The organism is Marinobacterium rhizophilum DSM 18822 (genome assembly GCF_000378045.1).
GTDB classification, from domain to species: Bacteria; Pseudomonadota; Gammaproteobacteria; order Pseudomonadales; family Balneatricaceae; genus Marinobacterium_A; species Marinobacterium_A rhizophilum.
On record NZ_KB899101.1, the window covers coordinates 31,773 to 146,038 of the forward strand.

Here is a 114,266-nt window from a genome sequence, read left to right on the forward strand (position 1 = left end):
CCAGCCGAGCCGCCACTGCAGGGTCCGGGGCCAGGTTAAACAGCAGAGGCTTCATGTGACGGTCTCCGAGAGAGGTTGTAGCTCGACAACATTGGGGTGCTGTTCCAGATAATCGACGGCGTAATTCAGCTCGCCCGAACTTTCGGCATGAATGCTCAGCAGTATCTCATTGGGTTCGATGCGATCGCCGAGCTTGACCGGAATATGCACACCGGCGGCAGGGTCTATGGGGGCGCCGGCTAGTTTGGCAATTTTCGACAGCAGGCGATTGTCGATGGCGCTGACAACACCCGCCTCGTGGGCGGTCAGGTTATAACGATAGGGCGCGACAGGGGGACGTTTCAGACTGCCCTGCGCCATGCAGATGGCCTGAAACTTGCCCCAGGCATCGCCGGCTTCCAGCTTCTCGCGTGCCATGGGCTCGCCCAGACCCGGTTCGGCGAGGTCAGCCATTTCCAGCATGGCACCGGCGACCTGGCAGGCGCGATCCTTGAGATCCAGGGGGGCATCGGGCTTGTTCTGCAGTACCGCCAGTACATCCAGGGCTTCAAGCGCAGGACCTATGCCGCAGCCAACCGGCTGGCTGCCGTCGGTGCACAGGATGCACACATTGAGTCCCAGTTCAGCCGCCACCTGGCGAAAGGTATCGGCCAGTTTGTCGGCGGAGGCGCGGCTGCGTACCTTGGCGCTGGGTCCTACCGGAATATCGATCAGGACATGGGTGGCGCCGGCGGCGATTTTCTTGGACAGCACCGAGGCAACCAGCTGACCCTCGCTATCGATATCCAGCGCCCGTTCCACCTGTATCAGCAGATCGTCGGCGGGGCTCAGGCGGACTGAGCCGCCCCAGGCCAGACAGCCACCGACTCGGGTAACGATATCCTTCATTTGCTCCCTGTCCAGGCAGACATTGGTCAGCACTTCCATGGTATCGGCCGTGCCCGCCGGAGACGTGATTGCCCGTGACGAGGTTTTGGGTACTGTCAGGCCACAGGCCGTTAGAATGGAGACCACGATCGGGCTGGTGCGGTTGCCGGGCAGGCCGCCGACACAGTGCTTGTCGATCACCATGGGCAGTTCCCAGTCGATGGTGTCGCCGGCCTGGATCATGGCGCGGGTCAGCGCCGTAACTTCCTGCAGGCTGAGGTTGTCGGCACCGCAGGCCGTTATGAACGCGGCAACATGCACATCGGCATAACGACCGTCGACGATATCCTCGATGATGCTCTGCAACTGTGGCTGTTCCAGTGTGTGACCGAACACCTTGGCGCGCACGTAGGATAGCGACTGTACCGGTGCCGGGTGGGATACCCTGATGTGGGCGTCCGCGTCTAATGCGAGCCGTTTCCAGGCCGGTTCCGAGAATCCGATCTGGCCATTGGCCACCAGGTCGCCGTTAACGATATTGAGGGTCGCGATAATATGGTTGCCGTTACTTGATACCAGAACGCGTGACAGCGCCGAAAAGCCCTCGGAGCGGCATACCGGGCTGTCCGCGTGCAGGTAGATAATGAGCTCCTGGCGGGTGTCGATACCGAGCCGCAGGGGCTCTAGCGGAGCCATTTTTTCAGGGGGTAGGATCATGCGCCGGCGCTCCGCTGTCTTTTCGTTACTGTTATGGGGCGTGCCTCCAATTTAGCAGCTTCATCGCCAGGTGGCATGAAACCGAACCTTAATCGGTGCCCGGTCATGATCTGGCGCACAGACGCGTCTGTTCACCGGGCCTTGCTGCGCCCCGATCCGCTCACTGAAGCAGGCTGAACTACTATTAATCTGACTGGCAAAAGGGTTCCCTGCCTGATTTGCCAGTCACGCCAGCGGCTCTCTAACCCACAAGAGCCGGCGCACGTGCGCGGGCATGCTGGACTTGTTTGGGGGCAGGGGGGCGCTCGCGATGGGCCATCTTTTCAAAGGAAGGCCCAATGATTGCGCATTCCTGCTTCATGTATTAATCCGCCGGGTTGATATTCAGACAGGTGGGCGTTGGCGGCACGTTGCCGGGAACGTTCATGGCGCTTTGGATTAAGGAGGCATCTTTATGCTCAGATCCGTCAAGGCATCGGATTACATGGCTCGGGACCTGGTGACGTTTAAACCGGATACCGACTTGTTCCAGGCCATACATCAGCTTTTGCAGAGGAAAATCAGCGGCGCTCCGGTTGTGAATGAAGAGGGTATGTTAGTGGGGGTGCTGTCGGAGGTGGATTGCCTGCGTGCGATCCTTACGCTGACCTACCATGAAGAGGAGTTTGGCGGTAAGGTTGCGCAGTACATGTCGCAGGATATCTGTACCATCGAGTATGATGCCGATATCATCAAGGTCGCCGATACCTTTATCAGTAAAGGTATGCGCCGCTTGCCGGTGGTGCAGCGTGGCAGACTGGTCGGACAGATCAGCCGCTGCGATGTACTGCGTGCAGTGGAAGTTTTTGCCCAGGATGGCTGAAGTGCGGTCTGAGCCGTGTTCGTGTCGGGACGTCGACGGTCAAGGGACAGGCGCCTGCCTGCCCACATTTATTTCTCTGGAGTCTCATGGGTTATCGCTTCCCGGAACAACCGATTCTGTTTTATCCCTCCCTGGCCCGCCGCATCGGCAGCGATGAGGCGTTGTTGCTGGCTATTTATCACGACCGGGCCCGTACTGGCGGGCGAGCAGAGCCCGCCGAACTGGTACTCAGCCGGGCGCAGTGGCTGAAAATCGCCGATTTCTGGGATGAGGCCTACCTGCGCAGTGTGACCGAAAGCCTGGTGCGCCAGGGCTGTATCAGGGGGTCTGTCGACAGCGCCCTGGTGAGGTTAAGTCTGCAGTCCCAGGCCGCCATCGAAGAGCCTGTTACTGAAGAAGCATCGGCGCGTGACGCGAGCACGGTTGCAGAAGAAGAGGCTGTGCCAGAGCCTGAAAGCGACAGCGCTGTGCAGACGGCTCATGCAGCCTGGTCCAGGTCTGAGTCTGAGCCTGCGCCAGCACCCGAGCACGCGACGGAGGCGGCGACTGCCAGTCATCTTGACCGCAGCGGGCGCCGGCCGAATACAGGCGCCACCAGAAGCGCCGAGCCGGAGAGCCAAGCCGATACGTTAAGCCGGCTGGATGTGCGCGATACGCCACCGCGACCATTGACACGCCAGGCATTGCGGCCGCAACCGCAGCCGCAAACGATTCAGGCGCGCGGGCCTGCACCGACCTTTGGCGGCGCAAGTGGCTGGCGCCGCCACAAGGACGAGCTGCAGGTACTGTTCGAGCAGCATGAAGAGCGCAACCAGCAGCTCAAACCGATGCAGCTTGGCTGGCGGCCATCGGCAACATTCTTTGCGCTGCTGCCACGGCACAATATCGCCGAGGAGTATGCTGAAGGCCTGCTCGACGAGTTCGTGCTCTACTGGCTCGACAAGGACCGCAAGGAAACCAACTGGGATCAGAAATTCCTCGCCTGGGTCAAACGGGAATGGGTACGCAAGCAGACCCGCGATGGCCGCAACACCGGCGCCGACAAAGAGCGACAGACAGGTTTTAACAATGAAAACACCCGCCGAGATACTCGGGAAAAACGCAAACAGGTTACCGCAGCAATCATGGACATCCGCGACACCGACTGGTAACCGCCGCTCCGAGGGCGAGACCGATGCCGGGCCCCTGCCGCTGGAAACCAAGGCGCTGGTCAACATGCTGTTTGCCCGCTTTATGGCGATTTATGGCCACAAGTTCAAAAGCTGCTTTGAAACCCAGGATGAAATTCGCATTGCCAAGCGTGAATGGGCGCTCAGTTTGCGTGGCTATGGCGAGCGCGAGCTGGTGGCGGCGATCGACCACTGCAAAGAGCAGCTGGCCTGGATGCCGACCATCTCTGAATTTCTCAAGATCCTGCATGAACAGGAGGGCGATTTTGGTCTTCCCGGTGTACTGCGGGCCTATGAAGAGGCCTGTATGCATGCCGAGCGTCCGACGCGGCATGAATGGTCTCATCCGGCAGTGTATCAGGCGGGTCGTGCCACTGGCTGGTTTCGGCTGCGCAGCGAAGAGCAACGGCGGGTGCTACCGGACTTTCGCTACAACTACGAAGTGATGTCGCGCCGTGTTCGCGAGGGTGAGGATCTGAGTGTGCCGGTGGCGGTGGGGCTGCCCGACGGGCGCAGCAATACGCTGGTGGCCTTTATTCAGCGCTGGGGCGAGGAGCAGGAGCTGGCACCCGAAGTGGCGGCGAGCCTGCTGTATTACCTCACCAAGCCCAAAGGCTCACGGGTGCGCGACCTGTATCGCAGCGCGTCCGAGAAAAAGGTGCAGCAGCTCGGTCTCAAGCTTGAGCTGCCACAGGACTATCAATAGCCAATATCCAATAGCGCGCGGCGCAATGCAGCGCGCAACGCTCGTTTGGCTGAGCCGTTAGCTTGAAAAATTGCTGCCGAACATGGCGCCGATGGCCGCTGACAGGGTGTCGCTGCGATCGGGATTGCGAAACGCCTCCATGATGGGGCGGCGCAACGTCGGCATGAACATCAGGTCGGCCAGGATGCGCGAAAATCCGTTCTGGCCGGTTTCCCCCGCCGCCAGGCGCTCCAGAAAAACCTGCAACAGCGCAGGGTCTTTCAGGCTGTCGCAGCAACGCGTTGCGAGCGCGACCAGCACTTCCGTTTCCTGGGCGCGTTCACTGGCCAGTACCTGAGCAAGCCAGGCGCGCCTGAGGGTTTCACTTCGGCTGTTGGATGCCGCCCGTACCAGTGCCGCCAGCATGCCCTGATCATCCGTGTCTTGTGCCAGGCAGCGATTCAGGCGGGGCTGTAATGCCTGCATCAGGCGATGACCCGGCTCCACGTGCTCCAGTGCGCAGCACAGTGCCCGCAACGGTTCATCGGGCAGGCTTTCGATGGCGCCGATCAGCAGGGCCTCGTTGTTGCCTTTTTCCAGGCGTACCACCAGGTCGGCGATACCCTGCTGTCCCAGGTTGGGCCACTGGTCAAACCCAAGCTGACCGGCAAAGTAGTGCTGCGCATATTCATAATGGCGTGAGGCCGGCAGCCCAAGGGCCTGATTGGCATGGGCATGGAAGATGGCCATTTTTTCGGTATCGGGTTTGAACGAAAAGGGGTTGTCCTTGAGCGCATCCGGGCCACCGTCGAGCAGGCCGCTGATATTCTTCAGCAGGCGTTGCAGCAGGTCGTCGCGTACGGCCTGGATCAGGTAGCCCTGCTCATCCAGCGGCAGCTTGAGAAACCAGACGGCATTGCGGTCTGATTCTTTTGGGTGCCACAGCAGCAGGCCGACCCAGGCGTGGTGCAGGTAGGGCAGCGGATAGGCGGCCTGGCCCTGTTCGACGCGGGCAAAGACCTCGGCGGACACCTTGCTGACCCGCCGGCCCATGTCAAACAGGCGACAGCGCGCGCCGGTCTGGTGAATCAGGTCCAGTAACGATTGAATAGGGTCCACAGTGCTGTCCTCGGGTACGGTGCGTCAGGGAGCGGATTTTAACAGCCCCTGACGAACGAGGACAGCCAGCCTGTCAGCCGGCCAGCAACACGGCTTCTGCTTCCTCCACCACACTGACGCTACCGCGCAGAATCACGATATCGTTATCCTCCAGCCGGGTGTCGAGGTCCACTGAGCTGAGCAGTTCGTCTCCGCGGCGGATGGATTCCACTTCGGCTTTTATCTGCAGCTCGCGCAGGCTTCGGCCGGAACCATGACAGCCGGGTTGCAGTATCACCGGGTGCAGCACTTCGGCCTGGTCACCGCGGCGGTCGAGCTTGCTGGACTGGCCGCCATGGTAGTAGCCGTGCAGCAAGCGGTAGCGTTCCTCGCGCACGCGGCTGATGCGCGACTCGATGGCATCGCGGGGAATGTCCAGCAGCGTCAGCACATGGGAGACCAGCATCAGGCTGCCCTCCAGGGCCTCGGGAATCACTTCGGTGGCACCGGCTGCCTGCAGCTCCAGCAGGCGACTGTCATCCTGGGTGCGCACCAGCACCGGAAGGTCGGGAAAGTGGTGCTTGAGGCCATGCAGGGCGGTCAGTGCGTCGCTGTCGCTGGGGAAGGTCAGAATCAGCAGGCGCGCCCGGCTGGAGCCCAGGGTCTTCAGCAGGTCTGTGCGCCTGGCATCGCCGTAATAAATACGCTCGCCGGCGGCGGCGGCCTGCTGAACGCGCAGCGGATCGCTGTCGATGGTGATGTACGGAATCTGCAGTGGCTGCAGGAAACGGGTGATCACCTGGCCGACGCGCCCATAGCCACAGAGGATCACATGGTCGGTCAGTTCCTCCAGGTCCGCCGGCAGTGGTGCGCCGTACGCGGGAGTCGTGCCGTGCGTGGGGGATCGGTGAATGCGCTGGCTCAGCGTGGCGCTGAAGCGAATCAGCAGGGGGGTGGCGAGCATGCTGAGAATGATAATGGCCACGACCTGGGTATTTAGCTCGCTGCTGATGAGCTGGTGGCTCGAGGCCAGCGTGAGCAGGGCGAAGCCGAACTCCCCGCCCTGGGCCAGGCAGATGCCGGCCCGCAGCGCATTGGGCAGATCCCGCTGCAGAACATGGGCGGCCAGGGCAATCAGGCTGCCTTTGAGCAGTAAAAGACCGGCCGTCAGCAGCAGTACCCAGTGCCCGTTCTGGGCCAGTGCCGACAGGTTCAACTGCATGCCGACCGACACAAAGAACAGTCCGAGCAGTACGTCTCTGAAGGGGCGGATATCGGCTTCAAGCTGATGCCGGTAACGGCTTTCGCCCAGCATCATGCCGGCCAGAAAGCCACCGAGGGCCATCGACAGGCCGGCAGCATGGGTGAGCCAGGCGGCTGTCAGGGCGGCGACCAGGGTGGTCAGTACAAACAGCTCGTCGGAGCGAGACTTGGCGACCTCATTGAGCAGTCGCGGCAGCACCGTGCGTCCGAACATGAGCAGGGCGACCAGTATTGCGGCACCTTCCAGCAGGGTGGGGACCAGTGTCTGCAGGTTCACTGAGGTGTGGTCGCTTCCCAGTGTCGGGACAAGAATCAGGAAGAACACCGCGGCCAGATCCTGGAAGATCAGTATGCCCACCGACAGCCGGCCATGCGGTGCATTGATTTCATTGCGCCGAATCAGTTCGCGGGTGACGATTGCGGTGGATGACAGCGCCAGCGCGCCAGCGACGACCAGGCTGGCGGCAAAGGGCAGGCCGGCCGCCGTTGCCAGCCCCATGATCAGCGCCGTGGTCGCCAAAACCTGGATGGAGCCAAGTCCGAATACGGTCCGTCGCATCGCAATCATGCGGGGCAGGGAAAACTCCAGCCCCAGCATGAACAGCAGAAAGACGACGCCCAGCTCACTGAGCAGCGCGATGCCGGCATCGTTACCGACCAGGCCCAGTGCATAGGGGCCCAGCAGGGTGCCGACGCTGAGGTACGCCAGAATCGGAGGCAGGCCGATGCGGCGAAACAGGCTAATCACCACCACGGCGGTGGCAATGATGGTCAGAAACTGATGGAAAAACCCCTGTTCCATGGTTGTCAGTTCCATAGCGATGAAGTTGAGACGTCCCATGCCAGACCCGTAGCGGGTCTGATGTGGGAACGGTGCCCGGGCGGGCTGTTAGTACCTGATCAGGGCGCTAGTGCAGCAGGCGCAGGGTGCTGTCGATCTCGTGGATCAGGTCGAGCAGTGCGGCTGTATCGGCATCAATGCCCTTGAAGGCTTCTTCAGCCATGGCGGCTATATCACTGCTGCCCGGCAGGGGCTGTTGCAGGGAAATCATGCTGTCGAAGCGCGGAATCATGATCCACTGCAGCCATTCGCAGAAGCTCAGGCTGTCTACGCAGAATGGCTCGGTGCTGCTCAGCGCCTCGGCAGACGGGGACGTTTGCTGCCAGAGCTGCATTGATTGCAGCTCCTGTTCGAGCTGGCGCAGCAGCCGATATAGTTGCTGGTGCTGTGTCACCGGTTTGAGCTCCGTGCGTGTTTCAGCGTATCTGCAATCAGGAACGCAAGTTCCAGCGCCTGTTCGCCATTGAGGCGTGGGTCGCACTGGGTCTGGTAGCGGTCGGCCAAGCCTTCTTCGGTGATCTGGAAGGCGCCGCCGACACACTCGGTAACGTTCTGGCCGGTCATCTCGAAGTGCACGCCACCGGCATGAGTGCCCTCGGCGTTGTGTACATCGAAGAAGCCCTTTATTTCCTGCAGGATCGCCTCGACGCTGCGGGTCTTGTAGCCGTTGGACGCCGTGGTGGTGTTGCCGTGCATCGGGTCTGAACTCCAGACCACGCAGCGGCCGGCCATCTGGACGGCGCGCACCAGCGGAGGCAGCTTCTCGGTGATCTTGTCGGCGCCCATGCGTGCGATCAGGGTGATACGTCCGGGCAGGTTCTGGGGGTTCAGAATGTCCAGCAGTCGCAGCAGGTCGTCGGTATTGGTACTGGGGCCGACCTTGATGCCAATCGGGTTTTTCACGCCGCGCAAGAATTCCACGTGGGCATGATCCGGCTGGCGGGTGCGGTCACCGATCCACAGCATGTGGGCCGAGCAGTCGTACCAGTCGTTGGTCTGACTGTCGCGGCGGGTGAGTGCCTGCTCGTACCCCAGCAGCAGTGCCTCGTGGGACGTGTAGAGCGAAGTCTCCTTGATCTGCGGGGTGTTCTGGGCGTGCACGCCGCAGGCTTCCATAAAGGCCAGCGCCTGGTCGATCTGGTCGGCCAGGTGCTGGTATTTTTCACCCAGCGGGCTTTTCTCGACGAAGCCGAGGTTCCAGCGATGCACCTGGTGCAGATCGGCGAAACCGCCCTGGGCAAAGGCGCGAAGCAGATTCAGGGTGGACGATGACTGGTGGTAGGCACGCAGCAGCCGTTGCGGATCCGGTACACGGGCCGCGGCGGTGAATTCGATATCGTTGATGATGTCGCCGCGATAACTTGGCAGTTCGATGCCGCCACGGGTTTCGAGATCGGTTGAGCGCGGCTTGGCAAACTGGCCGGCCATGCGGCCGATTTTGACCACCGGGCAGCTGCCGGCGAAGGTCAGCACCACTGCCATTTGCAACAGCAGCTGGAAGGTGTCCCGAATCTTGTTGGCATTGAACTCCGAGAAGCTCTCGGCGCAGTCGCCGCCCTGCAGCAGAAATGCGCGGCCTTCGGCGACATTGGCCAGCTGTGCATGCAGCGAGCGGATTTCTCCGGCAAACACCAGCGGTGGCAGGGCGCTCAGTTCGTCTTCCACGGCGGCAACGGCACGTGTGTCGGTGTAGGTCGGCTGCTGCACGATCGGCTTTTCGCGCCAGCTGCTGGGGCTCCAGTCTTGCATGATAATGGATTCTGTCTGGGGTCAATTTAGAGGAAGGCAACAGTTTACGGCATCATCCACAAGAAACAAGGCCGCAGTGCCCGCAGGATTGGCGCTGGCAGGGGGTTGTGTGCTGTTGCCGGGCCCTTTTGGTATTCGTGCAGACCACTGCTTGTATTCATTCGGCGTGTTGGGGGTAATATCGTCCCTAATGATTGAGTGATGATGATTGAATTCAGGAGGGTAGCTGTGTCGAAGGATGATTGGGAAAATGGCCTGCGGGTACGTACCGAGGTGATGGGCGAAGATTTCGTTAATCGGGCATTGGACGGTGCCAGTGACTTTACGCGGCCTATGCAGGATTGGCTGAACGAACATGCCTGGGGGTCTACCTGGCAGCGCGAGGGCTTGTCGCGACAGACCCGCAGCCTGGTGACGATTGCGATGCTGGCGGCACTGAAAGCACCCACAGAGCTGAAGGGGCATGTGCGTGGGGCGCTGCGCAACGGTTGCAGCGTCGCGGACATACAGGAAGTGCTGCTGCAATCTCTGCTCTATTGTGGTGCGCCGGCGGCGCAGGAAGCTTTTCGGGCGGCCAGGGAGGTGATTGAAGACTGGGAAGCGGCCAGGGCGCAGACCGGACCAGCGGCGCCTTGACTGCGCAGCGGCTAATGCATGGTGCGGTCATTATATCGGCCCGTATTCCGGGCTGATAGGGTCTGGAAGGCAAAGCCGATGGTGCTGCGGGTACGCGGTTTACGGCCTGCCGGCTTTTATTCAATCTACGCGGTCTTGATACCGCTGAGGTTGCGAAAGGACACTTCCTTGGCGGTATTGAGGAAGTCCACCATGAATTCGGATGATTTCTGATCTTCACGGATAGCGGCATACAGCGTACACCAGACGCCCTTGTCGCCCAGGGGACGGGCGGTGATATAGTCACGCTCCAGGTAGTCGTGTATGGCCCAGTTGGGCAGCGCCGATACGCCCCGGCCGCTGGCGACCAGTTGCAGGATCATCACGGTCAGCTCTGCGGTGCGAATTTCAGCAGGATCGACCCCGGCCGGATCCAGAAAGTGGTTGAATATGTCCAGCTTGCCATGATCCACCGGATAGGTAATCAGGGTTTCCCTGGACAGGTCATCGGCCTGGATGTGACGTCGCGCGACGAGGCGGTGCTGCTTGGCGATGGCCAGCACGGATTCGTAACTGAACAGCGGAATGTAGATTATGCCGGTGCGGGTTTCCGGGTCCGATGTGATCACCAAATCAAGATCGCCGCGGGCCAGTGCCGGGAGCGGCTGAAAGCTGAAGCCGCTGGAAAGATCCATTTCGACTTCCGGCCAGTTCTGACGGAAGTGGTCGATGGTTGGCATCAGCCATTCAAAGCAGCTATGGCACTCGATACAGATATTCAGGCGTCCGGCTTCGCCGCCGGCAAGGCGAGCAATATCCCGTTCGGCGTTGCGGATCATGGGCAGTACATCATCCGCCAGCGTCAGCAGGCGCTGGCCGGAAGAGGTAAAACAGATGGGCTTGGTTTTACGAATGAACAGCGAACAGTTCAGCCGTTCTTCCAGGTCCTTTATCTGATGTGAAAGGGCCGATTGGGTCAGATGAACCCGCTCAGCGGCTTCCACCAGGCTGCCGGCATCTCGCAGGGCTGCCAGAGTCTTAAGATGCCTTAGTTCGACCATGCACGATACCCATCCTGGACCAAATTAACGAAATTATAGCGGTAAACACGGCAGCTCGTAGGGATGATGCGGCAAACCGGAGCCAATTAGACGGTATCGGGCGTGACTTCCTGCCTCTGCGGGCACTGTTGCCAGTGCCCGCAGAAAAGCGACAGGCTTTATTTTTTAACCAGCAGGAATTCCAGCAGTGCCTTTTGGGCGTGCAGGCGGTTTTCCGCTTCATCAAACACGATGGAGCGGGGGTCATCCAGCATGTCTTCGCTGACTTCCTCGCCCCGGTGGGCAGGCAGGCAGTGCAGGAAAACGGCGTCCGGATTCGCCAGGTCCATCAGGGCAGGACTCACCTGGAAGCCAACAAATTTGCGCTCGCGAATGCGCTGCTCGTCTTCCTGACCCATGGAGGCCCAGACATCGGTTGCGATCAGGTCGCTGCCGCGCACTGCTTCCTGGGGATCGCGGAACAGCGTCACGCGGTCGCCATGCTCTTCGAGCAGTGACTGCATGGGTTCGAAACCTTCCGGGCAGCAAATGTGCAGGCGGAAATCGAGCAATGCGGCAGCGTTGATATACGAGTTGCACATGTTGTTGCCATCGCCGATCCAGACTGCTGTCTTGCCCTGGATCGAGCCGCGATGTTCGTGGTACGCCTGCATGTCGGCCAGCAGCTGACAGGGGTGATAATCATCCGTCAGCGCGTTGATGACGGGCACACGGGAGTACTGTGCAAAGGTCTCAACGGTGTCGTGGCTGAACGTACGGATCATGACCACATCGACCATGCTCGAGATAACCCGGGCACTGTCTTCTACCGGTTCACCACGTCCCAGCTGGGTATCTCGCGAAGACAGGAACATGGCATGGCCGCCAAGCTGGGCCATGCCGGCTTCGAAGGACACACGGGTACGCGTAGAGGCCTTTTCGAAAATCATGGCCATGACGTGGTTCTGCAGCGGTTCGTAGACGACGCCTGCGTTGCGCATTTGTTTCAGTTCGCCCGCCCGTGCGATGAGTTGTTTCAGCTCGTCCGGGGACAGGTCTTTAAGTGTCAGAAAATGTCTCGTGCTCATAGGTAATGTCTGCTTCAGCAGATCCTCTGAGGGCGGCGGTCGAGGTTAGGATTACCGCTCGTCAGCCGCATAGATCTGGATCAGTTTTGACAGCGTGTTAACCAGCAGGTCCGCTTCGCTATCGCTCATAATCAGGGGAGGCAGCAGTCGTACGACGCGGCCGCCACCGGTAACGTTCAGCAAGATGCCCTTGACCTTGGCGAGCACCGCAAGTTCGGTGCCAGCTTCTGTCAGCTCGATGCCGATCATCAGGCCCTTGTTGCGGATTTCCCGAATATAGTCCGAGCCGCCTAGCTGGGCGCGAAAACCGTCGCAGATCCGCTTGCCCAGTTGTTCTGCGCGCTGGCAGAGGTTTTCGCCCTGAATGGTATCCACGACCGCCAGCGCCGCCGCACAGGCCAGCGGGTTGCCACCATAGGTGGAGCCGTGGGTGCCCGGAGCCAGAATAGTGGCAGCTTTACCTGCGGCCAGACAAGCACCAATTGGCACGCCATTGCCCAGCCCTTTGGCTGTCGTCACAACATCGGGCAGGATGTTGTTGTGCTGGAACGCAAAGTACTTGCCGGTACGGCCGTTGCCGCTCTGGACTTCGTCAAGCATCAGCAGCCATTCGTGCTCATCACAGATGTTGCGCAGCGTGTTCAGGTAGTCGTCGGCTGGAATGCGGATGCCGGCCTCGCCCTGTACGGGTTCCACCAGAATGGCAACGACATTGGGGTTGTTGGCAGCGATGGTGCGAATGGCGTCGACGTCGTCGTAGGGGGCGCGCACAAATCCGCTGACCAGGGGCTCAAAGCCGACCTGCACGGCGCGGTTTCCGGTGGCGCTCAGTGTAGCCAGGGTGCGTCCGTGGAAGGAGTTTTCCATGACAATAATGGCCGGGTTGTCGATACCCTTCTGGTGCCCGTAGCGCCGCGCCAGTTTGATGGCGGCTTCGTTGGCTTCAGCACCGGAATTACCAAAAAATACGCTGTCCATACCGGAAATGGCGCACAGTCGCTCTGCCAGGCGTTCCTGCAGGGGGACGGTATAAAGGTTTGAGGTATGGATCAGCTTGGAGGCCTGTTCGCTGATGGCGTGGGTGACGGCCGGATGACTGTGGCCCAGGCCGCATACGGCGATGCCAGATAATGCATCCAGATACTTGTTGCCGTCCGTGTCATACAGCCAGGCGCCTGTGCCGTGGTCGAAGGCAACCGAGAGCCTGTTATATGTATTCATGATAGGCGTAACTGCCATCTTTGTGCTCCCTACAACGCAAAAAGGCAGCCCTGGCTGCCAATCAAAAGAAAGGCATTCTATTGACTAGCATTCATTTTGGCAATGGAAGTCGTGCCGGCAGCGATCCCTGTGGGCAGCAGTCGGGGCCTCATGCGTGAAAATCGTTTGGATCCGGGCTTGAAAACCAGGGTCGATGGCGCAATATATCGCTTCGTGTCAGGCGCTGAGTACCTGCTTTCGGGTATTTTTACCTGACCTTTTTGCTCGGACTTATGATAGGCTGGTGCAAGGCGTTCGCGCACGGCGGACTAGAGTTTCACCGTAGTTTTAAAGGTGTATCAATGAGTGTGACCGATACTATCAAAGAGCAGATCGAGAAAAATTCCATCCTGCTCTACATGAAGGGAACTCCGCGTTTCCCACAATGCGGTTTTTCATCCCGCACTGTTGAAGCAGTGATGAACTGTGGCGAGCGTTTTGCGTTCGTTAACATTCTGGAAAACCCCGAAATTCGTGCCGAGCTGCCCAAGTATGCGAACTGGCCGACCTTCCCGCAGTTGTGGGTGAATGGTGAGTTGGTGGGCGGGTGCGATATTGTTTGTGAGATGGCTGCCAATGGCGAGCTGGAAGTGCTGATCAAGCAAGCCGCTGCGAGCCAGGCGCCTGACGAGCAAGACTGAGTTAAACAGTATTCTTTCGGCGTGATCGCGAACTGCGGTCACGCCGAAGTTTTAAGTGTTGAAAATACGACCACCAATGGAGAAGAGAGCTAATGGGCGTACTAGTTGGCAAGCAAGCACCGGACTTTACCGCAGCAGCCGTTCTGGGCACTGGCGAGATCGTCGATTCATACAACCTGAAAGAAGCCATCAAGGGCAAGTATGGCCTGGTCTTCTTTTACCCGCTGGACTTCACTTTCGTGTGCCCGTCCGAGCTGATCGCTCTGGATAACCGCGTTGCTGCTTTCAAAGAACGCAATGTTGAAGTTATCGGTGTTTCCATCGATTCTCAGTTCTCCCACAATGCATGGCGCAACACCCCGATCAACCAGGGTGGTATCGGTCCTGTTAAATACACTCTGGTAGCTGACGTCAAGCACGAAATCTGCCAGGCGTACGATGTTGAGCACGATGCCGGTGTTGCATTCCGCGGCGCTTTCCTGATCGACCAGGAAGGCAATGTGCGTGCGCAGATCGTCAATGACCTGCCGCTGGGCCGTAACATCGACGAACTGATCCGCATGGTTGACGCGCTGCAGTTCCACGAAGAGCACGGCGAAGTGTGCCCGGCTGGCTGGAACAAGGGCGACAAGGGCATGAACGCCACTGCGGAAGGTGTTGCTTCTTACCTGGCCGAAGAATCTGGCAAGCTGTAAGTAAGTCCGTCTGCTGGTCGACTCCCCGGAGTCGGCCCGGCAGTCATAAAAAACCCGTCATCGCGACGGGTTTTTTGCGTTTGGGGGCAGCTGAACAGGTTAATCGTCGTACTGGCGGCTTTCCAGAACCATGTCCCAGCCGCCCAGGTCCTTCCAGCGGTTGACGATGGCGCAGAACAGCTCGGCTGTCTTGACCGTGTCGTAGAGCGCCGAGTGTGCTTTCTTGCCGTCGAAGTCGATACCGGCAACATCGCAGGCGCGCGCCAGCACCGTCTGGCCATAGGCAAGCCCGGCCAGGGTGGCGGTATCGAAGGTGGAAAAGGGGTGGAATGGATTGCGCTTGGCGTCTGTGCGCGTGGCGGCGGCCTGGATAAAGCTGTGGTCAAAGGCGGCATTGTGGCCGACTAGCACCGCACGCTTGCAGTTGTGTGCCTTGATGGACTTGCGGATGGCCTTGAAAATATTTTCCAGCGCCAGGGTTTCAGGAATGGCATTGCGCTCCGGATCGAAAGGATCAATGCCGGTAAAGTCCAGCGCGGACTGCTCCAGGTTGGCACCTTCAAAGGGATCGACCGCTTCATCAAAGCTTTGGTCAATCATCAGGTAGCCATTGTCATCCATTGTCAGGGTGACCGCGGCGACTTCCAGAAGGGCATCGGTACGGGGATTGAAGCCGGCCGTTTCAACGTCAATAACGACGGGCAGAAAGCCGCGAAAGCGGTCTGCCATCAGTTGCGGAATGGTGCTGTTGCTCAAGAGGAGTCCTTAGTTGCCGCGCATGCAGTCAGTGAGTAAGGCGCTATTCTAGCAACCCAGGCGCGCGGCCTCCATTGCTGAGCGCATATTCCCACAGAGTGGCGTCCGTTGACAGGTCGTTGAAAACCGCCCTGTATGGCCAATGCTGCGTCGAAAAATGCTCATTTACACAGCGTAAATTGCGGTATTTCGAGGAGGCTTGCCTTGTCTGGGCGGCTTGGCTAGCGCTTTTCGGCAATCGGTCAGGGGGATATGTGTGTGCTGCGCCTTGCTGTAATCGGCATGAACGTTAAAGGAAATGGAACTCAGGTCGATACGTTCGTGTGTGAGTGGGCGCGTGGCTCGGTCGAGGTGATAAATTTGTTGTGCAGACTTTCGTTGCTTTTGCTTGTCTGGCTCGGTGCTGAGGCCGCATCGGCTGTGACCTATCGGGCCGCAATTGATGACTCGCGCTGGGAGCTTGAATCGTCCAAGTTCAGCTGTCGTCTGAGTCAGGCGGTGCCGGCCTACGGGCGGGCGCTGTTCGAGCGCGAGGCCGGGGAGGATGTGCGCTTTAGCCTGCGTGCAGTTGATCAGGTGAGTGCATCGACGCAGGCGCTGCTGGTGGCCGAGGCGCCGCCCTGGCGCCCGGGCGTTGCACCGCAACTGATTGCGACGCTCAAGGTGGGTGCCGGCACGGGAGATATTGATGTCGCACCGGATCATGCCCGTCAAATGCTGGCGTTTCTGTACCAGGGTCTGGTGCCGACATTTACCCGCACCGACTGGCAGGGGACGGGGGAGCCGCTGAGGGTCGGTGTGTCGGCGGCAAACTTCGGCTCGGCCTACCAGGAATACAGTGGCTGTATCGAGGGGTTGCTGCCGGTTAATTATCGCCAGGTGGCCCGCACGGCCGTTCTGTTCCCGCCAGCGACCTTTGTGCTGTCGGATTCTGCGAGGGCGCGGCTCGATCTGATCGCGCTTTATGTCAAGCACGATGACAGCGTGCAGTCAGTCTATGTGGACGGGCACTCGGACAATCTGGGTCGCCGGCTGCTCAATCGCGACCTGTCGAAAAAGCGGGCTGAAGCCGTGACTCAGTACCTGACGGCCAAGGGTATGGACGAGTCCATGATTACGATGCGCTTTCACGGCGAACGCTATCCGGTGGTGCCCAATACCTCGGCGGCGAACCGGGATCGCAACCGTCGCGTCACTATTCGTCTTGAGCGTGAATAGCCTTCTGGGTCGAGGGCTTTCCTGATATACTGCCGCGTTTTTCGCGAATAGATTCTTCTCCGGAGGCTGATTCCAGCGTCCGGGCGATCTCATGTGGAGCTGAGACATGTCCGATATTAAAAAGGTTGTGCTGGCCTACTCCGGCGGACTTGATACTTCTGTCATCGTCCGCTGGTTGCAGGATACCTATAACTGCGAAGTCGTCACTTTTACCGCCGATCTGGGGCAGGGTGAAGAGGTTGAGCCTGCGCGTGCCAAGGCAGAGGCTCTGGGTGTAAAGGAAATTTACATCGAAGACCTGCGTGAAGAGTTTGTGCGCGACTTCGTATTCCCGATGTTTCGTGCCAATACCGTGTACGAAGGCGAATACCTGCTGGGTACTTCCATCGCGCGACCGCTGATCGCCAAGCGACTGATTGAAATTGCCAATGCGACCGGCGCCGACGCTATCTCCCATGGCGCGACCGGCAAGGGCAACGACCAGGTGCGTTTTGAGCTGGGTGCCTATGCACTCAAGCCCGGCGTCAAGGTCATTGCGCCCTGGCGTGAGTGGGATCTGACATCGCGTGAAACGCTGATGAAGTATTGCGAAGACCGCAATATTCCGGTCGACTTTTCCGGCAAGAAGAAAAAGTCGCCGTACTCAATGGATGCCAACTTGCTGCATATCTCCTACGAGGGTGGTGTGCTGGAAGATCCCTGGGCTGAAGCTGAAGAAGACATGTGGCGCTGGTCCGTGTCGCCTGAACAGGCGCCCAACGAGGCGACCTATATTGAACTGACCTACGCCAAGGGCGACATTGTTGCCATCGACGGTCAGGCCATGTCGCCGGCAACGGTGCTGGAAACGCTGAACAAGATCGGCGGTGCCAACGGTATCGGTCGACTCGATATCGTCGAGAACCGTTTTGTCGGCATGAAGTCCCGTGGCTGCTACGAGACGCCGGGGGGCACCATCATGCTGCGTGCGCACCGTGCCATCGAGTCTATTACGCTGGACCGTGAAGCGGCCCACCTGAAAGACGAGCTGATGCCGCGCTACGCCGAAACCATCTATAACGGTTTCTGGTGGTCGGAAGAGCGCAAAATGATGCAGCAGCTGATCGACTACAGCCAGCGCAACGTAAACGGTGATGTGCGACTGAAGCTCTACAAGGGCAATGTCGAAGTCGTCGGCCGCCGTTCCGCGGACAGCCTGTTTGATGAAAGCATCGCTACCTTTGAGGATGATGCCGGCTCCTACGATCAGAAGGATGCAGAGGGCTTCATCAAGCTGAACGCCCTGCGTATGCGCATTGCGGCAAGCAAGGGTCGCAACTTGCTGGAAGACTGATCGGTTTCGCACCTTTGAAAAGCCCGCCAGCTGTGCGGGCTTTTTTTCGCCCAAGGGAAAGGCGAATTTACGTCGAAGCCTGTGAGGCTTGTGTCAGGTGGGTATCGTGAGCAGGGCTGAGCGTCAGATCCAGGGTTCGTCGTCCTCGATCAGGATCGAGGGCGCCTGCGGGGTGTCGGTGGTGCTATTTTCAGGCTGTGCCGACTCTGCGCGGATGATGTTGCGCGCCAGCTTGCGGCTGAGCAGCTTTTTCTGCGAGGCGAGCGGGAAGTCCGTGAACATGATCAGGTTTTTATCAATCAGAATGTCGATCATGTCTTCAATGATGCGTACGGTGCCAACATCGGAGTGGTCCAGAAATTCTTCAGCTGAGAAGTTTTCGTCGTTGATGGACAGGAACTCAAGAACTTCCTTGTTTTTCACGTCCACAGCCTTTAAGCCGGGCCGGGCAGACTCGGTCAGGCCAATGATTCGGCCCTCCGTATTCCTTATGGCATAAAGCATCAGAGTGAGGGATATCAGGTAGTTAGGTTGCATGCTAGTATGGAGGCCGCGTTCCGAGCAGGTCAAGGAAATGGATGAAATTCAAGACCCCCTCCTGAGTTGTCTAGTCGAACTAAGCAAGCAGAATCACAACCCCTTGTCAGCGGATGTCTTGAGTGCAGGGTTGCCGCTTGAGGACAACCGACTAACACCGAAATTGTTTGTACAGGCGGCCAAGCGCGCCGGGCTTGCTGCGCGGGTATTGCCGCGCCCGTTGGCCGAGATTACACCGCTGGTACTGCCGGTGGTGCTGCTGCTGGATGATGGCAATGCCTGTATTCTTCAGGAACTGGATGCTGAGGATGGCTCGGCGTTCATTATTCAGCCGGAAAGTGGCGGCAAGCATCGTATAGGTTTGAAAGAGCTCGATGAGCACTATACCGGCCATGCCATTTTTGTACGGCTGGAATATCGCTACAGTGAGCGTGTCTCCAAGGTCTTGGCTGACCGGGACGGTCACTGGTTCTGGGGAACGCTGAAGCGCTCTGTGGCCATTTATCGGGATGTCTTGCTGGCGTCCCTTATGATAAACCTGTTTGTGCTGGCCAGCCCGCTGTTCGTGATGAACGTCTATGACCGGGTTGTGCCCAACTCGGCGATCGAGACCCTCTGGGTGCTGGCCATCGGCCTTTTCGCGGTGTATCTGTTCGATTTCGGGCTGAAAATGCTGCGTGCCTACTTTATAGAGGTGGCGGGCAAGAAGACCGATATTCTTCTTTCGGCCTTGCTGTTTGAAAAGGTGCAGGCGCTCAAGTATGGCGCCATGCCGCGCTCTGTCGGCTCCTTTGCCAATAATCTGCGTGAGTTTGAAAGCATTCGCTCGATGCTCAGTTCCACCGTGAATACGGTGCTGATCGATATCCCCTTTGCGTTGATCTTTCTGGCGGTGATTGGTCTTATAGGGGGGCCTCTGGTTGTTGTGCCCGTTATCGCCATTCCGGTTATCTACCTGTTTTCCCTGGTCGTGCGGCCGCGGCTGCGGGAAGCCGTTGAAAAAACGTTTGAGTCGGCTGCCCAGAAGAACTCAATCCTGATCGAAACCCTGACAGCGATGGAAACGGTCAAGACGCAGCGTGCCGCGTCGCCCCTGCAGTTGCGCTGGGAGCAGGCGGGTGGCTACATAGCGCGCTGGGGTTTGCGCTCGCGCATGTTGTCATCGTCCGTGGTTAATTTCGCCGGGCTGATCCAGCAGGTGACCTCCACGGCGCTCGTGATCCTGGGTGTCTACCTGATAAGTGAAAACGAACTGACCCTCGGTGCCCTGATCGCCTGTGTCATTCTGGCAGGCAGGGTAATTGCCCCCATGGGGCAGCTGGCGGGGTTGATTACCAACTTCCATCAGGCCTCCACTGCACTCAAAACACTGAACCAGATCATGGACATGCCAGAGGAGCGGGAAGATGGCCGGCATTTCGTGCACCGTCCCGAGCTCAAGGGCGCTATCGAGTTCAACCAGGTTTCCTTCGCCTATCCGGATGAGCAGCAAAAGGCGCTGGATCAGGTATCTTTTCGAATCAAGGCGGGTGAAAAGGTCGCCTTGATTGGTCGTATCGGTTCTGGTAAATCGACCATTGAGAAGCTGCTGATGGGGTTGTACAGCGCCACTGAGGGTGCTATCCGCATTGATGGTATTGATATCAGCCAGATTGATCCGGTCGATCTGCGTCGTCATCTGGGTTACGTGCCGCAGGACATTATGCTGTTTGCCGGCACACTGCGTGACAACATTACCCTGGGCTCGCCCCACGCCACCGATGAGCAGGTGCTGCGGGTGGCGCAGCTGTCAGGTGCCGATCATTTTATCAATCGCCACCCGCTGGGTTTTGACATGCAGGTGGGTGAACGCGGTGCTGCCTTGTCCGGCGGTCAGCGCCAGGCTGTGGCCGTGGCCAGGGCGCTGATTCATGACCCCAGCGTGCTGGTGCTTGATGAGCCGTCCAATGCCATGGATAACGCGTCTGAAGAGTACCTGAAAAAGCAACTGAGCAGCTTTGCCAGCGACCGTACCCTGCTGCTGGTCACGCACAAGATGTCCCTGTTGACGCTGGTCGACCGGCTGATCGTGATTGATGGCGGCAAGGTTGTGGCAGATGGGCCCAAGCAGGCCGTGCTGGATGCGCTGAAGCAGGGCCGCCTGCAGATCCGGACCTAGGGAATCGATATGAAAAGGATCGCCAACCGGCAAGATACCCAGTTCATGACCAGTATCAGCGAGGCCATGCTCGAGCAGACGCCGCGCAGTGCGCGTGTTCTGCTTTGGGCAATGGCTCTGTTCGTGCTGCTGGCATTGCTGTGGGCCAACTGGGCTGAACTCGATGAAATCAGTCGCGGTGATGGTGAGATTATCCCGTCGAGCCAGCTGCAGGTCGTGCAGAACCTGGAAGGGGGCATCGTGTCTGAAATACTGGTGCGCGAAGGAGACCTGGTCGAGCGCGGGCAGGTGCTGCTGCGTATTGACGATACCCGCTTTTCGAGTGCCTTTAACGAGAGCCAGGTGCGCGAGTACGAGCTGGTCGCCAAGTTGGCCCGCCTGCAGGCCGAAGCCGATGGAACGCCCTTCGTTGCCCCCGAAAACTACCCGCTAGAGTTCACGTTGCAGCTTGAGCGTGAACGTAACCTGTACCGTGCGCGGGAGCAAGAATTGCGGGCGAGTCTGGCGACCACCGGGCGTCAGCTCGAGCAGCGGCGCCAGGAGCTGCGTGAGGCAAAATCCAAGGAAGAGCAGATTCGCAGCAGTTACAACCTGCTGTTGCAGGAGCTGGATATCATGCAGCCGCTGGTGGGTGAGGGGGTTATTTCGGAAGTTGAATACCTGCGCCTGCGCCGTCAGGTCAATGACATGAAGGGCGAGCTCGCTGGTATAAGGCTCAGTGTGCCGCGTATTGAGGCGGCCATCGCCGAGAATCGTAGTCGTCTGAATGAAGGCGAGCTGCAGTTCCGCTCCAAGGCCCGTGCCGAGTTGAACGAGATGAGCGGCGAATTGGCCCGTCTGAAGGAAACGCTGCAGGGCATGCAGGACCGGATTACTCGAACTGAGGTTCGTTCCCCGGTAAAAGGCACGGTAAAGCAGTTGTTGGTGAATACGGTCGAAGGTGTGGTTCAGCCCGGCGATGAACTGTTGAACATCGTGCCCTGGGAGGATCGCCTGCTTGTGGAGGCGCGGGTGCGTCCGGCTGATATTGCACAGATTCGTGTTGGGCTGCCGGCAAGGGTCAAGGTTTCAGCCTATGACTTTTCTATTTATGGCGGGCTGGATGCGACGGTGGGATTTGTTTCACCGAGCACGATACTCGATGAGGAAAAACGCGCGTATTACCTGGTGCGTCTTGAAACCAGGCAGCCTTACCTGGGTAGTGCGGATAAAAAGCTGCCGCTGATCGCCGGCATGACGGTGAGCGTAGATATTCTGACGGGTAAAAAAACAGTAATGGATTACATTTTGAAGCCAATTCTAAAAGCCCGGGACCGGGCCTTTACGGAACGCTGATATGGAACTTGGTTTTTTTTCCGTGCACGCCAATGTTGCGAGTCGTTGGGATCGGTTGTTGTCGGGGTATCCGGTGCGTCAGCTACAGGCGGCGCAGCTGAGCGAGGGACTGCCTGGCGGGTTGTTATTGCTGCATCTGGATTCGGTGGCGCATGAACAGCGCCGAGCGTTGCTGCAGCGGCTAGAGTCCACGCAGCAGCTGTTCGTTATTATGGCGGACCGCCCGCAGAACGATGAAGGCATTCGCCTGCTTGCGCAAGGCGCCAAAGGCTATGCCAGTACTTTCATTACAGGCTCGCTGATGCAACAGCTGCTGGAAACAGTATGGCGCGGCGATATTTGGGCCTCGCCTTCTGTTATGCAGCAGTTGCTTAAACGGCTGTTAAATGGTCATCCCTTTTCTTTATTGTCGGTGCAGTCAGAAAAGGTCGGTCTGGCTGCTGATTTGAGCGAGCGTGAACAGCAGGTGTTGGATATACTGTTGACCGGTGCGTCCAACAAACAGATTGCCAGGGAATTACAGATTACGGAGCGAACTGTAAAAGCGCATATCAGTGCCATATTGCGGAAAACCGGGGCTGGAGATCGTGTTTCGCTGATTTTAATGGCACAAGAACGACAAACAATTCATTGAACGGTTGGCGCACGTCGCTACTAGGGAGATTCAAAAGATGAGCAAAAGGATAGGGGTTCTCTTGAGTTTGGCTGTCGCTTCGGCGATTCAGGTTGCCCAGGCGGCGCCGTTGGAGCAGGTGGTTTCCGACTCCATGCTGGAGAACCCGGAAGTGGCGGCAGCGCTAAATGCCAAGCGCGCCGTGGCTGAGGAGGTGCGCGAAGCCGTTGGTGGGCGCTATCCGGATATCGATCTGTTGATTGGTGTCGGCTACGAGTGGACCGACAGCCCGACAACCCGCAGTGCCCAGGACGCGACCGGCGGTAATGGTCAGGAAGAATTGTGGCGCCAGGAAGCGACGCTGAATTTCCGTCACATGCTGTTTGATGGCTTGGCCACCGAAAGCGAAATACAGCGCCAGGAAGCCCGGCTGCGTTCGGCCGATGCCCGTGTGCGTGAAGTGGCTGAACAGTTTGCGCTGGATACTGCCCGTAGCTACCTGGAACTGATTCGTCGCCAGGAGTTGCTGCGTCTGTCCAAGGAAACCCTCTACAACCACGTTCGCATCTATGATCAGATTCGCAAGCGCTCCGAGTCCGGTCTTGGCAGCCTGTCTTCCATTCAGCAGGCTGAGAGCCGTTTGGCATTGGCTGAGGTCAATGTGCTGGCTGCGGACAATAACCTGCGCGATGCCAAGGCCAACTATATCCGCGTGGTTGGCGTCGAGCCGCCTGAGCAGTTTGAGGTTCCGATGGGGCTGAACGTTCCGGCGAGCCTGGACGATGCGCTGGAGCAGGCTGCTGCGAATCAGCCGACGCTGCAGTTGGCGGAATCCGACATTGAGGCTGCCAAGGCCCAGTACGAAGCGGCCTACAGTCGCCGCTATCCCACATTCCATTTCGAAATGGAGCGTACGCTGTTTAACGATATCGACGGCGTAAGCGGTGATAACGAAGATTTTACCGCCATGTTGCGTCTGCGTTACAACCTCTATAACGGTGGCTCCGACGACGCACGCATTCGTAAAACCCAGTACCAGATCCATGAAGCCGAAGACATTCGCCACAGCGCTGACCGCCAGGTTGTACAAAGCCTGGGGCTGTCCTGGAACGCTTATGAAATCCTCGGCCAGCAGGTGAAGTTCCTCGAACAGTATGTGGCGTCGTCTGAGAAAACCCGCGACTCATACCTGAAGCAGTTTGATATCGGCCAGCGTTCGCTGCTCGATTTGCTGGATACCGAAAACGAGGTCTTCTCGGCCAAGAATACGCTTACCGACTCCACTTTTGATTACCTGATCGCCCAGTATCGGGTCCTTAATGGTACCGGCCAGCTGCTCAGTGCGCTGGACGTATCGCTGCCTCAGGATGGTGCCATGGTTGATGCAACAGAGATGGCGGGCACCAATCCGTAACCGGGTTGGTTTGCATCTGCTCTGGCGGCTGGATAAAATCCGCGCTGCCTGAACATTCATAGAGCTCAAGGGTTGCATGGCGCAACCCTTTTTAATTGGTGCGGCATACCCACTTATGAAAGCACACAAGATCCAACAGGCGCCCATACCGATGCGTTCGGTCGGGCCCATTCGTTTGACCGGGCACCTGGTTGACGAGAAGGTGTGGGTGCCGCTGGCGACCTACGAAACACCCTTGTGGCACTCCGTAGGACGCGGTGCGCGTATTTCCGTGCTTGCCGGTGGTATCAAGACGTCGGTGATTGATGAGCGCATGAGTCGTTCTATCTTGCTGGAAGCGGATGATGCCCTGGCCGCGCACGAGGCGCTGCAATCGATCAAGAGCCGGCGCGAGGCGATGAACGCGGTTGTGGGGAGCTCCAGTCGCTTTGCACAACTGATCGACATGCACTCCCAGGTGGTCGCCAATCTGATCTACCTGCGCCTTGAGTTCACTACCGGTGATGCCTCGGGTCACAATATGGTGACCAATGCCGCCGACAAGCTAATCCCCTGGATTCTGTCCGAGTACCCGGGGCTGCGCTATTCGTCGATTTCGGCCAACTATTGCTCAGACAAGAAGGCCACGGCGGTGAATGGCATTCTCGGTCGTGGCAAGTATGTGGTGACCGAGATCCTTATTCCGCGAGAGTTGTGCCAGCGCAAACTGCACACCACGCCGGAGAAAGTGGTCGACCTCAATATCAAGAAAAACCTGATCGGTACCTTGATTGCGGGTGGTCTGCGCAGCGCCAATGCGCACTATGCCAACATGTTACTGGCGTTTTATCTGGCGACAGGCCAGGATGCGGCCAATATTATTGAAGGTTCCCAGGGGGTCGTGCACGCTGAAGTACGCAACGGTGATCTGTACTTCTCCTGCACGCTGCCCAACCTGATCGTAGGTACGGTGGGCAACGGCAAGGGGCTCGATTTTGTCGAGGAAAATCTGCGCCTGCTGGGGTGCAAGGAAGACCGGGAACCAGGTGCCAATGCCCGCCGGCTGGCGGCAATCTGTGGTGCTACGGTGCTCTGTGGAGAGTTGTCTCTGCTGGCTGCGCAAACCAATCCCGGTGAGCTGATGCAGGCTCATCTCAAGCTGGAGCGATAATGTCGGACCCGACGAACGAGCGCAAGATTGAGCATATCAGGGCCATCGAGAAGGATCCGTCCATCGAGCGGGGCGGGGCCTGGTTCGACCGCATACACCTGCGACACCGGGCGCTGCCGAACCTGGACCTGGCCGCAATCGACAGCTCGACGACCCTCCTTGGCAAGACGCTCAGCTTTCCACTGCTGATCTCCTCCATGACGGGGGGTGATCATGCGCTGGTACGTACCATTAACCACAACCTGGCTGTCGCGGCTGAACGCTGCCAGGTCGCCCTGGCGGTGGGTTCGCAGCGGGTGATGTTCACGCAGCCCGAAGCGCGCTCCAGCTTTGAGTTGCGCCACCTGGCCCCGACCACGCTGCTGATGGGCAATATCGGTGCCGTGCAGCTGAACTACGGGTTTGATCAGCGCCAGTGTCAGCAGGCGGTGGATTGCCTGGAGGCTGATGCGCTGTACCTGCACCTCAATCCGCTGCAGGAGGCCATTCAGCCCGAAGGCGACACTAATTTTGCGGGTCTGGGCGAGCGTATAGCGGCCCTTGCGAGTACGCTGTCGGTACCGCTGATCCTCAAGGAGGTGGGCTGCGGCCTGGCACCTGAAGATATTGCAGAAGGTCTGGCCCGGGGTGTAACGCTGTTTGATGTGGCCGGCAGTGGCGGGACTTCATGGAGCCGGATTGAGTACCATCGCTGCGGCGGTGGCGAAGATCCGACCGGGTTGCGTTTCCAGGACTGGGGGACACCCACGCCGCTGGCATTGAAACTTGCCAAACCCTATTGCGACCGTGCCACACTTATCGCCAGCGGCGGTCTCAGAGATGGGATTGATATGGTGAAATCTGTTATACTCGGCGGCTCTTTGTGTGGCCTGGCGGCACCCTTTCTTCGCCCGGCCATGGAGTCTGCGGATGCCGTGGTTGCGGTGATTGAACAGCTGCGCAGAGAATTTAGAATCGCCATGTTTCTGCTGGGAACTCCGGATATTGCGTCGTTGCTCGGGAACCAGAACCTGGTTCTTGAGGAACGTTGAGGAACATAACCACCTATGTCAGTCGGTATTGATGAAATTAGTTTCTATACCTCGAACTACTACCTGGATCTGCGCACTCTGGCCGAGGCCCAGCAGACGGACCCGGACAAGTACTATGTGGGTATAGGGCAGGAAAAAATGGGCATGGCTGCGCCGGACGAGGATATCGTCACCATGGCGGCCAATGCTGCGATGCCGCTGCTCGCTGAAGGCGCCGGTGAACGCGTAACGACATTGCTGTTTGCGACCGAAACCGGGATTGACCAGTCGAAGGCGGCGGGTGTCTATGTGCACCGTCTGCTGGGACTGTCGTCGAATTGTCGCGTGGTTGAGCTGAAACAGGCCTGCTACAGTGCCACGGCGGCGCTTCAGATGGCCTGTGCCCTGGTCGCACGCAAGCCAGACAGCAAGGTACTGGTCGTGGCCTCCGATGTCGCCCGTTACGATTTGAATACGCCCGGTGAGGCGACCCAGGGCTGCGGTGCCGTTGCCTTGATGATCAGTGCCAAGCCGCGACTGGTGGAAATTGACCCCGAAGTGGGCAACTACACCGAGGATGTGATGGATTTCTGGCGTCCCAATTACCGGGCCACAGCGCTGGTGGACGGCAAGTATTCCACCAAGATCTATCTCAAGTCGCTGAAGAAGGCCTGGGAAAATTTCCGCACCGTCAGCGCACTGACGTTCAATGATTTTGGTCATTTCTGCTACCACCTGCCGTTCGGACGCATGGCCCAGAAGGCGCATCAGTACCTGGCCAAGCTGAACAAGTCTGCGCTGAGTCCTGAACAGCAGGAGTACCAGATCGAAGATACGCTGCTGTACAACCGTGCGATCGGCAACAGCTATACGGCCTCGATGTATATCGGCCTGGCATCCCTGCTGGAAAACGGCAAGCGGAGTCTGGCGGGCGAGCGCATCGGCTTTTTCAGCTATGGCTCGGGCTGCGTGGCGGAGTTTTTCTCCGGCAAGGTGGTGGAAGGCTACGAACGCTGGCTGCACCGTGACCGGCACCGTCAGCTGCTGGACGCGCGCCAGGCGCTGAGCTACGACGAATATCTGCAGCTGTATCGCTATCCGGACCCCCGTGACGGCGAGCACCATGACCTTCCGGCGGTTACCACCGGGCGCTTCCGCCTGGCGGCGATTTCCCATCACAAGCGCGAATACGTTGTGTGTTAAAGCAAGTCTGCGCCCCGGGCAAAATCATACTCAGTGGTGAACACTCGGTTGTCCATGGGGCGCCGGCACTGGCGCTGGCGGTGGACCGACACATGCGCGTCAGCTTTGAGTCCGACCGTCTGCCGCGTCTAAGCTGGCAGACCCACGAAAAGACCCATGTACTGGGATTCGACAAGTTTCATTCCCTGCGCACACGGCTGGATTCCTATTTCGAACGTTACCTGCGCGGCGAGCTGACCATCGGGCAGATCCTTAAAAAGCCCGCCGAACTGGTGTTCTACGCCGTGGATATGGCGCGTCTGTTGTCAGGACTCGAACACTTGCATGGCGGACGGGTCAAAATCGACTCCGATATCCCCATTGGGGCCGGTATGGGCTCATCCGCTGCCCTGATCGCGTCACTGCTCAAACTTTTTGGCCAGTTTGAAGACCTCGATGAGCTGGTACAGCAGGTGCGTCACTGTGAACGTCTGCAGCATGGCCAGGGCAGTGCCATTGATGCGGCGACGGTCTGCCACGGCGGGCTGGTGCGCTTGCGGGGCGGGGTCATAAGCCGCTTGCCGCTGGCCGAGCAGGGACTGGGGCGCGGCTGGTACTGGCTGTTTACCGGCACGCCGGCATCAAGCACCGGCGCCTGTGTTGACCGGGTGCGCCGCAACTTTACGGGCTCGTCCATCTGGAGCGAATTTGCCGAGGTGACCTGCCGGGTGGAGCAGGCCCTGCTGCAGGGGCTGCCGATGGTTGAGCCGGTGCGGGAAAACCACCGTTTGCTGACGCGCATTGGTGTCGTGCCGGCACCGCTGGTGCGTCTGGCCGAGCAGGTGGAGCAGCGCGGCGGTGCCGCCAAGGTATGCGGCGCCGGTTCCGTATCCGGGGATCAGGGCGGACTCATGCTTATCTGGCTGCCGCAGGGTACGCCGGATGCGCTGCATCTGGCGCCGGACTGGCGCTGGGGTGAACTGAAGGAAGAGCGTCAGGGCGTACACTGGCTGTCGTGAGCGTTTGGGAATCGGCAGCCACACAGTTTGCAACGCCGTTATCCGTTAATGGAGAGTCGATCGGCATGAATGAGTGGACAGGCATCAGGGTCAGCGCGCCGGGCAGCATCATGGTCATGGGCGAGCATGCTGTGCTGTTCGGTCACCGGGCCATTGCCTGCGCGGTAAACCGCTTTATGCACCTGCACCTGGTCCGGCGCCCGGACCGGGAAGTGCATGTGCGCTCAGCGCTGGGTAACGCCAGCGGCACCCTGGATGCGCTACCGCAGGATGAAAACCTCAGTTTTGTGCTGGCCACCATCGGCCTGTTCGCCGACCGGCTGCCGCGTGGTTTCGAACTGGATATTGAATCCGAATTTTCCCATACGGTGGGGCTGGGGTCCTCGGCGGCGGTCACCGCCGCGCTGGTAGCCGCACTGCTGGCCTGTTGCGATGAGGGCACCGCGCCCGAGTACGTGTTTGACCGCGCCCTCGCGGTGATTCACCAGGTGCAGGGGCGGGGGTCGGGCACCGACCTGGCCGCCAGCGTGTATGGCGGCCTTATTGGCTATACAGTCGCGCCAAGGCGTGTCGATCCGCTACCGGGCCTGCCCCCCATCAGCTTGTATTATGCGGGCTACAAGACCCGTACACCGGATGTGCTGGCGCGGGTGGCGCAGTCTTCGGTTGGGCTGGAGCCGCTGTATAGCGGGCTTTATGCCCTTATGCACAGCACCACTGAGGCGGCAGAGTCAGCCATTCGAGCGCAGGACTGGCCTCAGCTGGGCAGGCTGATGAATCTCTATCAGGGGCTGATGGATGCGCTGGGTGTGAATGACCAGACGCTGGCGCAGATGATTTATCGCCTGCGCAGCAATCCAGAGGTGATGGGCTGCAAGATATCGGGCTCAGGCCTGGGTGACTGCGTGCTGGCGCTGGGCAACGATGCAGCGCTTGCGCAGGATTTTCAGCGCATTGAGGTGGCGGTCAGTGGCCAGGGTTTGCGCCTGGAGCGCTATTGAGGCGGCCCGCGGGCGTCAGTACATTTATGGAGACCGGCAGGGGAGATGCAGCACATGATCACTAAACAACAGGTTGTACAGGCGCATCTTCCGGCGACGCTGACGCCGCGTGATGAAGCCGAAGCCTTTGCGCCAAGCAATATTGCGCTTTGCAAATACTGGGGCAAGCGCGATGCCGAGTTGAACCTGCCGATCAATGCGAGTCTGTCAGTATCGCTGGCACACCTGGGCACGCGTACCCGCTTGGTTCACGCCACCGATGGCCGTGACCGGGTCTGGCTCAACGGTGCAGAGCAGGCCGCTGACAGTGCCTTTAGCCAAAAGCTGCTGGCCTTTGTCGACCTGTTTCGCGCCGGTCACGCCTTGCCGGTTCATGTGCACACACAGAACAATATTCCGACGGCCGCGGGGCTGGCCTCGTCGGCGTCGGGCTTTGCCGCCCTCACTCTGGCGCTGAATGAGTGGCTGAATCTTGAGCTTGCGCCTGCGGTCCTGTCGGCCTTTGCCCGCATGGGCAGCGGCAGCGCCTGTCGGTCTCTGTTTGAGGGGTTCGTGCAGTGGGAGGATGGCATTCGCGATGATGGTATGGATTCCCACGGCGTCAGGCTGGAGGCGAGCTGGCCCGAGCTGCGCATTGGCCTGGTCAAGGTGGCGACCGGCGAAAAGGCCGTCGACAGCCGTGCTGGCATGAAGCGCACCATCGAAACGGCGCACCTGTATCAGAGCTGGCCGCTGCAGGCCGCCGCCGACCTGACCCGGCTGCACCAGGCTATCGGCGAGAAAGACTTTGCTCTGCTGGGCCAGACCGCCGAGCAGAATGCGCTGTCGATGCATGCCACCATGATCGCATCCTGGCCGCCGCTGCTGTACTGGACACCGGATTCGGTGGCTGCCATGCAGCAGGTCTGGCAGTTGCGAGAACAGGGACTGGCGCTCTATTTCACCATGGATGCGGGCCCCAACCTCAAGCTGCTGTTCGAGGCCGGTGATCAGGCGCAGGTCGAGCAGGCCTTTGCGGGACTTGAAGTCGTGGCGCCTTTCAGCGCTTGAGCGCGCCGCCTGCGCTGACGGGCTTTGTACTGAGCCGGCAGCAGCGCGATACCCCGGAGGGCATCGAGCTGAGCTACTGGCTTTGTACTGATGACGGTGCGCAGGAAGTGCGCATCCCGGGCCAGAAAGCGGTCTTCTTTATCCGTTGCAGCCAGGCCGGGCAGGTGCGTGAACTGTTGCAGGACCTGTCGGGCTGGTCGCTGGTCGAACTGGAGCTGCAGGACCTTACCGGTGCGCCGGTGTCTGCGTTGTACTGCTCGAGCCTGAAACTGTTGCGCAGCCTGATCGAGCGCCTGAAACGTGGCGCCATCGCGCTGCTGGAAGAAGATATCCGCCCGGTCGATCGCTATCTCATGGAGCGCTTCATCCAGGGTGGCGTCAGTGTTCACCGGCGCACCGACGGCAGCGCGCTGCTGCGCCCGGTTGAGTACGGCGCGCGGTTGCGCATGTTGTCCATTGACCTGGAAACGACCCTTAACGCCGATCGCATCCACTCCATCGGGTTATACGGCGATGGTATGCGCAAGGTGCTGATGCGCGGCCAGGGCCGCACGACCGACTGGCTCGAGTTTCTGCCCGACGAACGCGCGTTGCTGAGCCGGCTGATGGCGCTGGTTGCAGAGTTTGACCCTGATATCTTCATCGGCTGGAACGTTATCGAGTTTGATTTTCGCGTGCTGGCGCAACGCGCCCGGGCCCTGGGCGTGGCGCTCTGCCTGGGGCGGGATTCAAGCCCTCTGCAGCTGATTGAGTCGGCCGGCGGCAAGGGGTTTGTACGCCTGGCGGGCCGGCTGGTGATCGATGGTATCGACACCCTGCGCGGCGCCACCTTCAGCTTTGAGAGCTTTTCGCTGGAGCATGTGGCGCGGGTCTTTCTGCAGCGTGGCAAGCTGGTCGACAAGGTAGATACCCGGGGCGAGGAAATCCAGCGCCTGTTTCGCGAGGATCCGGAAGCGCTGGCGCGTTACAATCTGGAAGACTGTGTGCTGGTGTGGGATATCTTTGCCAAGGCGCAGCTGCTGCATTACCTGGTGGAGCGGGCCCGCCTGACCGGACTGGCCCTGGACAAGATCGGCGGCTCCGCGGCGGCATTCGACAACCAGTATCTGCCGCGCCTGCATCGTCAGGGGTATGTGGCGTCCGAATATGCATCCGGCCAGTCGGGTCTGTCGATTCCCGGCGGTTTTGTCATGGAATCGGTGCCGGGGCTCTATCGCCAGGTGCTGGTGCTGGACTTCAAGAGCCTGTATCCCAGCATTATCCGCACCTTTTGTGTTGACCCTTACGGCATGGCCCAGGGGCTGCGCGACGGGGCTGATCCCGATGACCTGGTGCCGGGTTTTAACGGGGCCATTTTTTCCCGTAGCCAGACCATTCTGCCGCGCATTATCGAGCGTCTGTGGCAGGCCCGTGACGAGGCCAAGCAGGCGCATAATGCGCCCCTGTCCCAGGCTATCAAGATCATCATGAATTCCTTCTACGGCGTGCTGGGCTCCAATGTATGCCGCTTCTTCGATCAGCGCCTGGCCGGCTCCATTACCCTGCGCGGTCATGAAATTCTGAACCGGACCCGGGATGAGATCGAGCAGCGTTTTGGCTTTCGAGTGATCTACGGCGATACCGATTCGGTGTTCGTCTGGCTCGGCGACAGCTGCACTGATGCACAGGCGCATCGCAGCGGTCAGGCGCTGGCGCAACACCTGAATGACTGGTGGCGCGAGCAGCTCATGCAGCGTTTCGGGTTGCCCTGCCACCTGGAAATCGAATACGAAACCCATTACCACCGTTTTCTGATGCCCCGCATGCGCCATTCCGACAAGGGCAGCAAAAAGCGCTATGCCGGGCTTAAACGTCTTGAGGGTGGCGGCGAAGAACTGGTCTTTCGGGGGCTGGAAAATGTCCGTACCGACTGGACGCCCCTGGCACGGCGGCTGCAGCTTGAACTCTATGAGCGCGTTTTTCACGACCAGCCCTACGAGGACCTGATTCGCGATACCGTGGCACGGGTGCTGGCCGGTGAACTGGATAGCGAGCTGGTATACCGCAAACGGCTGCGCCGGCCACTGGATCAGTACCAGCGCAACCGGCCGCCCCATGTGCAGGCTGCGCTGAAGATCGAGCATGAAATGCAGCGCCAGGGGCGACGCAGCCCGTTGCGCCCCGGTAGCCATGTGGAGTATCTGATTACAGTGAACGGGCCGGAGCCGCTGGGCTGGGTGCGCTCACCGCTGGATTATCAGCACTATATCGATCGCCAGCTCAAGCCGGTGGTGGATACCCTGCTGCCCTTTCTGGGGCAGGACTTCGATGCCCTGGTCGCGCCCCAGTTCGGGCTGTTCTGATGCGGGTATTTTGCGGGCTATGTGCCGTACTCGCTGACAAAGGCATCGAGCCGAGCCTGTAATGCCGCCCTTTCTTCCTCGCTGACAAAAGCACTGTCAAACGCATTGCGGCTGAGCTGAATCGCCTGGGCGCGGGTCAGCGACAGCGCTTCGTGCAGGGCCAGGAAATTTTCCTCCATATAGCCGCCGAAGTAGGCTGGATCGTCTGAGTTGATGGTAATGCGCAGCCCCTGCTGCATCAGCTGGAGTACATTGTGGTCCTGCATCTGGTCGAATACCCGCAGGCGCACATTGGATAGCGGACAGACGGTGAGGGGAATCTGCTCGCGCGCGAGGCGTTCGATCAGGACCGGGTCTTCGCTGGCCCTGACGCCGTGGTCGATACGGGCGACCTTAAGCAGATCCAGCGCCTGCCAGATATACTCCGGTGGGCCTTCTTCGCCGGCGTGGGCCACGGTGAGCAGGCCCAGGCTGCGGGCGTGATCGAACACGCGCTGAAATTTGGCCGGTGGATGGCCGGCTTCGGAGCTGTCCAGGCCCACGGCGACGAAATGCTCGCGATAGGGCAGCGCCTGGTCCAGGGTGTGGGCGGCCTCTTCCTCGCTCAGATGGCGCAGAAAGCACAGGATCAGGCGGCTGCTGATGCCCAGCTGTTCACGGCCATGTTGCAGTGCCCGGGTTATGCCGCGGATGACGGTACCGATGTCGATGCCGCGGGCGGTATGGGTCTGCGGATCAAAAAATGGTTCAGTGTGGATGACGTTCTGAGCTTCACACTGCTTCAGGTACGCCCAGGTCAGATCGTAGAAATCCTGCTCCGTTTGGAGTACACCGGCCCCCTGGTAGTAGAGGTCGAGAAAGTCCTGCAGGTTGCCAAAGTTGTAGGCCGCACGGATCTGGTCAACGGTGTCGTAGGGCAGCTCAATGCTGTTGCGCCGCGCCAGTTCGAACATCAGTTCGGGCTCGAGGCTGCCTTCCAGGTGCATGTGCAGTTCGGCTTTAGGCAGGCTGTTGAGAAAGTATTCCATGGCCATGATCTCCTTTGCGCAGGTCCGGATCTCCACCGGTACTCACCGGTGGATCAACACTCTGAGTTAACCCGAAAAGGTGCCAGGATGCCAGTGCAGCCTGTGACCTGGCGCTGCAGCAGGCGCAAGCCCGATGCGCAAAGGAGGGGGGTTAGCGGTCGGCCAGCGGGGGCGCGAAGGCGTAGTCCATGTCCCAGGGGAAACGGATCCAGGTGTCCTGGCTGACCTCGGTGATAAAGGTATCCACCAGTGGTTTGCCGGCGGGTTTGGCATAAATGGTGGCGAAGTGGGCCTTGGGCAGCAGGTCGCGCACGCACTGGGCGGTTTTGCCGGTATCCACCAGGTCGTCGATCAGGATCATGCCTTCACCGTCGCCCTCGACGCTTTTGAGAATGTTCAGCTCACCGCGCACCATGGCGGCGGCGCCGCTCTCATCGCCTTTGGCGTAGCTGGTCACGCAGATGGTATCAATCAGGCGGATGTCCAGTTCGCGGGCCAGGATAGCCGCCGGTACCAAGCCACCGCGCGTGATCGCAATAATGCCCTTCCAGGGGCCCAGTTCAAGCAGGCGCCAGGACAGCGCGCGGGCATTGCGATGCAGTTCCTCCCAGGATACCGGGAAGTCTTTGCGGTAGGGCACTGAAGCCATGAGTCTGTTCTCCTGATCGATTAGGGGCCGGCACAGCATTGCGCGGGTGCGGCGATGCGGAATCATAACCGATTAGTCAGGCTTTGCTAAACAGTAACCCGTGAACAGTGTCCTGTTGACAGAGTGCAGGGGGGGTAGCGACGCAGGGTACTTTGCTCCAGGGGCCGCCTGAAATCGGGCGTCGCGTAACCCACCCTATCGATCATTCAGATTGATTGATGTCGGCTGGCCGGTGTCATAATCACCCGTATTCTTTAGAAAGTCGCCGTCCGTCGGCGACGACCTGTTGGCCCGGGAGGGGGCGGCTAACACCATCCTACGCCGTGGTCGACATTGCCTTTTGGGCCAGGCGGCGCGCGGCGGCCCTGTGGTCGGCGACCAGCTGCCCGAGATCGATGTCCGGCAGGGTGCCATCAATGACTTTCCATGCGCCGGCGACCATCACGCGGTCGGCTTGCTGGGCGCCGCACAACAGCAGCGCCGCCAGTGGGTCGTGGCTGCCGGAAAAACGCAGCTCATCGAGTCGGAACAGGGCCACGTCCGCCTGTTTGCCGATATCCAGCGTGCCGATATCATCACGTCCCAGTACGCGTGCCGAGCCCGCGGTCGCCCAGCGATAGGCATCGAAATGGGTGACCTTGGCGGCGCCATAGCGCAAGCGTTGCAGGTACAGGGCCTGGCGGACTTCATTGATCATGTTGGAGCCATCGTTGGAAGCCGAGCCATCCACACCCAGTCCAATGGCGGCGCCTGCGGTTTCAAGCTCAAGGTTCCGGCAGATCCCCGACGCCAGCATCATGTTGGAACTTGGGCAGTGGCAGATTCCGACACCGGCCGCGCCCAGGCGCTGGATTTCGCGCTCATCGAAATGAATGCCGTGGGCCAGCCAGGTGCGCGGCGACAGCCAGCCGACACTTTCGAGGTAATCCACGGTGCGCATGCCAAAACGCTGCTGGCAGAAGGTTTCTTCGTCCAGGGTTTCGGCCAGGTGGGTGTGCAGCCGTACATCGAGGCGTTCGGCCAGGGCTGCGCTTTCGCGCATGATGTCGGTCGTGACCGAAAACGGGGAGCAGGGGGCCAGAGCGATCTGGATACGGGCACCCTCGCCACGCTCGTGATAGCGGTTTATCAGACGTTCACTGTCGAGCAGGATCTGCTCCTGGGTTTGTACCGTGTTCTGGGGCGGCAGGCCGCCGTCCTTTTCGCCCAGGCTCATGGAGCCGCGGGTCAGCATGGCCCGAATCCCCAGGGTGCGCGCCACTTCCACCTGAATATCGATGGCCTGCTCCATGCCGGCAGGGAACAGATAGTGATGGTCGGCGGCGGTCGTGCAGCCGGAAAGCAGCAGCTCGGTCAGTGCCAGCCGGGTGGCCAGAGCGTGCATTTCCGGCTCCAGGTGGGCCCAGACCCCGTACAGGCTCTTGAGCCAGGGAAACAGCTCCTTGTTGAGCGCATCCGGGTAGGCACGGGTCAGTGTCTGGTAAAAGTGGTGATGCGTGTTGATCAGTCCCGGTATGACGACATGTTCGCTGGCGTCATAGGTGGTTTGGCAGGGCTGCGCCGGTTGCTGGCCGAGCGCCAGCACTTCAGCAATGCGCTGGTTCTCGATAACGATGCCGCCGCGGGCATCCCGGTCGGTGCCGGTGAAGATAGCCAGCGGCGTTTTGATCCATAGACGCGGGTTCATGGTGGAGTCCTCAAACAGTTAGATCGTCGACAGTGTGCTCAGGCGGCGCTGTCGGTCCGGTCGGGTTGTTTTAGGCGTGAACCCTTCGCCACCGCCATCGGAGCGGGCGCTTGGCGCTGTCCTGAGGCGTTGTTGCATACAAAGTTGTGTATACAAAAATATGGGTAATGGTGTGCATTATGCGATGCCGGGCGCCAGTCGGCAAGTCGGTGTTACAGGCCCCCGGCAAATCGTCTGCCGGGTACGGAGCGCCTGTACAGCAGGCTCAGGCTGCGTTCATACTCAGGGCCCGATACTGCTGATTTTCTGCCGGAGTTGCTTCCCATGGTATGCCGATTTTCGTTCAAGCGTTTCACCGCATTGGCGCCAGTGGCGCTGGGACTGTTCTGTTTGCTCGCAGCATCGGCCCAGGCACAGGACCTGTCGGCGCCGCAAGCCGAAGCCTATGTCGCGCTAATGCCGCAGGTCAGGACCTTCGCCAACCAGCTGGATCCGGCGCTGGGGCAGCGCCTGCGGGCAGAATTGCAGCCCGTATCCGGTGAAGCCTTTCGGCCTCATGCGCGGGGACTGGATATTCTGCAACGCCAGCAGCCGAACCAGTTCCAGGCGCTGGACCAGCTGGCGCGCAGCGGGCGTTTTGTCAACGCGCAGTCCTGGGCCTGGGTCGGTGACCGGGTACTGATGGGCTATGCCGCCCTCAAGGCGGAAGCGGCCTACCCGCAGATACTGGAGCTGGCCCGCAGCATGCAAACCATGGACCCTGCATTGCAGGCCATGATGCCGCCACAGTTTCAGACCCGTGTGGCCCAGATTGGTGTGATGGCACAGGAAGTGGCCAAGGTCTCCGAGGCTGACAAGACGGTACTGCGGCCGTTGCTGCCGCAGCTTGATGCGCACTGGAAAAACGAGTGGCAGCAGTACCAGTCGAGTAACAGTGCGCGCTGACTTGTCGTCTATCATCCTGATCCACCCGGTCGCTGCTGCCGACCGGGTTTTGACTCAAGCCAGGTGCTGCCTCAAAGTGACTGGTGAGGACCAAAGAGTTCGTAGTGCAGGCGATTGTCGGCGACGCCCCAGGCCTTCAGCTGGCGGTGTATCGACTGCATGAATGGCAGGGGACCACAGAAGTAATATTCCGTCTTGTCCCCATTGATGGCGGCGCGCAGCGGTGCCAGGTCCATCAGGCCTGTGTTCTGGTAGTCCTGGTCGGCGATATCCGTCGCCAGAGGGGCCTGATACCAGGTAAAGCTGTGCAGCAGGGCATCGTTGGCGCACAGGCCTGCTACGTGCTCGGCAAAGGCATGCTGGCGTCCGTTTTCGCAGCCATGCAGGTAGTAGACCGGCGCCTGCCGGCCTGTCGTCTGTGCCAGGTTGTTGAACATGCTTAGCATGGGTGTCAGGCCCACACCGCCGCTGAGCAGAACCACCGGGGCTTCGTGCTCCACGTTCAGGAAAAAGTCACCGGCCGGCGGTAGCAGGTCAATCTCATCGCCTACCTGCAACTGAGTGTGCAGGTAGGAGGAAACCTGTCCGGGGACTGGCGTGTCTTCGCGCTTGACGCTGATGCGATAGCTGCGCCCGTTGGGGGCGTCGGACAGTGAATATTGGCGAAACTCGTGCTGCTCAAGGCTGGGGTGGCTGATCGAGACGGTAATGTACTGGCCAGGCTTGAAGGTACTCACCGCTTTGCCATCCACCGGTGCAAATTCAAATGACGTAATCAGTTCGCTTTCCTGTGTCTTGCCAATCAGGCGAAAGCGCCGCGTGCCGCGCCATCCGCCGGCGGTATCGGCGGCCTGGTCATAGATTTCGGCCTCACGACCGATAAAGATCTGGGCCAGCTGCTGGTAGGCAAGTCCCCAGGCTTCAAGGACTTCGGGGGTGGCGGCATCGGGTGCCAGCTCGCGGATGGTTGCAAGCAGGTGGTGTCCGACAATGGCGTACTGTTCGGGGCGAATCAGGAAGCCGGTATGTTTCTGGGCAATACGCTCTATGGCCTGGCTCAGCACGGCGGGGTTATTCAGGTGGCGGGCATAGGCGAGAATGGCGTTGAAAAGTGCGACGGGCTGCGCGCCTGATTTCTGATGAGCGAGGTTGAACACGTCCTTGAGTTCCGGATTGTCGCGGAACATACGAGCATAAAAATGTTCAGTCAGTGCAGTACCAGCGGACTCCAGCAGTGGCAATGTGGACTGGACAGTCTCGATGTGACGGGCTTGCAGCATGATTACGTCCTTTAAAATGTTATTTAGGTACATGTTTAAAGATGCATTATCTATATATGTTTATTGAAGTCAAGCTGTGCATTGCCGCTTGAGGGAGAGTTGATCAATTTATCGCCCCTCTTGTCGCGTAAGGGTGACAGTCATATAAGTAAGGGTCTATGGTCAACAGAGTGATGGGGGCCTTGACATACTCTATTGTTAGACTTGCGCTGGGATCTTGCCCCGCACCCATCTGGAGGTCGATACCCCATGAGTCCGCTGGACGCCCGCTATCTGCGCAGGAAGCTGCTGGAAGCTCAGCATGAGCAAACGCCGGTTGCACTGTTCGGAGGGGCTTTTGTGTCGGCGTGTGCCGGTGGTTATTACTGGTGGTTAACAGAGCAGACGTTTTATATTTACTGGATGCTGGCAGTGGCCCTGGTGATTCTGTCGCGTCTCGCATTGTTTCTGAGTTTTTCTGCCTGGCGCAGGGGGGCATCTGAAAAAGCAGTGGACTCCGCCATTTGGCGACGCCTGCATGCGCTGGGTTTTACCGCCGCCGCCCTGACGTGGTCGACTATCAGCCTCTATGTTGAATACAGCCTGCCTTTTGCCGATGCGGCTTTGATCTATGTCTGTCTGGCCGGGATGGTCGCGGGCAGTGTGGTCAGTACAGCGTCGGTATCACCCCGGATGTTTCTGGTCTTCGCGAGCATTGCGCTGCTGCCGCTAGCGCTGGTGCTGCTGATATCGTTTGAACCGCAAAAAATCGCGATGGGGCTGGTATGTTTGGGCTTCTTTGTATTTTCCCTGCGTGCCATTTATCGCATTGCGGACATCTTCGAAGGCTTTGTCGCCAGTGGCGTAGTGAATGAGCAGCTGCTGCGCGAATTGCGCCAGGAGCAGCGTCAGGTGCTCAAGCTGAACGAACAGTTGCGTGAAGATATTGAAATACGCGCGCGTACCGAGCAGCAGCTGCGCGTGGAAAAGCAGCGAGCCGAGTCTCTGGCCGAAAAATTATACGAACTCTCGTCGATCGACGGCCTGACGGAAATTCCGAACCGGCGCTATTTTGACGAGCACTTTGCCGAAGAATGGAGCCGCGCGTTGCGTGTGCAGTCGGTGCTGTCGCTGATTATCTGCGACATCGACTATTTCAAGAATTTTAACGACCGGTATGGACACCTGATGGGCGACGACTGCCTGAAGGCGGTCGCCAGAACGCTCGATCTGCATGCACGGCGGGCGGGCGATACCGTGACCCGGTTTGGTGGCGAGGAGTTTGCAATCATCCTGCCTGGTATCGGGTTGCAAGACGCGTGCATGCTGGCCGAGCAAATGCGAGAGGCTGTCATGGCACTGGGTATTTCGCATGGCGATTCACCCGTCAGCAAGCAGGTAACCATCAGCATGGGTGTCGCCTGTACCATCCCGAGAAAGGATAGCCGGCCCGCTGAACTGTTGCGCCACGCCGATGAAGCCCTTTATCGTGCCAAGCATCAGGGACGCAATCAGGTGGTCAGCGCCGGTGCCGTGTAGCGCGTTTCTGATGTTCCCACGCAGGGCCTCTGCCGGTTTAACCGTAGCTGGACATGCTGGCGTGTCTTAAGCGTCGACGCGTATGCCGCAGCCTCGAAGAATAATTTCAGTGAGCGTCTGCGTTGCCGTTTCGTAAACGTCCGGCCCAAGCGACTCTTCGCCCAGTGCCGCTTCAATCTGTACGGCAAAGTCAGCATAGTGCTGGGTAGAGCCCCAGAGCAGGAATATGAGGTGGGCCGGGTCGATGGCGTTCATCTTGCCGGCGGCAATCCAGTGCTCAAATACGGCGGCCCTCTGTTTGAACCAGGTGCGATAGTCCTGTTTGAAGAATGAGCTCAGGTGAGGCCCGCCACTCAGAATCTCCATCGCAAAAATGCGCGAAGCCAGGGGGTACTGGCGGGAAAAGTCGATTTTTGCGGCGATATAACGGGGTAACACTATGGCCGGGTCATCTTCTGGGCTCAACTCATTGAAGGTGCTGTCCCAGAGGTCGATAATGTTCGCCAGCACGGCGTAATAGAGGCCGAGTTTGTTACTGAAATAGTAGTGAATATTGGCTTTGGGCAGGCCGGCGCGATCTGCAACGCGCTGCATGCTGGTGCCCTTGAATCCATGGCAGGCAAATTCCTGCTCAGCGGCACTGATAATCAGCTTTTCATTTTGCTGCCGAATGCGCCCGGCGGGTTTGTCTGCACTGTGAGCATTTACTTCAAACTGCATGCCTGCGAACTCTTGTGACCTGAACGATGGGGGCATTATAAGGGATCGGATGCTGTTGCGGGCGACTCCTTCTGGTCCGGGAGCGAGGGGCGGGATACTGATGGACTGCAATTGCAAATCTGTGCGGATGAGGGGGGACCCCGATCTCTGTACAGGTGATGGGCTTTTGCGTGTTTCAATATGATTCAATCAGGTGGTGAGCTAGGGATGGACATTCGATGATGGGCAAAAACCTGCAGGCCGACCTGCTCATGCTGCTGGTTACCTTGCTGGCGGCCATGGGCTGGATATTTTCCCATGAGGCACTGAGCGAGATGCCACCTCTGGGCTTTATCGGGGTGCGGTTTTTGCTGGCGGGGTTGCTGGTGGGAACCCTTGGCTGGCATCAGGTGCGCAGGTTGCCGCAGCACGCCTGGCACCGTGCCGCTGCCACCGGTGTGGTCATGGGGGTGTCCATGCTGTGCTGGATTCTGGGACTGTCCACGGCCGCCCAGTTGGGGGTCGGCGCCTTCATTACCAGTTTGAGCGTGGTGCTGGTACCGGTGCTGGGCTGGCTTTTTTTCCGCCAGAAACCGGCGACCAGCACCTGGTTGGCCTTGCTGGTGGCGGTACTGGGGCTGGGCAGCCTGTCACTGGAGGCGGGGTTGAGTTTTGCAGCCTCCGACGGCTACTTTGCGGCGGCGGCGGTCATGCTGGCGTTGCATTTTAACCTTAACAGCCGTTATGCGCGCAGCATTCCGCCGGTGGCGCTGACCGGTATCCAGCTGGGGATTGTGGGACTGATTGCGCTATTGGCATCCTGGCTGACGGAGTCCTGGGACATGCCTGTCAGCTGGGACGGGATCGGCTGGCTGCTGGCAAGTATCCTGATCGCAACCAGCCTGCGGTTTTTCCTGCAGATCAAGGCACAGGGCATGGCGTCGGCCAGTCACGCGGCCATCATCATGACACTGGAACCGGTATGGACTGCACTTTTGGCCATGCTTTGGCTCGATGAGCAGATGAACGTTCAGCAGCTGATTGGCTGTTCGCTGATCTTCCTGTCCCTGCTGATAAACCGCTGGCGCTGGCTGTTGCACAGGCCCAAACCCGCGGCTTAGCCGCCGGGATCGGGGCTGTGAGTTTTTGACCGGTTGCTCAAGATGGCCGTGCAATGGAAAACAGCTCGCCGAGTCCCGCATACTGCGCGCCTCCCAGGCGAGCCAGTGGATCCAGTGCCGCGGCGTCAATTGTGTGGCGGCCATTGTGCTCGCTCAGAATGTCGTCGCTGACGTAGAACTGGCGTACCCGTGCGTAGACGATGGCCTGTTCAGCCGGGCCGAGGTAGTGCACATCGTGGAATTCGCAGTGCATGGCAATGCCTGCATCGGCGATGCGTGGCACATCACAACCCTCAAACTCAGACAGTTCCAGGTCCAGCGATGCCAGTTCAGATTCCTCGTACTCCAGGCTGGCGGAGCTTGCGGTGACTGCGGCGGCATGATGCCGGGACGGTATCTGGATAACAAAGTCCCGCTTGCTGAGAATGTTACGACGTGAATCCTTGATCTCGCCGCCGTCCTTGCGGCCGATCGACAACATCACCAAGGGCGGGTCCGAGCAGATGGCATTAAAAAATGAAAAGGGCGCCAGGTTCAGGCTGCCATTGTCGTTGTGGCTCAGAATCCACGCAATGGGGCGAGGCACCAGGCCCTGCGTCATGAGGTGATAACGGCGATTGGGCGAGAGGGTTTCGAGGTCAAAGATCATGGGGCGACTCGGTACTGTTGGCGGGTGGGGTGGCGGGTGAAATGGTGGCTGCGCCCGTCACCGGCAAATGCCAGCTTAGGGGCTTTGAGGGGTGTCGGCAACCACCTGTCAAAGCACCAGTGCCTGGTATACCTGGCTCGACAGCTGCGATAGCCGGGCCCGGTCGATGCGCCCGCTGAGGCTGTAACCCCAGTGTTCGTCTACCCAGTAGAAGGTCGATACCCCCTGGTGTTCGCTGAACAGGAAACTGCTGGGCTGGCTGTTGGCCGCCGCAGCAATATACAGGGTGATACGTTCGCCCCCGGCATCCTGATACATCAGCTGGGCCGCAGGGCTGTCCGTCGCCGGCAGCAGGCGCCCGCCGAGCAACTGAAAGCCAAGGCCGCTAAGATCGGGTGCTGCCAGCGGGCGCTCCAGTCGTTTGGAAAGCCATTTCAGCAGGTGCGCCTGTTCCTGCTCGCCGACCTCGACGGGGTGGCGTACCTCCACGCTGTAAAGCGCATGGGCCTGCATGGCGTTCTGCACAAAGGCGGGCCGACTAGCGGGCTCAGAGGGAGCCGTGGCCCAGAAGGGCAGCAGCAGCGCGCTGCAGACTGACCCCAGAGCGAAGGCTGCCAGTGTTGGCAGTGCCGGCCGGCGCAGCCAGGGCCGGGCAGGCGGCGTTTGACGGGGCGTCAGCGCGTAGTCGTCGAGGCTGCGATGATCGTGCATCGGATTGAGCTGCGCCAGCAGCCGTTGGTCCTGTTGCAGTGCCTGCCAGTAGGCCGCCTGCTGCGGATGTTGGCCCAGCCAGTCATCGATCCTGTGTTTTTGTGGCTCTGGCAGCCGTGCCGTCAGCCACAGCTCCATCTGGTCGGCATCGAAGGGCAGGCCCTCGTACGGGCTGTTGTTCGGGGTACTCATTGCTGTTCCCGGTAGCGGTGGTCGTCGGCCTGCTCGAGCAGTTTGCGCAGTTTTTGGCGTGCCCGGTGCAGGCGGGACATCACGGTGCCCTGGGGCAGATCCAGAATGTGGGCAACTTGCGTGTAGCTGAAACCCGCCTGGGCGACGAGCAGCAGCAGCGATCGGTCATCCACCGACAGGCATTGCAGCGCCCGGTGAAGACCCAGCGAGTCATCGGAGAAGGGGTGCTCCACCGGGTCGCCATAGAGTGTCACCAGGCTGGGAAAGTGTTTTTCCCGGGTTTTGCCTTGCTGTACCTGATTGACGAAATTGTTGTGCATAATGCTGAACAGCCAGGGCCGATGTTTGCTGCGCCTTAGCCACAGCGGCATGTTGCCCAGTGCCGACAGCAGGGTTTCCTGCACCAGGTCTTCGGCATCGCTGGGCGCGTAGAGCAGCGAGCGGGCATAGCGGCGCAGGCCTGGCAGATGTTCTACGAGGTCGTTCTTGTTCACAAGAGGCGGTCCTTGAAGCGGCAGATCACCGGTGTCGCCGGAACCTGCCGCGGGCGCGTTCTGTCAGCGGTTCTGTGTCGGCGGATCAGGGGCGAGCCAGATGCCAGACGTCCTTGAGGCCATCTCCGGTGATGTCACCCGGCTGCTGGTCCTTGATGAAACCATACAGCGGCGCGCCTTTGTAGGTCCACTGCAGGCTGCCATCGCTACGTTCGCTGATGGCGAAGTCGCCATCCGCTTCGGCGCCGGCTTCTGCCAGCAGCGGCGGCCAGTTCTGGGCGCAGGCGTCATAGCAGGCGGACAAGCCGTTGCTGTCCTTGTCAAAGGTATAGAGGCTCATGCCCTGCGCGTCGGTAAGGATCTCGCCCTTGGTGCTGTCGCCGGTCATGGCGGGAGCGGCGAACAGCGGGGTGCTGATCAGCAGGGACAGAGCAGTGGCCAGTGTAAATTTACGCATGTTGAACGATTCCTTCAGTTGTTGGGTCTTCACACACATAAACAACTGGACGCTGCTTTTATTCCCAGGGGCTGCAATTATTTTTTCAAGTCGTTGCGCCGGCGCGTGTGAGTTTGCGAGACTGGCGCGGTTCTGCGACAGGCCTGTGGGGCTGCGTATCATTTTAACGGGAGAGGCCCTATGTCCGAGTCAGCGCTGCGCCTGCTGATATTTGTGGCGATCTTCGTGCTGGTGGCCCTGAGTGAGCATGCCTGGCCCAGGCGACCGCGTCGTCAGGCGCGGTGGACGCGCTGGCGCATCAATATGGGCCTGCTGGGGATCGATATACTGGCGCAGCGTTTCACCCTGGGGGCCGCCGCCGTCACTATGGCCGTCTATGCGCAGGTACAGGGCTGGGGGTTGTTTAATCTGCAGGCCTGGCCCCCATGGCTGAGCGCGGTGACGGGGTTCGTGGTACTGGATCTGGCCATCTATCTGCAGCATCGGCTGTTCCATCGGGTGCCCGTGTTATGGCGCATTCACCGTGTGCATCACACGGATCTCGATCTCGACCTGTCCAGCGGCTTTCGGTTTCATCCGCTGGAGATCCTGTTGTCGTTGCTGTACAAGGTCGCGCTGGTCGCTGCGCTGGGCGTCAGTCCTGTCGTGGTACTGGTGTTTGAGGCGACGCTCAGTGCGGCGGCACTGTTTAATCACGCCAATCTCTGCTTGCCTGCACGCCTGGATACCGCTCTGCGTTGGCTGGTGGTGACGCCGGACATGCACCGGGTACACCACTCTGTTGTTCCGGCGGAAACCAACAGTAATTATGGCTTCTTCATATCGCTGTGGGATCGATTGTTTGGCAGCTACCGCGCCCAGCCCGCCGCAGGGCATGTGGGCATGGAGATCGGCCTGCGCGACTATCAGCGCGAAGACCGGCTCGGTCTGTGGCAACTCGTGCTGATACCGTTCAGGCAGCCGGATCCGGTCCAGGATAGTGCAGGTCGCCCAGATCCAGTCGACTCAGTGGGTGTCAGGCGCTCAGATAGCGGTAGCAAGTCGAATGTGCGCTAGGGCGGCTGCCTGGATATTCCCCGCAAAATCACCTGGCCGCGGGTCAGCCGTTCCCGTGTTCCCGCCACAGCACGTCACTCGTTCTACCCTTAACGTAAAACCCGTTCTACAGTTAAAGAGTCGTTCTTGCCTTCATTCTGGAGCAGTACCGAAGCAGGGTGCCGGCACTATATAACCGGGCGGACAAACAGGTTCTCTGCCTGTTTGTACGTTACCCCACATGCTCTTTAACCCAAAAGAGTAGACGCAACTGTGTGAAGGTGCTGGTTTTCGTGGGGGGGCGTATTGGGCCATCTTGTTCAAAGGAAGGCTCAATGATGAAGCTGCCATGCTTCATGTATTAACCCGCCGGCTTAATACGTCGAATAGCCGTACACTGGCATCGGAGTACGGCCCGTTCCACTCACTGCTCCGATGCCGTGGGGACTTACCATGAAACGACAATGCCTTTCTCCCTCACTGGCTCTTGTTTGTGGATCTCTGTTGCTTTCCGGCTGCGGTGGTGGTGGCGGTCTCTCGATCAGATCTGGGTCTTCCTTTACGAACTGGGCGGCGATCGTCCCTCCCCAGACCGTAACCGTATCCGGCATGTCGACCGAGAGTACCTACGAAGCACCTGCCCCTGATTTTCTGGTAACGGACATTGGCACTGCACGCGAAAGTCGTTCCTCTTCGGCGACCCTGACCTACGGTGCCGACGGCTTTCTGACCCGAGTGCGAATCAGAACCCCCTTTTCATCGGTCTCCTGGGATAAACGCGACGGTGATTTAGTCGACACGGACAGTGGCGTCGTCTTGCTGGGAAACGCGGCCGAAACGGCCCTTGGGCTGGCGGCCGACCCCTTCGCGTTTGGCTGGAATTTTCAGACCTTTGGCGCCTGGATAACAGGGTTGGGCACCGGCGCCGGGCGAGCAGGGGCTATCAGTATCGGCGCACCGTCACCGGGTGATGGCGTTCCCGGCTCGGGTTCGGCGACCTTTACCGGGCTGACGCTGGGTCATTATGTCGATACTGCGGGCGAGGCTTACTCCACGGCCAGCACCCTGAGGGTGGAGGCGGACTTTTTTGATCGCGAGCTGGATTTTCGCACCAACGATACCGCCAAACTCAATCTGCATACGCTGGTGGATAGCGATGCGGACAATCTGGACCTGACGGGCACACTTACCTATGGATTCGGCAGCAGCGCGTTCAGTGGCGCTGTAGCCGGCGATGGACTCGACGGGACGGCGAAGGGGCGATTCTACGGCCCGCGTGCGCAAGAGCTTGGCGGCTACTTCAATTTGCGCGGTACGGGTGTCGAGGCTTACTCCGGTGCCTTCGGTGCAGACCGGCCTTGACTGGCGGAACCACTGTGGCGGTGGGGCCTGACCACAGGAGCAAAAAGCAGCACGGCGGGCTGGCGCCTTATGCCTAGGGCAGCGGTGCTGGGTGCCGCTTTGCTGCTACTGGCGGCTAGTTGCAGCCTGGCGGGCGGATCGCCAGAAACCCTTGTCGCCGATATGGATGATGTCAATGCCACCGCATACCCGGATGTCTTGCAGAACCAGTTCATTCTCGGCGGTATCGCCCTGCAAAATCGGGATTACGACGCCGCGATTGCCATATTTCGTGACCTGGCACGCAAGTCGCCCAGCCCGCGCATCAGGCTCGAGCTGGCAAGAGCCCTGTTTCTGGCGCAGCGCCTTGATGAATCCCGGGAGGTATTCGAGCAGGTCCTCGCCGGCGATATCCTTCCCTGGCCGGTACGGCAGAATATCGAACTCTACCTCCGCGAAATCGACAGAACCCTGGGGTTCGTCAAGTACGGCATTTCACTCGTGAGCGATTCGAATCCGCGAAATTTCACCTCCGACAGACGCATCATGATAGCCGGGCAGGTTCTGACAATCGTTCCGCCCCAGGATAACAAGGAGGTGCGGGGGATTCGTTACCGCGTGGAAATGGGCAAGGCATTGAGCGGTGACCGCCAGCTTCAGGGGTATATGAACCTGTCTTTTATTGATTACGAGCAGAGCCAGTTCGACCGTATAACCTGGGATGGGCGCCTGACATACGCTTTCGATTCGCTCCCCCGGCTCAAAACCCGCGCGGGTATTGAAATTTCCACTCGGGACGGCAGCAAGCAGTACGACTATCCGTACCTGAGCTTTATCTACATCCCCGATCCCGTCGAACGGTTTCGGCTGCTCTACGAGCTGAAAATCGCCCGCCTCGACATCACCGGCGTTGATCACCTGGATGCCGATCAGTATATCGCTGCGATGGGTTTTACCCGGCATTTGCACAGCCTTGCCCTGTTACGGGGAGACATTTCCCTTGAGAATTCCGTTGCCAAGGAATCCCCTTATTCCTACCATGGCGCCTCACTGGGGCTGGGCGTCGATTTCGCCATCGGAAGCTGGGCGCTGGAACCCTTTATGGCGGTTGCGCAGCGCGTTTACGGTGATCAGGATCCTTTGTTCGGACGTACCCGAAAGGACACTCGAAAGCGAGCAGGGCTTGCGATCAGCCCTCGAAATTTTCGCATAGGACGCTTCACCCCCGAACTTGGTTTTACCTATGACAAAAACGACTCTTCAATCGGTTTTTACAGCTATGACAAGCTCGGACTGTTTTTAAGCCTTGAGGAGTAATAAGAGGCAGTGCGGCGAAAATGCTCATCGTGACGCGGAGTTTGTGTTCACTACTGGTCGGAATGCGTACAGGCCTGGGCCGGTCTCATGGCAGTGCAATCGCGTGAATTCTGAGTGTTATTTATACAGTCGTTTCGCATGCTGGCGAGAGGCGTAATCGGGCGTATTGTAAAGCGGTTTTTTTGAAAATATTTACTTGCGCCACAATTTGCGTGCAACTCCCGAAGTACCGGCATTTGTGGCTTTCCGCCGTGCTGGTTACACAGAATGCCGGGCTAAATCAAGAGTTGAAAAAAAACGGTTTATAACTATATTTAGTGCCAATTAATCCAGCGTCCACTATATGTAGTGTTTCAACTGCGGTGACCCCACAGTTGAAACCGGCTTTGCTGTTGTCTGAATTCATCCTTGACTGTTGATGTCGAAGTTGTGATGGCGGCGGTATTTGTACGGTGTAATGGCGCTCAGACGACAGACATAACATCCAGGAGTAGGCGACGGATGCAGCAAGATTTGATGGTTACCAAACGGGATGGTCGGCGCGAAACTATCGACCTGGAAAAGATTCACCGTGTCGTAATCTGGGCTGCCCAGGGCTTGGATAATGTGTCTCCGTCCGAAGTCGAACTCAAGGCGCATCTGCAATTTTATGATGGCATCAAGACCTCTGATATCCACGAGACGCTGATCAAGTCGGCTGCCGACCTGATCTCGGAAATTTCCCCTGACTATCAGTATCTGGCTGCCCGTCTAGCGATCTTCCATCTGCGCAAGCGTGCCTTTGGTGCATTTGAGCCGCCGCACCTGCTTGAGCATGTAACCCGCATGGTGGACAGCAAGCGTTACGATCGTCACCTGCTTGAGGACTACAGCGCCGAGGACTGGGATACGCTGAATGGCTACCTGGTGCACGAACGCGACATGAACTTCAGCTACGTGGCCGTCAAGCAGCTGGAAGGCAAGTACCTGGTGCAGAACCGGGTCACCGGTGATATCTACGAAAGCCCGCAGATTCTCTACATGCTGGTGGCCGCCTGCCTGTTTTCCAATTATCCGGCAGAAACCCGGCTGGACTATGTGCGCCGCTTTTACGATGCGACCTCGTTGTTCAAGCTGTCCCTGCCGACGCCGATCATGGCGGGCGTGCGGACTCCCACGCGCCAGTTCAGTTCCTGCGTACTGATTGAGTGCGACGATAGTCTGGACTCGATCAATGCCACCGCGGGCGCCATCGTCAAGTACGTGTCCCAGCGTGCAGGTATTGGCATTAATGCCGGTCAGATTCGCGCCATTGGCAGCCCCATCCGCAATGGCGAAGCTTTCCATACCGGTTGCATACCGTTCTACAAGCATTTCCAGACTGCGGTCAAATCCTGCTCCCAGGGGGGCGTGCGCGGTGGTGCCGCCACGCTGTTCTACCCGCTGTGGCACCTGGAAGTGGAATCCCTGCTGGTCCTGAAGAACAACCGCGGTGTGGAAGAGAACCGCGTGCGCCATATCGACTACGGCGTGCAGCTTAACAAGCTGATGTACCAGCGCCTGATCAAGGGTGAAAACATTACCCTGTTCAGCCCGCATGAGGTGCCGGGCCTGTACGATGCCTTCTTTGCCGATCAGGTCGAGTTCGAACGTCTGTATGTACAGTACGAGCAGGATCCTGCGATTCGCAAGAAGACCATCAAGGCGGTTGAGCTGTTCGGTCTGCTGGCCTCTGAACGCGCCTCTACCGGCCGTATCTACATTCAGAACGTGGACCACTGTAATACCCACAGTCCATTTGACCCGCATGTTGCCCCGGTTAAACAGTCGAACCTGTGCCTGGAAATTGCGCTGCCCACCAAGCCGCTGCGTGATGTGAACGATCCCGAGGGTGAAATCGCCCTGTGCACCCTGTCAGCGTTCAACCTGGGTGCCCTGGCCAACCTGGACGAGCTGGAAAATCTGTCTGACCTGATCGTGCGGGCGCTGGACAACCTGCTGGACTATCAGGATTACCCGATTCTGGCGGCCCAGAATGCCACCCAATGGCGTCGTACCCTGGGTGTGGGTGTGACCAACTTCGCCTATTACCTGGCCAAGAATGGCGTGCGCTATTCCGACGGTTCGGCCAATGGCCTGGTGCATCGTACCTTCGAGGCCATTCAGTACTACCTGCTCAAGGCCTCCAATCAGCTGGCCAAAGAGCGCGGTGCCTGCCCGAAGTTCAACGAGACGACCTACGCCAAGGGCCTGCTGCCCATTGATACCTACAAGCGCGAAATCGATGAGTTCTGCGACGAGCCGCTGCACTATTTCTGGGAAACACTGCGTGAAGACATCAAGGAATTCGGTCTGCGCAACAGCACCCTGACTGCGCTGATGCCCTGCGAAACATCGTCGCAGATCACCAACTCGACCAACGGTATCGAGCCGCCGCGTGGCTATGTGTCGGTGAAGGCGAGCAAGGACGGTATCATGAAGCAGGTGGTGCCGGAGTATCTGGAGCTCAAGAACCACTACGAGCTGCTCTGGAGCATTCCGAACAACGAAGGCTATCTGCAGCTGGTGGGCATCATGCAGAAGTTCGTTGACCAGGCCATTTCATCGAATACCAACTATGACCCCAGCAAGTTCCCGGGTGACAAGGTGCCTATGAAGCAGCTGCTCAAGGACCTGCTTACCGCCTACAAATATGGCGTCAAGACGCTGTACTACCACAACACCCGTGACGGTGCCTCCGACGGTCAGGATGATGGCTGTGAAGGCGGTGCCTGCAAGCTGTAAGCGCAGGCAGGGTTCGCATATCTCGGGTTAGGCCGCCGTCCCTGTGACGGGGGCCTTGGCCTGTCCGGTTGCAGTATTTTCGGAGCTCTAAGGAATTAATGGCTTACTCCACGTTCAATCCGTCTACCCACGATGCCACGCTCGAACCCATGTTCTTTGGTCGCAGCGTCAATGTTGCCCGCTACGACAAGCAGAAGTATCCCATCTTTGAAAAGCTGATTGAAAAGCAGCTGTCGTTTTTCTGGCGGCCGGAGGAGGTCGACCTGTCGACCGACCGCAAGGACTTCATGGCGATGCCGGAGCACGAGAAGCATATTTTCCTGAGCAATCTGAAATACCAGACGCTGCTGGATTCGGTGCAGGGACGCTCGCCCAATATTGCCTTTTTGCCGGTGGTGTCCCTGCCCGAGCTGGAAACCTGGTTTGAAACCTGGGCTTTCAGCGAAACCATTCACAGTCGTTCCTACACCCATATCATCCGCAATATCATTACCGAGCCGTCGGCGGTGTTCGATCAGATCGTCACCAACCAGGAAATCGTCAAGCGGGCCGAATCGGTGACCCGCCTGTACGATCAGTTCATTGCACTGGTACAGGTGTATGGCATTTATGGTGCGGGCGTGCACGAGATCAAGGGCAAGAAGGTGGATGCGTCGCTGCGCAACCTCAAGCGCACCCTGTACCTGACCCTGGTATCGGTCAATGTGCTGGAGGCGATTCGCTTCTACGTCAGTTTTGCCTGCTCGTTTGCATTCGCCGAACGGGCCATCATGGAAGGCAACGCCAAGATCATCAAGCTGATCGCACGCGATGAAGCCCTGCACCTGACGGGCACCCAGCACATGCTGAATTTGATGGCCTCTGGCGCCGATGATCCGGAAATGAAGGAAGTGGCGGCAGAGTGCCGCGAAGAAGCGCTGCAAATATTCGCAGAAGCTGCGCAGCAGGAGAAGGACTGGGCACAGTACCTGTTCCGCGACGGTTCCATGATCGGTCTGAACGGCAAGATCCTCAGTGACTATGTCGAGTACATCACCAATGTACGCATGAAGGCGCTGGGTTTTGACGAGCTGTTTCCAACCCAGCAGAACCCGCTGCCCTGGATGAATGCCTGGCTGGTAAGCGACAACGTACAGGTGGCGCCGCAGGAGTCCGAGATCAGCTCCTACCTGGTGGGGCAGATCGATAATGAGGTGGGAGACGGCGATTTCGACGACTTTGACTTCTAACTCCGTTATGCCTGCAGACAGGGAGCGATCCATGGCCGGGATTCCACGTATCAAGGTCTACAACTACGGTACTTACTTCTACGAACACGAATTTTCTCTGCTCGATACGCTTGAGTCCAACGAGGTTCCTGCACCGTTCAACTGCCGCGGCGGCTACTGCGGCTGCTGCAGGGTGCGGCTGATCGACGGTGAGGTGGAGCCGGTGCAGGATAGCCTGTTCGACCTGCCCGAAGGTGAGATCCTGACCTGTTGCTGCAAGCCCAAAACCCACATCGAGATCGAAATCCCGTCCGAGTGATCAGGCCATGACAGGGCGTGGCGGGATTCGGTCGCGTTAACGGCAGGTGGCTAGTGTGCAACCTCTTAAGGTAACTGCTGCTCATGGGTGAGGCGGGCGGGGCGCATCCCTGTCCAGACGCGCAATCTGTTTGACCTGTTCAAGGTGCGCATCCTGACCTGTTGCTGCAAGCCCAAAACGCACATCGAGATCGAAATCCCGTCCGAGTGATCAGGCCATGGCAGGGTGTGGCGGGATTCGGTCGCGTTAACGGCAGGTGGCTAGTGTGCAACCTCTTAAGGTAACTGCTGCTCATGGGTGAGGCGGGTCGGGCGCATCCCTGCCCACACGCGCAATCTGTTTGACCTGCTCAAGGTGCGCATCCTGACCTGTTGCTGCAATCCCAAAACGCACATCGAGATTGACATCCCGTCTGAGTAATCGGGGCGTGACGGGATTCGGTCGCGTTAACGGCAGGTGGTTAGCGCGCAACCTCTTACGTCAGCACCTGCTCGACGGTGAGGTGGGCCGGGTGCATACCTGTCCACACGCGCAATCTGTTTGACCTGCTCAAGGTGCGAATCCTGACATGTTGCTGCAATCCCAAAACGCGACCCGTGTTTTTCGTCTTGCTCTATCCTGCTATCGACTTTGTTATCCTGCCTTGTGCCTTTCGTGGCGTCCCCTTTGCGCGGCGTTTTTTTTACGCTGTTTTTCGTGTGGTGAAATTTTTTTGCACAGGCCAAGATACTCGACTGTCAAGATTGACTTTGCTTGATTAATATCAGATCGATGATCTTTTGTGTTACGTAAGATGCTGAAAAATAAACACTTATCATGCACTGTGCGGATATTGTACGATCGCCTGAAAGCCACGCAAACACTGGCTTTGGTCGGGATACCAAAGAGTTATGCAGTGACTTATGCACAGATTGTGTGGGTAAATCCACAGGTGCTTTATCTGCGTGTAAAAGTGCCTGATGGTCGCCGTAACTGCCATACTTTTGGCAGTATCGGAACCGGAGAGGCATCATGTTTGAACATCAATCCGCACTGGTCTCCCTGATCGGCAATACGCCGCTGATCGAGCTGCGTCAGGCCTCGGAACTGACCGGCTGCACCATTCTTGGCAAGGCCGAGTTTCTTAATCCCGGAGGTTCGGTCAAGGATCGCACCGCACTGGGTATTATTCGTGATGCCGAACGCAGGGGAATGCTCGAGCCGGGTGGCACCATCGTGGAAGGTACCGCCGGCAATACCGGTATCGGCCTCTGCCTGGTTGCCAGTGCGCTGGGCTACCGCACTGTGATTGTTATGCCCCAAACGCAGAGTCAGGAGAAGAAGGATCTTCTGCGCCTCTATGGTGCCGATCTGCGTCTGGTACCGGCCGTCCCTTATGCCGATAGTAATCATTACACCCGCGTTTCCGCGCGCATAGCCGCCGATATGCAGCAGCAGGGCATTAATGCCATCTGGGCCAACCAGTTCGACAATATCGCTAATCGTGAAATTCATTATCAGACCACGGGCGCTGAAATCTGGCGTCAGTGTGGTGGGCAGCTGGACGCTTTCTGCTGTGCTGTGGGTACGGGCGGGACCCTGGCAGGGGTGGCCAGGGCACTGCGAGAACAGGATAAAAGCGTGAGCATTGTGCTGACGGATGCCGAGGGAGCTGCCCTGTGTAATTACTACCGCCACGGTGAGCTGCGTGCGCAGGGTTCGTCGATCATGGAGGGTATCGGGCAGAGCCGCATCACCGCAAACCTCGAGGGGCTGACGGTGGATGATGCACTGGAAATCAGCGATCACGAGGCCTTGCCGTATTTGTTTGATCTGCTGCAGTACGAAGGGCTTTGCCTGGGCGGCTCCAGCGGGATAAATGTGGCCGGTGCGGTGCAGGTTGCCCGCACGCTGGGGCCCGGACATACGGTGGTGACAATCTTGTGTGATGTCGGCTCACGCTATCAAAGCAAGCTGTTTAATCCGGCCTTTCTGCGTGAGCATGGCTTGCCGTCACCGGCCTGGCTTGAGGACAAAAGCTGAGTTCATGTTTTACGCGGTGGACACATATTAACCGGTGGATTAATTCATTCGCAAAATGATGGCTTGAACTCGAGTTACCCACAGTTGTGGGTTTTTTTGAGGCTCGTGGCCTGGCATGCAGATGAAACGGCGGGCTTTTCAGAAAGATGAATAAAGAACAAGTAGGATGCATGAAAAGAAGCGACGAAATCAGTCTTGACAGCCCTTCCTTCTGTTGATCATCCACACCTTTAAGATGCATCTTTGGGGTTGATTGCCGGACGACGAAAAATAGTTAAAGAACCTGGTTGACTCTTATAAGTCATTGTTTTTAATGGTAAAAAATAGCATGGTTGTTTTTTGATCAATCTAAGGTAACCCCTTTAATGATGGGGGCTGGGGCCATCTGTCCAAATTTTACCAACAGTTTTATCCACAGAAAGTGGGGGTAACTGAATTATCAACATTCTTCAATTAAACGGTCATAAACTGACTGACTGATCAAGTGTTTTGACGGTCAAATTCGGCACTATTTCAAGTCTTGTTGAGTGTTTTTTGTTCGATCCCCGCCACTGCCGTGTTTCAGTCGTGAGCCAGGTGCACTGGCGTGACAAATTGATACCCACGGCAATGCATCTTCGCGTTGTTTTTTATCGTCCTGTGTATAGAAAAGCAGGCTGCGGTTGTCACTTTTTTGTTTCGCCGCCAGGCCGTCGTGGTAATCCTGTGCCATCCGCAATGCCGCCTGACGGTAAGCAAAGCGTCATCCCGTGTTCATTAAAATGACGCGTGCCGAGCTTATTCTCTGTGCCGGTTGCCTGCTGGCAGCCTACGCGGCCATACCGCTTGATTCAATGATTGCCTCAAAGTACGGCCCGGCGCCGTTGTGGTCTTGGGCAGGTGGCTTGTTTCAGGGACGGAGCGAGCTTCATGACTCTTCTACGGCACTATCAGAGAGGCTTATTACCATGTCCCAAATGTCCCGACGCCAGTTTGTCAGCCTGGTATCCATTGCTGCTGCCGGCACCGCCCTGAGCCCCCTGGGGCTTTTGCACAGCCGCCGTGCCATGGCGGATAGCGGCTGCTTTCCCACCAGTTTTACCGTCGAGGGTTTTGGTGCGATCGCGCCGAAGCTGCCGGTCAATAGTTTCGAGCTCGGTACGCTTGCAAATACCGAGTTGCTGAAGTTACCGCAGGGGTTCAGTTACACCGCGATCTCGATCAAGGGTACACCGATGAGCGATGGCAGCCTGGTACCGGAAAAGCATGACGGCATGGGCTGTTTCCAGGGGCGCGAAGGCAACTACATCCTGGTGCGGAACCATGAGTGCAGCATAGGCAGCAACCTCAAGTGCGTAGCGCCCAACGGCGACAACTACGACAACTTCGCGGCGGGCCTGGCCGGTGGCGGTACCACCACGGTGATCGTCGATCGCAACGGTCGCGTGGTGAAGGATTATGTCTCCCTCGGTGGCACCATCCGCAACTGTGCCGGTGGCGAAACCCCCTGGGGTTCCTGGATCAGCTGCGAAGAGAATATGACCACGCCGTCTTCCGACGACCGCGCAACCGTCAAGCACGGTTACAACTTCGAGGTGCCCTCAATGGCAGGTGAGGCGGTGGAGCCCGTGCCGCTGAAAGACATGGGCCGCATGAACCACGAGGCGATCGCCGTGGATCCGCAGACCGGCTACGTGTACGAAACCGAGGACCGTGGTGACAGCGCCTTCTACCGCTTCGTGCCACATGTGCGCCCGAACGGCTTTGGCGATCTGCAGCAGGGCGGCGACCTCTATGCAATGGTGATCGACAGCGAACAGTTCTCGGACTGCAATGCTGATCCGCTGCCGGTCAGTGAAGTTCAGGGTGGCCTGCAGGTTGATACCCGTGGCCTGAGTCGCGGTGCCAGTGACAGCATGCTGCCGTTCCTGGGTCAGGAGCTGAAGGTGCGCTGGGTCAAGCTCGATGACGTGGATCCGCAAGAGGACACCCTGCGTCACGAGGCACAGGCCAAGGGTGCGGCGATGTTCTACCGCGGCGAGGGCGCCTGGACCCATCATAACGAGATCTACTTTGTGGCCAGCAACGCCGGTGACGCGGGTGAAGGGCAGGTGTGGTGCTACAATCCGCGCAGCGAAATCATCAAGCTGGTGGTTGAGTCGACGGAGGAATCGTTGCTGGATGGGCCGGACAACATTACCGTGGCCCGTGATGGCACGCTTTACCTCTGTGAAGATGGTAGCAGCGCCTACGGTCAGTTCATCGTTGGTGTCGATGCCAGCGGCGGCCTGTTCCAGTTCGCCCACAATAATTATGACAATGGCGAGTTCTGCGGCGCCTGCTTCTCGCCGGACGGCAAGTTCATGTTCGTTAACAGCCAGGCGGTGGGGGTTACCTACGCGATCTGGCGCGACGATGGCCGTTCAATTTATCTGTAAGTGACAGGGTGCAGGGCCGCCAGGTCCTGCATCCGGCAGCCTCTTCAGAGAGACGATTAAGCAGGCGTTGCCGCCTGTATCCACCCTTGAGCTCGGCCTCTTCGGTGGAATTCGCCTGCGGGCTTATTCCACCGGTACCTCTCACAGCTCGGTCTTGTGCTTGTAGTCACACAGGTCTTCAATCAGGCAGGCCGTGCAGCGTGGCTTGCGAGCGATGCAGACGTAGCGTCCGTGCAGAATCAGCCAGTGGTGCGCATCGAGCAGGAATTCCCTGGGAATAAAGCGCAGCAGCTTTTTTTCCACCTCCAGGACCGTCTTGCCTGGCGCAATGCCGGTGCGGTTGGCGACGCGAAAGATATGGGTATCAACCGCCATGGTGGGCTGGCCGAAGGCCGTGTTGAGTACCACGTTGGCCGTCTTGCGACCGACACCTGGCAGGGCCTCGAGGGCCTCGCGCGTTTGGGGGACCTCGGAGTTGTGCTGCTCGATGAGTATTCGGCAGGTCTTGATGACGTTCTCGGCCTTGCTGTTGTAGAGCCCGATGGTCTTGATGTAGTGCTTGAGGCCGTCGACCCCCAGCGCCAGGATGGTTTCGGGGGTGTTGGCGATCGCGAACAGCTTGCGGGTCGCCTTGTTGACGCCTACATCGGTGGCCTGGGCCGACAGGGTCACCGCCACCAGCAGCTCGAACGGTGAGCGGTACTCCAGCTCGGTGGTCGGATGCGGATTTTCGTCACGCAGGCGGGTGAATATCTGCAGCCGCTTTGCCGCGTTCATGCTCTGGAATCCTGTTTAGTTGATCGTGCCGGTAACGCGCACACGCCGGCTGCCGCCATCGCTCTTGGGTTTGCGGGCCTTGCGGCGCTCTTCCAGTCTGGCGTCGACAATGTTTTTCAGCGCGATAAGCAGCCCCATGCCAACGAAGGCGCCGGGGGGCAGAATGGCAAACAGGAAGCCGGAATAGTCGCCGATCAGGGTGATCTTCCAGCTTTCGGCCGCCGGGCCAAACAGCAGCTGCATGTCAGAAAACAGCGTGCCGAGGCCGAGGATCTCGCGCATGGCGCCCAGGATCATCAGCACCAGGGTGAAGCCGACACCCATCATCAGGCCATCCAGTACCGAGGCGCCCACCGGGTTCTTGCAGGCAAAGGCGTCCGCCCGCCCCATGATGGCGCAGTTGGTCACGATCAGCGGAATAAAGATGCCCAGAATCTGGTACAGCTCGTAGGTGAAGGCCTGCATCAGCAGCTCGATGGAGGTTACCAGGGAGGCGATGATCATGACGAAAATCGGCAGGCGAACCGAGTCCGGCACAAAATGGCGAAACAGTGACACTGTCAGGTTGGAGCCGGTCAGCACCAGGGTGCTGGCAAGCCCCAGACCAATGGCGTTGACCACAGAGCCTGTGACAGCCAGCAGCGGGCATAGCCCCAGTAGCTGCACCAGCGCCGGGTTGTTGTGCCAGAGACCGTCGAGGGTAATCTTCCTGTAATCAGCCATTGTCGCGAGTCTCCTGTTGCACGTCGTCGCTCAGACCGAGCAGTTCGCCACGGTGCAGACGAAAATAATCCACGGCACGTCCCACGGCATTGACCACCGCCCTGGGTGTAATAGTGGCGCCGGTGAACTGGTCAAAGCGCCCGCCATCCTTGCGCACGGCCCAGCTTGGGTCCTGCTCGGTTTTGCTCTGGTTGGCAAAGCCCAGTACCCAGCGGGATTTCTTGATGTCCACCTTGTCGCCCAGGCCCGGTGTTTCCTTGTGGGCCAGTACGCGAACGCCGGCCACGCTGGCATCGCTGTTAATGCCCACGATCATGCCGATCTCGCCGGTATAGCCATCGGGCGCCACCACCGGCAGTATCACCATGACGGGCTCGCCATTGCGCATGGCGCGGTAGGCGGTTTCGGGCCGCTCGTGACCGAGCAGGTCGGGGGCGACAAACTCGACGCCATTTTCCAGCAGGTCGCTGTCCAGGCTTTCGCGCGGTACGATCTCGTAAAGCGCCCGCGACTGTTGTTCGCGTTCATTCTGCTTGATGCGATCGCTGGTACTGACCTGGGTAATGGCAATCAGGCCTGCGGTCACCACGGCAAAGATGGCAATACCGGTGGTGCTGCGGCTGATAGAGCTGAGCATTTGCATCAGGTGCTCTCCTTCTGGCCGCGGTTAGGCTTTGCGTGACCGTAGGTGCGAGGTTGGGTGTACTGGTCAATAAAGGGGGCGCACAGGTTCATCAGCAGCACGGCGAAGGCCACTGCATCGGGGTAGCTGCCCCAGGTGCGGATAACGAATATCAGTATGCCAATACCGGCACCGTAATAGAGCTTGCCGCGGTTGCTGGTGGCGGCCGTGACGGGGTCTGTGGCGATAAAGAAAGCACCGAGCATGGTGGCGCCCATGGTCAGGTGAAAGAACGGGTCGGCATAGGTGTCCGGCGCGAACATGTAGAACAGCGTCGACAGCAGCGCCAGGCTGCCGAGTACGGCGACAGGTGTATGCCAGGTGAAGACCTTGCGATACAGCAGGAAAACGCCGCCCATGAAGTAGGCCGCGCTCACGGCATGCCAGGCGCCCACGCCGTTGGCCAGCACATCGGAGTTGCGAAACGCCTCTTCGGTGGTCAGGCCGCCGCGATGACGCAGTTCATCCAGCGGCGTGGCCGAGGTGAAAGCATCCACGGCGCCGTGTTCAATGGCACCGAACATCAGCTTCAGGGTGTCGAGAAAGCCTAAAATATGCCAGCCGTCTTCACCCTGCAGTACGAAGGGGGCGGTCCAGCGCGTCATCTCGACGGGAAAGGACACCAGCAGCAGGGCGTAGGCCACCATGGCCGGATTGAAGGGGTTGTTGCCCATGCCGCCATACAGGTGCTTGGCGATCACAATGGCGACGAAGATGCCGATCACCATCAGCCACCAGGGCGCGAAGGGTGGCAGCGCCAGACCGAGCAGTACTGCGGTTACCAGTGCGCTGTAGTCGCGCAGGTAAAAGCCGACGGGGCGGCCACGCAGTTTCATGACCGCGGCCTCGAAGCCCAGTGCCAGCAGCATGGCCCAGCCGATCTGCAGCAGGGTGCCCCAGCCGAAAAAGAACGTCATGGCGGCCGTGCCCGGCAAGGTGGCGAACATCAGCAGGCGCATCAGGTGGGCAGAGCTGCCTGCCCGGCGCAGGTGGGGTGAACTGGAACGTATCAGTGCCATCTTGGGTCAGTCCTTATTCAAAACGGCTCAGCGTTTTGCTTAATTCGTCGGCGCGGCTGCGGGCCTGCAGCAGGGTCTGCTCGAGGTCCGTGGCGCTGGTGCTGTCAGCCGTACCCAGCGCGCGTTCCGTTTTGGTGACTTCGGCGCGGGCCATGGCGGCATCGATCTGCAGTTGCTTGAGGTCGACACCGGCTGCGGCGGCGGCCTCGATACGGACCTGCTCGGCGCTCTGGAGCTCTGCGCGTGCGCTGTTCAGGCGCTCATTTAGATCCTGCACCTCGTGCGCTAGCGCATCGCGCTCGCCGGCATCGGCGTCCTGCAATGCCTTCTCGGCCTTCTTCAGCTTGGTGCGCATGATGGACACCTGTTGCTTCAGCGCCTTGAGATCGACCGGCTTTTCGGCATCGGCATCGGCCGGTGTGTCGGATTGGGGCACATCGGAACAGGTGCCGCCAGCGGCCTCATAGGCAGTCTTGGCGTCGAGATACTTGCCGCGCAGCTTCTCGACGCCGGCAGTCATTTTCTCCACCGCTGGGCTGCCGGAGGCGATGGCGCTATCCAGCGCCGCCTGGGCCTTGTCGGCCTTGGCCTGGGCGGCATCCATGTCGGCCTTGAGTTCCGCCAGCTTGGCAGGACTGGTGGCCGGCGCAGCCGCGGGCGTGCAGGCGGCCTCATGGACGGCCCTGGCTTCGAGGTACTTGCCGCGCAGCTTCTCGACGCCGGCGGTCATTTTCTCCACCGCAGGGCTGCCGGAGGCGATGGCATTTTCCAGCGCCGCCTGGGCCTTGTCGACCTTGGCCTGGGCAGCATCCATGTCGGCCTTGAGTTCCGCCAGCTTGGCCGGGCTGGTGGCCGGTGCGGCCGCGGGCGTGCAAGCGGCCTCATGGGCGGCCCTGGCTTCAAGGTACTTGCCGCGCAGCTTCTCGACGCCGGCGGTCATTTTCTCCACTGCAGGGCTGCCGGAGGCGATGGCACTTTCCAGCGCCGCCTGGGCCTTGTCGACCTTGGCCTGGGCGGCATCCATGTCGGCCTTGAGCTGCGCCAGTTTTGCCGGGTCCGGTGCCTGGGTGCCTGCGCTGCCGGCATCCGCCGCGTCATAGGCTTTCTGGGCATCGTTGGCCCGCAGTTCCAGCTCGCGCACTCGGGATTCCAGCGCGCCAATGTCATCGCCACCCGTTTCACGGGCGCTCGCCAGGGCTTTTTCGGCCTGTTTGAGCTTGGTACGGGCCACGGCCGCGTTGGTCTTGAGCTGCTTGGCATCCGGCGCTGCGCTGGCGTCGCTCTGTGCATTCAGGGCCTGGTCGTAGGCCTGCTGAGCGGCGTCGGCCTTGATGTTTAGTGCCTGTACGGTGGCGCGCAGGGCATCCACCCCATCAAGCCCCTTGTCTTCGGCGTTCTTGAGCGCCTTTTGGGCCTGCTTGAGCTTGGTGCGTGCCACTGAGGCAGCCGTTTTCAGCTGCTTCAGGTCAGGCTCTCCAGCCGGTGCCTGCACTGCAGTGCTGGCGGGTGCTGCTGCCACGGACTTGTCCTTGCGGGCGGCCTGGTTACGGGCGGCGGCTTCGGCACGGGCCTTGCGGCGTGCTTCCTTTTCGGCCTGCTCGGCTTCGAGTCGTGCCTGGCGCGCCTCGAAGCGCTGGCGGGCATGTTCGGCCTTGCGCTGTTCGGCTTCGTCGCTGCGGATTTCAGCCTTGGCATTGCGGTAATACTGCACCAGCGGTATGGCACTGGAGCAGACATAGGAGCAGGCACCGCATTCGATGCAGTCGAACAGATTGTGGTGCCGGGCCTTGTCCAGCTCGCGGCCCTTGGCGAACCAATACAGCTGCTGGGGCAGCAGTTCGGCCGGGCAGACCTGTTCGCACAGGCCGCAGCGGATGCACTCCTGGGCCGGCGGTGCCTCCGGCATTTCGTCGGGACTGGCGGCGATGAGGCAGTTGGTGGTCTTGATGACCGGAATCTGGTCGTTGTCGACGGTGAAGCCCATCATCGGGCCGCCCACAACCAGGCGGAACAGGCTGCCGGTGTCGACCCGGGCAGCCCGCAGCAGGAGCGAATAGGGCGTGCCGATCAGGGCTTCAAAATTCTGCGGCTGGGCGACGGCCTCGCCGGTCATCGTCACGATGCGGGATATCAGCGGCTCTCCCTGATGCACAGCGCGGGCCGTGGCGTACGCGGTGCCGATGTTCTGGCACACGATGCCCACATCGGCGGGGATATGGCCGCTGGGAACCTCGACATCGGTCAGCAGCTTGATCAGCTGTTTTTCGCCGCCGGACGGGTACTTGGTCGGCACCACGCGGATGTCTATATTCAGCGTGCAGCCCTTGAGGGCCTTTTCCAGCGCCTTGACCGCCTGGGGCTTGTTGTCCTCAATGCCAATCAGGATGTGGCTGGGTTTTAGCAGGTAGTCGATGATTTCTATACCGGCCACGATATCGCTGGCGCGCTCGCGCATCAGCATGTCATCGGCGGTGATGTAGGGTTCGCATTCGGCGGCATTGATGATCAGGGTATTGACGATGTGGTCATCACCCAGGTGCAGCTTGACGTCGGTGGGAAAGCCCGCGCCGCCCATGCCGGTAACGCCGCTGTTGCGGATGTAGTCAGTCAGTGCGGCTTTGCCGAGGGCGCGAAAATCCGCGAGGCCCGCATGCTCGATCCAGCGGTCGTCACCGTCGCTGTCGATAATGATGCAGTCGGCTTCCATGCCGGAGGCATGGGGGATTGGATGCGGGCCTATGGCCGTTACGATGCCCGAGGTGGGGGCGTGCAGTGCTGCGCTGATGCGGCCTACGGGCTCGGCAATGCGCTGTCCCTTGAGGACCCGGTCGCCAACCTGCACCCGTGGCTCGGCCGGCGCGCCTATGTGCTGTGACAGTGGCAGTACCAGCCGCTCAGGCAAGGGGGCCTGGCGAATGGGCGTGCGGGTAGACTGGCGCTTGTTTTCCGGCGGATGTACGCCGCCGTGAAAGGCAAATACATGACTCATCAGGCGATACCCCCCTGCTGCACGCTACCGCGTCCGGCATCGGTGGCAATCAGCTCGATACCGGGTTTGGGGGCTGGCCATTTCCAGGTATTCAGGGTGGTTTCGATCGGGATCATGTCGATACAGTCAACCGGGCAGGGTTCAACACAGAGATCGCAGCCGGTGCACTCGGACGTGATCACGGTATGCATCTGCTTGGCGGCGCCGAGAATGGCATCTACCGGGCAGGCCTGGATGCACTTGGTGCAGCCGATGCATTCGTCTTCGCGGATATAGGCGACGGAGCGGGGCTTTTCTTCGCCGTGCTCGTCGTCCAGCGGAATGGCTTCCACGTCCAGCAGGTCGGCCAGGGCCTCGATGGTGGACTGGCCTCCGGGCGGACACTTGTTGATGGTGTCGCCGCCGGCGATGGCTTCCGCGTAGGGGCGGCAGCCCGGGTAGCCGCACTGGCCGCACTGTGTCTGGGGCAGCAGGGCGTCGATCTGGTCGACGATGGGGTTGCCCTCAACCTTGAAGCGTACCGAGGCGAACCCCAGCACGATGCCAAATACGACAGCGAGCCCGAGCAGGACAAGGATTGCTATGATAACTGCGCTCATGCGTGTTCTCCGCTCAGAATGACACCAGGCCGGTGAAGCCCATGAAAGCCAGTGACATTAACCCAGCAGTGACCATACCGATGGCGGCACCGCGAAAGGGTGTCGGGACATCGGCTACGGCGACGCGCTCGCGAATCGCTGAAAACAGAATCAGGGCCAGGGAAAAGCCTACTGCGGCACCGAAACCGTAGACAATGGATTCCATGAAACCGTTCATCTTCTTGATGTTCAGCAGTGCCACGCCGAGGACCGCGCAGTTGGTGGTGATCAGCGGCAGAAAGATGCCCAGCACCCGGTACAGCAGCGGACTGGTCTTGCGAACCACCATTTCGGTGAACTGAACCACCACCGCAATGACCAGAATGAAAGCAATGGTCTTGAGAAAGGCCATCTCCAGCGGTGCCAGCAGGTAGGTGTAGATCAGGTAGCTGCACAGGGATGACAGCGTCAGTACAAAGGTGGTGGCCAGGGACATGCCCATGGCTGTTTCCAGCTTGTTGGAGACGCCCATGAACGGGCAGAGGCCAAGAAACTGCACCAGTACAAAGTTATTCACCAGCACGGTGCTGATCAGAATAAGCAGAAATTCCGTCATCGCGATGCTCAAGTTGCTGAAGGGCGCGGCCATTTTTCGCCGCTGAAGGGAGCGCTGTTGCTGCTGCGCGCCCGCCAAATTTTACCGGGTTATAAACCGATTACCCGGGCTCGTAAGAAAACGAGCGCAGAATTTTACCGGATTGACCCCGCCCCGGTACAGGCTTGAGTCAGTATTTACGGGCCTTATTAACGCATCGGGCCCGGTGACAGTGATCTGTACCGGGCCCGAGGGTGCCTTGGCGGCAGGTCGCAAAGGCGGGCCTTATGCCAGGGCGTGTGCCTTGAGCAGTCCCAGCAGTGCCTTGACCTGTTCCTGCGGGCTCTGGGCGCTGCCGTTCAGGCTCAGGTCGCCGGTCGAGCCATCCAGGCTCACGCTCAGGGCGCCCGCCGGCGTGCTGTCACTGTCAATCAGTACGACCAGGCCGTTGTCGGCCAGCACTGCAGCGGTATCAGCCAGGTTGGCCTGCAGTTCTGCGGGCAGGTTGCGCGGTGTCAGTACGGCGACGGCGCGGCCGGCGTCAAACAGGCGTTTCTCGGTGCTGTACAGCAGCAGATCGCGGGACTCCGGCGTGCCGCCGCTCAGGCTGATGATGCCGGCGCGCTGGCCGTAGCGGCGTTCCTTGTCGCTGCGGCTCACCAGGGACTCGGCGCTGAGGCTGTCGTTGTCGTCCTGCTGCGCCTGGTCGCCGTCATTGATGATCATGCCGGCGGCCACGGTGGCATTGCTCAGTCGATCCACAATGATGAACGAGCCGGTGCTGTGGTGGCTGCGGTAGTCATCGGCGATGATCGCGCGCTCGATGTTCAGCTCACAGCGGGCAATTTCGTTCAGCCCCAGGTTTGACGCCGCAATTTTCTCGTGGGTGTTGACGTCGATGCGGTGGCGAATGTGACTGATGCTGCCGGCCACTGTCTGGGTGGCCAGCTTGACGTCATAGGTACGTCCCGGTACGAGCTCGGCTTCGGCCATCCAGACGACCATGGCGTCGAAACGGTTGGTGACATCGGGCACCTTGTCGCTGTGCACCAGTATGTCGCCGCGGGAAATGTCGATTTCATCTTCCAGCGTCAGGGTGACGGACATCGGCGGGAAGGCTTCGGTCAGCTCGCCGTCGAACGTGACGATGGATTTTACGCGGCTCGACTTGCCGGAGGGCAGTACGGTGACCGCATCGCCCGGGCGCACGATGCCGGCAGCCAGGGTGCCGCAGTAACCACGGAAGTCCAGGTGCGGACGGTTCACGTACTGTACCGGGAAGCGCAGCTCGTCGAAGTTGTGGTCGTTGGCGATCTCGACCGATTCGAGCAGGCTCATCAGCGGCTCGCCCTTGTACCAGGGGGACTTCTCCGACACCGTTACCACGTTGTCGCCCTTGAGGGCTGACATCGGCACGAAGTGCACGTCCGGCAGGTCCAGCTCTTTGGCAAATTCCTGGTAGTCAGCCTTGATCTGTTCAAAGCGCTCTTCGCTAAAGTCGACCAGGTCCATCTTGTTGATGGCGACGATGGTGTGCTTGATGCCCAGCAGGGAGACGATGAAGCTGTGGCGCTTGGTCTGAACCTGTACGCCGTGGCGGGCATCGATCAGGATGATGGCCAGGTCGCAGGTGGAGGCACCGGTCGCCATGTTGCGGGTGTACTGCTCGTGCCCAGGGGTGTCGGCGATGATGAATTTGCGCTTGGCGGTCGAAAAATAGCGATAGGCCACGTCGATGGTGATGCCCTGTTCGCGTTCGGCCTGAAGGCCGTCCACCAGCAGGGCGAGATCGATCTCGTCACCGGTAGTGCCGGACTTTTTGCTGTCGGCAGTGATCGCCGCCAGCTGGTCTTCGTAGATCATTTTGGAGTCGTGCAGCAGGCGGCCGATAAGGGTCGATTTGCCGTCGTCCACGCTGCCGCACGTCAGGAAGCGCAACAGCTCCTTGTTCTCATGCTGAGACAGGTAGGCTTGAATATCGCTGGCGATCAGGTCGCTTTGGTGGCTCATGTGTTAACTCCAGGCTTGACGCTGCCGGCGGCATGGCCGCTGCAGCAGCGTCTTGTAATCGTATCGGGTGGATTGCCCGGGTCGTGCCCGCCTTGTATCGAGGCTAAAAGCGGTTGCGTGCCCGGGGGCTGATCAGAAGTAGCCTTCGATCTTTTTCTGTTCCATGGAGCCGGCGCCGTCGTGGTCGATGGCGCGCCCCTGGCGCTCGGAGGTCGTGGTCAGCAGCATTTCCTGGATGATTTCAGGCAGCGTGTCGGCCTCGGATTCAACGGCGCCGGTCAGCGGGTAGCAGCCCAGGGTACGGAAACGTACCTTTTTCATCACGGGCTCTTCACCGGGTGCCAGGGGCAGGCGGTCATCGTCGACCATGATCTGCATGCCATCGCGCTCGACCACCGGGCGCAGTGCGGAGTAGTACAGCGGTACGATTTCGATCTGCTCGAGGTAGATGTACTGCCAGATGTCCAGTTCGGTCCAGTTGGACAGCGGGAACACGCGAATGCTCTCACCCTTGTCGATGCGGGTGTTGAAGGTGTTCCAGAGTTCCGGGCGCTGATTCTTCGGATCCCAGCGGTGGTGCTTGTCACGGAACGAAAAGACACGCTCCTTGGCGCGGGATTTTTCTTCGTCGCGGCGGGCACCGCCAAAGGCGGCATCGAACTTGTACTGGTCCAGTGCCTGTTTCAGGCCCTGGGTTTTCATGATGTCAGTGTGCTTTTTGGAGCCGTGCACGAAGGGGCTGATGCCCATCTCGACGCCTTCCGGGTTGATGTGCACAATCAGGTCCATGCCGGCCTTTTCAGCCATGCGGTCACGAAAGGCAATCATTTCGCGGAACTTCCACGTGGTATCCACGTGCATCAGCGGAAACGGCGGCTTGCCCGGGTGGAACGCCTTGCGTGCCAGGTGCAGCATGACCGAGGAGTCCTTGCCGATGGAGTACAGCATGACGGGGTTGTCAAAGCTCGCGGCCACTTCCCGGATGATATGGATGCTTTCGGCTTCCAGCTGTCTTAGATGTGTCAGACGGTGTTCCGGCAACTGATTCATGGATCGAGCCCTTCCTTACCTGTAATGAGTAGACTGCTTGGCCCTGTCGGGTCCCAAACGGCTATTAACCTATGATGCGGCGCATTATCGCAGCATTGCGCATACAATCAAAAAGAATATATTAAACTTCACTTATTCTTTATTGGAATAAGCTTTTGCGTCATTCGAGGTCGGGGCAGGGTGGATTAATGTCGGGTTTTTAGTTATAACAAAATTTCTAATAAGTATTTAGAGTTATAAGCAATGGTCAGTATGATGGCCGCAATTAATAGCAGCAGCGCGCCTGCATGAGTGGTTTGGCAGCATGGAACTTGCGTACAGTTTTGCCGGCCTGGTGGTCGGTTTTATCGTTGGGCTGACGGGTATCGGTGGCGGTGCCCTGATGACGCCGATCCTGATCGTCGTGTTTGGCATTGCACCGGTTGTCGCCGTAAGCACTGACCTGCTGTATGCCGCGGTCACCAAGTTCGGCGGCATGTGGTTCTATGCGCGGCGCAAGATGGTGCACTGGAAAGTGGTCGGGCTGTTGCTGCTGGGCAGTGTACCGGGCAGCCTGCTGACGCTGCATTACCTCAAGGGGCTTGAGGCGCTGGAAAGCATCGAGGGTCTGATGAACATGACCCTGGGTGTTTCGCTGGTGCTGACCTCGGTCGCCGTGTTCCTGCGCAACCAGATTCGTGAACGTGCCATGCGCCTCGAGCACCATCCGCTGGCCGCCCAGGCACGGCGTTGGCGTCCGCTGGCAACGACACTGATGGGGTTGCTGCTGGGGGCCATGGTCACCTTGTCATCGGTTGGCGCCGGTGCCCTGGGAACGGCCATGCTGATATTGCTCTATCCGCGTTTGACGATGCCGGCCATCGTCGGAACGGACCTGGTGCATGCCGTGGTGCTGACCAGTGTGGCCGGTGCCGGGCACTATTCCATGGGTAATGTCGATCTGACATTGCTGGTATACTTGTTGGTCGGTTCCCTGCCCGGGGTGTTTTTGGGCAGTCATGTAGGCGTCCGGCTGTCGCCGCGGGTGATGCAGCCGATCATGGGGTCGATTCTATTCGCGATTGGTCTGCGCTTTGTACTGGCAGGCTGATTGAATCTTTCCACGGGCTTTGAGATGAGTGGCGGGTCGTTCCGTCAGGCAAGGTGTAGTTAGCATGTATCAATATAACGAAGTAGACCAGAGACTGGTGGATGCGCGTGTTGCGCAGTTCCGTGACCAGACACGACGCTTCCTGGCGGGTGAGTTGCCGGATGAAGAGTTTTTGCCGCTGCGACTGATGAATGGCCTGTACATTCAGCGCCACGCACCCATGCTGCGCGTCGCGATTCCGTACGGTCTGCTGTCATCCGCACAGATGCGCAAACTGGGGCATATCGCACGGACATACGATAAAAACTATGCCCACTTCACGACCCGTACCAACGTGCAGTTCAACTGGCCCAAGCTTGAAGAAGTGCCCGATATCCTGGCGGAGCTGGCCGAAGTGCAGATGCACGCCATTCAGACGTCCGGCAACTGTATCCGTAATACCACCACGGATCATTTTGCCGGTGTGAACGCGAATGAACTTGAAGATCCGCGCCCGTACTGCGAGCTGATTCGCCAGTGGTCCACGCTGCACCCGGAATTCGCCTACCTGCCGCGCAAGTTCAAGATCGCCGTGACCGGCGGCCCGGAAGACCGTGCCGCATCCCAGGTGCACGATATCGGTCTGCACCTGGTTAAAAACGCTGCCGGCGAGGTGGGTTTTGAAGTGCTGGTGGGTGGCGGTCTTGGCCGAACACCGATGATCGGCAAGTCGATCCGTACCTTCCTGCCCAAGGCGGACCTGCTGTCCTACCTTGAGGCTATCCTGCGCGTTTACAACCTCAACGGTCGCCGCGACAACAAGTACAAGGCCCGTATCAAGATTCTGGTACAGGCGCTGGGTGCCGAGGAATTTGCCCGCCTGGTGGAAGCCGAGTGGGAACAGATCAAGGCCGAACAGCCGGAGCTTGAAATCACGGCCGAGGAATTCGCCCGTGTTGCAAGCTTCTTCAATACCTTTGAATACGACGCTGCTGCCGCCGCAGACGTGAGCCTGAACGCGCAGCTCGAAGCCGACACGGACTTCCGTGTCTGGTACGAGAAAAACACTGTGTCGCACAAGGTGGATGGCTACCGAGCGGTGGTGGTATCGCTCAAGCCCCTGCTGGCACCGGCGGGCGATGCGACCGATCTGCAGATGGATGTGGTGGCAGACCTGGCCGATCAGTACAGCGGTGGTGAAATCCGTGTGACCCACACGCAGAACCTGGTGCTGGCGGATGTGAAGAATGCCGATCTGTATGCGCTCTGGAAAGTGCTGGCCGAACACAACATGGCGCGTCCGAACATCAACATGCTGAGCGACATGATCGTGTGCCCGGGTGGCGATTTCTGTGCGCTGGCCAACGCCAAGACCCTGGGCATTGCTGATCAGATCAACCAGAAGTTCGAAGACCTGGATTACCAGTACGAGCTGGGCGAAATTCGCCTCAACATGTCCGGCTGCATCAACGCCTGTGGTCATCACCACGTCGGGCATATCGGCATCCTGGGTGTCGACAAGAACGGTGAAGACTGGTACCAGATCACCATCGGCGGTTCCGACAAGGAAGATGCCTCCCTCGGCAAGGTGCTGGGGCGTTCCGTGGGCGCTGATGAAGTCGCCGGTACGCTTGAAAAGCTGCTGCTGACCTACGTCGAGTCCCGCGAAGAAGGTGAATTGTTTATCGATACGGTGCGTCGCATCGGTGTTGCCCCGTTCAAGGAGAAAGTCTATGCCCCTGCTCATTAATCGTGAAGTTGTCGCCGAAGACAGCTGGCAGTTTCTGGACGCGGACGCCTCGCTTGAGCAGGTACCGCAGGACGGCGATGTCGTTGTGCCCCTGGCGCTTTACCTCGAGCACCGGGACAGCCTGAGCGGCCGTGCCGGTCGCCTGGGCGTGCAGTTCAACGGTGACGACAATATTGAGCCGCTGCTGGCCGACCTGTCGCCGCTGGCGCTGGTTGCCATCGAGTTTCCGGTATTCCGCGACGGTCGCGGTTTCAGCCAGGCGCGACTGGTACGTCGTGCGGGCTTCAGCGGTCAGCTGCGTGCTGTTGGTGATGTTACCCGTGATCGTCTGGATTATTTGCAGCGCTGCGGCTTTGACGCCCTGGCTGTGCCGGATGACCGCTTCAAGCCTGAAGTACTGAATGCGTTTGGTGAAGTGAGCGTGCATTACCAGGCCGGTGCCGATGATCCGCGCCCAATCTACCGTCAGGGTTAAGCGAAGCGCATTGCGTCGTTAGGTACATCTTGTCGACAGAACGGCTGTTGTTGTGCGCGTCCGGATTCCGGCAGTACGGCGCGACAGCCGTTTTTTATAGAGGATACATCGCATGAGTGAGCAGTTGAGCACCGAGCTGAACGACCGGGTCGAGCATGTAGCCGGCCTGTTGAAGCAAGCCGCTGAAGACTATAAAGGGTCCATCGTCTTTGCGAACAGCCTGGGGGCCGAAGACATGGTGCTGACCGACCTGATCAGCAAGCATGCCCCCGGTATCGGCATTTTTGTACTCGACACCGGGCGCTTGCCCGAAGAAACCCTGAAGCTGCTGGCCGATGCCAAGGCCCGTTACAGCAACGTGAGCTTCAAGGTCTATTACCCTGAGGCCGCCGATGTGGAAGCCTTTGTGGCGGATCACGGCATCAATGCTTTTTATGAGTCCCAGGAGCTGCGCAAAGGGTGCTGCTTTGTACGCAAGATCAAGCCGCTCAAGCGTGCGCTGGCCGATCAGAAAGCCTGGATTACCGGTCTGCGCCGTGAGCAGTCGGTGACCCGGGACGAGATCGCCTTTAGCGAATGGGATGAGGGTAACGGTCTGCAGAAGTTCAATCCGCTGGCAGACTGGAGCGAGAAGGATGTCTGGGCCTATATCCGCGCGCTGGACGTGCCCTACAACGCGCTGCACGATCAGCACTATCCAAGCATCGGCTGTGCGCCCTGTACCCGCGCCATTTCTGTAGGCGAGGATGTACGTTCGGGCCGCTGGTGGTGGGAAAACCCGGACAACCGCGAGTGCGGACTGCATCCGGCGACACCGCTGAAGTTCAAGTAAGACCGGGTTTTGCACCTGAACGCCGCTACGGGTTGCCGCAGCGGCGTTTTTGTTTGCGCGGCGTTTTGCCGTACGAGTGGTCTTTTTTGGTGCGATTTGGTGCTCGATATGAGGGCGCGAGTGCTTTTGTGGTGCGCAGGCTTGTCCCGCGAGGCCCCTGGGCTGGGGGCTCGGCTTTGGCAGCGATCTTGCTAGAAGATGTATCAGTGCGTGCGCTGGGTGCTGCGAGAATTGAGATACACTAAAAGTATTAACAGGATGGGTTAATCGCGCCCGCAGGGATGTGTCATCATTGGCAACAGGCTCACTGCGAGTCCTTGATAAAAAAGGGGTTTCGCAAATTTTGGTCGAGTTTGAAGGGGCGCCGCTCACGCGCAACCTTCTGTATGTAACAAACCGCTTATCGCATACACAACAATCAAACAGGCACTAGCGTCTATTTGATTGCGAGAATAATAGTTATCAGGCAGCAGGAGTTCGGATCGTGGAGTACCTTCCTCTTTTTTTCCGCCTTAAGGATCAACCGGTATTGCTGGTTGGCGGGGGCCAGATTGCCATGCGCAAGGCCAAGCTGCTGTTGCGGGCCGGTGCGCGCCTGACGGTTGTCGCGCGTGAAATCTGTGCGCCGCTGGCACAGATGACCGAGGCGCAGGGCGGACAGCTGGTTATCGGCGAATACCATACGGCCCTGCTGGATGGTTGCGTACTGGTGGTGGCAGCGACGGACGACGAAACGCTGCATCAGAACATACATTACGATGCTGTGCAGCGCCGGTTGCCGGTCAACGTGGTGGATTGCCCATCGCTCTGTACCTTTGTCTTTCCGGCCATCGTTGACCGCTCGCCCATTGTTATAGGAATTTCGTCGGGTGGTGCATCGCCGGTCCTGGCGCGCATGCTGCGGGCCCGGCTCGAGACACTGATCCCCAATGGCTACAGTCAGCTGGGTGCACTGGCCGGCCGCTTTCGTGATCAGGTCAAGGCGCGTTTTAGCGGCGTGAATCAGCGGCGCAAATTCTGGGAGTCGACGCTGCAGGGGCAGGTGGCCGAACAGGCGTTTGCCGGGCGCATGGATGTAGCGGAAAAACTGCTGCAATCAAAGCTCGATGAGGGCGATCCCACGCACCAGATCGGCGAGGTCTATCTGGTGGGTGCAGGTCCTGGCGATCCGGAACTGCTGACTTTCAAGGCGCTGCGCCTGATGCAGCAGGCCGACGTGGTGCTCTATGATGCGCTGGTATCCGAAGCGGTGCTGGACTTGTGTCGGCGTGATGCGGACATGGTCTATGTGGGCAAACAGCGCGATAACCATGCCGTACCCCAGGAGGGGATTAACGAGCTGCTGGTGCAATACGCCCTGGAGGGCAAGCGAGTCTGCCGGCTCAAGGGTGGGGACCCGTTCATTTTCGGCCGTGGCGCCGAGGAACTGCAGTCTCTCAAGCCCCATAACATTCCATTCCAGGTGGTGCCGGGTATTACCGCGGCCAGCGCCTGTGCTACTTATGCGGGCATACCGCTGACCCATCGTCATGTGGCGCAATCGGTGAAATTTGTTACCGGTCAGCTGAAAAACCGAACCACGGATCTGAATTTCGCCGAGCTGGTACACCCCAATCAGACCATCGTCTTTTACATGGGACTGCATACGCTGGGTGAGCTGGCTACCAAGCTGATTGCCCACGGCAAGCCTGCGGGCACGCCAGCGGCCATCGTTTCAAAGGGTACCTCGGCGCAGCAGCAGGTTCTTACGGGGACGCTGGAAAACATCGCCCAGCTGCAGCAGCAGGCCAAGTTGCCGGCGCCGGCGCTGGTGATTGTCGGCGAGGTGGTCAACATGCACGAAAGCCTGTCCTGGTTTGGTGACGATCTTGTGGCAGACGGCAATCACAGCCTGATGAAGGTCCATCATGGCGTTGTGGATACACCGAAGGGCTAGCGGCTCCAGGCCTGTGGGAGTTATTCGCGGCCAGACTGAAATCAGTCGGTGCCCGCCGGCCTGGTCTGTGCATATTTGAACACCGTTGCGCACTGCAACAACAGACGTCCCGTTACATACAGCACCATCAGGCTGGCACAACCGAGTTGGACTGTTGCCAGCCAATCTATCTGACCCACCACATCGGGCGGTGCGCCCAGTGCCTGCAATACATCCGTAAGCTGCAGCATGGCCAGTGCACTGATCACCACCGGGAACGCGAAGGCCGCGTGGGTCGCGCTGAACGGCAGTCGCAGCAGTTGAAAAAATGCCATGTAGATGATCAGCGTCATCAGCTGGGCCACGGTACCCAGTACGGCAAGCAGCAGAATGGACGGCTCATCAATGATGCTGATGTAGCCCGCCAGGCACAGATTGGCGGGCGCGGCGAGTATCGCAAGGATGGGGCGGGCCGCCCGTGGCAGGCGCTTGGCGAAGATAAGCCGGTACAGCATTAGCGGCAGCAGCAGGCAGTAACTGGTCAACCCAAACCACATCAGGTGGCGGGCCAGGTCAATGGCGTGTGGCGGACAGGTGAGGGCCGCGCTGACGATGCCTACCGGGGGGACAAACCAGCTTGGCGCCATATGGTGCAGCTCGAACTTGCGGATGCGGTGCAGGGCGAACAGCAGCAAAAAGGTCAGGTGCAATGCCACGGCCAGGAGCCAGATCGCGCCGGCCACTGCAGGGGTTATCGAGTACAGCGCGTCGCTGATAACCATGCATGCCATGCTGAATGTCGGCACGACGCCGCCAATGACCGGGTGCGCCAGATCGCGCCATAGCAGCAGCGGATTAAATACAAACTTGCACAGAACGGCCAGCAGCAGGCCGCTTGCCAGTGCGGCGCCCGCCAGCTGTGCCTGTCCCTGATGCGGGCTGTAGAGCTCCCAGCTGGCACCCAGTGCCGCAATGCCCAGTGCAAGGCCGGCCAGCGGCGTAGGGACCTGGCGAATGGCAAGTCTGAATGCGTGCAACATGAATCTGGCCTCAAAGACGCGGAGGTAAAGGTTGAAACATGTTAATTATTTACTACTTTAAATGATATCTAAGGATCTTTTACGCAGTGTTAAGTAAAATTGAACATTCAGGCGATTACCATCAAGCAGTTGCGGGTGTTTGCCAGCGTAGCCCGTCATGGCGGTCTGGGGGTTGCGGGGGAAGAGCTGTTTCTGACGCGCGCGGCTGTGTCCATGGCGTTGCAGGAGCTTGAGCGGCATTTGGGCCAGGTGCTGTTTGACCGGGTGCGTAACCGCCTCAGGCTGAACGCGGCCGGAGAGCGTCTGGTGCCGCTGGCAAATGAGCTGATTGAGCGTGTCGGTGCCATCGGGGAGTTGTTCAGCCCCGCAGGTGGTTTTGGTGGCCAGCTACGCATCGGTGCCAGTAACACCATCGGCAACAATCTGCTGCCGGGGCTGCTGGCGGAATTTATGGCCCGGGGTGACCGCCAGCGACCGGTCGTCACGATCAGCAGTACCGCCAGGCTGCTTGAACAGTTGGAGCGGTTTGAGCTGGACCTGGTGTTCATCGAAGGCCCGGTCGATGCCGGGCACTTTGTGGTGTCGCCCTGGGGCGAGGACGAGATGCATGTGGTGGCGGCGCCGGACAATCCCCTGGCTGATGGCCGCACGCACAGCCTGCGGGAGCTGGATGCGCAGTGCTGGGTGCTGCGTGAGGCGGCATCCGGTACGCGGCAACAGTTTGAACGGCTGTTGCTGCCGCAGCTTCGCAGCTGGCACCTTGCGCTGGAAATGAATGCCAATGAGGGTATCAACAACAGTGTGGCGGCGGGCTTTGGGCTGGGATTTATGTCGCGGCTGGCGACCCGCAGCTTGTGTCGCAGTGGTCAGTTGCGCGAAATCCGGCTCGACCAGGCCTTTACTCGTCAGCTGAGCCTGGTGTGTCACCCGGACAAGTATCGAAGCCCGCTGCTGGAGCGTTTTTTGTCATTTAGTCATGCCTGGCAGCATCGGCGTCAGGAAAAGGGGGGCGGCTGAGGCTATTACCCCGAGTAAGGTGAACCTAAAGCCGCGTTGAGTACCCCCTGTGCGAGAAGAGATTTTGCGAGACCAAACGCAGGATACTAAAAGGGTGTAGAATGCCGTCGACAAGGACTAATTAGCAAATAGAGCCCATGAAATTCAGACCGGATGATATTTGTACCAGCCGCAAAGCGGCTGAAATGCTGGGCGTGTCTGCCCGTACCGTTCAATTGTGGGCGGATGCTGAGATTATTGAAAGCTGGAAAACCGCCGGTGGACATCGTCGCTTCAGTCTCGATCAGGTGAAAAAGCTGGTGCGGGAGTTGCAGGAGGGCAAGGCGCCTGTTCTGTCCGATGCGAACGCCAACACAGTCGCGCAGCAGAACACGCCTGTGCGGGTGCTGGTTATCGATGATGAAAAGGTGCTGTTGCGGCTCTACGAGCTGACGCTTAAAAGCTGGCAGCTGCCGCTGGAACTGCATCTGTCCGATAATGGCTATACCGGCTTGCTGAGCGTGGGTCAGGTCGAGCCACAGCTGCTCGTACTTGACCTGAACCTGCCCAATATTGATGGCTTCAGTATTATTGCAGCGCTTAAGCACAGCGGATTGCTCGAACGTATGGAGTTGCTGGTCATTTCGGCGCTTGAGCCCATCGAAGTGCTGTCACGCATGCCGGTCGGGGTGGAGTGTCAGGTGCTGCCCAAGCCAATTCCCTTCGATGAGATAAAGCTGCGCATCGAACAGATACTGGAGCGCCAGTCCCGCTGAGAAGGGACTGATAGCCCGCTTGCAAGACTGAGTCTGTGAGCGGGTCAGTGTTGTTGCGCCATAGATTCGGAAAATGTAGTAAAATCCGGGCTTCTGATTTTTCCGGATTGTTGCCTGATGCGATTGCAGTTCTTTCAGCGCCTGCTTGATCAGCTCAACAGCAGGGTCGTCATTATTAATCAGGCTGGCACCCTGTTGCTGGTCAGTGAACTGGCCCGGCGCCAGTTTGCACTCAGGCCGGGTGCGCAGGTTGATGTACTGCATCGCGAAGGCGATCGCGTCATGATACGCCAGCCGTTAACCCAGCAGCTCCATTCTGCGCTTGCAATCCGCTGGCTGAGGTTCGAATTTCTGCTGTTTCAGTCTCAACCGGATCCGGCCGTGGTTGAAGCCCCGGACACGCCAATGTCCATACCCCAGCACGCGTTAATCGAATTCTGCTCCAGCCCGGCGGTTCAGGCGCGCCTTGAGCCGCAGGAGATGCAGCGATTGCAGCGCCTGCTGGCCAGCGAAACGCAGCCTGAACCGGGTGAATTGCTCATCGCGGCAGGTCTTGAGGGCCGGATGTTGAATCCGGTTGCCTTGATTGAGCGGGCATTCGGCCCGGCGCTGGAGGGCGTTGATGAACTCTTCCTGCAGGCCCCCAGTACCCTGGGAAGTGTCTATGGTGATGAGTACCTGCTGGTGTCGGCGTTGCGTGCGTTGGTGGTGGAGCTGGTGGGACAGCATCGCAGCAGCCGCTTGCTGGTGCGTCTGCATCAGATTGACGCGGAGCTGCTGATTACGGTTCAGGATATCGGTGAATTGAAATTACCACGCATGATCCGTCTCGGTACGGATGACGTCTGGACGGAGCCATTGATGCATAGCCCTGATGCCTGCGCCGTGATCGAACGGCACGGCGGTCACTTGCGCATGCGCGGGGATGTGGCCCAGGGGCGTGTAACCTTCAGTTTTCCCGTGGCCGTGAAAAATGTCTTTAATTAAGCCTTTGCAGGGCTTGTCAGCCTAGGCGGCCAGGGGCTGTTGACGTTCGCCAATGCGTCCTGTTTTTCTGCAAAACATCTCGGCAAATGAAGCGAACGTCGCTGAGAAGGGCGCCCTTTGCACGTTCGCTCAAGCCGTATCAGGCCTTGGCGGTCTGCTGCGGCCCGTGCTGCTGGGAAAAGCAAACCGCACAGTTGCGTCCCTGGCGCTTGGCTTCATAAAGTGCCAGGTCGGCCTGCAGGATCCAGTCAGAGTACTTCCGGCTATTGGTATCAAGCTCGGCAATCCCCAGGCTGATGGTCGCCGGGCTTTGTGACTGCAGGTAAGTGAATACTTGCTGTCGCGCCTTCTCGGCCCGTGAGAAGGCCTCGGTGGTACTGCAGTTCGTCAGCAGGATGCCGAATTCATCGCCACCATAGCGACCGATGCAGGCGTCCTGTGGGAAGTGCTCCTTGAGCAGGCGTGCCACCTGACGAATAACATCATCCCCGGCTCCGTGTCCAAAGCGGTCGTTAACCTGCTTGAAATAATCGATATCCAGCATGATCAGGTTGTATGCATCGGGATTGTCCTGGCCGCGGTCAAAGGCCTCGGCGACACGTTGCTCCCAGTGCTGTCGGTTGAACAGCCCGGACAAGCCGTCGGTGCGGCTGACCATTTCGAGCTGCTTGCGCTGTTCATTGGCAGACAGGGCGAAACGGTAGGCGCTGTAGCCTATCAGCAACGGATAGAACAGAAGCGCCGGTATGCTGGCCAGCAGGGTGATCAGAGAGGACTGCAGCTGGACGGGAATACTCGTCATCAGCCAGGTGAGCGCCGCCGTCAGTGTATAGATCAGCATTCCGATCAGGCAGCGGCGTTTCCCCCCCAGCGACAGGAGCACCATGCCCAGCATGGAACAGCTCAGGACGGCAGGCAGCAGGTTAAAGCCCATCATAACGGCCCAAAAGCCACATTGGGCGGCATCCAGGTGCTGATTGTATTGTTCGGTTTGATAGGGGTTTTTGCTTCTGTATGCCCACCAATAGGCTATGTGCGGCCATATCAGACCGCTGAACACAATCATTGCCCAACGGAAAGGCCCGGCGTCCTGTTCGTATAGAACGGAAGCAACGCTTATAGTGGCAAGGGCGAAGCCAATACTACGCGAGGGGTAGATGCGTTTGACGAGCTGCCGGGCACGCTTGTACTGAGTCTCGTTCATCATCCTTAATGCTTTCCTGTGGGCGCGAGGGTCCGCAGGAAAGTATAACCCCAATTAATGGATGGGTACTGTCCGTCGTGCCGAATTGCTGCGATGAAATCAGCCCGTCTCTTTGGCGCTGATTTTTTCCTGCCTGTAGAGCAGCACACCGGCAATGGCGACGGCGATTCCGACCACGACCACGATCAGGGTCGCCAGTGCATTGATCTGAGGGCTGACGCCAAGACGCACACTGGAATACACCACCATGGGCAGGGTTGTTGCACCGGGGCCGGATACGAAACTGGCGATGACCAGATCGTCCATCGACAGCGTAAAGGCCAGCAGCCAGCCCGCCGCCAGCGCCGGGGCAATGATGGGTAAGGTGATGGCGAAAAATACCTTCAGCGGTCGTGCCCCCAGGTCCAGGGCGGCCTCTTCCAGCGAGGCGTCCATATGGGCCAGGCGGCTGCGTACCACCACCGTGACATAGGCCATCGAAAAGGTAATGTGCGCCAGGGTGATCGTGCTCTGGCCTCGGCCGGCAGGCCAGCCAATCATCGTTTCCATGGCGACAAACAGCAGCAGCAGTGACAATCCGATAATGACATCGGGCAGCACCATGGGCGCCGTCACCATCACCTCCAGGCTCGCACGACCGCGAAAGCGCCGGTAACGCACCAGCGCCAGTGCCGCCAGAGTGCCCAGTATTACGGCGGCGCTGGCATTGATGGCGGCTATCTTGATGCTGAGCCAGGCGGCACCGAGAATCTGTTCGTTGTGCAGCAGTTCGCTGTACCACTTGGTGCTGAAGCCCCCCCAGACGGTAACGAGGCGGCTTTCATTGAACGAATACACCATCAGGCTGAGGATGGGACCATACAGAAAGGCATAGCCGAACAGCAGAACCGTCAGCAGCAGTGGAGAGCGCTTCGTCATGGCGAGGACTCCAGGTTACGCTGTTCGTAATGACGCAGCAGCATGAACGGAATAATCAGTACCACCAGCAGCACGGCAGCCAGCGCCGACGCCAGTGGCCAGTCCTTGTTGCTGAAGAACTCTGTCCACATCAGTTTGCCCAGCATCAGGGTATCGGGGCCGCCGAGCAGGTCCGGAATCACGAACTCGCCCATCACCGGAATAAATACCAGCATGGCGCCGGCCAGTACGCCGGGCAGGGACAGCGGTAGCGTAATGCGCAGGAACTGTTTCCAGGGCCTGCAGCCGAGATCCGCGGCGGCTTCGAGCAGGGTCAGATCCAGCCGGATCAGGGTGGCGTAGAGCGGCAGGACCATGAAGGGCAGGTAGCTGTAAACGATGCCAATATAAACGGCCACCGGCGTATGCAGCATTTCCAGCGGGCTGTCGATAACGCCGAGTCCCGTCAGCAGCTGATTGATCAGCCCGTTGTTTTTCAGAATGCCGATCCAGGCATACACCCGTATCAGGAACGAGGTCCAGAAGGGCAGGATGATCAGCATCATCAGTGGCAGGCGCCAGTGACGCGGCGCCCGTGCGATGGCGTAGGCCATGGGATAGCCCAGCAGCAGCGTCAGCAGGGTCGAGATGGTCGCAATCTGCAGCGAGCTGAGCAGGGCCTTGAGGTACAGACTGTCGTCCAGCAATAGCTGATAGTTGCCCAGGTTGATCGCGAGCACCAGTACACCGTCGGTGAACTCGCGCAGCAGATCGAGATAAGGCGGTTGTGCCAGTACCGATTCCGACAGGCTGAGCTTGAGCACGAACAAAAAGGGCAGCGCAAAGAACAGGCCGAGCCAAAGCCAGGGCAAGCCGATAATCAGGCGTCGACCCGTAAGACGGGGTTGGTGAGTGGCGGGGCGGCTCATTCGGTCAGTACCGTGCAGCTGTCGGGCTGCCAACCGAGCACGACGTCCTGTTCCCAGTTCAGTGGCTGCTCCGCCAGAGCCTGTACATTGGACTGGGTGAACTGCACCCGCTTGCCGCTGGGCAATTCGGCGTGGTAGATCGAGACGCCGCCGAGGTAGGCGATGTCCTTGATGCGACCCCGAAGCTGGTTGGGGCTCTGTTCATTGGGCTGCAGCAGGCGTACCTTTTCCGGCCGCACGGCCAGTGTCAGGGTCATGCCGGGCAGCATTTTCTCGCTGCAATGCGCGTGCAGCTCGGTGCCTGTGGCGTCGCAGGCGAGGGTGAGCTCGTTACCGGTTTGCTGCAGTACCTGCGCCTCGAACAGGTTGATCGAGCCGATAAAGGACGCGGCATAGCGGCTGGCAGGGAACTCGTACAGGCGCCTCGGCGCATCCAGCTGCTCGATGCGGCCTTCACGCATCAGGGCGATGCGCGATGACATGGTCATGGCTTCCTCCTGATCGTGGGTTACCACGATAAAGGTCGTGCCCAGGCGCTCCTGAATATTGACCAGTTCAAACTGGGTCTTCTCCCGCAGCTTTTTATCCAGTGCACCGAGCGGTTCGTCCAGCAACAGAATGCGGGGGTGCCGGGCCAGCGCGCGGGCCAGAGCGACGCGCTGGCGCTGCCCGCCGGAAAGCTGGTGTGGTTTTCGACGGGCGAGCGGACTGATCTGCACCAGTTCCATCATTTCGCTTACCCGCGCGTTACGCAGGCTGCGGGTCATGGGCGCCTGTTTCAGACCAAAGGCAATGTTGTCCGCAACGCTCATGTGGGGGAACAGCGCATAGGACTGAAACATCATGTTGATCGGCCGTTCGTAGGGCGGCACGCGCGTCATGTCCTCGCCATCGATCAGGATGCGACCGCGATCCGGGGCTTCAAAGCCGGCCAGCATGCGCAGCAGGGTGGTTTTGCCACAGCCGGAGGGACCCAGCAGTGAAAAGAACTCCCCCTGGTGAATGTCCAGACTGATATTGTTGATCGCCGCGGTGCTGCCGAACGACTTGCTGATGTCTTCAAAGCGTACTGACGGCGTCTGGTATGCGGTGTGTGCTGTGTCGAGCGCGGGCTTGCTTGGGGTTTGTGTCATTGCCGAGGGTCATGTTCCTGAATCAGAAATGCCCCCGAGGGGGCATTGGAAGGTGCGTTTTTGAGGGCTTACTGGCCGGTTTTGATCCGGGTCCAGAGGCGGTTGATTGCCTTGGTTTCCCGGTTCGTTGGCGTCTTGAGCGTAATGAAGCGCTCGCGCGTCGCCTGGGGCGGGTAGATGCCGGGATCCTGGCGTACAGCCTCATCCACCAGTTCAGTCGCCGCCGCATTGGCGTTGGCATAGGCTACGTAGTTGCTGATCGGAGCGATGACATCGGGGCGCAGTATGAAATCGATAAAGCGGTGTGCCGCGTCGCTATTGGGCGCATCGGCCGGAATCGCCATCACATCGGTCCAGACCACGGCGCCTTCGCGCGGCACCAGGTAGGCGATCTCGACGCCATTGCCGGCCTCCTCTGCGCGCGCCTTGGCCTGCAGCACGTCGCCACTGTAGCCATGGGCAACACAGGTATCGCCGTTGGCCAGGTCATTGATGTACTGAGAACTGTGGTAGTAGCGGATATTCGGGCGCACGGCGTTCAGCACGGCGGCGGCTTCATCCAATGCGGCGCTGCTGTAGTCGTTCGGGGCCTGGCCGATATAGGCCCGGGCCGCGACCAGCACTTCGGTGGGGTCATCCATCAGCGAGATGCCGCAACTGGCCAGCTTTGCCGTGACGGTGGGATCAAACACCAGGCTCCAGCTGTCCAGCGCAGTCTCGGCGCCCAGCAGTTCGCGTACTTTGGTCAGGTTGATACCAATGCCTGTGGTGCCCCACATGTAGGGTGCCAGGTGGGCGTTATCGGGGTCGATATCGGCCAGGGAGGCCAGTATCACCGGATCCAGGTTGGCATAATTGCTCAGCTTGGTCTTGTCCAGTGGCTGAAAAATGCCGGCCTTTATCTGACGGTCGGCGAAAGGACGCGCCGTGGGAAAGACCAGATCGTAGCCGCTGTGACCTGCCAGCAGTTTGGCTTCAAGCACCTCGTTGGAGTCGTATACATCGTAAAGCACCTTGATACCCGACTCCTGCTGGAAACGCTCGATGGTATCCTCGGCGATATAGTCGGACCAGTTGTAGATGTGCAGTTCTTCCTGCGCCGAAGCCTGCAGCGAAGCCCCGAACAACAGGCTGGCGATAAATGTCTTGAACATCCAAGGTCTGCTTTTCATCTAATCGGCTCCCCGATTACAAATTAAGAATGGCTGCCGAAACGGCTGCAGTCAGCACTGGCGACGGGTGTTTAAAAGCGCCCACTTTGACAGCCGAATATGACCAATCCGCACTCGAAAAAGCAATGTTTTTTCTGCATTCAGAGTGGTTTTTTGCGACGTACTCGGCGTGAAGGCCGCCGGCTTTCCCGGCAGCAGGGCTTCTTGCATCAGCATGGGGCAACCCGCTGTGCAACGGTTCATAGTGCACCAAGATGGCCGGGTCGCCTTGTGCTCCGGTTGAGTGTTGCATGACCCGAAGGCGGGCCCGGATCACGCGGCGAACGGCGTGTGCTCGATCATGAGGGGAGTGGAGATCCTGAGATGGCAGCAACCATGTTCAGGGAATAACCCTGGCAGGCAAACAGGCAGGGAGCCTGTTTGCCGGTCATATTATTATCCCGTCGGGTTAATAACCTGGCCTGTAAATAGGTTCATTTATGTCTTTATTCGGGGATTAGGCGCCTATCACTGTGCTGCCATCGGTGGATGTATCGCCGTTTGTAGAAGCTATGAAGGGTCGCCCCCACGACTAAGGAAGCAGTGATCAAGTCCCCGCCATGAGGCAATAGCGGTCATCAACTGCATCAAGGGAGGCTCGGATGGATCAACAGCTCACATTCGCCGACAGTGAGTTCAGCAACAAGCGTCGCCAGACGCGAAAGGAAGTGTTCCTCGGCCGGATGGAGAGGCTGATCTCTTGGGCGCGATTGGAAGCGGTAATCGAGCCGCATTATCCGAAGCCTGGTAATGGGCGCCGGCCCTATCCGCTGGCGACCATGCTCCGGATTCACTGCATGCATATATGGACCTTCCCCTGTATTGCAAGAAAATGATCGATCGGAGTCAAGTGGTGTTCGTCGGTATGTAGCATGCTTGAGTACCTCGGTCCTGGGCGTAAATCGGGTGGAGGTTGCCGGGGCAGGTTAGAGGCATCGGGGGACGTCGGGAAATATTTGTTTTTGAGGGGGGTATAGGAAATAAAGATGGTGCTGAGGGGATGCCACCTCAATGGATCGTCACCGATCACCCAAGGCGAATTCACACAACCCGTACATTCACGCACTTGCGCCGAGTTTTTTGGCTAAAGGGAATGTGGGGTGACGGACAAAGAGGCAGGGAACCTGTGTGTCCGTCAGGTTGATAGCAGGCCCGCTAGCCGAAGCGCTGCTGGCCCTGCCGAATGGCCTGTAGCAATTCCGATGACAGTGGCTTTTGCTTGTCGTAGGCAAAGCCCACGACCCGCTCAAGTTCTATGTTGGCCACTTTACGTACCACGATGTCGGTACGATGACCTGTCGAGTGGCTGGGCACAACCGATACACCGAGGCCCGCGGCGACCAGGTCCAGGGCATATTCTTCGGTTCTGACGGTGGCCTTTACATCCAGTTGAAGCCCGCGCTCGGCGATGGCGAAGTGCCAGGCATCATCAATATCGCAGGGTTTGCGGCTGATAAAGGCGAGCCCATCCAGGGCTTCCAGCGGTATCTGGTCCATCAGGCTGAGCGGGTGGTTTGGGGGCATGGCCAGTACATACTGGTCGACCCACAGTTTATGGAAGGCTTCATCCTGGGTGCGCTGTGTGCTGGAAATGATGCGGGCATCCGAGGGCTCGTTCAGGTCGACGACCGTGAGATCCAGCCCCTCAACCAGGTTCAGCAGCTCCTTGATGATAGAGCTGACCCGCACACCCGACAGGAAGGGCATCAGTGCCAGGCGCAGCGGTATGCTGGGCGCGGATTCATGAAAGAGATGTTTTATTTCATCGATATCGGCGAGCACCTTGCAGGCGCGGGGGTACAGTGTTTTTCCATCCGGCGTGGGCGTAACCCCCTTCGAGTGACGCAGGAACAGCTGGCAGTCCAGATCTGTCTCCAGCTGATGTACCGCAACGGAGATAGACGGCTGTGCGACAAAACAGCGTTTGGAGGCGGCGCTGAAGCTCAGCTCTTCGTAGACAGCAACGAAGTATCTCAAAGATCTAAAGTACATAACGCCCTCCCCGTGTGTAGAGGCATCGCAACAACATCTTTCCTGACCGCCGCAGGCGCGGCTGGCTTTAGTTTCACTGTCATGCGCTGACAGATCAGCGGAGTTTCGCTCAAGATATTCATTATGGCGATCGCGATACCTATAGGGCGTTCCTATATGGTATCTAGAAAAACGGTATTTTACCTGTATAGATCCTGCCCCTACCATCAGCCTCAAGTATTTCGATTATCACCAACGAGGTCCTGAACATGAACCTGCATTATCTTGAGAAACTCGGTGTCGATGCCTTCCGTACAGGAAGTGTTTACAACAGTGTGATCGGCGGTGAGTTCAATCAGGCCGGCACGGGCGAGCAGTTTGCCGCACGCAGCCCGATCGATGGCGCCCAGACCGCGCTGTTCCAGAACGCGTCTGTTGAGCAGCTGAATGCCGCAGTCGAGCAGGCCGAGGCTGCCTTTAAGGCGTGGCGTACCGTGCCTGCACCCAAGCGCGGCGAATTCGTGCGCATCATCGGTAACCTGGCGCGCGAGTACAAGGAAGAACTGGCCCAGGTCGTGACCCTGGAATCCGGCAAGATTCTTCCTGAAGCCCTTGGGGAAGTGCAGGAATGGATCGACGTCTGCGACTTTGCGGTCGGTATGTCCCGCCAGCTGCACGGTCTGACCATTGTCAGCGAGCGTCCGGGCCATCGCATGATGGAACAGTGGCAGCCGCTGGGTCCGGTGGCCGTGATCTCGGCATTTAACTTTCCGATGGCCGTATGGGCCTGGAATGCCATGCTGGGTCTGGTGTGCGGCGACTCCATCGTCTGGAAGCCGTCCGAGAAAACCCCGCTTTGCGCGCTTGCCATTCAGGCGATCGTGGACAAAGCGCTGGAACTGATGCCCGAAGTACCCAAAGGCGTCTGCAGCTTGATCGTGGGTGGTCGCGATGTTGGACAGGCGATCAGTGAAGATCGTCGTTTCCCGCTGGTATCCGCGACCGGCTCCACCGCCATGGGGCGCAGTGTTGGTGAGACTGTCGGTAAGCGCCTGGGACGCTCCCTGCTTGAGCTGGGTGGCAACAACGCCATGATCGTGTCCGAAACTGCCGATCTGGACCTGGCGCTGCGCGCTATCGTCTTTGCCGCAGTGGGTACCGCCGGACAGCGCTGCACCACTTTGCGCCGCCTGATTGCGCAGGAGAGCATCGTCGACAACCTGATTGAACGTCTGCCCAAGTCCTATTCTTCCCTGCGCATTGGCGATCCGCGCAATGACGGCGTGCTGATTGGTCCGCTGGTGGATCAGGGCAGCTTCGAGCGTATGCAGAGTACCCTCAAGACGGCGGTTGAGCAGGGTGGCGAGATTGTTTATGGCGGTGAGCGCCTGACCGACAATGTACCGGCTGGCGGTTTCTATGTTAATCCGGCGATCGTGCGCATCGCCCACGATGCCCCCATCGTCCAGGAAGAGACCTTTGCTCCCATCCTGTATGTGATGACATACGAGACCATCGAACAGGCGCTGGATATTCAGAACAACGTGCCCCAGGGACTGTCGTCGGCAATCTTTACCGAGAGCATGCGCGAAGCTGAGTTCTTCATGTCGCCGGCAGGCTCCGACTGCGGTATTGCCAACGTCAACATCGGCACCTCCGGCGCCGAAATCGGTGGCGCCTTCGGTGGCGAGAAAGAGACCGGCGGTGGTCGTGAGTCGGGCTCTGATGCCTGGAGAAACTATATGCGTCGTACCACCAATACCATCAACTACGGCGGCGATCTTCCGCTGGCGCAGGGTATTGTGTTCGAGTAAGCAGCACGTTGATTAGCCGCGGGTTAACAGGTGATACAGGGATGCGCCGGTTTTGCCGCGCATCCAATGGGTAACCTGCACATGCAGATTCGTGGGTCTGTTGTGTGGGTGTGACGGGCAACGGGGCAGAGATGCCCCTTTGTTCGACAGGTACAAATGCCGATATGGCGACATATCGGCATACGGCTGTTTCTTTAGGGTCAGGGATTGCGAATGTGACAAGTCTTGGAACTTTTTACGCGCAATCCCTGACCTTTTTTTATACGCCTTTTTTGAACAGAGGCGTGGTGAATATCTGCACGCAGGCTTTTCACCGCCGCCCGGGCCGTTCCTGGCCTGTATCAGGGGCTTTGCCGAATTGGTATGGATCATCAGGGGCAAGGTCGTACTTCATTTCGGCCGGTGGCCAGCGGCTACGGTATACTTGCCCCCGGCGCAAAGCATGAGGAGGTGACCGAGATGCAGTACTGGCTGTTCAAGACCGAACCGGATGTGTTCGGCATTGATGACCTGGCCCGGGCACCTGACCAGACGGCGCGGTGGGATGAAATACGCAATTATCAGGCGCGCAACTCTCTGCGTGATGATGTCCGTGTCGGCGATCAGGTGTTTATTTACCACAGTAGCTGCAAGCAGGTGGGCATCGCGGGCGTGGCCGAGGTGGTACGCGCTGCTTACCCGGACCCCAGCCAGTTTGATCCCGCCCATGCCCAGTTCGATGTCAGGGCAGCGCCAGGTATGCCGCGCTGGTTCTGTGTGGATGTTCGCCTGCGAGAACGCTTCACTCAGGTCATTCCCCTGCGGTTGCTAAAGACCAATCCTGCACTGGCCGATATGACGCTGTTGCGCCAGGGGCGGCTTTCAGTGCAGCCGGTCAGCGCTGCACACTGGCAGGCTGTACAGGATATGCGCTAATTACTGAATTTTCCGAATAACATTCCGACTCGGACTGGGTATACTTTATTGGAAAGCCCCTGTCCGGGCAGTGACAGGGGCTTTCGCTGTCTGCACTTTCGTGCCGGGCGCAACCTTTCAGGCAGAGGGCATCCGTACACATGTTTATTCGCACACTCAGGCAAGCATACGGTGGGCTGCTGCTGCCTTATTTCGGAGTACTGCTGGTGCTGGTCAGTGGCATACTGGGAACCGAGTATGTGGCGGAGCAGGCGGGCGAACGTGACCGTGAGTCGGTGCAGCTGGAAACCCAGGTAAAGCTGTCCGGGCTGCGGGCCTGGCTTGAAAGTGAAATCAATTCGGTGCTCTACCTGACCCGCGGCATGTCAGCTTATATAGTGGCGCGTCCGAATGCGACGCCGGCGGAGCTGGCCGTGGTGGCACCCTATATCGTGCGCGGCAGCGACCATATCCGTAACATCGGCCTGGCACCGGGCAACATTATCCGTTATGTGTATCCTCTTGCGGGTAATGAGGCGGCGCTCGGGCTTGATTACACCCAGGACCCGGTACAGTGGTCAAACATTCGGCGCGCGATTGAGCACGGCGACATGGTGGTGAGCGGGCCGCTGAAACTCGTTCAGGGGGGAAGCGGCCTGATCGCGCGCAGCCCGATTTTTGTGGATGAGGGCAAGGGCAGTCGTTACTGGGGGCTGGTGTCCACGGTTATCGACATGGATTCGCTGCTCGCTGCTGCGGGGCTGAATGACAACCCCAGCGGCATTGCGCTGCGCGGTACCGATGGCCTGGGCCCCCGTGGCGGGCAGTTTTTCGGCCCGGCCGGGGTATTTCAGAACCCGGATGCACTGAAACAACCGGTTACCTTTCGCCACAGTCAATGGGAAATCGGAGTCGTGCCTGATTACAGTACGGTTGGTCAATCCAGCATGCGGGCAAGAGGGCTGCTGTACGGCTTGCTGCTGGCCATCCTGGCGCTGTTGCTGCAATTGATCCGGGTGTTTCACCATGCCCGCCAGCAGGCCACCATCGATGCGCTTACCGGGCTGCCAAATCGACGCATTCTGCTTGAACGGGCTAATCAGCTGATTGCCCAGAGCAAGCGTGCCAAAACTGGTTTTGCTCTCTGTTATGTCGATCTGAATGGCTTTAAGCCGGTGAATGACCGCTATGGGCATCATGCCGGTGACCTGGTGCTGCAGGAGGTCGCGGCCCGTTTGCGGCGGGTGTTGCGGGTAGTGGATACGGTGGCACGTACCGGGGGCGATGAGTTTGTACTGCTGTTACCGGGCATTGAGTCGGCCGATAGCGTGGACGCGGTGCTGCAAAAACTCTCTGCCGCACTGCGGGTGCCGGTGCGCTACAAGGGGCAGAATATCGTGGTCGGCGCCAGTATGGGCTGGGCGCTGTTTGCCCGTGACGCCGATAATCTGGACGCGCTGATGGCACTGGCGGACAGCCGGATGTATGAAATGAAAGAAAATTTCAGGGCGATCGCGCGCAGTGCTCAGGTGGGTACAACCGTGCAATAGGGCGGGAGGATGTCCGATATCGGCTTGCGCTGGACGCCGGCGACTCAGCCCGGGCTGACGGCGCTTTTTCGAGGGCATTGTCTCGACTGCTTTGCCAGCGCTTTTCAACCGCCTGTTAGGTCTTGATAAACCGTCCCAGGCGTTGCCTGAGAATGCGGTTCTCATCTCTGAGTTGCTCCAGTTCGTCCAGAAGCTCTAGCGCCAGTGCAATACCGCACCAGTCGATTTCCAGGTCCCGGTGCAGGCGTACTGCCCGCCGGGCAGTGAATATCATCTGAAGTTCGAAGCGCCACTCACCGGCGGTATCTTCGTGCGGGTTAAGAATGCCTTCCTCAATCATCAGAAGCAGTGTGTCGCCCGCCACGCCGGAGGCCAGGATGAACTCGTCCAGGCTCATTTCGATTGCTTTGGGGCTTGAGGTCATCGCTTGCTCCATTCGGCTCTGGGATCAAAGGGAACCGACTCGGCCAGTTGCTGCCATTGTTGGCGACTTTTTTCATTCCCGCCGTGCGGCATCACGACTTTTAATACCGCATAAAGATCGCCCTTGTGTCCCTTGCTGACCAGCCCCTTGCCCTTGATGCGCAGACGCTGGCCGGTCTGGCTGTTGGCGGGAATGGTCAGGTGTATTCTGCCGGTCAGTGTCGGTACCTCGACCCTGGCGCCCAGTGCGGCTTCCCAGGGGGCCAGTGGCACCGTGATAATCAGGTTGTGCCCCTCAACATCGAACAGCGGGTGGGGAACAAGACGGATACGCAGAAAAAGATCGCCGGCGGGCCCGCCCCCGATTCCCTGGGACCCCTGACCCTTGAGGCGAATGCGCTCGCCATCGCTGACGCCGGCCGGAATTTTGACGTTTAGCTTCTTCTTGCGCCGGGTCAGCTGACCATGGGCGTCGGGCTCGGTCACTTCAAAGGAGACGGGTATGGACTCTTCCGAGAGCGTGTCCTCAAGGAAGATCGGCAGGTCCAGTTCAATGTCCCGGCCACGTCGCTTAAAGTTGCGCTCTGTAGCGCCGTGCGGCTGCCCGCTACCGAATATCGATTCAAAAAAATCGGAGAAGCCGCCCCCAAAATCAGCATGGCCGCTGTCGCCAAACACTGTCGATGATTGCCACTCTGGCGGTGGCTCGAATGCCTTGCCATGACGACCATAGCGCCTTAGCTCGTCGTATTCTGCCCGTTTCTGGGCATCTTTGAGCACTTCATAGGCTTCGGCGACCTCCTTGAACTGCGCTTCGGCATCGGATTCGCTGCTGACATCGGGATGATACTTGCGCGCAAGCTTGCGGTAGGCGCTCTTGATCGCTGCCTTGTCGGCATCCGCAGCGACGCCGAGAATCTTGTAATAGTCTTTAAACTCCATAGCAATGCCGCCTCGACGGGTCATTATCGATCCCTATGGAAACACTGTAGTCGATTCGTTCCGGGCAGGCGGACGCTTTAATAGGAATTTTCCGGGCTGATGTGCAGTAGTCCGGGCTTCGGGCGGCGTGTCAGTATCCCAGTGTGCTGTCGACGCGCGGGACGAAGAGTCCCTGCTCCAGTGACTGGATATCGGCGGTGATTTGCTCCAGGGCGTCTTTGATCAGCGTCGGTGCTGCGATGTGTGGCGTGATGATCACATTCTGACGTGCCCACAGAGGATGGTTCGCGGGCAAGGGTTCTGTGTGAAACACATCCAGCAGGGCCCCGCGCAGCCGCCCGAGTGCCAGGGCGTCATTCAGTGCATCGGGATCCACCGTTGTGCCGCGCCCGGCGTTGATCAGCACGGCATCGTGGCGCAGTTGTGCCAGGCGGTCGGCGTTGAGCAGGTGGAACGTTTGCGCAGTGGCGGGGAGCAGGTTGACCACCACATCGCAGCGTCCCAGAAAGTCGTCTAGGTAGTCTAACCCCGAGTACGTATCCACACCCTCAATGCATTTCGGGCCGCGACTCCAGCCCTGGACGCGGTAACCCAGCTGACTGAAGCGTTGCGCGATCGTCTGCCCCAGGGCGCCGAGCCCGAGTATACCGATGCAGCGCACGTTGGGGGCGGTGCTCGGGTGTGGCTGCCAGAGCTGCTGCTGTTGCTGTTGCCGGTAGCGATCGAAGTTACGGCCAAAATGCAGCACGCCGTACAGGATATAGTCGAACATCCAGGGGTCCATGCCGGCATTGCGCAACTTGATGATGGGCACCTCGCTGGGGCGGCCGGGCAGGCGTAACAGGGCATCCACGCCAGCACCCAGATTGAAAATGGCCTTGAGGCTGTTCTGTGTGGCAAAGAGCTCAACCGGCGGGTGCCACAGCAGGGCATAGTCGGCCTGCCAGCTTTCTTCCAGCTGCTCTGACCACAGCTGAGTATCGCTGTCCGGCAGTGCGCTTCGAATGGCCGTCAGCCAGCTTTCGGTGTCGAGGCCTTTCGCGTAAAAGAGAATATTCATTGGGCAGATTCCTTATGCGTCCCGCCATGGACGGGACCATACAGGGGAACGTCTCGTTCAGAACAGAGACCAGCGCTTGAGGCTCATTGCCTTGCGTATGCGTGCTTCGCCGAGCGACTCGGCGGCTTGGCGGGGCGTCACCTGGTTGCGATGCGCTTCATCGAGTACGGCGCGGGTATTGCTGCGTATTCGGTCCTCGATCGCCCGAAAGGCGACGGACTGGCCGAGATGGCGATATTCCATTGCCGCGCAGATCACGCCGCCGGCATTGGCGATGATATCCGGCAGGTTGATAATGCCCCTGGCATGCAGACGTGTTTCGGCAGCGCGGGTAATCGGGATATTGGCCCCCTGGGCGACCAGGCGGGTGTGCAGGCGATCCACATTGGATTCATCCAGGATGTCGGGGCGTGCAGCGGGAATCCAGATATCGCATTCAATATCAATAATGGCTGACGGGTCCTGTACTCGACCGCTGCCATAGTCGCTGACCGGGTGCCCGCTGGCTTTGAGAGATCGCAGGCGCTCGATATCCAGCCCGGCCGAATCGCTCAGGGTGGATCTGGAGTCGCTCACGGCAATGACCCGGGCGCCGCGCTTGGCCAGGTAATGTGCGACGTGGCTTCCGACTGCGCCGAAGCCCTGAATCGCGACACGCACGCCGTTCATGCTCAGCTTGCAGTCGGGCAGTGCCACCTCAATGGCATGGCAGAGTCCCCAGCCCGTGGCGCCGATCTGGTCCAGCGGAATGCCACCCAGTTCCGAGGGCAGCCCAACGGCACGGCCAACTTCATCCTGTACCCAGGCCATGCAGGCTTCGTTAGTGCCCATGTCGGGGCCGAAAATATAATCGTGGTTATCACGCAGGGCGCAGGCAAAGGCTCGAATCAGTTGCTCCTTGTCGGCCGCAGGCATCTTCGGATCGCCGATCAGTACGGACTTTGCACCGCCATGGGACAGGCCCGCGAGGGCATTCTTCAGCGTCATGGCGCGGGCCAGGCGGACACACTCGCGGGTATTGACGTCGGGTGACATGCGCAGGCCACCAATGGCGGGCCCCGCCGCGACATTGTCGATGACGAGAATACCTTCCAGGCCGATGCCAGGTTCCCTGACTTGGATAATCCGGGTCGGCCCCAGAGAATCGTTCCGATCAAAGTCTGCAGTCATGATTGTTCCGCCGTTTTTAACCGCTCTAAGTAAAGCAGCTTTTGGCACCTTGCGTTGCCCAATGACGGTGCAGCTCACTGCATGGCGATGAATTCAATGCGGTGCCGGAAGGTCGGCATGGCGAGCTGCGCCAGGGCAGATAGCAGCATTCGGGTTTCCAGCCGACAGACACCTCAGTAGTTATACGATACCGCCAGGGATCCGTAGCTGTGGCCCTGGGATTGACCATCGAACTCGCGGCTGCGATGAACGCGAGCAAACGACATTTTCCAGCGATCGAAAATGGTGGAAACGCCGATGGCTGCTTCGCCGACCAATGGCTTCTTGTCGACTGAATGGCTGTCGCGCCAGGTGTTGCCGTCCAGAAAAATGTCCTGCAGTACCCAGCGGCCGTCCAGGGAAATAAAGCCATGCAGGCCCCAGCTGCCATTGCGGCGCGGGTCCTTGCGTCCCGGCGCGCTGTTGTCACCGCCGGGGCGCAGCGCCGAGGTGCCGAAGTCATCGGGCAGGTGCCAGCCGGCGCGAAGCTCGGCGCCGAGGTTGGCATAGGTGGCGATGTTGCCCAGACTGGCGCCGGCGTGCCAGATGAGATCTGCGCCAAACCCGGAAGGGTGGCTTTCGCTTCGGCTGCGCGTCTTGTGTTCGTACACCAGCTGCAGGCCAGGTTCATTGTTGATCTGGTTGTCCCAGCCCTGAAATTTATCAAAGCCGCGCAGCTCGTGGACAATGTCCTGCGCTTCCTGGCCTAATGCGGCCGGGCCCACGATCCCCAGGTTCAGTTCTACCGAGTTGAGCTGGTTGCGGGTCTTGGCGTGATACCCCACGCCACCATACAACCAGGCAGAATAGGGGCGATCATTGAGGTCAAGCGTGGTCCGGTCGATATCTTCGGGCGTGAAAATCTGCTGGCCCAGTGTCAGCACGATATTGCGCCGTACCTCGTCGATGTGCGATTCCGGTACTGGATACAGGGGTTCGAACCAGTCATTGACCCCCCGTACCCAGCTGGGCAGGCGCGGGTCATAGAGGAAATTGTCGATATCCGGAGAAACGGCCGAAAAGCGGACGCCGTTGGTGTAATTCTGGTCGGTCTGGGTGAACAGGTCGTTTTCCAGGTAAAAATTGTAGGTCCAGGGTGCATCGTCGGCCGCCTGCGCACAAAGCGGCAACAGGCAGGCAAGCAACAGGGCGTTCATTCGCATGAGGTCGGCTCAGTTAAAGTAGCTGCGGCGGCTCTTTCTGCGCAGTTGCTTCCATACCAGCACCAGCAGGGCGGCGTAGAGCAGCAACGTCAGCTGGGGTGCCTGCAGCCCAAGCAGGCTCCAGTCCGTGCCGCTGGCGCAGGTCTCGGTGCCGCGCAGGGCATGGGTAATGGACTGCAGTGCAGACAGCGGCTCTGGCGGGGTTTCGGCGGCGCAGTCCGGCTCGGCGGTCATGTTGAGCCAGACGTGTTTCACGCTGGTGGCCAGTCCTGCGACAAGCAACAGCAGGTTGAGCCCCGAGAGCAGGCGTTGCAGCCAGGGCCTGGGATTCAGAATCCAGCCAATGGCAAACAGCAGTGCGAGGCAGAGGAAGATGAGTCGGGTCAAGGTGCACAGGGGGCAGGATTCCAGCCCCAGTTCCTGTTGCAGGTAGAGCAGGGCAAAACACAACGCGCCCGCGCAGATGCTTAAACCGATAAAGTTACTCAGACGATATGACATGCCGGATGTGTCTGCCTTGGGAATCACGCGCAGTCCTTTCGTTGGAGTTTACGGGTCGCCCGGCTTACTTGCGTTGCCAGGCTCCCTTCTCGGTTTGGATATACTGCCCCGTGTCGGTCTTTTGCTGCAGGCGCTGGCCAATTCGAAGCTCGATGATCTGCAGGTCAACCCCCGCGCTTTTTGCACTCTGCTGGTAGGCCTGTTTGCGTTTTGCATTGATCTCGGCCACCAGCGCCTTGACGTCGCCGGACGGGTTACTGACCACAATACCAAGGTAGCCATTGCTGCGTTCGCCAACCAGGCCCTGACTTTTGGCATCATCCAGCGACAGCGCCCAGGCGGGGGCCGCCAGCAGACTGAGGGTAAGCGCGATCAATGACAGCAGTGATTTAAGCGTGTTCTTCATGGCATCGTCCTTAGAACAGGTTGCTGTTTTCTTCGAGCAGGGAATCGATCTCTTTATCAACCTTGACCAGAATTTCATGCTCGATCTTGACGTTCAGGTTGATGGTGATCGGCTCACTTGGTACGGCGACCTGCACGGTTGGCGTGCATGCCGAGGCCAGAACGCCAGCCATGAGCAGAGTTGCCCTGGGCAGTAATCGGTATGGGTGCATAGGTATCCTCCAGGGCTCGCGAATGCGTCACAGCGAGTCAGATTTCAACGGTAACGCTTCTCGATTGATTCCGTCAATTTGTCGGTAAATTGCAGTGCCTGCAGCAGTTTAAGCACGTTCTGTTCAATATTGATGCTGAAATCGACCGGTCTGCCGTTATTCCAGTCCGGATTTCTGCCCTGCAGCCGGGTATTCATCAGGGCTGCACCGTCAGCATCGTATTGCAGCTTGACCGACAAGGCCTCGTACTGGAAGTTTTTCAGCGCCTTGAGCGCCATTGCCATGCCCTGGTTGGACTGACCCAGGGCGCTGATCCTCGCATCGGGTGAAAAACGGATGACGCCCGGGCCTTCGCTATCAATGCGGCCATCCTGTACTCGAATGCCGTCGGCATCGTAGGTCAGTGGCAGTACGCCGGACAGCAGGCCCTCACCACTGAGGCCTTCCTGTTGCTGCAGTTCCAGCACTTTCTGTAGTTGCAATCGCTGGAGTGTCAGCTTAGTGCTCAGTGTGGGGGACTGGGGATTTATCGTAACTGAATCAAGCGCCAGGCTGCCGCCGAGCAGGTGCGCGTCCAGGTTTTGCAGGTGCAGCAGCCCAGCCTGCGCCGGTGCCTGCTGGTAGCCGTAATCCAGTGCGATGTCGCGCACGGGAAATCCCACGTCCAGTTGATCCAGCTGTACGTGTCCCTCGTGCTGCAGCCTGCCGTTATGACGCAGCTGGGTGCTGGAGCGCCAGCCGAGCCCCTGCAGCTCGACAGAGCCCCAGCGTGCGGCGAGTTGATCGGTGTGCTGCTCCAGGCGCAGTGCGATGCCACTGGCGTTGATATTGGCGCTGCCATTATGGTGCAGTACGCCTGCGTTGATGCTGAACTCAGGCGGTGCGGGCGGGTGATAACGGTTCCACAGGCGCTCTGCATGCTGCAGTGCAAGTGGGCTGGCCTGCCAGTGAATATCGCTGACAAAAGGCGACAGGCGGGTGCTGCCGCGGCCTGTCAGGCTGAGTGCAGGCTCGGCAACCGCCAGTGTGAAGCGGTTGCTGAGCACGCCCTCTGTCAGCGCGAAGCGGGTGTCGAGGTCGGCACTTGGGAATACTTGCCCCGGGGCCTGCCAGTGTAGCTTTGGAATGCGCAACCGGCCGGTGGCTCTGTACGCTTGCAGGTTCAGCTCGTCGATATCAAGCCTGGCCGGACTGAAGCTGAGCGTGCCGCTGCTGTGCTGCAGGGGTGGGCTGAGCAACCGCAGCTGGATGGCAGGCAGCTGAAGTCCGTTGAACAGAGTACGGCTGTCAAGCACCGTGCCAAGGGCCTCGTCCGGGTTGCCGAGCGCGCTGTCGGGATCGGCGATGAGTTGCGAGGAGAGTGTCAGTGCTGACGCCAGTTCGGCGCTCGCCTGGGTGGGCGCGAAGCCTGGCAGGGCGAGCCCCTGCAATTCGGCACGGCTACCGGCGGGCAGGGTCAGGCGCAGGTTGCCTGCCAGCAGCTGCATGCTGGCGTTCAGGGGGAATTGAACGCGCTGCAGTTGAGCCTGGTTCAGGTCGAGCTGCACCGAGCCTGTCAGTGTCTGCTCCAGGGCAAGGGCCTGCAGCCAGTGAGCGCTGTCGAGCCGCAGCGGCAGACGGATCAGCCCCCGGGTTTCGATATGACCCTGTATCGGCGGCAGCTCGCCAGAGAGCAGGGCGGTGGGCAGCTGATGTTGCCAGCGCAGCGCTTCCGTCAGGTCGATGGATTGCTGCAGCTGGATCGCGAGCCGGTCTGAGTCTGGCTGCAGGTCGCCATGGGCCTGGTACAGAGGCTTGGTGTCCTTGAGCAGGCGCAGTTCAAAGTGATTTTCGTGATCCAGTTCAACCTCGAGCCAGCCCAGGGGGGTGTCGCTTTCGAACAGTTGCATGCGGCTGTTCAGGCGGTTGTCCTGCAGGTTGAGGGTGCCGCGCAGGTCGCGTCTGGGTTGGTCCTGTGCGCTCAGGCTGAGTTCCAGCTGGTCAACCTGAAGCTGGTCGGTCGGGGCCAGTGCCAGCCAGGCGGCGGGCAGCAGCGGGCGCAGGTCCTGCTCCGTGCCGTAGATGGCCGGGGTTGCCTGTGCCTGGGTGAGCAGATGCAGCTTGAGGTTGGAAACATGCACCCTGTTGAGGCGCAGGCGCCCGATCAGATCCAGCGGATCGTACTCGATGAGGACAGGGCCCGTGTCGAGCTCGATGCGCTGGTTGTCGCGCTGCTGGCTGAGCGTGACACTGCGAATTTTTAGCTGGTTCCAGCCTGGATGCTCCAGGTCGATGCGGGTCTGTTCGATACCATGGGCTTGCAGCCAGTGTTCGATGCTGTAACCGGCGAGCCGTGGCAGCACGGCGTACAGCAGCGCGAGCAGCAGCAGGGGTGTCAAAAGCCAGAGTGCAGGGCGCATGAAATCTCCGAGGTCGGCTGCCCTCAGGGCGTGGGGGGCGTGATAGCAGGGACTCTGTGTTGCTGGATAAATTCACCCAGCAGGCGGAATTCGTCGGCCCGGGCGGCCTGACGGCGCCACATCAGGCCGATGGCACGTTGTACGTCGGGCTCTGCGAACTCGCGGGTCAGGACATCGGTGCCGGCGAGCAGCGGGGTATCCAGCGCCATTTCCGGCAGCAGGGTGATGCCAATACCGTTCGCGACCATCTGCACCAGCGTGTTCAGGCTGGTCGCCTGGTAGGGCACCGACAGGTTTACGCTGCTGAGGTGGCAGGCGGCGAGTGCATGGCCACGCAGGCAGTGGCCTTCCTCCAGCAGTAGCAAGTCCTGCCCGGCGAGATCCTGGGTATGCAACGTCTCAGCCTGGCTCAGTGGGTGGTTCGGCGGGCAGGCCAGCACAAAGCGATCGTTGAACAGATGCATGTTCTGCACCCCGTCTGCGGGGAACGGAATGGCCAGCAGCAGCAGGTCCAGCTCGCCCTGGTGCAGCGCATCCACCAGGTGCTGACTCAGGTCTTCGCGGATAAACAGCTGAAATTGAGGATGCTCGGCCCGCAGGCGGTTGAGCAGGCCCGGCAGCAGAAAGGGGGCGATGGTGGGAATGACGCCCAGGCGCATGCGACCACTTAACGGGGGAACCGTCTGTTCGCACAGGGCGGCCAGGTCATCCACCGCATTGAGAATCTGATGGCTGCGCGCCACCACTGCCGCCCCGACTTCGGTGAGCAGCACGCGTTTGTTGTTGCGCTCCAGCAGGACCACACCCAGATGCGCCTCGAGTTCCGCGATGGCAGCGCTCAGACTTGACTGCGATACATAGCAGGCGCGGGCGGCTCGGCCAAAATGCAGCTGATCGGCGACGGCGCAGAGGTATTTGAGCTGTTTGAGCGTGGGTGGATGAGTCATCGGAAAATTCGATCATTGCATAAGAATTTATCTATTGTACAGATTCTAGTTCGCTGCCTACTTTTTAACCAGGGCCGCGTGGCGGCAACGGCCGTTTGTGCCCGAACTACGTGATTTCCGATCTGTTTCAGGAGGTGTGCCATGTCGCTTAAAGGTTCCCAAACCGAACAAAACCTCAAGGACGCCTTTGCCGGCGAGTCCCAGGCCAATCGTCGCTACCTGTATTTTGCCGCCAAGGCGGATGTTGAAGGCTATAACGATGTCTCTGCCGTGTTCCGTTCCACCGCAGAAGGTGAAACCGGTCATGCCCATGGTCATCTGGAGTACCTCGAGGAAGTGGGGGATCCTGCAACCGGCCTGCCGATTGGCGGCACGTCGCTGAATCTCAAGTCCGCTATTGCCGGTGAAACCCATGAATACACCGACATGTATCCGGGCATGGCCAAAACGGCCCGCGATGAAGGCTTCGATGAGGTGGCCGACTGGTTCGAAACGCTGGCCAAGGCGGAACGCAGCCACGCCAACCGGTTCCAGAAAGCCCTTGATGCCCTGGATAGCTGAGCGCAGCGCTGCATAGCCGGGTACCGGCCGCTCCTGCGGCAGGAAAAGGTGTGGGCCGGGCGTCGTGAAACTGCAGGCCCCTTGCAGGTCGCTTGTTAAAGGTAGAATGCCATGAGCCGGAGCAATACATCACGCGAGGGCAGTCTGGAGGCGCCCACCCGTCACCCGATCGACTGGCAGTCGCCGGCCTATTATGACGCTGCGGCACTGAACCAGGAGCTGGAGCGGGTGTTCGATATCTGCCATGGCTGCCGGCGCTGTGTCAGCCTGTGTGATGCCTTTCCGACGCTGTTTGACCTGGTGGACGAGTCCGACACCATGGAGGTGGATGGCGTCGACAAGGCGGATTATCTAAAGGTGGCGGATCAGTGCTACCTGTGCGACCTGTGCTACATGACCAAGTGCCCCTATGTGCCGCCGCACGAATGGAATGTGGATTTTCCGCACCTGATGTTGCGTGCCAAGGCGGTGCACTTCAAGCAGCAGGGAGCGTCCTTTCGGGACCTGACGCTCACCAGCACTGACCGTGTCGGCGCTCTGGCGTCGATTCCGCTGGTCGATGTGACCGTCAATGCCATGAATGCCAACACGGGCTTTCGCAGGCTGCTGGAGAAATCCCTCGGTGTGCATCATGCCGCCCCCCTGCCTAAATACCACAGCAAGACACTGCGCAAGCGTGTCGCCCCGCTCAAGCAGTCTCTCAGCCCGGTGGCACTCAATGGCACGACCGGCAAGGTGGCCCTCTTTGCCACCTGCTATGGCAATTACAACAGCCCGGTGCTGGGTGAAGACCTGTTTCGTGTCTATCAGCACAATGACATTCATATCGAGATGGTGCCGCGGGAAAAATGCTGCGGCATGCCCAAGATGGAGCTGGGTGACCTGGAGTCAGTGGCGCAGGCGCGGGACTACAACATTCCGCTGCTGGCCCGGCTGGTGGACGAGGGCTTTGACCTGATTGCGCCGATTCCCTCCTGCGTGCTGATGTTCAAGCAGGAGCTGCCGCTGCTGTTTCCCGACGATGCGGATGTCGCCAAGGTACGGGCCGCCTTTTTCGATCCGTTTGAGTATCTGTGGCTGCGGCACAAGGGCGGTGGTCTGAAGCTTGATTTCGCCGCCGAAGGGCTGGGTGACATCAGTTATCAGGTGGCCTGTCACCTGCGGGTGCAGAACATAGGCCTTAAAACCCGCGATGTGCTGAGCCTGGTGCCGAATACCCAGGTGCATGCGCTGGAGCGCTGCTCAGGACATGACGGCACCTATGCCGTGCGCATCGAAACCCGTGACAAAGCGGTCAAGATAGCCCGCCCGGTGGTGCGCAAGGTCGAGCAGCAACAGGCAGATCATTTTGCCAGCGACTGCCCCATGGCGGCGACCCATATTGCCAACCTGAGCGAAGGCGTCGACCAGGCGGAACATCCTATTAGCCTGTTGCGCAAGGCCTACGGCATCTGATGCTGGCGGTCTTGCCTACACCTCTCATGCCCTGGCACCGTACGGAGCTGAATCATGGATAAACTGACCCCGCAGGATCTCTGGCCACTGGAAACCTATGCCCGCATGCGCGGCGATTTCAGGGCCAGGGTAATGGCCCACAAGCGCGGCCGTCAGCTAAAGCTCGGTGAGCACCTGCGCCTGCTGTATGAGGACCGTATGACCGTGCAGTACCAGATTCAGGAGATGCTGCGCATCGAGAAACTGTTTGAAGAAGCGGAAATTCTGGATGAACTGAACGCCTACAATCCCCTGATACCGGACGGCTCAAACTGGAAGGCGACGCTGATGATCGAAATTAGCGATGTACCCGAGCGACGCCGGCGTCTGCAGGAAATGGTCGGGATTGAACACCGGGTCTGGATGCAGGTGGGCAGTCTGGATAGAGTATTTGCCATTGCCGACGAGGACATGGATCGCAGCACCGAAGAGAAGACCTCCAGTGTGCACTTTCTGCGCTTTGAACTGAGTCGGGCGATGGTGGCGGGGGCGCTCGAGGGCATGGCGCTGCAGGCCGGGGTCGATCATCCGGCCTGCCACGTTGCCGGGCAGGTGCTGGACGCCGGGCTGCAAACTGCCCTGCAGGGGGATCTTGCGCCGGTGCACTGACCTGTGGCTCTGACAGGGCACCGGGTGCTGGCGATCAGCGCAGCTTGCGTACCACGTTGATGCCGTCGCGTACGGTCAGGAAAATGTTTTCCACGTCGGGGTCGGCGGCGATGCGGCGATTGAGCTCCACCAGGGTGTCGTCGATCTCGGACTCGGGCTGAATGACCTTGCCCGACCAGAGCATGTTGTCCAGCACGATAAGCCCGCCGGGGCGGGTCATTGCCTTGACCCGTTCGTAGTATTCCAGGTAACTGCGCTTGTCGGCGTCAATGAAGCTGAAATCAAGTTCCAGATCCAGTGTTTCCAGGGTATCCAGTGCCCGGCCAAAGATGACTTCGATCTTGTGACCATGTTCGCTGCGGTCGAAAAAGCCCTGGGCGAACTCGATCGCGCGGGGATTGGTTTCGCAGCAGATCAGGCGGCCGTCGTCGGGCATGCCTTCTGCGATCGACAGCGCCGAATAGCCGGTGAACATGCCGATTTCCAGCGCGACCTTGGGTTGCGCCAGTGCCACCAGCATTTTCAGCGTGCGCCCCACCAGGCGGCCGGACAGCTTTTGCGGCCAGCCCATGTTTTCGTTGGTGGCATCAATCAGCTCCTGCAAGAGCGCAGGTTCTGCGCCCGTGCTGATAAAGGCGTAGTCTTCAATGGCTTCGTTGACGATAAAGTCGGTCATGGCAGGTATGGGCGCGTTGTTTACAAGGGGGCGATATTCTAGCATTTTTTGGGCCGGCGGCGATTGTACTGCCCTCAGGCTGTTGCCAGTGCCGCCCAGTCAAATTCCCGAATGCGGGTGGGGGCAATGTAGTAGATCACTGCACCGGGATGCAGCTCCAGATCCAGTGACGGGTTGACCTCAGGTTCACCATCGGCTTCCAGATCCACCGCGATGAGCGTGGCCTGGTAGCGTTCCTTCAGCGGCGCATAGAGACGGCGGATACTGATCGGCGCCACTTGGGCGGGGTAGCGTACCGAGTACTGGGTCATGCCGTCGCCGGCGCTGAGCAGCTGGCGGTGCAGGGCACTGGAACCCGGGTCCATGGCGGCCTTGACCATCAGCTCCACCGCCACCGAAGGTGTGCACTCGATATTGGGGCAGTGGTGGCGCAACAGTTCACTGAGGGACTGGTCGCGGAAGTAGGCGATGCTATGGGCTGTGGGGTTGCGGCTGTAGCTGTAAAGGGCGGCGGCGAGGGTGCTGTCGTCCCGGGCGCAGTCGATAATAATGCTGGAGGCCTGGTCAATGCAGCTGCGCTGCATGTCGGTTGGGTCGTTGTAGGCCGAAACCCGCACAAATTCGATTTCTCCCGGCAAGGGGTTTTCGATCTCGTCGCTGACACACAGGCACAGGGTGCGTCCCAGGTTATGCTGCGCTTCAATCAGCAGAAGCCGCAGCAGCTGCGGTGTCCGTTCCGGATCCCAGCCGATAACCAGGATGTGTTCGTTCAGGTTCAGTGCCTTCATGCCCATAATGCCCTTTCTCCATTGGTAGGCACTGAAGGCGGCAATCTTGCCCACCGTCAGCGCGAACAGGCCCAGCCCCATTGGAATAACGAAAACTGCGCTAAACAGCTTGCCGCCGGTCGTGGCGGGCGACAGGTCGCCATAGCCGACCGTCGAGGCCGTGACGATCAGCCAGTACAGGTAATCGGTTCCCGCCAGCGCGGTTTCGCCCAGCAGCTGAAGTACCAGCCAGCACAGCAGCACATAAACCAGCAGTGACGCCAGCAGGCCCTGCCACTTCATTTCCTTGAAATTGTGGTAGATCAGCTTGCGCAAGCGTTTTAACAGCAGCATGGCGAGAGTACTTTTCAGTCGTCTGTGGGCGGTGGTGCCAGAGCGGGGATAGTAACCCGCAGGGTTAATAGGTGAAACAGGGATGTTGCACCATTGGCCGCAGATCAGTGCGAACGCCACAGAAACCAGCATGTCCACGCACCTGCGCCCACTCTTTTGAGTTAAAGGGCATGTGGCGTGATGTGAAAATAGCTAGGGAACCTATTGGTACGCCAGGTGAATAGCAACAATCCCGGCCTGTCGGGTCGATGCCAGAGACGGAAGGCTGGGGCGGGTGGGTGTTGTTCCGGCCTCGACCGGGCCTTGTTTTCCACGGCGCATGGGGCTGGGGATAGCGCGGCAAATCCCGTACAATGCGGCGGTTGACGACCTCACAGGAGTGTACTCTTTGGATCCCCTCGTATTGTTCTTGCTCAGCGGTTTTGTATCCATGTCGGCGGCCCTCAGTGCCGGTGCCATTAACAAGCTGCCGGATGACCAGAAACCGCCGTTTGCCCTGCAGCGCAATGGGCAGCTTTGGGTGGTGATGATCGGCAATTTCGCTGCGCTTACCCTGTTGGGCGCCATGGCCTACGGCTTTCGTATGCTGGAGTGGTGGATTCCGCTGACATGTATCTTTCTGACCTTCCCGGTCATTCATCTGGTGGTGCTGCAGCGCCTTCTGGGGCATGTGCGTACACTCTTTTTGATGGCACCGCTGGTGCTGGCGGCAATTCCGGCGCTTTATATTTACTGGTAGGCGGTGTTTTGGCTGGCGGGGACTGATGGCCATTATCGCCTGAGAGGCTGAATGATGATTACGGTACTGGGGTATGGCTCGTTATTATCGCAGCGCTCGGCATTGGAGACGGTGCCGAGTCTGACCGGTTTCAGGCGTGTGCGAGTGCCCGGCTACCGGCGCATTTTCAACAAGGTCGGGGTGGTCTTTTTCAGCCGCCACGGGGCGGACCCGGCCAGTCTGGAAATTGCCTCCTGTTCCACCCAGGCGATGCCGGGTAGCGAGATTATCTGTTCGGCTTTTGAAGTGCCCGAGGCGGATTTTCCCGCCCTGTACGAACGTGAACACCGTTTTCGCTGGATCGAGGCTGAGGCGCTGGATGAAACAGGCTCACGTTGCCGTGGGCGTATCTGTACCGGCAGCAACGATATGGATTACCGCCTCAACAAGTGCGTGACACCAGAAGAGTATCACCGTCGAGTGGGGCAGTATTATGGTGGCTCACTGTGGCGCGATGATATTCTGCCGTACCGGCGCTATCTCGCCTTCTGCCTTGAGGCTGCGGCGTCCCAGGGGCAGGCGGTACTGGATAATTTCATGGACAGCAGCTTTTTGGCGGATGGTCACACCAGTATCCGTGAGTACCTCAGTGCGCTGGAGCCCGCGCTGCAATGGCAGGATGGCACGAGCGATTACAGTTATCGGGCGCGCTGAATACTGCAATAAATTATCGAAAACTCTTCCGTTTATAATCAATATTGAATGTTGATATTACCCTCGATTAATCAATATTAAATATTGATGTTTATTTAATTTATCAAGATCTATTTTTGATTTTGAATTAACATTGAACCAAAAGTTGGCCGCTTAATTACCTGCCACAGCGGAAAAACTTTGCCGCACTAAAAAAAGTATGCGGCTGAAAAACAAAGAATTTTGCTCAACTACGGTAAAACATTGCCGATATAAAGGTGGCAGGAACTGTTGTTTTTTTGTACATTTAGTTCCAGCCCCTTGCTATGAGTGTAGATGGCAATAGGTCGATTGAAGTTGGCGTGGTTCTTGCGATATTTAACCCAAACGCCTTTCTAAACGGATTTAATTCAAAGCGGATGATGGCCACATGGTAACGCCTAACAACATGATTGTCGGACTCGACATCGGCACCTCCAAGGTGGTGTGCATGGTGGGCGAAATGGATCCGAACGGGCGTATTGAGCTGGTCGGAATAGGCTCACAGCCGTCGCGGGGGCTGAAGCGCGGTGTGGTGGTCAATATTGAGTCCACTGTCAACTCGATTCAGCGTGCGGTGGAAGAGGCCGAGTTGATGGCCGGCTGTAAGGTGCATTCGGTGACCGTCGGAATCGCCGGCAGCCACATCAGTAGCCTTAATTCCCACGGTATCGTCGCTGTGCGCGAGCGGGAAGTGACCGAGCAGGATCTGGAGCGCGTAATAGATGCCGCTCGGGCCGTGGCCATTCCCGCCGATCAGAAAATCATTCATATATTGCCGCAGGAATACCTGATCGATAACCAGGAAGGCATCAAGGAGCCGCTTGGAATGTCGGGCGTGCGCCTGGAAGCCAAGGTGCACCTGGTCACCGGTTCGATCAATGCGGTGCAGAATATCGAAAAGTGCGTGCGCCGTTGCGGCCTGGATGTCGATGGCGTTGTGCTGCAGCCGCTGGCGTCGAGTTATTCGGTGCTGACAGACGATGAAAAGGACCTGGGCGTCTGCCTGGTGGATATCGGCGGCGGCACAACCGATATCGCGGTGTTTACCGGCGGTGCCATACGTCATACGGCGTCTATACCGGTGGCCGGGGATCAGGTGACCAATGATATTGCCATGGCCCTGCGTACCCCCACCCAGAATGCCGAAGAGCTGAAGGTCAAGTACGCCTGTGCGTTGGCGCAGCTGGCTGGCGCCGATGAGACCATCAAGGTGCCCAGTGTCGGCGAGCGCCCGCCGCGCAGCCTGTCGCGCCAGTCGCTGGCCGAGGTGGTTGAGCCTCGCTACGAAGAGCTGTTTTCACTGATTCAGGCGGAGCTGCGCCGTTGCAGTTTCGAGGACCTGGTCGCTGCCGGTATCGTCCTGACCGGCGGTACGGCCAAGATGGAAGGGGCGGTCGAACTGGCTGAGGAGATATTCCACATACCTGTGCGTCTCGCCAGTCCCGTGGGCGTCCATGGCATGGAAGATATTCTGGGTAACCCTGTCTACGCCACGGCGCAGGGGTTGCTGCTCTATGCAAGGCAGAATTATAACGGGGCCTATTCCGGCCAGGGCGAAGCATCCCGGCGTGAGCCCCAGCCGATCGAAGTCGGTGAAGAGCCCGGGCTGGTGGAGCGCATGAAATCCTGGTTTCAGGGGAATTTTTAGGTTTTGTTCGTTACAGAGTCGTCCATAACGTAAAGCAGGCGCAGGTGCTCAGACGAAGAAGCTGGCACTTGCAAGGAGGGGAGTCAAATGTTCGAACTGGCTGATAGCGTTGCTCAGAATGCCGTCATTAAGGTGATCGGCGTGGGTGGCGGCGGCGGTAATGCCGTACAGCATATGGTCAGCGCCGATGTCGATGGCGTTGACTTCATTTGTGCCAATACCGATGCACAGGCGTTGTCCGGGCTGGCCGCCCGCAGTGTCATCCAGCTCGGTGGCGATCTCACCAAGGGGTTGGGTGCCGGGGCTAACCCGGAGATAGGCCGTCAGGCCGCGCTGGAAGACCGGGAACGTATCTCGCAGATGCTCACGGGCGCCGATATGGTGTTCATTACCGCCGGCATGGGCGGTGGGACCGGTACCGGGGCCGCGCCGATCGTGGCGGAAGTTGCACGGGAACTAGGCATACTGACCGTCGCCGTCGTGACGCGTCCGTTTCCGTTCGAAGGCAGAAAGCGCCTGAAAATTGCGGAAGAAGGCATTCGCGAGCTGAAGGAATGCGTCGATTCACTGATTATTATCCCCAATGAAAAGCTGCTGCCGGTGCTGGGCAAGAACTGCAGCCTGATTCACGCCTTCAATGCTGCCAATGATGTTCTCAGGGGCGCGGTGCAGGGGATTGCTGATCTGATCATTCGCCCCGGCATGATCAACGTCGACTTTGCCGACGTGCGCACTGTCATGTCCGAAATGGGTATGGCCATGATGGGCACCGGTAATGCACGCGGTGAGGGCCGGGCATCCGAGGCGACCGAGGCGGCCATCAACAGCCCGCTGCTGGAAGACGTGGATCTTAAGGGGGCCCGCGGCGTACTGGTCAACATCACCGCCGGGCTGGACCTGAGCCTGGGGGAATTCTCCGAAGTCGGCAATATTGTCGAGCAGTATGCCTCTGACAACGCCACCATCGTTGTCGGCACCGTTATCGATCCGGAAATGAGCGACGAAATTCGCATCACCGTGGTTGCAACCGGGCTCGGGCAGGTACAGCAGCAGGAGGTTCGGGTGGCCAACGGCGGTACTGCCAATGCGGTGTCCCGTTCCGCCGCCGGCAAGCCCACCACTGATTACAGCCAGCTGGAGCTGCCGACAGTGCTGCGCAACCGGGCCGAAGAGCGTGCTGCCCGTGCAGCGCCGGCGCCCGCGATCGAAGCGCCGGCTCAGTCGCTGCAGAAAACCGGTACCGATGATATGGATTTCCTCGATATCCCTGCGTTTTTGCGTCGACAGGCCGACTAGGCCGGCGGTTCTCTCCCCCGCGTTTATTTTTGGGCCGTCCCTTTTTGGGGCGGCTTTTTTATGCCTGCTCGATTGCAATTTTCTAGCAGCCTGTCGGACTTGGCCGGTCGTAACGAGGGATAGTCCGTTTTGAGGCAGTTTTTGGGCTCTTTTGAGACGAATAGTGGTTCTATTTAACAAAAAAGAGCGCGATAAATGACCAAAATCGGCTTTTCCACAGTAGATCAGTGGTAAGTCCGACAGGCGGCTAGGTATTTCTACTGAGCGTCCTCGGTATTAGCCCGCGTCCGCTAACAGGGCTGCTGCGCATTAGTGCGAATGGCGGTGCGGGCGGGCATTCGTCACCATGGCGTTACGGTTCCCAAGTGAATCTGATGCGGGTGTGCATGGCCCAAGAGGCCATGTACGCACTTGAAGCCCCCGCGGGGGCAGCCAGTCAAAGGTGATAATAACAATGTTTAAACTCCCTGTTGCACGTACCCTGATTGCGGCGGCGGCCTGCGTGGCCACGCTGTTCAATCCGGCCCAGGCCGATGAAAAGGTGTATCGGCTGAAAATGGCAGAAACCTGGCAGACCAACTTCCCGATATTTGGCGACGCACCACGCAACATGGCCGCCATGGCCGAGAAAATGTCCAACGGCCGGCTGAAGATCACCATTGATTCTGCCAACAAGCACAAGGCACCGTTTGGCGTGTTCGACATGGTGCGCGCAGGCCAGTACGACATGGGGCACTCGGCGTCCTACTACTGGAAAGGCAAGGTGCCTAATACCCTGTTTTTCTCGACCATGCCCTTCGGCATGACCACCCCCGAGCAGTATGGCTGGTTCTACCAAGGCGGCGGCATGGAACTGATGCAGCAGGTCTACGCACCCTTTAACCTGATGTCCTTCCCCGGTGGCAACACCGGCAATCAGATGGGCGGCTGGTTCCAGAAGGAGATCAACTCGCTGGAAGACATCCAGGGCCTGAAAATGCGCATTCCGGGATTTGCCGGTGAAGTGCTGGCCAAGCTCGGCGCCAACCCGACCAACATTCCGCCGGGCGAGCTCTATACCGCGCTGGAACGTCGCACCATCGACGCCCTGGAATGGGTTGGCCCCGGGCTTGACCTGCGCATGGGCTTTCACAAGATTGCGCCTTACTACTACACCGGCTGGCATGAGCCTGCCACCGAACTGCAGTTCCTGATCAATACCCGCAGCTGGGAAAAACTGCCCGCAGACCTGCAGGAAATCCTGCGCGTCGCCATGCGTACCGCCTCCTACGACATGTACATTCAGAATTACGATGCCTCTGCGACCGCCTGGGCGCAGATGAAAGCCGAGTTCCCGGATATTCAGATCAAGACCTTCCCGGCAGAAGTCATGACAGCGCTCAAGGGGGCCAATGACGAACTGCTGGAAGAAGCGGCCGCTGCCGATCCGCTGGCCAAACAGATTATCGAATCGCAGCAGAACTATCAGGCAAAAGTCCGGGTCTGGACCAACATTTCCGACCGCGCGTACCTCAACAGTCTGTCCGACTGATCAGTCGGGACTTAACGGGAGTCATGTATGGCTCCCGTTTGTGTATCCGACGCCGGGCTCCGCCGATGCACAGGGCGCTGACCCATGCCGAGGAATAATGCCGAGGAATTCTCATGATGCTGTTAAAACTGGAGCGGGCGGTCAATCGGGTTTCGGATCTGTTTGGCAAGATCGCTGCCGTGCTTTTTGTATTGCTGCTATTTAACGTTTTCTACGATGTGCTGAGCCGTTATGTGTTCAATGACGTTTCCATTGCCATGCAGGAAATGGAATGGCATCTGTTTGCGCTGATGTTTCTGCTGGGTGTGCCCTTTACCTTGCGCGCCGACGCCCATGTGCGTGTGGATATCCTGTATGACCGCCTGAGTACGCGCAAGCGCGCCTGGATCGACCTGACCGGCACCCTTTGCCTGCTGCTGCCGTTCTGCCTGCTGGTGGGCTGGTACGGGGTGGGCTTTGCCCATGAATCCTATCTGCTGGGCGAAACCTCCGGCGATCCGGGTGGCCTGGCCTACCGCTGGCTGATCAAGGCGGCCATCCCGTTTGCATTCTTTGCCACTGCCCTGAGTGGACTGGGGCTGGCGCTGAAATCAGTCAATACCCTGCGGGGACAGTCCATGGCTGACATTCAAGGTAATCACCCATGATCGGTATCGTGATGTTTTTTGCCGCCCTGGCGCTGCTGCTCAGCGGCTTCCCGGTGGCCTTTATTTTTGGTGGTGTGGCGCTGCTGTTTGGTGTTTTTGCCGAGGGGCCGGATATCTTCGCCTTCATGCCGTTTCGTATTCAGAGCATCATGCAAAGCACCACCATGATGGCGGTACCGCTGTTTATCTTTATGGGTCTGGTGTTGCAGAAGACCCGCCTGGCTGAACAGTTGCTGGAAGCCATGGCCAAACTGTTTGGCGGCGTGCGTGGTGGCCTGGCCATTTCCACGGTGCTGGTGGGCGCATTGCTGGCGGCATCCACCGGGGTGGTTGGTGCTTCCGTCGTGGCCATGGGGCTGATCTCGCTGCCGGTCATGCTCAAGTACAACTACGAAAAATCTTTGGCCTGCGGCACCATCTGTGCCTCCGGTACCCTCGGGCAGATCATTCCGCCCTCCATCATCCTGATCATACTGGGCGATGTGCTCGGCATTCCCGTTGGGGACCTGTTCAAGGCCGCGCTCTGGCCGGGACTGTTGCTGATTGGCGCCTATGTCCTGTATATCCTGATCTATGCCTTTTTAAATCCGGCGTCCGCACCGGCGCTGCCCATTGACCGCAACATCAGCCGGCGGACCTATTATGGTCAGGCGCTCAAAGCGATCCTGCCGCCACTGGCGCTGATTCTGGTAGTGCTGGGCTCGATTTTCGCAGGTGTTGCCACGCCCACCGAGTCCTCGGCGCTGGGTGGCGTTGGTGCCCTGATATTGTCGTTGCTGTACCGCCAGTTCAGCTGGAAAATGCTCTATGAGGCGGCGCTCGAAACAGTGAAGGTTACCGCCATGGTGTTCGCCATCCTGCTGGGAGCCACTGCCTTTTCGATGGCGTTCAGCTATACCGGTGGCGACTATATCGTTGAGGAAGTGCTGACCGGACTGCCTGGCGGGCAGATGGGCTTTCTGCTGCTGTCGATGCTGGCAATCCTGGTGCTGGGGTTCTTTATCGACTTCGTCGAGATCAGCTTCATCATCGTGCCGATACTGGCGCCGGTGGCCGATGCACTGGGCATCGCACCTATCTGGTTTGCGATCCTGATCGCCATGAACCTGCAGGCCAGTTTCCTGACGCCGCCCTTTGGCTTTGCGCTGTTTTATCTCAAAGGGGTTGCACCGGTATCGATACGCACCACCGACATCTACCGCGGCGTGGTGCCGTTTATTCTGCTGCAGCTTGTGGTGCTGGTGACGATACTGATGTTCCCGGGGCTCTACGGGCTGGTGTGATCCGGCACCAAGCGGTCTTATGCATCTGGGCTGCACGGTGGCCCCGGCACATGCCGGGGCCGCCGATTTTGCTGTTATCATGACCCGGGTCACACAGCGGCACGGGTCATTCTACAGGGGGCGCAATCACTGATGTCATTAAAAGCCAAACTGCTGCTGTTGGCGATTCTGCCCCTGCTGCTGGTAAGCAGTCTGGTAACCATGGTCAGCCTGCAACAGGCCCGCAGCCTGTCGGAGCAGGAAATTCACATCTTCGAAGACAATCTGCTCAGTTCCAAAAAGCGCGAACTGCAGCATTACGTCAGCCTGGCGCTGACCTCCATCGACCATATCGTTGCCAATTCCGATGTGCATGATGAAGCCGCCAAGACCGAGGTGAAGCGCATCCTTAATGATCTGACCTTTGGAGAAGACGGTTACTTTTTCGTTTACGACCAGCATGGCAACGTGCTGGTGCATCCCATCCTGACCGGTCTGGTGGGGCAGGATCTGTATGACATGCAGGACGAGCAGGGCGATTACGTCATTCGCTCCCTGCTGCAACTGGCCCGGGAGGGCGGGGGCTTCCACCGCTATCTGTGGCAAAAGCCGTCGCGTGGCGAATCCGAGGAAAAACTCAGCTATGTGGTGAGTCTCGCCAAGTGGGGCTGGATGCTGGGCACAGGGCTCTATATCGACGATATCACCCAGGAAGTGGCCAATATTCGCAGTGAGGTAACGCGCAATATTCGCAATACCTTTTTTACTGTACTGCTGATACTGGCGGCGGCGGTGGTGGTGATTGTTGTGATCGGTATTGCGCTGAACCTGCATGAAAGCCGTCTGGCCGATGCGCGGCTGCGCTCCCTGGCCCACAAATCGATTCAATTGCAGGTCAGCCAGCGTCGCGGTTTTGCCCGGGAACTGCACGATGGCATCAATCAGCTGATGGTGTCGGTGAAGTTTCGCATCGAGTCGGCGCTGAACAAGCTGGCCAAGGGCGACCAATATGCCAGTGCCGAGGCCGATCTGCGTCACGGCATGTCAGTACTGAACGAGGCCATACAGGAGGTGCGCCGGGTCTCCCATGACCTGCGTCCCAGCATCCTCGATGACCTCGGTCTTGAACCTGCGTTGCGCAATCTGCTGGATGAATTCAAACTGCGTACCGGTATCCTGGTGGACCTGCGGCTGACACTGCCGGCGGCGCGCCTGACCGATGACATCGAAATCACCCTCTACCGGGTGGTGCAGGAAGCGCTTACCAACATCGAAAAACATGCCGACGCCAGCCGTCTGCTGGTGCGCAGCTGGTACGGCAACAAGCTTTTGTGGCTGGAGCTGAAAGACAATGGCTGCGGCTTTAATCCAAAGGACCTCTCGCCCCTGGCCGGCATTGGCCTGCGCAATATCCGTGATCGGCTGGAACTGCTGGGGGGGGAGCTGGAGCTGGAATCGGCGCCGGGAGAGGGGACGCGGCTCTGCGTTGGCTTGCCATCGTGACCGGCCGCAATGATCTTGAGAGTATGACAGCGGAGTTTTATTCATGACAGAACGTACCCCGATTCGGGTCCTGCTGGCCGACGATCATCCGCTGGTCCTGGAGGGCATATCGTCGCGGCTTGAGACAGAACCTCATCTGGAGGTTGTGGGGCTGGCGCACAATGGGCTGCAAGCGCTGGAACTGGCAGAGCGACTACAGCCGGACGTGGTCATGATGGATGTATCCATGCCGGTCATGAACGGGCTCGAAGCCACCCAGGCCTTTCATTCCCGTTTCCCCGCGGTGCGGGTACTGATCCTCAGCATGCACGACAACCGCGAGTACATCCTGCAGCTGATTCGCGCAGGCGCCTCGGGTTACATCCTCAAGGATGTGTCGTCTGATGAGCTGATCAAGGCTATCGAAATGGTGCACCAGGGCGGGACCTACTTCAGTGCCAGCGCGTCCCAGTCGCTGTTCAGCCTGGATGCACCGCAAGGGCCTGCTGAACTCGGTGCAACCGGGGCCGATGCACAATCGCTGACGCCGCGGGAGGAAACGGTGCTGCGTCTTCTGGCGGAGGGCGGCAGCAACAAGGACATCGCCCGCAAGCTCGGTATTTCGGTTCGCACCGTGGAAACCCACCGCCAGAATATCAAGACCAAGCTCAACATCCAGACCGCCGCCGGCCTGACCCGGTTCGCCATCGAACAGGGGCTGGTGGAGCTGAAATAGGTCGCCGCGCCGCTGGCGCCCCGTTGCGTCTTGGCCGTTTGCAAAAAAGTTAGGTAAAAAGTTTGCAATTCATGAAGTTATCCATTAAATTACGCGGCCTCAACGGTGCAGAGCGGCAGTCACAACCCGTGCTGAACCTGAGAAATCTGTAAACGTCGGAGCTTGCGACGACGGTAACGAGCATGCCCAGGCGTGCGGGTTACAAGTTCGAAAGGACTACGCAGCAAACAATATGGTGAGGTGTCCGAGTGGTTGACTCGGAGGCGAAGCCGGAGAGAACGTCGGAGCTTGCGACGACGGTAACGAGTACGCCCAGGCGTGCAGGTTACAAGTTCGAAAGGACTACGCAGCAAACAATATGGTGAGGTGTCCGAGTGGCCGAAGGAGCACGCCTGGAAAGTGTGTATACCGCAAGGTATCGAGGGTTCGAATCCCTCCCTCACCGCCATATTTAAAAACTCCTTGAATAACAGTAATTTACTTGTATTTCAAAGAGGCGATGTTGACATAAATGTTGACGTCAGATTTCCTCGAGACTGCCCAGTCTTGGGATGAAAAAGGGAAGCCTAGCGGTTTCCTTTTTTCGTTTTTGGATTGCTTCGATGCGTGCGCGAATCTCATGCAGTTACGCTTGGTGATCTTGCGGTTGATCCCGAAGTCGATCCACCACTGAGCCAGCTCTGTTTCGGTCGGACCTTCCGCTTCTGCATCTTGCCCCATTTGGGCAGGCCGCTCATTTGGGGTGGCCAGCTTCTGCAGCTCTTCCAAGGTCTGGGCTGCTCGTCAGCAATTCTTCTATTCCGTGTTCGCTCAGACTCTTGGAGCCTGCGTGAACATAGCCCTCAACACTGAGGCCGAGGGTGTTGAATTCCAGCGGCAGGTGGCCAGCAGGCGCTCCGTTGTTCTCCAGTACGTGCTTGATCTCATATACTGCGGCTTTGGTCTCGTTGATCACTGCGAGCTGGGCTTTCTGCTGCTGCTCAATGCGCACCATTTCGTTAGCCTGGGCGGCAAGCATTTCCAGATTGCTCAGCTGCTTCGGGGTCTGCATATCGTGATACGCTCGGATGACCTGAAGATTGAATGCAGGGCTGATCCACATCGCATACGAGTAGACCAGGTCGCGGGCTACGTAAGTGCCGCCTGACCGGCCACGCTTGGAGCTGACCGGCCATATCTGTCCATTATCCAGTTCTTTAATCAGAGCGTCCGCGTGGCAGGAGCGCAGAAACTTGTTAGGGCCGTGCCGCTCTTCACCTCCAGCTGCTCGATGTAGATCATTGCGGCAGTAGCGCCCATCTTTGCCTTGCCGGATGGATGCCCCGGCGATCATAAGGTTGCTCATTTACCGCCTCCGAATACAGCGTTGACCAGCGCAGACGCAGCGTCGGTCGGTCCTTCATCGTCCCGCTGTATTTGGCTAACTTGGTTATTTGCAGTAGCCTGCTCGGCGTCAGATGGGCCTTCACCATCCTGTTCAGTTTTAGCGTCATGCTCATTTTGAACAGCCAGGGCCTTCGTCATCCCGCTCTATTTGGGCGGGCCGCTCATTTGGGGTGGCCAGCATCTTCAGCTCAGCCAGGGTCTTATCTGCTACCAGCTGGTAGATGTCGGACGGCTTTTAAGACGGCAGCATGTTCACAGCAACGCCGCCGACCTCATCAAGAAACGCGAGGGGCCAACTGAGCCAGCACTGTGTCAGTCGGACCATTCTAGCTAAACAGAACGACCGGATGAAATCTGATAATAGCTGGCACTAAAACAGGGAGGTTTACATGCTCTGCTTGCCAGTGGTGGTGAGGTCGTGCGTGCGGCTGGTACGTGTATCCGCATTGATATGTGTCTGCATACTACAATGCCACTGTTTGTGCTCTTTTGGTCTGGCGGGGCGGTTTCAACTTTTTCCAGCCGTAAGCAACTCACTTGCATCAGGGGGCTGCAGTGACCATCCTGATGCTTACACGGGCTAGGATGCTGGCCTTTGCCTTTCGCATCTTTGAGTTTGACGCCCGGCATCAATGCTGTGCGTGCTTAATTTTCCCTTCGCTCGTCAGTTGGCTACT

The 114,266-nt window shown here is 59.1% G+C and carries 104 protein-coding genes, 1 tRNA gene and 1 pseudogene; 55 read left to right on the forward strand and 51 right to left on the reverse strand.

What is annotated here, in order from left to right; genetic code table 11:
* Window positions 1-51: 51 nt before the first annotated feature.
* Window positions 52-1,584, reverse strand: coding sequence for a thymidine phosphorylase family protein (locus F451_RS0114365; protein WP_020682081.1), 1,533 nt, complete (start codon window positions 1,582-1,584; stop codon window positions 52-54).
* A 454-nt stretch (window positions 1,585-2,038) separates the two neighbouring features.
* Between F451_RS0114365 and F451_RS0114370 the strand changes: the two genes are divergently transcribed.
* From F451_RS0114370 to F451_RS0114380, 3 genes are all read left to right on the forward strand, one after another.
* Window positions 2,039-2,446, forward strand: coding sequence for a CBS domain-containing protein (locus tag F451_RS0114370; protein ID WP_020682082.1), 408 nt, complete (start codon window positions 2,039-2,041; stop codon window positions 2,444-2,446).
* 86 nt (window positions 2,447-2,532) lie between these two features.
* The gene (locus tag F451_RS0114375; protein WP_020682083.1) at window positions 2,533-3,597 is read left to right on the forward strand and encodes a DnaT-like ssDNA-binding domain-containing protein; all 1,065 of its coding nucleotides are present in this window, start codon (window positions 2,533-2,535) and stop codon (window positions 3,595-3,597) included.
* A complete protein-coding gene (locus tag F451_RS0114380) occupies window positions 3,515-4,321 on the forward strand; it encodes a replication protein P (RefSeq protein WP_240476486.1) in 807 nt (268 codons plus the stop codon). Before F451_RS0114375 ends, F451_RS0114380 begins: the two co-directional genes overlap by 83 nt.
* Window positions 4,322-4,378: 57 nt before the next feature.
* On the opposite strand, the gene F451_RS0114385 is transcribed toward F451_RS0114380, so the two are convergent.
* From F451_RS0114385 to F451_RS0114400, 4 genes are all read right to left on the reverse strand, one after another.
* Window positions 4,379-5,419, reverse strand: coding sequence for a DUF3549 family protein (locus F451_RS0114385; protein ID WP_020682085.1), 1,041 nt, complete (start codon window positions 5,417-5,419; stop codon window positions 4,379-4,381).
* A gap of 73 nt (window positions 5,420-5,492) precedes the next feature.
* Window positions 5,493-7,502, reverse strand: coding sequence for a monovalent cation:proton antiporter family protein (locus F451_RS0114390; RefSeq protein WP_020682086.1), 2,010 nt, complete (start codon window positions 7,500-7,502; stop codon window positions 5,493-5,495).
* Between the two features lie 67 nt (window positions 7,503-7,569).
* Complete coding sequence (locus tag F451_RS0114395; protein ID WP_020682087.1) at window positions 7,570-7,896, reverse strand: YqcC family protein; 327 nt, start codon at window positions 7,894-7,896, stop codon at window positions 7,570-7,572.
* Entirely contained in the window at window positions 7,893-9,251 is a 1,359-nt protein-coding gene (locus F451_RS0114400) for a class II 3-deoxy-7-phosphoheptulonate synthase (RefSeq protein ID WP_020682088.1), read from the reverse strand. Before F451_RS0114400 ends, F451_RS0114395 begins: the two co-directional genes overlap by 4 nt.
* 228 nt (window positions 9,252-9,479) lie before the next feature.
* On the opposite strand from F451_RS0114400, the gene F451_RS0114405 reads away from it, so the two are divergent.
* Complete coding sequence (locus F451_RS0114405; RefSeq protein WP_020682089.1) at window positions 9,480-9,887, forward strand: carboxymuconolactone decarboxylase family protein; 408 nt, start codon at window positions 9,480-9,482, stop codon at window positions 9,885-9,887.
* A 125-nt stretch (window positions 9,888-10,012) separates the two neighbouring features.
* Here the strand turns inward: F451_RS0114405 and F451_RS0114410 are convergent, their stop codons facing one another.
* From F451_RS0114410 to F451_RS0114420, 3 genes are all read right to left on the reverse strand, one after another.
* On the reverse strand, window positions 10,013-10,927 hold the full coding sequence (locus tag F451_RS0114410; protein WP_020682090.1) for a LysR family transcriptional regulator: 915 nt from the start codon (window positions 10,925-10,927) through the stop codon (window positions 10,013-10,015).
* Window positions 10,928-11,085: 158 nt separating this feature from the next.
* On the reverse strand, window positions 11,086-11,994 hold the full coding sequence (gene argF / locus F451_RS0114415; protein ID WP_020682091.1) for an ornithine carbamoyltransferase: 909 nt from the start codon (window positions 11,992-11,994) through the stop codon (window positions 11,086-11,088).
* Window positions 11,995-12,045: 51 nt separating this feature from the next.
* A complete protein-coding gene (locus F451_RS0114420) occupies window positions 12,046-13,233 on the reverse strand; it encodes an aspartate aminotransferase family protein (RefSeq protein WP_026291778.1) in 1,188 nt (395 codons plus the stop codon).
* 323 nt (window positions 13,234-13,556) lie between these two features.
* Between F451_RS0114420 and grxD the strand changes: the two genes are divergently transcribed.
* Both grxD and F451_RS0114435 read left to right on the forward strand, forming a co-directional pair.
* Window positions 13,557-13,895 (forward strand): Grx4 family monothiol glutaredoxin, encoded by a 339-nt coding sequence (grxD, locus tag F451_RS0114430; protein ID WP_020682094.1) that lies wholly within the window; start codon window positions 13,557-13,559, stop codon window positions 13,893-13,895.
* Window positions 13,896-13,987: 92 nt separating this feature from the next.
* The gene (locus F451_RS0114435; RefSeq protein WP_020682095.1) at window positions 13,988-14,590 is read left to right on the forward strand and encodes a peroxiredoxin; all 603 of its coding nucleotides are present in this window, start codon (window positions 13,988-13,990) and stop codon (window positions 14,588-14,590) included.
* A gap of 99 nt (window positions 14,591-14,689) precedes the next feature.
* Here the strand turns inward: F451_RS0114435 and rnt are convergent, their stop codons facing one another.
* Window positions 14,690-15,346, reverse strand: coding sequence for a ribonuclease T (rnt, locus tag F451_RS0114440; RefSeq protein ID WP_020682096.1), 657 nt, complete (start codon window positions 15,344-15,346; stop codon window positions 14,690-14,692).
* Between the two features lie 363 nt (window positions 15,347-15,709).
* Here rnt and F451_RS0114445 point away from each other — a divergent pair, with 363 nt between their 5' ends.
* Both F451_RS0114445 and F451_RS0114450 read left to right on the forward strand, forming a co-directional pair.
* Complete coding sequence (locus F451_RS0114445; protein ID WP_240476487.1) at window positions 15,710-16,564, forward strand: flagellar protein MotY; 855 nt, start codon at window positions 15,710-15,712, stop codon at window positions 16,562-16,564.
* 106 nt (window positions 16,565-16,670) lie between these two features.
* Entirely contained in the window at window positions 16,671-17,897 is a 1,227-nt protein-coding gene (locus F451_RS0114450; protein WP_020682098.1) for an argininosuccinate synthase, read from the forward strand.
* A gap of 123 nt (window positions 17,898-18,020) precedes the next feature.
* Here the strand turns inward: F451_RS0114450 and F451_RS0114455 are convergent, their stop codons facing one another.
* The gene (locus F451_RS0114455) at window positions 18,021-18,320 is read right to left on the reverse strand and encodes a hypothetical protein (protein WP_240476488.1); all 300 of its coding nucleotides are present in this window, start codon (window positions 18,318-18,320) and stop codon (window positions 18,021-18,023) included.
* Between the two features lie 112 nt (window positions 18,321-18,432).
* Here F451_RS0114455 and F451_RS0114460 point away from each other — a divergent pair, with 112 nt between their 5' ends.
* From F451_RS0114460 to F451_RS0114510, 11 genes are all read left to right on the forward strand, one after another.
* Window positions 18,433-20,592: a type I secretion system permease/ATPase gene (locus F451_RS0114460; RefSeq protein WP_040879885.1), complete on the forward strand. Its 2,160-nt coding sequence runs from the start codon at window positions 18,433-18,435 to the stop codon at window positions 20,590-20,592.
* A gap of 9 nt (window positions 20,593-20,601) precedes the next feature.
* Entirely contained in the window at window positions 20,602-21,927 is a 1,326-nt protein-coding gene (locus tag F451_RS0114465; RefSeq protein ID WP_020682101.1) for an HlyD family type I secretion periplasmic adaptor subunit, read from the forward strand.
* A 1-nt stretch (window position 21,928) separates the two neighbouring features.
* Window positions 21,929-22,561, forward strand: a complete 633-nt coding sequence (locus tag F451_RS25625) for a helix-turn-helix transcriptional regulator (RefSeq protein WP_020682102.1) — start codon at window positions 21,929-21,931, stop codon at window positions 22,559-22,561.
* Window positions 22,562-22,598: 37 nt separating this feature from the next.
* On the forward strand, window positions 22,599-23,954 hold the full coding sequence (locus F451_RS25630) for a TolC family outer membrane protein (RefSeq protein WP_040879887.1): 1,356 nt from the start codon (window positions 22,599-22,601) through the stop codon (window positions 23,952-23,954).
* 115 nt (window positions 23,955-24,069) lie between these two features.
* A complete protein-coding gene (locus F451_RS0114480) occupies window positions 24,070-25,104 on the forward strand; it encodes a hydroxymethylglutaryl-CoA reductase (protein ID WP_026291781.1) in 1,035 nt (344 codons plus the stop codon).
* Window positions 25,104-26,135, forward strand: coding sequence for a type 2 isopentenyl-diphosphate Delta-isomerase (gene fni / locus F451_RS0114485; protein ID WP_020682105.1), 1,032 nt, complete (start codon window positions 25,104-25,106; stop codon window positions 26,133-26,135). Before F451_RS0114480 ends, fni begins: the two co-directional genes overlap by 1 nt.
* A 15-nt stretch (window positions 26,136-26,150) precedes the next feature.
* Window positions 26,151-27,317: a hydroxymethylglutaryl-CoA synthase gene (locus F451_RS0114490; protein ID WP_020682106.1), complete on the forward strand. Its 1,167-nt coding sequence runs from the start codon at window positions 26,151-26,153 to the stop codon at window positions 27,315-27,317.
* Window positions 27,311-28,315, forward strand: a complete 1,005-nt coding sequence (locus tag F451_RS0114495) for a mevalonate kinase family protein (RefSeq protein ID WP_020682107.1) — start codon at window positions 27,311-27,313, stop codon at window positions 28,313-28,315. The genes F451_RS0114490 and F451_RS0114495 overlap by 7 nt, the downstream gene beginning before the upstream one ends.
* Before the next feature lie 65 nt (window positions 28,316-28,380).
* A complete protein-coding gene (locus tag F451_RS0114500) occupies window positions 28,381-29,316 on the forward strand; it encodes a mevalonate kinase family protein (RefSeq protein WP_020682108.1) in 936 nt (311 codons plus the stop codon).
* A 54-nt stretch (window positions 29,317-29,370) separates the two neighbouring features.
* A complete protein-coding gene (gene mvaD / locus F451_RS0114505; RefSeq protein ID WP_156826498.1) occupies window positions 29,371-30,366 on the forward strand; it encodes a diphosphomevalonate decarboxylase in 996 nt (331 codons plus the stop codon).
* A complete protein-coding gene (locus F451_RS0114510) occupies window positions 30,363-32,708 on the forward strand; it encodes a DNA polymerase II (RefSeq protein ID WP_020682110.1) in 2,346 nt (781 codons plus the stop codon). The genes mvaD and F451_RS0114510 overlap by 4 nt, the downstream gene beginning before the upstream one ends.
* 17 nt (window positions 32,709-32,725) lie before the next feature.
* On the opposite strand, the gene F451_RS0114515 is transcribed toward F451_RS0114510, so the two are convergent.
* The 3 genes from F451_RS0114515 to F451_RS0114525 form a co-directional block, all read right to left on the reverse strand.
* Window positions 32,726-33,736, reverse strand: a complete 1,011-nt coding sequence (locus F451_RS0114515) for an adenosine deaminase (RefSeq protein WP_020682111.1) — start codon at window positions 33,734-33,736, stop codon at window positions 32,726-32,728.
* A 151-nt stretch (window positions 33,737-33,887) separates the two neighbouring features.
* Window positions 33,888-34,385, reverse strand: coding sequence for a xanthine phosphoribosyltransferase (gene gpt / locus F451_RS0114520; RefSeq protein ID WP_020682112.1), 498 nt, complete (start codon window positions 34,383-34,385; stop codon window positions 33,888-33,890).
* 316 nt (window positions 34,386-34,701) lie between these two features.
* Window positions 34,702-36,072: an 8-oxoguanine deaminase gene (locus F451_RS0114525; protein WP_020682113.1), complete on the reverse strand. Its 1,371-nt coding sequence runs from the start codon at window positions 36,070-36,072 to the stop codon at window positions 34,702-34,704.
* 324 nt (window positions 36,073-36,396) lie between these two features.
* On the opposite strand from F451_RS0114525, the gene F451_RS0114530 reads away from it, so the two are divergent.
* Window positions 36,397-37,017, forward strand: coding sequence for a hypothetical protein (locus F451_RS0114530; protein ID WP_020682114.1), 621 nt, complete (start codon window positions 36,397-36,399; stop codon window positions 37,015-37,017).
* A 71-nt stretch (window positions 37,018-37,088) separates the two neighbouring features.
* Here the strand turns inward: F451_RS0114530 and hmpA are convergent, their stop codons facing one another.
* Entirely contained in the window at window positions 37,089-38,297 is a 1,209-nt protein-coding gene (gene hmpA, locus F451_RS0114535; RefSeq protein WP_020682115.1) for an NO-inducible flavohemoprotein, read from the reverse strand.
* A 249-nt stretch (window positions 38,298-38,546) separates the two neighbouring features.
* On the opposite strand from hmpA, the gene F451_RS26760 reads away from it, so the two are divergent.
* Window positions 38,547-39,815 (forward strand): GGDEF domain-containing protein, encoded by a 1,269-nt coding sequence (locus tag F451_RS26760; RefSeq protein ID WP_020682116.1) that lies wholly within the window; start codon window positions 38,547-38,549, stop codon window positions 39,813-39,815.
* A 66-nt stretch (window positions 39,816-39,881) separates the two neighbouring features.
* Here F451_RS26760 and F451_RS0114545 read toward each other — a convergent pair whose 3' ends face one another.
* Complete coding sequence (locus F451_RS0114545) at window positions 39,882-40,535, reverse strand: TetR/AcrR family transcriptional regulator (protein WP_020682117.1); 654 nt, start codon at window positions 40,533-40,535, stop codon at window positions 39,882-39,884.
* 218 nt (window positions 40,536-40,753) lie between these two features.
* Here F451_RS0114545 and F451_RS0114550 point away from each other — a divergent pair, with 218 nt between their 5' ends.
* Entirely contained in the window at window positions 40,754-41,635 is an 882-nt protein-coding gene (locus F451_RS0114550) for a DMT family transporter (RefSeq protein WP_020682118.1), read from the forward strand.
* A gap of 37 nt (window positions 41,636-41,672) precedes the next feature.
* On the opposite strand, the gene F451_RS0114555 is transcribed toward F451_RS0114550, so the two are convergent.
* From F451_RS0114555 to F451_RS0114570, 4 genes are all read right to left on the reverse strand, one after another.
* On the reverse strand, window positions 41,673-42,284 hold the full coding sequence (locus tag F451_RS0114555; RefSeq protein ID WP_020682119.1) for a flavin reductase family protein: 612 nt from the start codon (window positions 42,282-42,284) through the stop codon (window positions 41,673-41,675).
* Between the two features lie 108 nt (window positions 42,285-42,392).
* Window positions 42,393-43,187: an anti-sigma factor family protein gene (locus F451_RS0114560; RefSeq protein WP_020682120.1), complete on the reverse strand. Its 795-nt coding sequence runs from the start codon at window positions 43,185-43,187 to the stop codon at window positions 42,393-42,395.
* Window positions 43,184-43,681 carry an RNA polymerase sigma factor gene (locus F451_RS0114565; RefSeq protein ID WP_020682121.1) on the reverse strand — a complete coding sequence of 166 codons (498 nt, stop codon included), beginning with the start codon at window positions 43,679-43,681 and terminating at the stop codon, window positions 43,184-43,186. Before F451_RS0114565 ends, F451_RS0114560 begins: the two co-directional genes overlap by 4 nt.
* A gap of 85 nt (window positions 43,682-43,766) precedes the next feature.
* Complete coding sequence (locus F451_RS0114570) at window positions 43,767-44,138, reverse strand: COG4315 family predicted lipoprotein (protein WP_020682122.1); 372 nt, start codon at window positions 44,136-44,138, stop codon at window positions 43,767-43,769.
* Between the two features lie 180 nt (window positions 44,139-44,318).
* Here F451_RS0114570 and F451_RS0114575 point away from each other — a divergent pair, with 180 nt between their 5' ends.
* From F451_RS0114575 to F451_RS0114610, 7 genes are all read left to right on the forward strand, one after another.
* Window positions 44,319-45,194, forward strand: coding sequence for a sterol desaturase family protein (locus tag F451_RS0114575; RefSeq protein WP_020682123.1), 876 nt, complete (start codon window positions 44,319-44,321; stop codon window positions 45,192-45,194).
* 588 nt (window positions 45,195-45,782) lie between these two features.
* Window positions 45,783-46,535: a transferrin-binding protein-like solute binding protein gene (locus F451_RS26765; RefSeq protein ID WP_020682124.1), complete on the forward strand. Its 753-nt coding sequence runs from the start codon at window positions 45,783-45,785 to the stop codon at window positions 46,533-46,535.
* Window positions 46,536-46,604: 69 nt separating this feature from the next.
* A complete protein-coding gene (locus F451_RS0114585; protein WP_020682125.1) occupies window positions 46,605-47,831 on the forward strand; it encodes a surface lipoprotein assembly modifier in 1,227 nt (408 codons plus the stop codon).
* A gap of 501 nt (window positions 47,832-48,332) precedes the next feature.
* A complete protein-coding gene (gene nrdA / locus F451_RS0114590) occupies window positions 48,333-50,594 on the forward strand; it encodes a class 1a ribonucleoside-diphosphate reductase subunit alpha (RefSeq protein ID WP_020682126.1) in 2,262 nt (753 codons plus the stop codon).
* A 98-nt stretch (window positions 50,595-50,692) separates the two neighbouring features.
* A complete protein-coding gene (gene nrdB, locus F451_RS0114595) occupies window positions 50,693-51,823 on the forward strand; it encodes a class Ia ribonucleoside-diphosphate reductase subunit beta (protein WP_020682127.1) in 1,131 nt (376 codons plus the stop codon).
* A gap of 31 nt (window positions 51,824-51,854) precedes the next feature.
* Window positions 51,855-52,121: a class I ribonucleotide reductase maintenance protein YfaE gene (gene yfaE, locus F451_RS0114600; RefSeq protein ID WP_020682128.1), complete on the forward strand. Its 267-nt coding sequence runs from the start codon at window positions 51,855-51,857 to the stop codon at window positions 52,119-52,121.
* Window positions 52,122-53,132: 1,011 nt separating this feature from the next.
* Entirely contained in the window at window positions 53,133-54,143 is a 1,011-nt protein-coding gene (locus F451_RS0114610; RefSeq protein ID WP_020682130.1) for a cysteine synthase A, read from the forward strand.
* Between the two features lie 508 nt (window positions 54,144-54,651).
* On the opposite strand, the gene F451_RS27790 is transcribed toward F451_RS0114610, so the two are convergent.
* Entirely contained in the window at window positions 54,652-54,855 is a 204-nt protein-coding gene (locus F451_RS27790; RefSeq protein ID WP_156826499.1) for a hypothetical protein, read from the reverse strand.
* A gap of 235 nt (window positions 54,856-55,090) precedes the next feature.
* On the opposite strand from F451_RS27790, the gene F451_RS0114615 reads away from it, so the two are divergent.
* Complete coding sequence (locus F451_RS0114615; RefSeq protein WP_026291783.1) at window positions 55,091-56,560, forward strand: alkaline phosphatase PhoX; 1,470 nt, start codon at window positions 55,091-55,093, stop codon at window positions 56,558-56,560.
* 141 nt (window positions 56,561-56,701) lie between these two features.
* On the opposite strand, the gene nth is transcribed toward F451_RS0114615, so the two are convergent.
* From nth to cysD, 9 genes are all read right to left on the reverse strand, one after another.
* A complete protein-coding gene (gene nth / locus F451_RS0114620; protein ID WP_020682132.1) occupies window positions 56,702-57,337 on the reverse strand; it encodes an endonuclease III in 636 nt (211 codons plus the stop codon).
* Between the two features lie 15 nt (window positions 57,338-57,352).
* Entirely contained in the window at window positions 57,353-58,060 is a 708-nt protein-coding gene (locus tag F451_RS0114625) for an electron transport complex subunit E (RefSeq protein ID WP_020682133.1), read from the reverse strand.
* Entirely contained in the window at window positions 58,053-58,703 is a 651-nt protein-coding gene (rsxG, locus tag F451_RS0114630; protein WP_020682134.1) for an electron transport complex subunit RsxG, read from the reverse strand. The genes F451_RS0114625 and rsxG overlap by 8 nt, the downstream gene beginning before the upstream one ends.
* Window positions 58,703-59,761: an electron transport complex subunit RsxD gene (gene rsxD / locus F451_RS0114635; protein ID WP_020682135.1), complete on the reverse strand. Its 1,059-nt coding sequence runs from the start codon at window positions 59,759-59,761 to the stop codon at window positions 58,703-58,705. The genes rsxG and rsxD overlap by 1 nt, the downstream gene beginning before the upstream one ends.
* Window positions 59,762-59,774: 13 nt before the next feature.
* Window positions 59,775-62,750: an electron transport complex subunit RsxC gene (rsxC, locus tag F451_RS0114640; protein ID WP_020682136.1), complete on the reverse strand. Its 2,976-nt coding sequence runs from the start codon at window positions 62,748-62,750 to the stop codon at window positions 59,775-59,777.
* The gene (gene rsxB, locus F451_RS0114645; RefSeq protein ID WP_020682137.1) at window positions 62,750-63,349 is read right to left on the reverse strand and encodes an electron transport complex subunit RsxB; all 600 of its coding nucleotides are present in this window, start codon (window positions 63,347-63,349) and stop codon (window positions 62,750-62,752) included. Before rsxB ends, rsxC begins: the two co-directional genes overlap by 1 nt.
* A 13-nt stretch (window positions 63,350-63,362) precedes the next feature.
* Window positions 63,363-63,944 (reverse strand): electron transport complex subunit RsxA, encoded by a 582-nt coding sequence (rsxA, locus tag F451_RS0114650; RefSeq protein WP_026291784.1) that lies wholly within the window; start codon window positions 63,942-63,944, stop codon window positions 63,363-63,365.
* A gap of 264 nt (window positions 63,945-64,208) precedes the next feature.
* On the reverse strand, window positions 64,209-65,933 hold the full coding sequence (gene cysN / locus F451_RS0114655; protein ID WP_020682139.1) for a sulfate adenylyltransferase subunit CysN: 1,725 nt from the start codon (window positions 65,931-65,933) through the stop codon (window positions 64,209-64,211).
* Between the two features lie 132 nt (window positions 65,934-66,065).
* Window positions 66,066-66,983: a sulfate adenylyltransferase subunit CysD gene (gene cysD, locus F451_RS0114660; RefSeq protein WP_020682140.1), complete on the reverse strand. Its 918-nt coding sequence runs from the start codon at window positions 66,981-66,983 to the stop codon at window positions 66,066-66,068.
* Window positions 66,984-67,287: 304 nt separating this feature from the next.
* Between cysD and F451_RS0114665 the strand changes: the two genes are divergently transcribed.
* From F451_RS0114665 to cysG, 5 genes are all read left to right on the forward strand, one after another.
* Window positions 67,288-68,073, forward strand: coding sequence for a sulfite exporter TauE/SafE family protein (locus F451_RS0114665; RefSeq protein WP_020682141.1), 786 nt, complete (start codon window positions 67,288-67,290; stop codon window positions 68,071-68,073).
* Between the two features lie 64 nt (window positions 68,074-68,137).
* Window positions 68,138-69,802 carry a nitrite/sulfite reductase gene (locus tag F451_RS0114670; RefSeq protein ID WP_020682142.1) on the forward strand — a complete coding sequence of 555 codons (1,665 nt, stop codon included), beginning with the start codon at window positions 68,138-68,140 and terminating at the stop codon, window positions 69,800-69,802.
* Window positions 69,786-70,277, forward strand: coding sequence for a DUF934 domain-containing protein (locus F451_RS0114675; RefSeq protein WP_020682143.1), 492 nt, complete (start codon window positions 69,786-69,788; stop codon window positions 70,275-70,277). The genes F451_RS0114670 and F451_RS0114675 overlap by 17 nt, the downstream gene beginning before the upstream one ends.
* Before the next feature lie 112 nt (window positions 70,278-70,389).
* Window positions 70,390-71,109 (forward strand): phosphoadenylyl-sulfate reductase, encoded by a 720-nt coding sequence (locus F451_RS0114680; protein ID WP_020682144.1) that lies wholly within the window; start codon window positions 70,390-70,392, stop codon window positions 71,107-71,109.
* Window positions 71,110-71,593: 484 nt separating this feature from the next.
* A complete protein-coding gene (cysG, locus tag F451_RS25650) occupies window positions 71,594-73,045 on the forward strand; it encodes a siroheme synthase CysG (protein ID WP_051103945.1) in 1,452 nt (483 codons plus the stop codon).
* Between the two features lie 41 nt (window positions 73,046-73,086).
* Here cysG and F451_RS0114690 read toward each other — a convergent pair whose 3' ends face one another.
* On the reverse strand, window positions 73,087-74,064 hold the full coding sequence (locus F451_RS0114690) for a TDT family transporter (protein WP_020682146.1): 978 nt from the start codon (window positions 74,062-74,064) through the stop codon (window positions 73,087-73,089).
* 99 nt (window positions 74,065-74,163) lie between these two features.
* Here F451_RS0114690 and F451_RS0114695 point away from each other — a divergent pair, with 99 nt between their 5' ends.
* From F451_RS0114695 to F451_RS0114705, 3 genes are all read left to right on the forward strand, one after another.
* Window positions 74,164-75,081, forward strand: a complete 918-nt coding sequence (locus F451_RS0114695) for a LysR family transcriptional regulator (protein ID WP_020682147.1) — start codon at window positions 74,164-74,166, stop codon at window positions 75,079-75,081.
* A 137-nt stretch (window positions 75,082-75,218) separates the two neighbouring features.
* Window positions 75,219-75,836, forward strand: a complete 618-nt coding sequence (locus F451_RS0114700; protein ID WP_020682148.1) for a response regulator — start codon at window positions 75,219-75,221, stop codon at window positions 75,834-75,836.
* A 117-nt stretch (window positions 75,837-75,953) separates the two neighbouring features.
* Window positions 75,954-76,823, forward strand: a complete 870-nt coding sequence (locus F451_RS0114705; protein ID WP_020682149.1) for a hypothetical protein — start codon at window positions 75,954-75,956, stop codon at window positions 76,821-76,823.
* 139 nt (window positions 76,824-76,962) lie between these two features.
* On the opposite strand, the gene F451_RS0114710 is transcribed toward F451_RS0114705, so the two are convergent.
* From F451_RS0114710 to F451_RS27795, 6 genes are all read right to left on the reverse strand, one after another.
* Window positions 76,963-78,030: a diguanylate cyclase gene (locus F451_RS0114710; RefSeq protein ID WP_020682150.1), complete on the reverse strand. Its 1,068-nt coding sequence runs from the start codon at window positions 78,028-78,030 to the stop codon at window positions 76,963-76,965.
* Window positions 78,031-78,126: 96 nt separating this feature from the next.
* Window positions 78,127-78,945 carry an ABC transporter permease subunit gene (locus F451_RS0114715; RefSeq protein ID WP_020682151.1) on the reverse strand — a complete coding sequence of 273 codons (819 nt, stop codon included), beginning with the start codon at window positions 78,943-78,945 and terminating at the stop codon, window positions 78,127-78,129.
* Complete coding sequence (locus tag F451_RS0114720) at window positions 78,942-79,853, reverse strand: ABC transporter permease subunit (RefSeq protein ID WP_020682152.1); 912 nt, start codon at window positions 79,851-79,853, stop codon at window positions 78,942-78,944. The genes F451_RS0114715 and F451_RS0114720 overlap by 4 nt, the downstream gene beginning before the upstream one ends.
* Entirely contained in the window at window positions 79,850-80,986 is a 1,137-nt protein-coding gene (locus tag F451_RS0114725; protein ID WP_020682153.1) for an ABC transporter ATP-binding protein, read from the reverse strand. Before F451_RS0114725 ends, F451_RS0114720 begins: the two co-directional genes overlap by 4 nt.
* A gap of 68 nt (window positions 80,987-81,054) precedes the next feature.
* Window positions 81,055-82,158: a polyamine ABC transporter substrate-binding protein gene (locus F451_RS0114730; protein WP_026291785.1), complete on the reverse strand. Its 1,104-nt coding sequence runs from the start codon at window positions 82,156-82,158 to the stop codon at window positions 81,055-81,057.
* A gap of 51 nt (window positions 82,159-82,209) precedes the next feature.
* Window positions 82,210-82,374 carry a hypothetical protein gene (locus tag F451_RS27795; RefSeq protein ID WP_156826500.1) on the reverse strand — a complete coding sequence of 55 codons (165 nt, stop codon included), beginning with the start codon at window positions 82,372-82,374 and terminating at the stop codon, window positions 82,210-82,212.
* 425 nt (window positions 82,375-82,799) lie between these two features.
* On the opposite strand from F451_RS27795, the pseudogene F451_RS0114735 reads away from it, so the two are divergent.
* Window positions 82,800-83,006, forward strand: a pseudogene (locus tag F451_RS0114735) (transposase); the annotation flags it as partial.
* 346 nt (window positions 83,007-83,352) lie between these two features.
* On the opposite strand, the gene F451_RS0114740 reads toward F451_RS0114735, so the two are convergent.
* Window positions 83,353-84,189 carry a LysR family transcriptional regulator gene (locus F451_RS0114740; protein WP_026291786.1) on the reverse strand — a complete coding sequence of 279 codons (837 nt, stop codon included), beginning with the start codon at window positions 84,187-84,189 and terminating at the stop codon, window positions 83,353-83,355.
* A 248-nt stretch (window positions 84,190-84,437) separates the two neighbouring features.
* Between F451_RS0114740 and amaB the strand changes: the two genes are divergently transcribed.
* From amaB to F451_RS25655, 3 genes are all read left to right on the forward strand, one after another.
* Window positions 84,438-85,982 carry an L-piperidine-6-carboxylate dehydrogenase gene (gene amaB / locus F451_RS0114745; protein WP_020682157.1) on the forward strand — a complete coding sequence of 515 codons (1,545 nt, stop codon included), beginning with the start codon at window positions 84,438-84,440 and terminating at the stop codon, window positions 85,980-85,982.
* 459 nt (window positions 85,983-86,441) lie between these two features.
* Window positions 86,442-86,897, forward strand: coding sequence for an EVE domain-containing protein (locus tag F451_RS0114750; protein WP_026291787.1), 456 nt, complete (start codon window positions 86,442-86,444; stop codon window positions 86,895-86,897).
* A gap of 140 nt (window positions 86,898-87,037) precedes the next feature.
* Entirely contained in the window at window positions 87,038-88,426 is a 1,389-nt protein-coding gene (locus F451_RS25655; protein ID WP_020682159.1) for a diguanylate cyclase domain-containing protein, read from the forward strand.
* A 115-nt stretch (window positions 88,427-88,541) separates the two neighbouring features.
* Here F451_RS25655 and F451_RS0114760 read toward each other — a convergent pair whose 3' ends face one another.
* From F451_RS0114760 to F451_RS0114805, 10 genes are all read right to left on the reverse strand, one after another.
* Complete coding sequence (locus F451_RS0114760; protein ID WP_020682160.1) at window positions 88,542-88,850, reverse strand: chaperone modulator CbpM; 309 nt, start codon at window positions 88,848-88,850, stop codon at window positions 88,542-88,544.
* Entirely contained in the window at window positions 88,847-89,815 is a 969-nt protein-coding gene (gene cbpA / locus F451_RS0114765; protein ID WP_240476490.1) for a curved DNA-binding protein, read from the reverse strand. The genes F451_RS0114760 and cbpA overlap by 4 nt, the downstream gene beginning before the upstream one ends.
* Window positions 89,816-89,921: 106 nt before the next feature.
* Window positions 89,922-90,851, reverse strand: coding sequence for a 2-hydroxyacid dehydrogenase (locus F451_RS0114770; protein ID WP_020682162.1), 930 nt, complete (start codon window positions 90,849-90,851; stop codon window positions 89,922-89,924).
* 57 nt (window positions 90,852-90,908) lie between these two features.
* Entirely contained in the window at window positions 90,909-92,021 is a 1,113-nt protein-coding gene (locus tag F451_RS0114775) for a Glu/Leu/Phe/Val family dehydrogenase (RefSeq protein ID WP_020682163.1), read from the reverse strand.
* A 173-nt stretch (window positions 92,022-92,194) separates the two neighbouring features.
* Window positions 92,195-93,223, reverse strand: a complete 1,029-nt coding sequence (locus F451_RS0114780; RefSeq protein ID WP_240476491.1) for a lipid A deacylase LpxR family protein — start codon at window positions 93,221-93,223, stop codon at window positions 92,195-92,197.
* 9 nt (window positions 93,224-93,232) lie between these two features.
* Complete coding sequence (locus tag F451_RS25660) at window positions 93,233-93,724, reverse strand: disulfide bond formation protein B (protein ID WP_156826501.1); 492 nt, start codon at window positions 93,722-93,724, stop codon at window positions 93,233-93,235.
* Window positions 93,725-93,788: 64 nt separating this feature from the next.
* Complete coding sequence (locus F451_RS0114790; RefSeq protein WP_020682166.1) at window positions 93,789-94,130, reverse strand: YdbL family probable chaperone protein; 342 nt, start codon at window positions 94,128-94,130, stop codon at window positions 93,789-93,791.
* A gap of 10 nt (window positions 94,131-94,140) precedes the next feature.
* Window positions 94,141-94,341 carry a YnbE family lipoprotein gene (locus tag F451_RS0114795; RefSeq protein ID WP_040879891.1) on the reverse strand — a complete coding sequence of 67 codons (201 nt, stop codon included), beginning with the start codon at window positions 94,339-94,341 and terminating at the stop codon, window positions 94,141-94,143.
* Window positions 94,342-94,385: 44 nt separating this feature from the next.
* Window positions 94,386-96,740: an intermembrane phospholipid transport YdbH family protein gene (locus tag F451_RS0114800; protein ID WP_020682168.1), complete on the reverse strand. Its 2,355-nt coding sequence runs from the start codon at window positions 96,738-96,740 to the stop codon at window positions 94,386-94,388.
* A gap of 23 nt (window positions 96,741-96,763) precedes the next feature.
* The gene (locus F451_RS0114805) at window positions 96,764-97,687 is read right to left on the reverse strand and encodes a hydrogen peroxide-inducible genes activator (protein ID WP_020682169.1); all 924 of its coding nucleotides are present in this window, start codon (window positions 97,685-97,687) and stop codon (window positions 96,764-96,766) included.
* A 141-nt stretch (window positions 97,688-97,828) separates the two neighbouring features.
* Between F451_RS0114805 and F451_RS0114810 the strand changes: the two genes are divergently transcribed.
* The 3 genes from F451_RS0114810 to F451_RS0114820 all read left to right on the forward strand — a co-directional run bounded on the left by F451_RS0114810 (window position 97,829) and on the right by F451_RS0114820 (window position 100,351).
* The gene (locus F451_RS0114810) at window positions 97,829-98,248 is read left to right on the forward strand and encodes a rubrerythrin family protein (RefSeq protein WP_020682170.1); all 420 of its coding nucleotides are present in this window, start codon (window positions 97,829-97,831) and stop codon (window positions 98,246-98,248) included.
* Between the two features lie 111 nt (window positions 98,249-98,359).
* Window positions 98,360-99,703: a heterodisulfide reductase-related iron-sulfur binding cluster gene (locus F451_RS0114815; RefSeq protein ID WP_020682171.1), complete on the forward strand. Its 1,344-nt coding sequence runs from the start codon at window positions 98,360-98,362 to the stop codon at window positions 99,701-99,703.
* Between the two features lie 54 nt (window positions 99,704-99,757).
* Window positions 99,758-100,351: a DUF3501 family protein gene (locus F451_RS0114820; protein WP_020682172.1), complete on the forward strand. Its 594-nt coding sequence runs from the start codon at window positions 99,758-99,760 to the stop codon at window positions 100,349-100,351.
* A gap of 34 nt (window positions 100,352-100,385) precedes the next feature.
* On the opposite strand, the gene F451_RS0114825 is transcribed toward F451_RS0114820, so the two are convergent.
* The gene (locus F451_RS0114825; RefSeq protein ID WP_020682173.1) at window positions 100,386-101,027 is read right to left on the reverse strand and encodes an O-methyltransferase; all 642 of its coding nucleotides are present in this window, start codon (window positions 101,025-101,027) and stop codon (window positions 100,386-100,388) included.
* Window positions 101,028-101,101: 74 nt separating this feature from the next.
* Window positions 101,102-102,280 (reverse strand): potassium channel family protein, encoded by a 1,179-nt coding sequence (locus F451_RS0114830; protein ID WP_240476492.1) that lies wholly within the window; start codon window positions 102,278-102,280, stop codon window positions 101,102-101,104.
* Between the two features lie 247 nt (window positions 102,281-102,527).
* Here F451_RS0114830 and F451_RS0114835 point away from each other — a divergent pair, with 247 nt between their 5' ends.
* The 10 genes from F451_RS0114835 (at window position 102,528) to F451_RS0114880 (ending at window position 112,651) form a co-directional block, all read left to right on the forward strand.
* Window positions 102,528-102,887 carry a hypothetical protein gene (locus F451_RS0114835; RefSeq protein WP_240476493.1) on the forward strand — a complete coding sequence of 120 codons (360 nt, stop codon included), beginning with the start codon at window positions 102,528-102,530 and terminating at the stop codon, window positions 102,885-102,887.
* A gap of 51 nt (window positions 102,888-102,938) precedes the next feature.
* Entirely contained in the window at window positions 102,939-103,580 is a 642-nt protein-coding gene (locus F451_RS0114840; RefSeq protein WP_020682176.1) for a gamma-glutamylcyclotransferase family protein, read from the forward strand.
* 409 nt (window positions 103,581-103,989) lie between these two features.
* A complete protein-coding gene (gene ftsA, locus F451_RS0114845; protein ID WP_020682177.1) occupies window positions 103,990-105,249 on the forward strand; it encodes a cell division protein FtsA in 1,260 nt (419 codons plus the stop codon).
* A gap of 87 nt (window positions 105,250-105,336) precedes the next feature.
* Window positions 105,337-106,545 carry a cell division protein FtsZ gene (gene ftsZ, locus F451_RS0114850; protein ID WP_020682178.1) on the forward strand — a complete coding sequence of 403 codons (1,209 nt, stop codon included), beginning with the start codon at window positions 105,337-105,339 and terminating at the stop codon, window positions 106,543-106,545.
* Between the two features lie 454 nt (window positions 106,546-106,999).
* Complete coding sequence (locus F451_RS0114855) at window positions 107,000-108,076, forward strand: TRAP transporter substrate-binding protein (protein ID WP_020682179.1); 1,077 nt, start codon at window positions 107,000-107,002, stop codon at window positions 108,074-108,076.
* 113 nt (window positions 108,077-108,189) lie between these two features.
* Window positions 108,190-108,723: a TRAP transporter small permease subunit gene (locus tag F451_RS25665; protein WP_020682180.1), complete on the forward strand. Its 534-nt coding sequence runs from the start codon at window positions 108,190-108,192 to the stop codon at window positions 108,721-108,723.
* The gene (locus F451_RS0114865; RefSeq protein ID WP_020682181.1) at window positions 108,720-110,006 is read left to right on the forward strand and encodes a TRAP transporter large permease; all 1,287 of its coding nucleotides are present in this window, start codon (window positions 108,720-108,722) and stop codon (window positions 110,004-110,006) included. Before F451_RS25665 ends, F451_RS0114865 begins: the two co-directional genes overlap by 4 nt.
* Window positions 110,007-110,138: 132 nt before the next feature.
* Window positions 110,139-111,488 (forward strand): cache domain-containing protein, encoded by a 1,350-nt coding sequence (locus F451_RS0114870; protein ID WP_020682182.1) that lies wholly within the window; start codon window positions 110,139-110,141, stop codon window positions 111,486-111,488.
* Window positions 111,489-111,531: 43 nt separating this feature from the next.
* A complete protein-coding gene (locus tag F451_RS0114875; protein WP_020682183.1) occupies window positions 111,532-112,203 on the forward strand; it encodes a response regulator in 672 nt (223 codons plus the stop codon).
* A 360-nt stretch (window positions 112,204-112,563) separates the two neighbouring features.
* A tRNA-Ser gene (locus F451_RS0114880) sits at window positions 112,564-112,651 on the forward strand.
* A gap of 29 nt (window positions 112,652-112,680) precedes the next feature.
* Here F451_RS0114880 and F451_RS0114885 read toward each other — a convergent pair.
* Entirely contained in the window at window positions 112,681-112,971 is a 291-nt protein-coding gene (locus tag F451_RS0114885; RefSeq protein ID WP_156826502.1) for a hypothetical protein, read from the reverse strand.
* The gene (locus tag F451_RS26770) at window positions 112,937-113,548 is read right to left on the reverse strand and encodes a KilA-N domain-containing protein (RefSeq protein ID WP_020682185.1); all 612 of its coding nucleotides are present in this window, start codon (window positions 113,546-113,548) and stop codon (window positions 112,937-112,939) included. Before F451_RS26770 ends, F451_RS0114885 begins: the two co-directional genes overlap by 35 nt.
* Window positions 113,549-114,266: the final 718 nt, after the last annotated feature.

What these genes read in the sequence shown, in the direction of transcription:
- F451_RS0114365 (WP_020682081.1), bottom strand. Translation starts at nt 1,584, where the DNA reads ATGATCCTACCCCCTGAAAAAATGGCTCCGCTAGAGCCCCTGCGGCTC.
- F451_RS0114370 (WP_020682082.1), top strand. Translation starts at nt 2,039, where the DNA reads ATGCTCAGATCCGTCAAGGCATCGGATTACATGGCTCGGGACCTGGTG.
- F451_RS0114375 (WP_020682083.1), top strand. Translation starts at nt 2,533, where the DNA reads ATGGGTTATCGCTTCCCGGAACAACCGATTCTGTTTTATCCCTCCCTG.
- F451_RS0114380 (WP_240476486.1), top strand. Translation starts at nt 3,515, where the DNA reads ATGAAAACACCCGCCGAGATACTCGGGAAAAACGCAAACAGGTTACCG.
- F451_RS0114390 (WP_020682086.1), bottom strand. Translation starts at nt 7,502, where the DNA reads ATGGGACGTCTCAACTTCATCGCTATGGAACTGACAACCATGGAACAG.
- F451_RS0114400 (WP_020682088.1), bottom strand. Translation starts at nt 9,251, where the DNA reads ATGCAAGACTGGAGCCCCAGCAGCTGGCGCGAAAAGCCGATCGTGCAG.
- F451_RS0114410 (WP_020682090.1), bottom strand. Translation starts at nt 10,927, where the DNA reads ATGGTCGAACTAAGGCATCTTAAGACTCTGGCAGCCCTGCGAGATGCC.
- argF (WP_020682091.1), bottom strand. Translation starts at nt 11,994, where the DNA reads ATGAGCACGAGACATTTTCTGACACTTAAAGACCTGTCCCCGGACGAG.
- F451_RS0114420 (WP_026291778.1), bottom strand. Translation starts at nt 13,233, where the DNA reads ATGGCAGTTACGCCTATCATGAATACATATAACAGGCTCTCGGTTGCC.
- grxD (WP_020682094.1), top strand. Translation starts at nt 13,557, where the DNA reads ATGAGTGTGACCGATACTATCAAAGAGCAGATCGAGAAAAATTCCATC.
- F451_RS0114435 (WP_020682095.1), top strand. Translation starts at nt 13,988, where the DNA reads ATGGGCGTACTAGTTGGCAAGCAAGCACCGGACTTTACCGCAGCAGCC.
- F451_RS0114450 (WP_020682098.1), top strand. Translation starts at nt 16,671, where the DNA reads ATGTCCGATATTAAAAAGGTTGTGCTGGCCTACTCCGGCGGACTTGAT.
- F451_RS0114460 (WP_040879885.1), top strand. Translation starts at nt 18,433, where the DNA reads ATGCTAGTATGGAGGCCGCGTTCCGAGCAGGTCAAGGAAATGGATGAA.
- F451_RS0114465 (WP_020682101.1), top strand. Translation starts at nt 20,602, where the DNA reads ATGAAAAGGATCGCCAACCGGCAAGATACCCAGTTCATGACCAGTATC.
- F451_RS25625 (WP_020682102.1), top strand. Translation starts at nt 21,929, where the DNA reads ATGGAACTTGGTTTTTTTTCCGTGCACGCCAATGTTGCGAGTCGTTGG.
- F451_RS25630 (WP_040879887.1), top strand. Translation starts at nt 22,599, where the DNA reads ATGAGCAAAAGGATAGGGGTTCTCTTGAGTTTGGCTGTCGCTTCGGCG.
- F451_RS0114480 (WP_026291781.1), top strand. Translation starts at nt 24,070, where the DNA reads ATGAAAGCACACAAGATCCAACAGGCGCCCATACCGATGCGTTCGGTC.
- fni (WP_020682105.1), top strand. Translation starts at nt 25,104, where the DNA reads ATGTCGGACCCGACGAACGAGCGCAAGATTGAGCATATCAGGGCCATC.
- F451_RS0114490 (WP_020682106.1), top strand. Translation starts at nt 26,151, where the DNA reads ATGTCAGTCGGTATTGATGAAATTAGTTTCTATACCTCGAACTACTAC.
- F451_RS0114500 (WP_020682108.1), top strand. Translation starts at nt 28,381, where the DNA reads ATGAATGAGTGGACAGGCATCAGGGTCAGCGCGCCGGGCAGCATCATG.
- mvaD (WP_156826498.1), top strand. Translation starts at nt 29,371, where the DNA reads ATGATCACTAAACAACAGGTTGTACAGGCGCATCTTCCGGCGACGCTG.
- F451_RS0114515 (WP_020682111.1), bottom strand. Translation starts at nt 33,736, where the DNA reads ATGGAATACTTTCTCAACAGCCTGCCTAAAGCCGAACTGCACATGCAC.
- gpt (WP_020682112.1), bottom strand. Translation starts at nt 34,385, where the DNA reads ATGGCTTCAGTGCCCTACCGCAAAGACTTCCCGGTATCCTGGGAGGAA.
- F451_RS0114525 (WP_020682113.1), bottom strand. Translation starts at nt 36,072, where the DNA reads ATGAACCCGCGTCTATGGATCAAAACGCCGCTGGCTATCTTCACCGGC.
- F451_RS0114530 (WP_020682114.1), top strand. Translation starts at nt 36,397, where the DNA reads ATGGTATGCCGATTTTCGTTCAAGCGTTTCACCGCATTGGCGCCAGTG.
- hmpA (WP_020682115.1), bottom strand. Translation starts at nt 38,297, where the DNA reads ATGCTGCAAGCCCGTCACATCGAGACTGTCCAGTCCACATTGCCACTG.
- F451_RS26760 (WP_020682116.1), top strand. Translation starts at nt 38,547, where the DNA reads ATGAGTCCGCTGGACGCCCGCTATCTGCGCAGGAAGCTGCTGGAAGCT.
- F451_RS0114545 (WP_020682117.1), bottom strand. Translation starts at nt 40,535, where the DNA reads ATGCAGTTTGAAGTAAATGCTCACAGTGCAGACAAACCCGCCGGGCGC.
- F451_RS0114550 (WP_020682118.1), top strand. Translation starts at nt 40,754, where the DNA reads ATGATGGGCAAAAACCTGCAGGCCGACCTGCTCATGCTGCTGGTTACC.
- F451_RS0114555 (WP_020682119.1), bottom strand. Translation starts at nt 42,284, where the DNA reads ATGATCTTTGACCTCGAAACCCTCTCGCCCAATCGCCGTTATCACCTC.
- F451_RS0114560 (WP_020682120.1), bottom strand. Translation starts at nt 43,187, where the DNA reads ATGAGTACCCCGAACAACAGCCCGTACGAGGGCCTGCCCTTCGATGCC.
- F451_RS0114570 (WP_020682122.1), bottom strand. Translation starts at nt 44,138, where the DNA reads ATGCGTAAATTTACACTGGCCACTGCTCTGTCCCTGCTGATCAGCACC.
- F451_RS0114575 (WP_020682123.1), top strand. Translation starts at nt 44,319, where the DNA reads ATGTCCGAGTCAGCGCTGCGCCTGCTGATATTTGTGGCGATCTTCGTG.
- F451_RS26765 (WP_020682124.1), top strand. Translation starts at nt 45,783, where the DNA reads ATGTCGACCGAGAGTACCTACGAAGCACCTGCCCCTGATTTTCTGGTA.
- F451_RS0114585 (WP_020682125.1), top strand. Translation starts at nt 46,605, where the DNA reads ATGCCTAGGGCAGCGGTGCTGGGTGCCGCTTTGCTGCTACTGGCGGCT.
- nrdA (WP_020682126.1), top strand. Translation starts at nt 48,333, where the DNA reads ATGCAGCAAGATTTGATGGTTACCAAACGGGATGGTCGGCGCGAAACT.
- nrdB (WP_020682127.1), top strand. Translation starts at nt 50,693, where the DNA reads ATGGCTTACTCCACGTTCAATCCGTCTACCCACGATGCCACGCTCGAA.
- yfaE (WP_020682128.1), top strand. Translation starts at nt 51,855, where the DNA reads ATGGCCGGGATTCCACGTATCAAGGTCTACAACTACGGTACTTACTTC.
- F451_RS0114610 (WP_020682130.1), top strand. Translation starts at nt 53,133, where the DNA reads ATGTTTGAACATCAATCCGCACTGGTCTCCCTGATCGGCAATACGCCG.
- F451_RS27790 (WP_156826499.1), bottom strand. Translation starts at nt 54,855, where the DNA reads ATGGCACAGGATTACCACGACGGCCTGGCGGCGAAACAAAAAAGTGAC.
- F451_RS0114615 (WP_026291783.1), top strand. Translation starts at nt 55,091, where the DNA reads ATGTCCCAAATGTCCCGACGCCAGTTTGTCAGCCTGGTATCCATTGCT.
- nth (WP_020682132.1), bottom strand. Translation starts at nt 57,337, where the DNA reads ATGAACGCGGCAAAGCGGCTGCAGATATTCACCCGCCTGCGTGACGAA.
- F451_RS0114625 (WP_020682133.1), bottom strand. Translation starts at nt 58,060, where the DNA reads ATGGCTGATTACAGGAAGATTACCCTCGACGGTCTCTGGCACAACAAC.
- rsxG (WP_020682134.1), bottom strand. Translation starts at nt 58,703, where the DNA reads ATGCAAATGCTCAGCTCTATCAGCCGCAGCACCACCGGTATTGCCATC.
- rsxD (WP_020682135.1), bottom strand. Translation starts at nt 59,761, where the DNA reads ATGGCACTGATACGTTCCAGTTCACCCCACCTGCGCCGGGCAGGCAGC.
- rsxC (WP_020682136.1), bottom strand. Translation starts at nt 62,750, where the DNA reads ATGAGTCATGTATTTGCCTTTCACGGCGGCGTACATCCGCCGGAAAAC.
- rsxB (WP_020682137.1), bottom strand. Translation starts at nt 63,349, where the DNA reads ATGAGCGCAGTTATCATAGCAATCCTTGTCCTGCTCGGGCTCGCTGTC.
- rsxA (WP_026291784.1), bottom strand. Translation starts at nt 63,944, where the DNA reads ATGACGGAATTTCTGCTTATTCTGATCAGCACCGTGCTGGTGAATAAC.
- cysN (WP_020682139.1), bottom strand. Translation starts at nt 65,933, where the DNA reads ATGAGCCACCAAAGCGACCTGATCGCCAGCGATATTCAAGCCTACCTG.
- cysD (WP_020682140.1), bottom strand. Translation starts at nt 66,983, where the DNA reads ATGAATCAGTTGCCGGAACACCGTCTGACACATCTAAGACAGCTGGAA.
- F451_RS0114665 (WP_020682141.1), top strand. Translation starts at nt 67,288, where the DNA reads ATGGAACTTGCGTACAGTTTTGCCGGCCTGGTGGTCGGTTTTATCGTT.
- F451_RS0114670 (WP_020682142.1), top strand. Translation starts at nt 68,138, where the DNA reads ATGTATCAATATAACGAAGTAGACCAGAGACTGGTGGATGCGCGTGTT.
- F451_RS0114675 (WP_020682143.1), top strand. Translation starts at nt 69,786, where the DNA reads ATGCCCCTGCTCATTAATCGTGAAGTTGTCGCCGAAGACAGCTGGCAG.
- F451_RS0114680 (WP_020682144.1), top strand. Translation starts at nt 70,390, where the DNA reads ATGAGTGAGCAGTTGAGCACCGAGCTGAACGACCGGGTCGAGCATGTA.
- F451_RS0114690 (WP_020682146.1), bottom strand. Translation starts at nt 74,064, where the DNA reads ATGTTGCACGCATTCAGACTTGCCATTCGCCAGGTCCCTACGCCGCTG.
- F451_RS0114700 (WP_020682148.1), top strand. Translation starts at nt 75,219, where the DNA reads ATGAAATTCAGACCGGATGATATTTGTACCAGCCGCAAAGCGGCTGAA.
- F451_RS0114705 (WP_020682149.1), top strand. Translation starts at nt 75,954, where the DNA reads ATGCGATTGCAGTTCTTTCAGCGCCTGCTTGATCAGCTCAACAGCAGG.
- F451_RS0114710 (WP_020682150.1), bottom strand. Translation starts at nt 78,030, where the DNA reads ATGATGAACGAGACTCAGTACAAGCGTGCCCGGCAGCTCGTCAAACGC.
- F451_RS0114715 (WP_020682151.1), bottom strand. Translation starts at nt 78,945, where the DNA reads ATGACGAAGCGCTCTCCACTGCTGCTGACGGTTCTGCTGTTCGGCTAT.
- F451_RS0114720 (WP_020682152.1), bottom strand. Translation starts at nt 79,853, where the DNA reads ATGAGCCGCCCCGCCACTCACCAACCCCGTCTTACGGGTCGACGCCTG.
- F451_RS0114725 (WP_020682153.1), bottom strand. Translation starts at nt 80,986, where the DNA reads ATGACACAAACCCCAAGCAAGCCCGCGCTCGACACAGCACACACCGCA.
- F451_RS0114730 (WP_026291785.1), bottom strand. Translation starts at nt 82,158, where the DNA reads ATGAAAAGCAGACCTTGGATGTTCAAGACATTTATCGCCAGCCTGTTG.
- F451_RS27795 (WP_156826500.1), bottom strand. Translation starts at nt 82,374, where the DNA reads ATGCTGATGCAAGAAGCCCTGCTGCCGGGAAAGCCGGCGGCCTTCACG.
- F451_RS0114740 (WP_026291786.1), bottom strand. Translation starts at nt 84,189, where the DNA reads ATGTACTTTAGATCTTTGAGATACTTCGTTGCTGTCTACGAAGAGCTG.
- amaB (WP_020682157.1), top strand. Translation starts at nt 84,438, where the DNA reads ATGAACCTGCATTATCTTGAGAAACTCGGTGTCGATGCCTTCCGTACA.
- F451_RS0114750 (WP_026291787.1), top strand. Translation starts at nt 86,442, where the DNA reads ATGCAGTACTGGCTGTTCAAGACCGAACCGGATGTGTTCGGCATTGAT.
- F451_RS25655 (WP_020682159.1), top strand. Translation starts at nt 87,038, where the DNA reads ATGTTTATTCGCACACTCAGGCAAGCATACGGTGGGCTGCTGCTGCCT.
- F451_RS0114760 (WP_020682160.1), bottom strand. Translation starts at nt 88,850, where the DNA reads ATGACCTCAAGCCCCAAAGCAATCGAAATGAGCCTGGACGAGTTCATC.
- cbpA (WP_240476490.1), bottom strand. Translation starts at nt 89,815, where the DNA reads ATGACCCGTCGAGGCGGCATTGCTATGGAGTTTAAAGACTATTACAAG.
- F451_RS0114770 (WP_020682162.1), bottom strand. Translation starts at nt 90,851, where the DNA reads ATGAATATTCTCTTTTACGCGAAAGGCCTCGACACCGAAAGCTGGCTG.
- F451_RS0114775 (WP_020682163.1), bottom strand. Translation starts at nt 92,021, where the DNA reads ATGACTGCAGACTTTGATCGGAACGATTCTCTGGGGCCGACCCGGATT.
- F451_RS0114780 (WP_240476491.1), bottom strand. Translation starts at nt 93,223, where the DNA reads ATGCGAATGAACGCCCTGTTGCTTGCCTGCCTGTTGCCGCTTTGTGCG.
- F451_RS25660 (WP_156826501.1), bottom strand. Translation starts at nt 93,724, where the DNA reads ATGTCATATCGTCTGAGTAACTTTATCGGTTTAAGCATCTGCGCGGGC.
- F451_RS0114790 (WP_020682166.1), bottom strand. Translation starts at nt 94,130, where the DNA reads ATGAAGAACACGCTTAAATCACTGCTGTCATTGATCGCGCTTACCCTC.
- F451_RS0114795 (WP_040879891.1), bottom strand. Translation starts at nt 94,341, where the DNA reads ATGCACCCATACCGATTACTGCCCAGGGCAACTCTGCTCATGGCTGGC.
- F451_RS0114800 (WP_020682168.1), bottom strand. Translation starts at nt 96,740, where the DNA reads ATGCGCCCTGCACTCTGGCTTTTGACACCCCTGCTGCTGCTCGCGCTG.
- F451_RS0114805 (WP_020682169.1), bottom strand. Translation starts at nt 97,687, where the DNA reads ATGACTCATCCACCCACGCTCAAACAGCTCAAATACCTCTGCGCCGTC.
- F451_RS0114810 (WP_020682170.1), top strand. Translation starts at nt 97,829, where the DNA reads ATGTCGCTTAAAGGTTCCCAAACCGAACAAAACCTCAAGGACGCCTTT.
- F451_RS0114815 (WP_020682171.1), top strand. Translation starts at nt 98,360, where the DNA reads ATGAGCCGGAGCAATACATCACGCGAGGGCAGTCTGGAGGCGCCCACC.
- F451_RS0114820 (WP_020682172.1), top strand. Translation starts at nt 99,758, where the DNA reads ATGGATAAACTGACCCCGCAGGATCTCTGGCCACTGGAAACCTATGCC.
- F451_RS0114825 (WP_020682173.1), bottom strand. Translation starts at nt 101,027, where the DNA reads ATGACCGACTTTATCGTCAACGAAGCCATTGAAGACTACGCCTTTATC.
- F451_RS0114830 (WP_240476492.1), bottom strand. Translation starts at nt 102,280, where the DNA reads ATGCTGGTTTCTGTGGCGTTCGCACTGATCTGCGGCCAATGGTGCAAC.
- F451_RS0114840 (WP_020682176.1), top strand. Translation starts at nt 102,939, where the DNA reads ATGATGATTACGGTACTGGGGTATGGCTCGTTATTATCGCAGCGCTCG.
- ftsA (WP_020682177.1), top strand. Translation starts at nt 103,990, where the DNA reads ATGGTAACGCCTAACAACATGATTGTCGGACTCGACATCGGCACCTCC.
- ftsZ (WP_020682178.1), top strand. Translation starts at nt 105,337, where the DNA reads ATGTTCGAACTGGCTGATAGCGTTGCTCAGAATGCCGTCATTAAGGTG.
- F451_RS0114855 (WP_020682179.1), top strand. Translation starts at nt 107,000, where the DNA reads ATGTTTAAACTCCCTGTTGCACGTACCCTGATTGCGGCGGCGGCCTGC.
- F451_RS25665 (WP_020682180.1), top strand. Translation starts at nt 108,190, where the DNA reads ATGATGCTGTTAAAACTGGAGCGGGCGGTCAATCGGGTTTCGGATCTG.
- F451_RS0114865 (WP_020682181.1), top strand. Translation starts at nt 108,720, where the DNA reads ATGATCGGTATCGTGATGTTTTTTGCCGCCCTGGCGCTGCTGCTCAGC.
- F451_RS0114870 (WP_020682182.1), top strand. Translation starts at nt 110,139, where the DNA reads ATGTCATTAAAAGCCAAACTGCTGCTGTTGGCGATTCTGCCCCTGCTG.
- F451_RS0114875 (WP_020682183.1), top strand. Translation starts at nt 111,532, where the DNA reads ATGACAGAACGTACCCCGATTCGGGTCCTGCTGGCCGACGATCATCCG.
- F451_RS26770 (WP_020682185.1), bottom strand. Translation starts at nt 113,548, where the DNA reads ATGAGCAACCTTATGATCGCCGGGGCATCCATCCGGCAAGGCAAAGAT.